Source organism: Streptacidiphilus jeojiense (assembly GCF_000719095.1).
GTDB lineage: Bacteria > Actinomycetota > Actinomycetes > Streptomycetales > Streptomycetaceae > Streptacidiphilus > Streptacidiphilus jeojiensis.
Genome location: NZ_JOEH01000008.1, coordinates 168,432 through 279,459, shown reverse-complemented (window position 1 = coordinate 279,459; position 111,028 = coordinate 168,432). Strand labels below are relative to the sequence as shown.

103 protein-coding genes and 1 pseudogene (2 of these 104 only partly in view) are annotated in these 111,028 nt (G+C 71.3%); 55 read left to right on the top strand and 49 right to left on the bottom strand.

Going from position 1 to position 111,028, the window contains the following annotated elements; genetic code table 11:
• The 6 genes from IF29_RS0112435 to IF29_RS0112410 all read left to right on the top strand — a co-directional run.
• Window positions 1-427: the 3' portion of a CaiB/BaiF CoA transferase family protein gene (locus IF29_RS0112435; protein WP_030253400.1), read on the top strand. It extends 779 nt beyond the left edge of the window; the window shows 427 of its 1,206 coding nt (coding positions 780-1,206); the start codon falls outside the window, past its left edge; it ends in the stop codon at window positions 425-427.
• Between the two features lie 70 nt (window positions 428-497).
• Complete coding sequence (locus IF29_RS0112430; protein ID WP_030253398.1) at window positions 498-1,898, top strand: ABC transporter substrate-binding protein; 1,401 nt, start codon at window positions 498-500, stop codon at window positions 1,896-1,898.
• A gap of 28 nt (window positions 1,899-1,926) precedes the next feature.
• On the top strand, window positions 1,927-2,139 hold the full coding sequence (locus IF29_RS0112425; RefSeq protein ID WP_030253396.1) for a ferredoxin: 213 nt from the start codon (window positions 1,927-1,929) through the stop codon (window positions 2,137-2,139).
• Between the two features lie 14 nt (window positions 2,140-2,153).
• The gene (locus IF29_RS0112420; RefSeq protein ID WP_198037422.1) at window positions 2,154-3,506 is read left to right on the top strand and encodes a cytochrome P450; all 1,353 of its coding nucleotides are present in this window, start codon (window positions 2,154-2,156) and stop codon (window positions 3,504-3,506) included.
• A 13-nt stretch (window positions 3,507-3,519) separates the two neighbouring features.
• Window positions 3,520-5,196: a thiolase C-terminal domain-containing protein gene (locus tag IF29_RS0112415; RefSeq protein ID WP_030253392.1), complete on the top strand. Its 1,677-nt coding sequence runs from the start codon at window positions 3,520-3,522 to the stop codon at window positions 5,194-5,196.
• Window positions 5,193-6,080 (top strand): alpha/beta hydrolase, encoded by an 888-nt coding sequence (locus IF29_RS0112410; protein ID WP_030253390.1) that lies wholly within the window; start codon window positions 5,193-5,195, stop codon window positions 6,078-6,080. The genes IF29_RS0112415 and IF29_RS0112410 overlap by 4 nt, the downstream gene beginning before the upstream one ends.
• Before the next feature lie 19 nt (window positions 6,081-6,099).
• Here the strand turns inward: IF29_RS0112410 and IF29_RS0112405 are convergent, their stop codons facing one another.
• A complete protein-coding gene (locus IF29_RS0112405) occupies window positions 6,100-6,483 on the bottom strand; it encodes a ClpX C4-type zinc finger protein (protein ID WP_037594962.1) in 384 nt (127 codons plus the stop codon).
• A 157-nt stretch (window positions 6,484-6,640) separates the two neighbouring features.
• Between IF29_RS0112405 and IF29_RS0112400 the strand changes: the two genes are divergently transcribed.
• From IF29_RS0112400 to IF29_RS0112355, 10 genes are all read left to right on the top strand, one after another.
• On the top strand, window positions 6,641-8,257 hold the full coding sequence (locus IF29_RS0112400; protein WP_030253386.1) for an SMP-30/gluconolactonase/LRE family protein: 1,617 nt from the start codon (window positions 6,641-6,643) through the stop codon (window positions 8,255-8,257).
• A gap of 9 nt (window positions 8,258-8,266) precedes the next feature.
• Window positions 8,267-9,112, top strand: coding sequence for an SDR family NAD(P)-dependent oxidoreductase (locus IF29_RS0112395; protein ID WP_030253384.1), 846 nt, complete (start codon window positions 8,267-8,269; stop codon window positions 9,110-9,112).
• A 20-nt stretch (window positions 9,113-9,132) separates the two neighbouring features.
• Window positions 9,133-10,488, top strand: coding sequence for an aromatic ring-hydroxylating oxygenase subunit alpha (locus IF29_RS0112390; protein WP_157623698.1), 1,356 nt, complete (start codon window positions 9,133-9,135; stop codon window positions 10,486-10,488).
• Window positions 10,489-10,560: 72 nt separating this feature from the next.
• On the top strand, window positions 10,561-12,399 hold the full coding sequence (locus tag IF29_RS0112385; protein WP_030253380.1) for a flavin-containing monooxygenase: 1,839 nt from the start codon (window positions 10,561-10,563) through the stop codon (window positions 12,397-12,399).
• A complete protein-coding gene (locus tag IF29_RS0112380; RefSeq protein WP_030253378.1) occupies window positions 12,392-13,309 on the top strand; it encodes an SDR family NAD(P)-dependent oxidoreductase in 918 nt (305 codons plus the stop codon). The genes IF29_RS0112385 and IF29_RS0112380 overlap by 8 nt, the downstream gene beginning before the upstream one ends.
• A gap of 1 nt (window position 13,310) precedes the next feature.
• Entirely contained in the window at window positions 13,311-15,017 is a 1,707-nt protein-coding gene (locus IF29_RS0112375) for a thiamine pyrophosphate-binding protein (protein ID WP_030253376.1), read from the top strand.
• A complete protein-coding gene (locus IF29_RS0112370; protein WP_030253374.1) occupies window positions 15,017-16,453 on the top strand; it encodes an aldehyde dehydrogenase family protein in 1,437 nt (478 codons plus the stop codon). Before IF29_RS0112375 ends, IF29_RS0112370 begins: the two co-directional genes overlap by 1 nt.
• A gap of 3 nt (window positions 16,454-16,456) precedes the next feature.
• Window positions 16,457-17,350: an SDR family NAD(P)-dependent oxidoreductase gene (locus tag IF29_RS0112365; RefSeq protein WP_030253372.1), complete on the top strand. Its 894-nt coding sequence runs from the start codon at window positions 16,457-16,459 to the stop codon at window positions 17,348-17,350.
• Window positions 17,347-17,919, top strand: coding sequence for a nuclear transport factor 2 family protein (locus IF29_RS0112360; RefSeq protein WP_030253370.1), 573 nt, complete (start codon window positions 17,347-17,349; stop codon window positions 17,917-17,919). The genes IF29_RS0112365 and IF29_RS0112360 overlap by 4 nt, the downstream gene beginning before the upstream one ends.
• Window positions 17,916-18,449, top strand: a complete 534-nt coding sequence (locus tag IF29_RS0112355; RefSeq protein WP_030253364.1) for a nuclear transport factor 2 family protein — start codon at window positions 17,916-17,918, stop codon at window positions 18,447-18,449. The genes IF29_RS0112360 and IF29_RS0112355 overlap by 4 nt, the downstream gene beginning before the upstream one ends.
• 15 nt (window positions 18,450-18,464) lie before the next feature.
• On the opposite strand, the gene IF29_RS0112350 is transcribed toward IF29_RS0112355, so the two are convergent.
• Together IF29_RS0112350 and IF29_RS0112345 are read right to left on the bottom strand one after the other, a co-directional pair.
• Window positions 18,465-19,688 (bottom strand): GNAT family N-acetyltransferase, encoded by a 1,224-nt coding sequence (locus IF29_RS0112350; RefSeq protein ID WP_030253362.1) that lies wholly within the window; start codon window positions 19,686-19,688, stop codon window positions 18,465-18,467.
• An 88-nt stretch (window positions 19,689-19,776) separates the two neighbouring features.
• Window positions 19,777-20,886, bottom strand: coding sequence for an aromatic ring-hydroxylating dioxygenase subunit alpha (locus IF29_RS0112345; protein ID WP_030253360.1), 1,110 nt, complete (start codon window positions 20,884-20,886; stop codon window positions 19,777-19,779).
• Between the two features lie 124 nt (window positions 20,887-21,010).
• On the opposite strand from IF29_RS0112345, the gene IF29_RS0112340 reads away from it, so the two are divergent.
• Both IF29_RS0112340 and IF29_RS0112335 read left to right on the top strand, forming a co-directional pair.
• The gene (locus tag IF29_RS0112340; RefSeq protein ID WP_030253359.1) at window positions 21,011-21,688 is read left to right on the top strand and encodes a TetR/AcrR family transcriptional regulator; all 678 of its coding nucleotides are present in this window, start codon (window positions 21,011-21,013) and stop codon (window positions 21,686-21,688) included.
• Between the two features lie 2 nt (window positions 21,689-21,690).
• Window positions 21,691-22,452: an SDR family NAD(P)-dependent oxidoreductase gene (locus IF29_RS0112335; RefSeq protein ID WP_030253352.1), complete on the top strand. Its 762-nt coding sequence runs from the start codon at window positions 21,691-21,693 to the stop codon at window positions 22,450-22,452.
• A gap of 24 nt (window positions 22,453-22,476) precedes the next feature.
• Here IF29_RS0112335 and IF29_RS0112330 read toward each other — a convergent pair whose 3' ends face one another.
• The 4 genes from IF29_RS0112330 to IF29_RS0112315 are packed head-to-tail and all read right to left on the bottom strand — an operon-like array spanning window position 22,477 to window position 26,544.
• Window positions 22,477-23,244 (bottom strand): enoyl-CoA hydratase/isomerase family protein, encoded by a 768-nt coding sequence (locus IF29_RS0112330; RefSeq protein WP_030253350.1) that lies wholly within the window; start codon window positions 23,242-23,244, stop codon window positions 22,477-22,479.
• A complete protein-coding gene (locus tag IF29_RS0112325; RefSeq protein ID WP_030253348.1) occupies window positions 23,244-24,515 on the bottom strand; it encodes an acetyl-CoA hydrolase/transferase family protein in 1,272 nt (423 codons plus the stop codon). The genes IF29_RS0112330 and IF29_RS0112325 overlap by 1 nt, the downstream gene beginning before the upstream one ends.
• Window positions 24,512-25,405, bottom strand: a complete 894-nt coding sequence (locus tag IF29_RS0112320; RefSeq protein WP_030253347.1) for an HpcH/HpaI aldolase/citrate lyase family protein — start codon at window positions 25,403-25,405, stop codon at window positions 24,512-24,514. Before IF29_RS0112320 ends, IF29_RS0112325 begins: the two co-directional genes overlap by 4 nt.
• Complete coding sequence (locus IF29_RS0112315; protein ID WP_030253345.1) at window positions 25,402-26,544, bottom strand: CaiB/BaiF CoA transferase family protein; 1,143 nt, start codon at window positions 26,542-26,544, stop codon at window positions 25,402-25,404. The genes IF29_RS0112320 and IF29_RS0112315 overlap by 4 nt, the downstream gene beginning before the upstream one ends.
• A gap of 127 nt (window positions 26,545-26,671) precedes the next feature.
• Between IF29_RS0112315 and IF29_RS0112310 the strand changes: the two genes are divergently transcribed.
• Genes IF29_RS0112310 through IF29_RS0112300 form a run of 3 tightly spaced genes read left to right on the top strand, consistent with a single transcriptional unit; the run spans window position 26,672 to window position 29,046 of the window.
• Window positions 26,672-27,790 carry an acyl-CoA dehydrogenase family protein gene (locus IF29_RS0112310; protein WP_198037420.1) on the top strand — a complete coding sequence of 373 codons (1,119 nt, stop codon included), beginning with the start codon at window positions 26,672-26,674 and terminating at the stop codon, window positions 27,788-27,790.
• A complete protein-coding gene (locus tag IF29_RS0112305) occupies window positions 27,780-28,748 on the top strand; it encodes an acyl-CoA dehydrogenase family protein (protein WP_030253341.1) in 969 nt (322 codons plus the stop codon). Before IF29_RS0112310 ends, IF29_RS0112305 begins: the two co-directional genes overlap by 11 nt.
• A gap of 31 nt (window positions 28,749-28,779) precedes the next feature.
• Window positions 28,780-29,046 (top strand): helix-turn-helix domain-containing protein, encoded by a 267-nt coding sequence (locus tag IF29_RS0112300; RefSeq protein WP_198037419.1) that lies wholly within the window; start codon window positions 28,780-28,782, stop codon window positions 29,044-29,046.
• Window positions 29,047-29,072: 26 nt separating this feature from the next.
• Here IF29_RS0112300 and IF29_RS0112295 read toward each other — a convergent pair whose 3' ends face one another.
• On the bottom strand, window positions 29,073-29,954 hold the full coding sequence (locus tag IF29_RS0112295) for an NAD-dependent epimerase/dehydratase family protein (RefSeq protein WP_030253338.1): 882 nt from the start codon (window positions 29,952-29,954) through the stop codon (window positions 29,073-29,075).
• An 83-nt stretch (window positions 29,955-30,037) separates the two neighbouring features.
• Between IF29_RS0112295 and IF29_RS0112290 the strand changes: the two genes are divergently transcribed.
• Window positions 30,038-30,619, top strand: a complete 582-nt coding sequence (locus IF29_RS0112290; protein WP_030253336.1) for a TetR/AcrR family transcriptional regulator — start codon at window positions 30,038-30,040, stop codon at window positions 30,617-30,619.
• Between the two features lie 45 nt (window positions 30,620-30,664).
• Here IF29_RS0112290 and IF29_RS0112285 read toward each other — a convergent pair whose 3' ends face one another.
• The 3 genes from IF29_RS0112285 to IF29_RS0112275 are packed head-to-tail and all read right to left on the bottom strand — an operon-like array spanning window position 30,665 to window position 32,483.
• Window positions 30,665-30,985, bottom strand: coding sequence for a DUF1330 domain-containing protein (locus IF29_RS0112285; protein WP_030253334.1), 321 nt, complete (start codon window positions 30,983-30,985; stop codon window positions 30,665-30,667).
• 20 nt (window positions 30,986-31,005) lie between these two features.
• On the bottom strand, window positions 31,006-31,194 hold the full coding sequence (locus tag IF29_RS0112280) for a ferredoxin (protein ID WP_030253332.1): 189 nt from the start codon (window positions 31,192-31,194) through the stop codon (window positions 31,006-31,008).
• A complete protein-coding gene (locus IF29_RS0112275) occupies window positions 31,191-32,483 on the bottom strand; it encodes a cytochrome P450 (RefSeq protein WP_037594956.1) in 1,293 nt (430 codons plus the stop codon). Before IF29_RS0112275 ends, IF29_RS0112280 begins: the two co-directional genes overlap by 4 nt.
• A 164-nt stretch (window positions 32,484-32,647) precedes the next feature.
• Here IF29_RS0112275 and IF29_RS0112270 point away from each other — a divergent pair, with 164 nt between their 5' ends.
• Genes IF29_RS0112270 through IF29_RS0112260 form a run of 3 tightly spaced genes read left to right on the top strand, consistent with a single transcriptional unit; the run spans window position 32,648 to window position 35,822 of the window.
• A complete protein-coding gene (locus IF29_RS0112270) occupies window positions 32,648-34,153 on the top strand; it encodes a class I adenylate-forming enzyme family protein (RefSeq protein WP_037594954.1) in 1,506 nt (501 codons plus the stop codon).
• Window positions 34,154-34,180: 27 nt separating this feature from the next.
• The gene (locus IF29_RS0112265) at window positions 34,181-34,990 is read left to right on the top strand and encodes a FadR/GntR family transcriptional regulator (protein ID WP_030253328.1); all 810 of its coding nucleotides are present in this window, start codon (window positions 34,181-34,183) and stop codon (window positions 34,988-34,990) included.
• Between the two features lie 55 nt (window positions 34,991-35,045).
• Window positions 35,046-35,822 (top strand): SDR family NAD(P)-dependent oxidoreductase, encoded by a 777-nt coding sequence (locus IF29_RS0112260; RefSeq protein WP_198037418.1) that lies wholly within the window; start codon window positions 35,046-35,048, stop codon window positions 35,820-35,822.
• A 145-nt stretch (window positions 35,823-35,967) separates the two neighbouring features.
• Here IF29_RS0112260 and IF29_RS0112255 read toward each other — a convergent pair whose 3' ends face one another.
• Window positions 35,968-37,107 (bottom strand): thiolase family protein, encoded by a 1,140-nt coding sequence (locus tag IF29_RS0112255; RefSeq protein WP_030253325.1) that lies wholly within the window; start codon window positions 37,105-37,107, stop codon window positions 35,968-35,970.
• Window positions 37,100-38,512: a class I adenylate-forming enzyme family protein gene (locus tag IF29_RS0112250; RefSeq protein WP_232242118.1), complete on the bottom strand. Its 1,413-nt coding sequence runs from the start codon at window positions 38,510-38,512 to the stop codon at window positions 37,100-37,102. The genes IF29_RS0112255 and IF29_RS0112250 overlap by 8 nt, the downstream gene beginning before the upstream one ends.
• A gap of 78 nt (window positions 38,513-38,590) precedes the next feature.
• On the opposite strand from IF29_RS0112250, the gene IF29_RS0112245 reads away from it, so the two are divergent.
• Both IF29_RS0112245 and IF29_RS0112240 read left to right on the top strand, forming a co-directional pair.
• Entirely contained in the window at window positions 38,591-39,355 is a 765-nt protein-coding gene (locus tag IF29_RS0112245) for an SDR family oxidoreductase (RefSeq protein WP_030253322.1), read from the top strand.
• Window positions 39,352-40,128 (top strand): SDR family NAD(P)-dependent oxidoreductase, encoded by a 777-nt coding sequence (locus IF29_RS0112240; protein WP_232242117.1) that lies wholly within the window; start codon window positions 39,352-39,354, stop codon window positions 40,126-40,128. Before IF29_RS0112245 ends, IF29_RS0112240 begins: the two co-directional genes overlap by 4 nt.
• 49 nt (window positions 40,129-40,177) lie before the next feature.
• On the opposite strand, the gene IF29_RS0112235 is transcribed toward IF29_RS0112240, so the two are convergent.
• Genes IF29_RS0112235 through IF29_RS0112215 form a run of 5 tightly spaced genes read right to left on the bottom strand, consistent with a single transcriptional unit; the run spans window position 40,178 to window position 44,558 of the window.
• Window positions 40,178-40,870 carry a GntR family transcriptional regulator gene (locus IF29_RS0112235; protein WP_030253318.1) on the bottom strand — a complete coding sequence of 231 codons (693 nt, stop codon included), beginning with the start codon at window positions 40,868-40,870 and terminating at the stop codon, window positions 40,178-40,180.
• Between the two features lie 54 nt (window positions 40,871-40,924).
• Window positions 40,925-41,887 (bottom strand): catechol 2,3-dioxygenase, encoded by a 963-nt coding sequence (locus tag IF29_RS0112230; RefSeq protein ID WP_030253316.1) that lies wholly within the window; start codon window positions 41,885-41,887, stop codon window positions 40,925-40,927.
• Between the two features lie 33 nt (window positions 41,888-41,920).
• A complete protein-coding gene (locus tag IF29_RS0112225) occupies window positions 41,921-43,021 on the bottom strand; it encodes a 4-oxalomesaconate tautomerase (RefSeq protein WP_030253314.1) in 1,101 nt (366 codons plus the stop codon).
• Window positions 43,022-43,068: 47 nt separating this feature from the next.
• On the bottom strand, window positions 43,069-43,800 hold the full coding sequence (locus IF29_RS0112220; RefSeq protein WP_030253312.1) for a 4-carboxy-4-hydroxy-2-oxoadipate aldolase/oxaloacetate decarboxylase: 732 nt from the start codon (window positions 43,798-43,800) through the stop codon (window positions 43,069-43,071).
• Window positions 43,797-44,558 (bottom strand): PIG-L deacetylase family protein, encoded by a 762-nt coding sequence (locus tag IF29_RS0112215; RefSeq protein ID WP_051725210.1) that lies wholly within the window; start codon window positions 44,556-44,558, stop codon window positions 43,797-43,799. The genes IF29_RS0112220 and IF29_RS0112215 overlap by 4 nt, the downstream gene beginning before the upstream one ends.
• 202 nt (window positions 44,559-44,760) lie before the next feature.
• Between IF29_RS0112215 and IF29_RS0112210 the strand changes: the two genes are divergently transcribed.
• Both IF29_RS0112210 and IF29_RS0112205 read left to right on the top strand, forming a co-directional pair.
• Window positions 44,761-46,371, top strand: a complete 1,611-nt coding sequence (locus IF29_RS0112210; protein ID WP_232242116.1) for an MFS transporter — start codon at window positions 44,761-44,763, stop codon at window positions 46,369-46,371.
• A 200-nt stretch (window positions 46,372-46,571) separates the two neighbouring features.
• Window positions 46,572-48,389 (top strand): tannase/feruloyl esterase family alpha/beta hydrolase, encoded by a 1,818-nt coding sequence (locus IF29_RS0112205; RefSeq protein WP_084713983.1) that lies wholly within the window; start codon window positions 46,572-46,574, stop codon window positions 48,387-48,389.
• Window positions 48,390-48,540: 151 nt separating this feature from the next.
• Here IF29_RS0112205 and IF29_RS0112200 read toward each other — a convergent pair whose 3' ends face one another.
• The gene (locus IF29_RS0112200) at window positions 48,541-49,461 is read right to left on the bottom strand and encodes an SGNH/GDSL hydrolase family protein (protein WP_030253305.1); all 921 of its coding nucleotides are present in this window, start codon (window positions 49,459-49,461) and stop codon (window positions 48,541-48,543) included.
• 151 nt (window positions 49,462-49,612) lie between these two features.
• Window positions 49,613-50,275: a MerR family transcriptional regulator gene (locus IF29_RS0112195; RefSeq protein WP_030253303.1), complete on the bottom strand. Its 663-nt coding sequence runs from the start codon at window positions 50,273-50,275 to the stop codon at window positions 49,613-49,615.
• A 102-nt stretch (window positions 50,276-50,377) separates the two neighbouring features.
• On the opposite strand from IF29_RS0112195, the gene IF29_RS0112190 reads away from it, so the two are divergent.
• The 3 genes from IF29_RS0112190 to IF29_RS0112175 all read left to right on the top strand — a co-directional run bounded on the left by IF29_RS0112190 (window position 50,378) and on the right by IF29_RS0112175 (window position 52,426).
• The gene (locus IF29_RS0112190) at window positions 50,378-50,896 is read left to right on the top strand and encodes a DUF4188 domain-containing protein (RefSeq protein ID WP_030253301.1); all 519 of its coding nucleotides are present in this window, start codon (window positions 50,378-50,380) and stop codon (window positions 50,894-50,896) included.
• 257 nt (window positions 50,897-51,153) lie between these two features.
• Window positions 51,154-51,687, top strand: coding sequence for an AAA family ATPase (locus IF29_RS0112180; protein WP_030253299.1), 534 nt, complete (start codon window positions 51,154-51,156; stop codon window positions 51,685-51,687).
• Between the two features lie 88 nt (window positions 51,688-51,775).
• Window positions 51,776-52,426 (top strand): class I SAM-dependent methyltransferase, encoded by a 651-nt coding sequence (locus IF29_RS0112175; protein WP_030253297.1) that lies wholly within the window; start codon window positions 51,776-51,778, stop codon window positions 52,424-52,426.
• Between the two features lie 32 nt (window positions 52,427-52,458).
• On the opposite strand, the gene IF29_RS0112170 is transcribed toward IF29_RS0112175, so the two are convergent.
• Complete coding sequence (locus IF29_RS0112170) at window positions 52,459-53,307, bottom strand: DMT family protein (protein ID WP_157623697.1); 849 nt, start codon at window positions 53,305-53,307, stop codon at window positions 52,459-52,461.
• Between the two features lie 63 nt (window positions 53,308-53,370).
• Window positions 53,371-55,695, bottom strand: a complete 2,325-nt coding sequence (locus IF29_RS0112165; RefSeq protein WP_084713977.1) for an MMPL family transporter — start codon at window positions 55,693-55,695, stop codon at window positions 53,371-53,373.
• Window positions 55,696-55,910: 215 nt separating this feature from the next.
• Here IF29_RS0112165 and IF29_RS0112160 point away from each other — a divergent pair, with 215 nt between their 5' ends.
• Window positions 55,911-56,363 (top strand): MarR family winged helix-turn-helix transcriptional regulator, encoded by a 453-nt coding sequence (locus tag IF29_RS0112160; RefSeq protein ID WP_030253291.1) that lies wholly within the window; start codon window positions 55,911-55,913, stop codon window positions 56,361-56,363.
• Window positions 56,364-56,395: 32 nt separating this feature from the next.
• Here IF29_RS0112160 and IF29_RS0112155 read toward each other — a convergent pair whose 3' ends face one another.
• The 5 genes from IF29_RS0112155 to IF29_RS0112135 all read right to left on the bottom strand — a co-directional run bounded on the left by IF29_RS0112155 (window position 56,396) and on the right by IF29_RS0112135 (window position 61,734).
• Window positions 56,396-57,433: a zinc-dependent alcohol dehydrogenase gene (locus IF29_RS0112155; RefSeq protein WP_030253289.1), complete on the bottom strand. Its 1,038-nt coding sequence runs from the start codon at window positions 57,431-57,433 to the stop codon at window positions 56,396-56,398.
• Window positions 57,434-57,576: 143 nt separating this feature from the next.
• Entirely contained in the window at window positions 57,577-58,851 is a 1,275-nt protein-coding gene (locus IF29_RS0112150; protein WP_030253287.1) for a COG4705 family protein, read from the bottom strand.
• Between the two features lie 64 nt (window positions 58,852-58,915).
• Window positions 58,916-60,184: a sensor histidine kinase gene (locus IF29_RS0112145; RefSeq protein ID WP_030253285.1), complete on the bottom strand. Its 1,269-nt coding sequence runs from the start codon at window positions 60,182-60,184 to the stop codon at window positions 58,916-58,918.
• Complete coding sequence (locus IF29_RS0112140; RefSeq protein WP_030253283.1) at window positions 60,175-60,828, bottom strand: response regulator transcription factor; 654 nt, start codon at window positions 60,826-60,828, stop codon at window positions 60,175-60,177. The genes IF29_RS0112145 and IF29_RS0112140 overlap by 10 nt, the downstream gene beginning before the upstream one ends.
• Window positions 60,829-60,966: 138 nt before the next feature.
• Entirely contained in the window at window positions 60,967-61,734 is a 768-nt protein-coding gene (locus IF29_RS0112135; protein ID WP_030253282.1) for an SDR family NAD(P)-dependent oxidoreductase, read from the bottom strand.
• A gap of 105 nt (window positions 61,735-61,839) precedes the next feature.
• On the opposite strand from IF29_RS0112135, the gene IF29_RS0112130 reads away from it, so the two are divergent.
• The 3 genes and pseudogenes from IF29_RS0112130 (at window position 61,840) to IF29_RS0112120 (ending at window position 64,102) form a co-directional block, all read left to right on the top strand.
• Entirely contained in the window at window positions 61,840-62,466 is a 627-nt protein-coding gene (locus IF29_RS0112130) for a TetR/AcrR family transcriptional regulator (RefSeq protein WP_030253280.1), read from the top strand.
• A 344-nt stretch (window positions 62,467-62,810) separates the two neighbouring features.
• Window positions 62,811-63,008: pseudogene (locus IF29_RS0112125) on the top strand (MMPL family transporter); the annotation flags it as partial.
• Complete coding sequence (locus tag IF29_RS0112120; RefSeq protein WP_084714015.1) at window positions 63,008-64,102, top strand: PP2C family protein-serine/threonine phosphatase; 1,095 nt, start codon at window positions 63,008-63,010, stop codon at window positions 64,100-64,102. The pseudogene IF29_RS0112125 and the gene IF29_RS0112120, both read left to right, overlap by 1 nt.
• 30 nt (window positions 64,103-64,132) lie before the next feature.
• Here the strand turns inward: IF29_RS0112120 and IF29_RS0112115 are convergent, their stop codons facing one another.
• The gene (locus tag IF29_RS0112115) at window positions 64,133-64,990 is read right to left on the bottom strand and encodes a helix-turn-helix transcriptional regulator (RefSeq protein ID WP_030253274.1); all 858 of its coding nucleotides are present in this window, start codon (window positions 64,988-64,990) and stop codon (window positions 64,133-64,135) included.
• Window positions 64,991-65,016: 26 nt separating this feature from the next.
• Between IF29_RS0112115 and IF29_RS0112110 the strand changes: the two genes are divergently transcribed.
• Window positions 65,017-65,589 carry a class I SAM-dependent methyltransferase gene (locus tag IF29_RS0112110; RefSeq protein ID WP_030253272.1) on the top strand — a complete coding sequence of 191 codons (573 nt, stop codon included), beginning with the start codon at window positions 65,017-65,019 and terminating at the stop codon, window positions 65,587-65,589.
• A gap of 22 nt (window positions 65,590-65,611) precedes the next feature.
• Here IF29_RS0112110 and IF29_RS0112105 read toward each other — a convergent pair whose 3' ends face one another.
• The 3 genes from IF29_RS0112105 to IF29_RS0112095 form a co-directional block, all read right to left on the bottom strand.
• On the bottom strand, window positions 65,612-68,077 hold the full coding sequence (locus IF29_RS0112105; protein ID WP_030253270.1) for a glycoside hydrolase family 2 TIM barrel-domain containing protein: 2,466 nt from the start codon (window positions 68,075-68,077) through the stop codon (window positions 65,612-65,614).
• A gap of 72 nt (window positions 68,078-68,149) precedes the next feature.
• The gene (locus tag IF29_RS0112100) at window positions 68,150-69,619 is read right to left on the bottom strand and encodes an MFS transporter (protein WP_037594953.1); all 1,470 of its coding nucleotides are present in this window, start codon (window positions 69,617-69,619) and stop codon (window positions 68,150-68,152) included.
• A gap of 56 nt (window positions 69,620-69,675) precedes the next feature.
• Window positions 69,676-71,955: a glycoside hydrolase family 3 C-terminal domain-containing protein gene (locus tag IF29_RS0112095; protein WP_198037417.1), complete on the bottom strand. Its 2,280-nt coding sequence runs from the start codon at window positions 71,953-71,955 to the stop codon at window positions 69,676-69,678.
• A 201-nt stretch (window positions 71,956-72,156) separates the two neighbouring features.
• Between IF29_RS0112095 and IF29_RS0112090 the strand changes: the two genes are divergently transcribed.
• A complete protein-coding gene (locus IF29_RS0112090; RefSeq protein ID WP_084713974.1) occupies window positions 72,157-73,179 on the top strand; it encodes a LacI family DNA-binding transcriptional regulator in 1,023 nt (340 codons plus the stop codon).
• Window positions 73,180-73,260: 81 nt separating this feature from the next.
• Window positions 73,261-74,406, top strand: coding sequence for a Fic family protein (locus IF29_RS0112085; RefSeq protein ID WP_030253263.1), 1,146 nt, complete (start codon window positions 73,261-73,263; stop codon window positions 74,404-74,406).
• Window positions 74,407-74,412: 6 nt separating this feature from the next.
• Here the strand turns inward: IF29_RS0112085 and IF29_RS0112080 are convergent, their stop codons facing one another.
• From IF29_RS0112080 to acuI, 4 genes are read right to left on the bottom strand one after another with little or no spacing between them, the layout of a single operon-like run.
• Window positions 74,413-75,339 (bottom strand): alpha/beta hydrolase fold domain-containing protein, encoded by a 927-nt coding sequence (locus IF29_RS0112080; protein ID WP_030253262.1) that lies wholly within the window; start codon window positions 75,337-75,339, stop codon window positions 74,413-74,415.
• Window positions 75,340-75,363: 24 nt separating this feature from the next.
• Window positions 75,364-77,058, bottom strand: a complete 1,695-nt coding sequence (locus tag IF29_RS0112075; RefSeq protein WP_030253260.1) for a class I adenylate-forming enzyme family protein — start codon at window positions 77,056-77,058, stop codon at window positions 75,364-75,366.
• Window positions 77,059-77,108: 50 nt separating this feature from the next.
• Window positions 77,109-78,287, bottom strand: coding sequence for a MaoC family dehydratase (locus tag IF29_RS0112070; protein WP_030253258.1), 1,179 nt, complete (start codon window positions 78,285-78,287; stop codon window positions 77,109-77,111).
• Between the two features lie 12 nt (window positions 78,288-78,299).
• Window positions 78,300-79,283 (bottom strand): acrylyl-CoA reductase (NADPH), encoded by a 984-nt coding sequence (acuI, locus tag IF29_RS0112065; RefSeq protein WP_030253256.1) that lies wholly within the window; start codon window positions 79,281-79,283, stop codon window positions 78,300-78,302.
• Between the two features lie 404 nt (window positions 79,284-79,687).
• Between acuI and IF29_RS0112060 the strand changes: the two genes are divergently transcribed.
• From IF29_RS0112060 to IF29_RS0112030, 7 genes are all read left to right on the top strand, one after another.
• Window positions 79,688-82,201, top strand: a complete 2,514-nt coding sequence (locus IF29_RS0112060) for a sensor histidine kinase (protein WP_051725208.1) — start codon at window positions 79,688-79,690, stop codon at window positions 82,199-82,201.
• Window positions 82,198-82,632: a roadblock/LC7 domain-containing protein gene (locus tag IF29_RS0112055; protein WP_030253253.1), complete on the top strand. Its 435-nt coding sequence runs from the start codon at window positions 82,198-82,200 to the stop codon at window positions 82,630-82,632. Before IF29_RS0112060 ends, IF29_RS0112055 begins: the two co-directional genes overlap by 4 nt.
• The gene (locus IF29_RS0112050) at window positions 82,629-83,018 is read left to right on the top strand and encodes a DUF742 domain-containing protein (RefSeq protein ID WP_030253251.1); all 390 of its coding nucleotides are present in this window, start codon (window positions 82,629-82,631) and stop codon (window positions 83,016-83,018) included. The genes IF29_RS0112055 and IF29_RS0112050 overlap by 4 nt, the downstream gene beginning before the upstream one ends.
• Entirely contained in the window at window positions 82,999-83,598 is a 600-nt protein-coding gene (locus IF29_RS0112045; RefSeq protein WP_030253249.1) for a GTP-binding protein, read from the top strand. Before IF29_RS0112050 ends, IF29_RS0112045 begins: the two co-directional genes overlap by 20 nt.
• Window positions 83,599-83,767: 169 nt before the next feature.
• Entirely contained in the window at window positions 83,768-84,931 is a 1,164-nt protein-coding gene (locus IF29_RS0112040; RefSeq protein ID WP_084713967.1) for a substrate-binding domain-containing protein, read from the top strand.
• 20 nt (window positions 84,932-84,951) lie between these two features.
• Window positions 84,952-85,938 carry an ABC transporter permease gene (locus tag IF29_RS0112035; RefSeq protein ID WP_051725207.1) on the top strand — a complete coding sequence of 329 codons (987 nt, stop codon included), beginning with the start codon at window positions 84,952-84,954 and terminating at the stop codon, window positions 85,936-85,938.
• Complete coding sequence (locus tag IF29_RS0112030) at window positions 85,935-86,726, top strand: ATP-binding cassette domain-containing protein (protein ID WP_051725206.1); 792 nt, start codon at window positions 85,935-85,937, stop codon at window positions 86,724-86,726. Before IF29_RS0112035 ends, IF29_RS0112030 begins: the two co-directional genes overlap by 4 nt.
• A gap of 28 nt (window positions 86,727-86,754) precedes the next feature.
• On the opposite strand, the gene IF29_RS0112025 is transcribed toward IF29_RS0112030, so the two are convergent.
• Window positions 86,755-87,975, bottom strand: a complete 1,221-nt coding sequence (locus IF29_RS0112025) for a saccharopine dehydrogenase family protein (RefSeq protein ID WP_030253241.1) — start codon at window positions 87,973-87,975, stop codon at window positions 86,755-86,757.
• 121 nt (window positions 87,976-88,096) lie between these two features.
• Between IF29_RS0112025 and IF29_RS0112020 the strand changes: the two genes are divergently transcribed.
• On the top strand, window positions 88,097-88,807 hold the full coding sequence (locus IF29_RS0112020; protein ID WP_030253239.1) for a TetR/AcrR family transcriptional regulator: 711 nt from the start codon (window positions 88,097-88,099) through the stop codon (window positions 88,805-88,807).
• A 7-nt stretch (window positions 88,808-88,814) separates the two neighbouring features.
• On the opposite strand, the gene IF29_RS0112015 is transcribed toward IF29_RS0112020, so the two are convergent.
• Window positions 88,815-89,798, bottom strand: coding sequence for an aromatase/cyclase (locus IF29_RS0112015; protein ID WP_232242115.1), 984 nt, complete (start codon window positions 89,796-89,798; stop codon window positions 88,815-88,817).
• Window positions 89,799-89,870: 72 nt separating this feature from the next.
• Window positions 89,871-90,599, bottom strand: coding sequence for an SDR family NAD(P)-dependent oxidoreductase (locus tag IF29_RS0112010; protein WP_030253235.1), 729 nt, complete (start codon window positions 90,597-90,599; stop codon window positions 89,871-89,873).
• Window positions 90,600-90,926: 327 nt separating this feature from the next.
• Between IF29_RS0112010 and IF29_RS0112005 the strand changes: the two genes are divergently transcribed.
• Window positions 90,927-91,775, top strand: coding sequence for an AfsR/SARP family transcriptional regulator (locus tag IF29_RS0112005; protein WP_232242114.1), 849 nt, complete (start codon window positions 90,927-90,929; stop codon window positions 91,773-91,775).
• On the top strand, window positions 91,772-92,620 hold the full coding sequence (locus tag IF29_RS0112000; RefSeq protein ID WP_030253232.1) for an SDR family oxidoreductase: 849 nt from the start codon (window positions 91,772-91,774) through the stop codon (window positions 92,618-92,620). The genes IF29_RS0112005 and IF29_RS0112000 overlap by 4 nt, the downstream gene beginning before the upstream one ends.
• Window positions 92,621-92,690: 70 nt before the next feature.
• Here the strand turns inward: IF29_RS0112000 and IF29_RS41810 are convergent, their stop codons facing one another.
• The 4 genes from IF29_RS41810 to IF29_RS0111980 are packed head-to-tail and all read right to left on the bottom strand — an operon-like array spanning window position 92,691 to window position 97,230.
• Window positions 92,691-93,653, bottom strand: a complete 963-nt coding sequence (locus IF29_RS41810) for a glutathione S-transferase C-terminal domain-containing protein (protein WP_051725205.1) — start codon at window positions 93,651-93,653, stop codon at window positions 92,691-92,693.
• Window positions 93,654-93,678: 25 nt separating this feature from the next.
• Window positions 93,679-94,596, bottom strand: coding sequence for an ABC transporter permease (locus IF29_RS0111990; RefSeq protein WP_030253228.1), 918 nt, complete (start codon window positions 94,594-94,596; stop codon window positions 93,679-93,681).
• Entirely contained in the window at window positions 94,572-95,561 is a 990-nt protein-coding gene (locus IF29_RS0111985; RefSeq protein ID WP_051725204.1) for an ABC transporter permease, read from the bottom strand. Before IF29_RS0111985 ends, IF29_RS0111990 begins: the two co-directional genes overlap by 25 nt.
• Window positions 95,562-95,607: 46 nt before the next feature.
• Window positions 95,608-97,230 (bottom strand): ABC transporter substrate-binding protein, encoded by a 1,623-nt coding sequence (locus IF29_RS0111980; RefSeq protein ID WP_030253224.1) that lies wholly within the window; start codon window positions 97,228-97,230, stop codon window positions 95,608-95,610.
• A gap of 513 nt (window positions 97,231-97,743) precedes the next feature.
• Here IF29_RS0111980 and IF29_RS0111975 point away from each other — a divergent pair.
• On the top strand, window positions 97,744-98,919 hold the full coding sequence (locus tag IF29_RS0111975; RefSeq protein ID WP_030253222.1) for a transposase domain-containing protein: 1,176 nt from the start codon (window positions 97,744-97,746) through the stop codon (window positions 98,917-98,919).
• Window positions 98,920-98,968: 49 nt separating this feature from the next.
• On the opposite strand, the gene IF29_RS0111970 is transcribed toward IF29_RS0111975, so the two are convergent.
• The 7 genes from IF29_RS0111970 to IF29_RS0111940 form a co-directional block, all read right to left on the bottom strand.
• Window positions 98,969-99,193, bottom strand: a complete 225-nt coding sequence (locus IF29_RS0111970; protein ID WP_030253220.1) for a ferredoxin — start codon at window positions 99,191-99,193, stop codon at window positions 98,969-98,971.
• Window positions 99,190-100,395, bottom strand: coding sequence for a cytochrome P450 (locus IF29_RS0111965; RefSeq protein ID WP_198037413.1), 1,206 nt, complete (start codon window positions 100,393-100,395; stop codon window positions 99,190-99,192). Before IF29_RS0111965 ends, IF29_RS0111970 begins: the two co-directional genes overlap by 4 nt.
• Window positions 100,396-100,397: 2 nt before the next feature.
• Window positions 100,398-101,357: an SRPBCC family protein gene (locus IF29_RS0111960; protein ID WP_030253216.1), complete on the bottom strand. Its 960-nt coding sequence runs from the start codon at window positions 101,355-101,357 to the stop codon at window positions 100,398-100,400.
• Between the two features lie 128 nt (window positions 101,358-101,485).
• A complete protein-coding gene (locus tag IF29_RS0111955) occupies window positions 101,486-103,048 on the bottom strand; it encodes an MFS transporter (RefSeq protein WP_063757484.1) in 1,563 nt (520 codons plus the stop codon).
• Complete coding sequence (locus tag IF29_RS43435) at window positions 103,045-103,515, bottom strand: MarR family winged helix-turn-helix transcriptional regulator (protein WP_051725203.1); 471 nt, start codon at window positions 103,513-103,515, stop codon at window positions 103,045-103,047. Before IF29_RS43435 ends, IF29_RS0111955 begins: the two co-directional genes overlap by 4 nt.
• Before the next feature lie 50 nt (window positions 103,516-103,565).
• On the bottom strand, window positions 103,566-103,823 hold the full coding sequence (locus IF29_RS0111945; protein WP_030253210.1) for an acyl carrier protein: 258 nt from the start codon (window positions 103,821-103,823) through the stop codon (window positions 103,566-103,568).
• Window positions 103,824-103,855: 32 nt separating this feature from the next.
• On the bottom strand, window positions 103,856-104,968 hold the full coding sequence (locus IF29_RS0111940; RefSeq protein WP_084713964.1) for an acyltransferase domain-containing protein: 1,113 nt from the start codon (window positions 104,966-104,968) through the stop codon (window positions 103,856-103,858).
• Window positions 104,969-105,118: 150 nt separating this feature from the next.
• Between IF29_RS0111940 and IF29_RS0111935 the strand changes: the two genes are divergently transcribed.
• From IF29_RS0111935 to IF29_RS0111915, 5 genes are all read left to right on the top strand, one after another.
• The gene (locus IF29_RS0111935) at window positions 105,119-106,126 is read left to right on the top strand and encodes a ketoacyl-ACP synthase III family protein (protein ID WP_030253207.1); all 1,008 of its coding nucleotides are present in this window, start codon (window positions 105,119-105,121) and stop codon (window positions 106,124-106,126) included.
• A 37-nt stretch (window positions 106,127-106,163) separates the two neighbouring features.
• The gene (locus tag IF29_RS0111930; RefSeq protein WP_030253205.1) at window positions 106,164-107,813 is read left to right on the top strand and encodes an FAD-binding oxidoreductase; all 1,650 of its coding nucleotides are present in this window, start codon (window positions 106,164-106,166) and stop codon (window positions 107,811-107,813) included.
• Window positions 107,814-107,960: 147 nt separating this feature from the next.
• A complete protein-coding gene (locus IF29_RS0111925; protein WP_030253203.1) occupies window positions 107,961-109,232 on the top strand; it encodes a beta-ketoacyl-[acyl-carrier-protein] synthase family protein in 1,272 nt (423 codons plus the stop codon).
• Window positions 109,229-110,437 (top strand): ketosynthase chain-length factor, encoded by a 1,209-nt coding sequence (locus IF29_RS0111920; RefSeq protein WP_030253202.1) that lies wholly within the window; start codon window positions 109,229-109,231, stop codon window positions 110,435-110,437. The genes IF29_RS0111925 and IF29_RS0111920 overlap by 4 nt, the downstream gene beginning before the upstream one ends.
• Window positions 110,438-110,534: 97 nt before the next feature.
• Window positions 110,535-111,028 carry the start of an LLM class flavin-dependent oxidoreductase gene (locus IF29_RS0111915; RefSeq protein WP_030253200.1) on the top strand. 580 nt of this gene lie beyond the right edge of the window, so 494 of the gene's 1,074 nt are visible here — the first part of the coding sequence; its start codon is at window positions 110,535-110,537; its stop codon lies beyond the right edge, outside the window.

Sequence of the window (111,028 nt, the reverse complement as noted above, 5' to 3'; positions counted from 1 at the left end):
GCAGCCGGGCAAGTTCTGGGCCGAGTTCTGCCGCCACATCGACCGGCCCGAACTGGCCGAGGACCCGCGCTTCGCCACCGTCGAACTGATCGGGCAGAACACCGAACAGGCCGTCAAGATGCTGCGGGAGGTCTTCGCCACCCGGACGTTGGCGGAGTGGAGCGAGCGCTTCGCCTCGCTGTCCGGGCCGTGGGCCCCGGTGCAGGACTCGCTGCAGGTGGCCGGTGACGCGCAGGTCCGGGCCAACGAGTACGTGCTCCGGGCCGGTGAGCTCGAACTGGCCGCCAGCCCGGTGCAGTTCGACGTCAGCGCCCCGCAGCTGGGGCCGGCCCCCGAGTTCGCCGCCCAGACCGAGGAGATCCTCCAGGAACTGGGCCTGGACTGGGACCGCATCATCGCGCTCAAGGCGGCGGGCGCAGTCACGTGATCTCCGTGCCACCCGAGAGCCAGTTCCTGAAGAACTTACTGCCCCTAGGAGTGTCCGCATGAGCAGCCGTATGAGACGCCTGAGATGCCTGTCCGTCGGTGTGGTCGTGACCACGCTGGCGATGGCCGGCTGTGCCTCCCGCTCGAACAACACCACAGCCGGCAACACCGCCACCGCATCCGCCGGGACCGCCTCGTCCGCGGCCGCCGCCTCCCAGGCGGACTTCGGCACTCTGAAGAACGTCTGCAAGCCCGGCACGCCCGCGAGTTCGACCTCGCAGGGGGTCACCGCGGCCGAGATCAAGCTCGGTGTCTTCACCGACATGGGCTTCACCAAGAACCCCGAACTCGTGGACGCGGCCAAGGTGTTCGCCGCCTGGTGCAACGCGGCCGGCGGCATCAACGGACGCAAGATCGTGCCGGTAACCCGGGACGCCGCCTACTTCGCGGACGCGCAGCAGGTGCTGGCGTCCTGCCAGTCGGACTTCGCGGACGTCGGCGGCAGCGCCGCCCTGGACGACCTCGGCGTCAAGAACCGGTTGAACTGCCTGCTGCCCGAGTTCCCGGCGCAGCCCGGCCAGATCCTGTCCACCGGGGCGGACCTCCAGGTGATCGCCGGCGGCGCCTCGGTCGGCTACGCGCCCTACGCGGACTTCTACTCCTGGCTGATCAAGGAGGCGTACCCGGACTCGGCCGACGCGGTCGGTGTGATCTCCGGCGACTCGCCGATCACCAAGGTCATCGCCGCGCAGCTGGCCGAGCAGATCCCGGCGCTGGGCGGCAAGCTCAGCTACTCGGACCTGTACCCGGCCACCGGGGTGTCCGACTGGACCCCCTACGCCCAGTCGCTGAAGAGCAAGAAGGTCAAGGGCCTGGTCTTCAACGGCGACTTCGCCAGCCTGGCCAAGCTGGAGCAGGTGCTCACCAACATCGGCTACAAGCTCGACTGGATCGACACCAACAACAACGCCTACGGCCCCGCCTTCATCGCGCTGGCCGGCTCCGCGGCACTGTCCGCCCAGAACAACTACGCGGACATCAGCGGCGTCTACCCGCCGGAGAAGGCCTCGTCCAACCCGGCCACCCAGCAGGTCGTCGACCTCTACGCCAAGTACGACCCCAAGGCCCAGCTCACCCTGCCCGCGCTGCGCGCCTTCTCGGCCTGGCTGCTGTTCGCCACCGCGGCGTCCGACTGCACCACGCTGACCCGCACCTGCGTCTACCAGAACGCGATGAAGCAGACCGCCTGGACCGGCGGAGGACTGCAGGCACCGGTCGACCTGAGCAGCACCACCGAGCCCCCCAAGTGCTTCAACGCGGAGAAGGCGACGGCGACCGGCTGGGTCCCGGCCGACTTCAAGCCCAACACCGGCGCGTACCGCTGCGACAGCGTCGCGTACAAGTTCACCGGCAACTACGGCAAGCCCCTCACCCTGGCGGACGTCGGCAAGACGATGGCGGACGTGAAGTAGGTCGCTGCGAAGCAGGAGGAGATTCATCGTGAAGGTGCGGGTCGACCCGGATCGCTGCCAGGGGCACACCCTGTGTGCCATGCGCGCTCCGGAGGTCTTCGAGCTCAGCGAGATCGACGGTCATGCCTCGGTGGCCGACGAGGAGGTTCCGGCCGATCAGGAGGACCAGGTCAACGAGGCGGTCATGTCCTGCCCGGAACGGGCCATCGCCATCGTGAGCACGGCAGGGGCGAGGTCATGAGCGGGGATGGGGCCATGAGCGGGGACGACCGCAAGCGGGCTCCGATCCGGTTCGACCGGCACACTCCCGAGTACCGCGAGCAGTTCGAGGCGGTCACCCAGGAACTGCAGGGCAAGTGTCCGATCGCCTGGTCGGAGACGTACGACGGGCACTGGGTGGCCAGCGGCCACCACGAGGTCTTCGAGATCGCCCGGTCCGCCGACGTGCTGTCGAACGACCACGACGTCAAGGGCGAGCGGCGCGGCTACGAGGGCATCAGCATTCCGGCGCCGCCCCGGGCGAAGTCCTCCCGGGGCGGGTTCCTGGAGATGGACCCGCCCGAGCAGCGCTACTACCGCCAGACGCTGAACCCGTACCTGTCGCCGGCCGCGGTCAACCGCTGGATCCCGCTGGTGGACGAGGTGGTGCGGGCCAGCATCGACGAGCGGATCGAGGAAGGGCGGATCGACTTCGTCGACGACCTCGCCAACATCGTGCCGGCCGTGCTGACGATGGCCATGATGGGCATTCAGCTGAAGAAGTGGACCGTCTACAACGAACCGGCGCACGCCTCGGTCTACACCCCGCCGAACTCGCCCGACCAGGCCCGGATCACCGAGATGCAGCGGGCGATGGGCCGCGACCTGTACACCTCGATCGTGGAGATCCGGGCCAACCCCCGGCCGGGTCTGGTGGACGCGCTGGTCCGGGCGGACATCAACGGCAGCACCCCGCCCGACGACGAGTTGCTCGGGGTCCTGGCCCTGCTCATCGGCGGCGGCTTCGACACCACCACGGCGCTCACCGCGCACGCGCTGGAGTGGCTCTCGGAGAACCCGCGGCAGCGGGAACGCCTGAGCCGGGAACGGGGCGCCCTGCTGGACTCCGCGACCGAGGAGTTCCTGCGCTACTTCGCGCCCGCGCCCGGTGACGGACGCACCTTCTCCGCCGACTGCGAGATCGTCGGCACGCGGTTCAAGGAGGGCGAGCGGCTCTGGCTGTCCTGGGCCATGGCCAACCGGGACCCCTCGGTGTTCCCGGAGCCCAACACGGTCGACCTGGAGCGCAAGGGCAACCGGCACAGCAGCTTCGGACTCGGCATCCACCGCTGCATCGGCTCCAACGTGGCGCGGATGGTGTTCAAGCGGATGGTCACCCAGGTGCTGGACCGGATGGCCGACTTCGTCTGCGACCCGGAGGGCGCCGAGCACTACGAGACCATCGGCGTCATCCAGGGCATGCGGCACCTCCCGGCGACGTTCACCCCGGGCCCCAGGCTCGGGGCCGGGCTCGACGAGACCCTGGACGCGCTCCAGAAGGTCTGCGACGAACAGCGGCTCGCCGAGCCGGTCACGGTCCGGAGGGCCGTGGCGAAGATCGACCACTGATCCGGGAGACGACGTGTCGGAAGCCTCAGGACGCCCACTGCCTCAACTGACGGAGGCGAACAGGTTCTACTGGACGTCCGGGGCGGACGGCCGGTTGCGGTTCCAGGAGTGCGGGTCGTGCGCCGCCCTGATCCATCCACCGCAACCGGTCTGCCGGTACTGCCGGGGGCGCGAGAGCGGGGTGCGCGCCGTCTCCGGTTTCGCGACCCTGATCGGATTCACCGTCAACCACCGGTTCAGCCCGCCCGGGATGCCGGCCCCCTATGTCGTGGCCCAGGTCGCGATCGAGGAGGACCCCCGGGTCAGGCTGACCACCAACGCCGTCGAGTGCGACCCCGAGCAGCTCCACCTGGGCATGCGGATGGAGGTGGTCTTCCAGCAGGACGGCGGGGTGTGGCTGCCGCTGTTCCGGCCTGCGGCCGAACAGGGCGAGCCGGTCCCGCTGCCGGCGGACGAGGTGGCGCCGGATCAGTTCCGCAGCCGGGTGCGCCCGATGGCCACGCCGGACAAGTTCGAGGACGAGGTCGCCATCAGCGGCATCGGCAGCTCCGAGATCGGACGCCGGCTGATGGTCCCGCCGCTGTCGCTGACGGTGACCGCCTGCGAACGCGCCATCGCGGACGCCGGCCTGACCATCGACGACATCGACGGACTGGCCAGCTACCCGGGCGCCGGAGCCTTCGGCGGCTTCTCCGAAGGCGGCGTGACAGCCCTGGAGTCCGCCCTGGGCATCCGGCCCACCTGGTACAACGGCGGCGGCGAGACCTTCGGTCCGGGCGGCTCGGTGATCGCGGCGATGCTGGCGGTCGCCGGCGGCCTGGCCCGGCACGTGCTGTGCTTCCGGACCGTCTGGGAGGCCAGCTACAGCGAACTGTTGCGCCGCGGCAGCCTGGACCCCGGCGCCGCCGGCTCGGGGGACGCCGGCTGGCTGAAGCCGTTCGGCGCGGTGTCGGCCGCGCACACCCTGGCCCAGAACGCCCAGCGGCACTTCCACCAGTACGGGACCACCCGCGAGACGCTGGGCTGGATCGCGCTCAACCAGCGGGCGAACGCCGCGCTCAACCCGACGGCGGTCTACCGCGACCCGCTGACCATGGACGACTACCTGCAGGCCCGGACGGTCACCACCCCGTTCGGGCTCTACGACTGCGACGTGCCCTGCGACGGGGCCGTCGCCGTGATCGTCTCGGCCGTCGACGCCGCACAGGACCTGGCCCGGGACCAGGCCAGGCCGCCGGTGCTGGTGGAGGCGGTCGGAACGCAGATCCTGGAGCGGCTCGAATGGGACCAGAGCACGCTGACCCATGAACCGCAGGTGCTCGGCCAGGCCGCACACTTGTGGTCGCGCACCTCACTGCGCCCCTCCGACGTCGACGTGGCCGAGCTGTACGACGGATTCACCTTCAACTGCCTGTCCTGGATCGAGGCGTTGGGCTTCTGCGGGATCGGCGAGGGCAAGGACTTCCTGGACGGCGGCAAGAACATCGCCAGGGACGGCGTGCTGCCCCTGAACACCCACGGCGGCCAGCTCTCGCACGGGCGCACCCACGGCCTGGGGCTGTTCGAGGAGGCGGTGGTCCAACTGCGCGGGCAGGGCGGTCCGAGGCAGGTGGACGGCGCGCAGGTCGCCGTCGTCAGCACCGGCGGCCTCGCCACCAGCGGCGTGATCCTGCTCAGGGCGGACCGTTGACCGACAGCGGGTCAGCTCCGGTGCACCGCGTCGTCGACGTCGACGGCATCCCCATGTCCGCCCTGCAACTGGAGGCGGCGCAGCCGCAGGCGGTGATCCTCGCCCTGCACGGCGGCGCGGTGACCTCGCGGTACTTCGACTACCCGGACCGGCCGCGGCAGTCGCTGCTGCGCACCGCCGCGGCGCTCGGGTTCACCGTGATCGCCCTGGACCGGCCCGGCTACGGCAGTTCCTACCAGCGCGGCGACGAGATGGGCGATCCCGCCCGCAGGGTCGACCTGGTGTACGCCGCGCTGGACCGGCTGCTGGACGGGCGTCCGCGCGGGGCCGGGGTGTTCGTGCTGGCGCACTCGATCGGCTGCGAGCTGGCGGCCCGGGTGGCCGCCGACGACCGCGGCAAGGAACTGCTGGGCGTGGAGCTGTCCGGCACCGGGACCCGGCACCACGAGGGCGCGGTGGAGATCATGGAGGGCTGGAAGCAGGACCGGTCCTGGCCGAGGAGGTCCGGTCGCGGTGTCCGCGACCTGATCTGGGAGCCGGCGCGGCTCTACCCGGACGAGGTCGTCGGCGGCTCCCGCATCATCTCCGCCGGTCCGCCGTACGAGGGCTATGTGGCGGAGCACTGGGCGCAGCAGTTCCCGGACGTCGCGGCCCGGGTGCGGATCCCGGTGCACTTCACCCTCGGCGAGTACGAGCGGGTCTGGCGCTCGGGCCCCGAGGCGCTGGCGGACATCGCGGCCCTGTTCACCGCCTCCCCCCGGGTGGTGGTCGAGGAGCAGGCGGAGGGCGGCCACAACCTGAGCATCGGTCTGACGGCCCTGGCGTACCACCTGAAGATCCTGTCGTTCGTCGAGGAGTGCATCCACAACGGGACGCTCTGCTGACCCGGCGTCAGGAACGCCGTCAGCCCTGCTCGGCGAACTTCTCCCAGGCGGACTGCCGGGCCACCCCCAGCGCGTCGCCGATCTTCGTCCAGGACACCCCACGGGCGCGCAGGCGGTCGACCCAGGTCTGCAGACTCGCGTCGACCTGGCCGCTGACGGATGCGATCCGGGGGAGCAGGCCGAGGATCTCCTCGACCGTCATGCTGTCGGCGATCGGAATCTCGGGCTGATCGCTGGGCTCGGCCGGCTCTTTGGCGGGCTGGGCCAGCAGGTCGTCGCACAGGCGCACGCACTCGTTGCAGATGTAGACACCGGGGCCGGCGATCACCTTGCTGACCTCGGCCTCCGGCTTCGCGCAGAAGGAACAGTGGATCATCCGATCGCCGAAGAGCTTGGCCGACATGGGCCGCCTCCATCCGTGAAGGTGCGTCAGGCTCACCCTGACGCCCGGGCCTTGAAAGTAGCGCGTCAGGCTGACCCTGACAAGTAAACCCTGCGAGAATCAGGTTTTCGTGCATGAGTATTGTGTTCTGAATGATCAGAACATTATTCTCCGAGGCATGTTGATGCAGGGCGCGCGATACATCAGTGGCACCTCGATCACCCTCGCCGACGGATGGAGCCTGGAACGGCTCACCCCGCCCAGCCGGCTGTTCGGTGCCAACGGTCTGCGCACCGGCCCCGACGGGCGCATCTACGTCGCGCAGGTGACCGGCAGTCAGATCAGCGCCCTGGACGTGGTGACCGGCAGGCTGGAGACCATCAGTGCCAAGGGCGGCGAGATCATCGCCCCCGACGACGTGGCCTTCGACTCGCGGGGCAACCTCTACGCCACCGAGGTCATGGACGGCCGGGTGAGCATGCGCGGCGCCGACGGCCGCACCCGGCTGCTGCGCGACGACCTGCCCAGCGCCAACGGCATCACCGTGCACCAGGACCGGCTGTTCATCAACGAGTGCCGGGTCGGCGGGCGGCTGATGGAGCTGGACCCCAACGGCGGCGCGCCGCGCATCCTGCTGGAGAACATGGCGATGCCCAACGCCATGGAGGTCGGCCCCGACGGGATGCTCTACTACCCGGTGATGGGGACCAACGACATCTGGCGGATCCATCCGGACGGCGGCGAGCCCGAGCGGGTCGCCGGGGACCTCGGCGTCCCCGACTCGGTGAAGTTCGACGCCGAGGGCTTCATCGTCTCCACCCAGGTGGCCAGCGGCCAGGTGCTGCGGATCAACCCCCGCAACGGCGACCGCACCGTGCTGGCGGCGCTGACCCCCGGCCTGGACAACTGCACCTTCGTCGACGGCCGGCTGTTCGTCTCCAACTTCACCGGGGAGATCACCGAGATCCTCGGCGGGGGCGCGACCAGGACCACCCTGCCGGGCGGCTTCAACTGGCCGCTGGACATGACCGTGGGCGACGACGGAAACCTCTACGTCGCCGACGGCACCTACTTCTACCGGCTCCGCCCGGACGGCCAGGGCGGGCTGCAGACGCTGGGGATGCTGTTCACCCCCGGCTACCCGGGCTTCGTCCGCGGGGTGACCGCCGTCGGCGGCGGCGAGTTCATCGTCACCACCTCCGGCGGACAGGTCTCCCGCTACCGGCCGGCGAGCAACGAGAGCGAGGTACTGGCCGACGGCCTGGACCAGCTCTACGGCGTGGCGGTCGCCCCGGGCGGGGCCGTGGTGGCGGCGGAGTTCGGCACCGGACGGGTGCTGTCCGTCGGCTCCGGCCGGGTCGAGGTGCTGGCCACCGGTCTCAACCAGCCGCTGGGGGTGGCCTTCGCCCCCGACGGCGCCTGCCTGGTCTCGGAGGCGGGCGGCGGGAGGATCGTCGCGGTCGCCGGCTCCGGGGCCTCCGGGGTCGACACGGTGGTGGACGGCCTGGAGAAGCCCCACGGGATCCTGGTCCGGGACGGAATGCTGTACATCGTCGACGCCGGCACCAAGACGCTGGTCGGTGTCGATCTGGCGACCAGGACCCGGCAGACCATCGCCCGAGAGCTTCCGGTGGGCGCCCCGCCCGGGGTGACCCCCAAACCACTGCGCGGACTGCCGCCGTTCTCCGGACCGCAGGGACCCTTCTCCGGCATCGCCGCCGGCCCCGACGGCACCCTCTACCTCTCCGCAGATGCCGAAGGCAGCGTCATGGCGCTGCGGCTTCAGGAGAGTTGAGGCATCGTCATGAGCAACGACCTGCTCAGTCTGGACGGACGCATCGTCATCGTGTCGGGTGCGGGCGGCGGTGGCATCGGCACCACCGTGGCCGCCATGGCCGCCCGCGCCGGGGCGACCGTGATCGGGGTGAGCCGCTCCAAGGAGAACCTGGAGACGCACGTCGCACCGCTGGCCGCGCAGGGCCTGCCGGTCGTGCCGGTCGCCGCCGACGCCTCCACCGACGAGGGCATCGCGACCGTGATGGAGCAGGTCGCACGGACCGAGGGAGACCTGTACGGGCTGGTCAACGTGGCCGGCGGGGCCGCCCCCTCGACCTGGATGCCCACCACCCGGGTGACCCGGGCGGACTGGCGGGAGCTGTTCACCCAGAACCTGGAGACGATGTTCTTCATGAGCCAGGCGGTCGCCGCGCAGCTCAAGTCGCAGCGCCGTCCGGGGTCGATCGTCTCCATCTCCTCCATCAGCGGCATGAACTCGGCGCCGCTGCACATCGGTTACGGCACGGCGAAGGCGGCGCTGGTGGCGGCGACCCGCACCATGGCCGTCGAACTGGCCGGCGACGGCATCCGGGTGAACGCCGTCGCGCCGGGCGTGACCGAGACCCCGGCCTCGGCCACCTACGTCGACCAGGACGCCGAACGCGACCGCCGCGCCATCGCCATGGGGCGACGGGGCCGCCCCGAGGAGCAGGCGGGAGCAGTGCTCTTCCTGCTGTCCGAGCTGTCGAGCTACATCACCGGGCAGACCCTGCTGGTCGACGGCGGTCTCAACCTCAAATGGACCCACCTGGCCGCCGACAACACCTCCCTGTTCCTCAAGGACGAGTCGTTCCGCGCCGCCATAACGCGCTGACGCGCGAGTTGGAGAATGTGATGAGCACTCAGGAACCTACAGAACCGCTGTCGGAGCCCCTCACCATCGGCGTCGAGGCCTACATCTCCGAGGAGTACGCCCGGGCCGAGCGTGACAAGTTGTGGGGCAAAGTCTGGCAACAGGTCGGCCGGGTCGAGGAACTCCCCAGGGTGGGCGACTACCTCAGCTACGACATCCTCGACGACTCGATCATCGTCGTGCGCACCTCGGCGGACACTATCCGCGCCTACTACAACGTCTGCTCGCACCGGGGGCGTCCGCTGGTCGACACCCCGCCGGGCGCCAGGGACGCCCGCGGCCGCCGCAGGATGTTCGTCTGCGGGTTCCACGGGTGGCGGTACAACCTGGAGGGCGAGTGCACCCGGGTGGCCCTGGGGGAGGACTGGCCGTGCGGGCTGACCGAGCAGAACACCCGGCTGGCCGAGGTCAGGCTGGACACCTGGGGCGGATGGATCTGGATCAACCTGGACCCGGAGTGCGAGCCACTGCGCGACTACCTCGAACCCGCGGCCACCCTGCTCGACCCGTTCCAACTGCAGAACATGCGCTACCGCTGGCGCCGCTGGCTGGTCTTCGACTGCAACTGGAAGACCGCCCTGGAGGCCTTCATGGAGACCTACCACGTCCAGCAGACCCACCCGGAGTTCATGACCTACGGCAGCTTCCTCGGCTGGTCCCGGGCCCAGGGCAAGCACAGCAACATCGGCTACGACGCCCCCAAGGGCCTGGACGAGAACCAGGCCAAGCTGCGCCTGGGCACCGGCGGCGACCCCCGGGTGTCCACGGCCGACCTGCAGAACTTCACCTGGGAGAACGCCAACACCAACACCACCCGGACACTGGTGGACGCGGCCAACCGGCTGGTCGACGAACTGCCCGAGGGAACGCCGGCCGACCAGGTGCTGCGGCACTGGCTGGACTCGGCCCGCCGCGACGACGCGGCGCGCGGCGTGGTCTGGCCCACCGTCGCCCCCGAGGACATCGGAGTGAGCGGTACGGCCTGGCAGATCTTCCCCAACTTCCAGATCGGCCACGCCCTGAACAACATGCTCTGCTACGGCGCCCGACCCTACGGCTACGACCCGAACAAGTGCATCTTCGAGGCAGCCGTCTACGAGCTGTACCCGGAGGGCCAGGAGCCGCAGACGGAGTGGGAGTTCACCCCGGTGGGCGACCCGGCCTGGCGCACCGTGCTGCCACAGGACTTCGCCAACATGGCCGCGGTCCAGAAGGGCATGAAGGCGCGCGGCTTCACCGGCCCCAAACCCAACCCCTACCGCGAGCGCAGCATCGTGAACCTGCACCACAACCTGGCCAGGTACATGGGCACCGGCGCACCGCGCGACCTCACCTGACGCCTGGCACCTGACACCTGACACCTGACACCTGACACCTGACGGACCGACAGCCCAAGCCGAGGAATCCGCATGCCGAAATGCGTACCGACACCGACCCCCGAGATCGACCACGCGGCCCTCAGGACGAAGTACCTGTTCGAGCGGGACAAGCGGATCCGCCCCGAGGGGCAGCAGCAGTACCTGGTGGCCGAGGGCGAGTTCGAGGAGTACTACGAGAGCGACCCGTACACCCCGGTGGTGCCCCGCCCGCCGATCTCGGAGTCGATCGACGTGGCCGTCCTCGGTGGCGGATTCTCGGGCCTGCTCGCTGCGGCCCGGGTCAAGCAGAGCGGTGTCTCCAGCCTCAGGGTCATCGAGCAGGCCGGCGACTTCGGCGGCGCCTGGTACTGGAACCGCTATCCCGGCATCCAGTGCGACGTGGACAGCACCTGCTACCTCCCGCTGCTCGAAGAGGTCGGCTACATCCCGAAGCAGAAGTACGCGATGGGGGACGAGGTCTTCGAGTACTGCCAGCGCATCGGCAAGCACTTCGACCTCTACGACAACGCGGTCTTCAGCACCCTGATCCGCTCGCTGGAGTGGGACCAGGAGATCCGGCGCTGGCGGATCGGCACCAACCGCGGCGACGAGATCCTGGCCCGCTTCGTCATCATGTGCCAGGGACCGTTCAACCGCCCGAAGCTCCCCGGGATCCCCGGGATCACGGACTTCCAGGGGCACACCTTCCACTCGGCGCGCTGGGACTACGAGTACACCGGCGGCGACATCAACGGTGGGCTGGACCGGCTCGCCGGCAAGCGCATCGCCGTCATCGGCACGGGCGCCAGCGGTGTCCAGATCATTCCGCACATCGCCCGCACCGCCGAGCACCTCTACGTCTTCCAGCGGACGCCGTCGTACATCGACGAACGCGGCGACGTGCCCACCGATCCCGAGTGGGTCAAGACCCTGAAGCCGGGCTGGCAGAAGGAGATCCAGCGCAACTTCCACACCGCGGCCTTCGAGGCCTTCGGCCCGGGCCAGCCGGACCTGGTCTGCGACGGCTGGACCGAGGTCAGCCGCAACCTGGCCGCGCACCTGGACGCCACCGACGGCTGGGCCGCGCTGGCGGACCCCGAGACGTTCATGGAACTGAGGGAGCTTCAGGACTACCGCGCGATGCAGCGGCTGCGCGACCGCATCGACGAGATCGTCGACGACCCCGCGACGGCGGAGGCGCTCAAGCCCTACTACCGCTTCCTCTGCAAGCGGCCGTGCATGAGCGACCAGTACCTGCCGACGTTCAACCGCTCCAATGTCACCCTCGTCGACGTCTCGGGCACCAAGGGCGTGGAGCGCATCACCGCGAAGGGCATCGTCGCCGACGGCGTCGAGCACGAGGTCGACTGCATCGTCTTCGCCAGCGGCTTCGAGATCACCACCGACCTGGACCGTCGTCTCGGCATCCAGCCGTACACCGGCCGCGACGGCCTCTCGCTCTACCAGCACTGGGCCGACGGCTACCGCACCCTGCACGGAACCATGAGCCACGGCTTCCCCAACCAGTTCTACACCGGGTACATCCAGGGCGGCGTGACCGCGAGCACCACCGCGATGTTCGAGCAGCAGGCCGACCACATCGCCTACATCATCAAGGAGACCCTGGCCCGCGGCGCCACGTCCGTGGAGCCCACCGCGGAGGCCCAGGAGCAGTGGTGCACGACCGTCAGGGAGAGCGCGGTCGACAACACCAACTTCCAGCGGGAGTGCACGCCCGGCTACTACAACAACGAGGGCGAGCAGCAGATCCGGTCGCACCTGGGCGACCCCTACTGGCCCGGCTTCTACGTCCTGGAGGACCTGTTGCAGGCCTGGCGCGACTCGGGCGAGATGGCCGGCCTGGTACTGGAGGGGACCCCCGATGCCTGAGCTGGGATTCGACGACCGGGTGGCCGTGGTCACCGGAGCCGGCCGGGGGCTGGGACGCGCCTACGCCCTGCTGCTCGCCTCCAAGGGGGCCCGGGTCGTCGTCGACGACCCGGGCTTCGACCTGAGCGGCAAGGGCGCCGACAGCGGTCCCGCCGAGGAGGTGGTCCGGGAGATCAAGGCAGCCGGGGGCGAAGCGGTCGCCTGCACCGAGTCCGTGGCGACGGCCGAGGGCGGGCAGGCGATCGTCCAGTCGGCGCTCGACAACTACGGCCGGATCGACATCCTGATCCACAACGCCGGAAACGTCCGGCGGGCGCCGCTGGCACAGATGTCGTACGAGGACTTCGACGCGGTCCTGGACGTCCATCTGCGGGGCGCCTTCCACGTGGTCCGGCCGGCGTTTCCGGTGATGTGCGAGGCGGGTTACGGCCGGGTGGTGCTGACCTCGTCGATCGGCGGACTGTACGGCAACCACGAGGTCGCCGGGTACAGCGCCGCCAAGGCGGGCGTGATCGGTCTGTCCCATGTGGTCGCGCTGGAGGGGGCGGAGCACGGGGTGAGGAGCAACGTCATCGCCCCCGGTGCGCTGACCAGGCTGGCCGAGGGGATCGACACCTCGGCGTACCCGCCGATGGGCCCGGAACTGACGGCACCGGCCGTGGGCTGGCTGGCCCACGAGTCCTGCTCGATCAGCGGGGAACTGCTGGTGACCATGGCCGGCCGGGTGGCCAGGGCCTTCGTGGCCGAGACGGCCGGGGTGTACCAGCCGTCCTGGACGATCGACCAGGTCGCTGAGCAGATCGCCGCCATCCGTGACACCGCCGACCCCTGGATCCTGCCGGTCGTCCCCTCGGGCTTCGTCGACCACATCGGCAACAGCTTCGCGATCGCAATGAAGGGCGGCAACTAGCATGCCGGTCAAGGTCTTTGAACGCATTCTGGACTTGTTCGAAGCAGAGGGCATCAACACCCTCTTCGGGATTCCCGATCCGAACTTCGTCCACATGTTCCACCTCGCCGAGGAGCGCGGCTGGAACGTGATCGCCCCGCACCACGAGGAGTCCGCCGGCTTCATGGCCGAAGCGGTGTCGCGGATGACCGGCAGGCCCGCGGTGTGCATCGGCACGCTGGGCCCGGGCGTCGCCAACCTGGCCGGCGCCATGATGTGCGCCAAGGTCGAGAACTCGCCGGTGGTCTTCCTCGGCGGCCAGCGCGCCCGCATCACCGAACAGCGGGTCCGCCGCGGCCGCATCCAGTTCGTCAGCCAGGCCGCCCTGTTCGAGCCCTCGGTCAAGTACTGCGCCAGCATCGAGTACGCGGACCAGACCGACGAGATCATCCGTGAGGGCCTGCGCAAGGCCCTGTCCGGAACACCGGGCCCGGTCTACATCGAGTACCCCTCCCAGGTGATCCAGCAGGAGCTGGAGGTACCTCCGGCGCTGCCGCCCCGGTCCTACCGCCTGGTGGACCAGACCGCAGGACCGGACCGGATCGCCGAGGCGGTGCGCTACATCGGCGCGGCCGAGCGGCCGATCCTGCTGGTCGGCCACGGCGTGCACACCACCCGGGCCGGTGCGTCGGTCAAGGCATTGGCCGATCTGATGGCCTGTCCGGTCATCCAGACCTCGGGCGGCACCTCGTACATCGAGGGGCTGGAGGACCGTACCTTCCCCTACGGTTTCTCGGCGGCGGCCATCGACGCGGTGGTGACGTCCGACCTGTGCCTGGCCATCGGCACCGAGCTCGGTGAGCCGGTCCACTACGGCAAGGGCCGGCACTGGGTGGCGAACGAGGCCGACCGCAGGTGGATCCTGGTCGAGCAGGACCCGCAGGCCATCGGTGTCAACCGCGCGGTCGACGTCCCGCTGGTGGGCGACCTGCGCGCGGTCGTCCCGCAGCTGGTCGAGGCGCTCAAGGACACGCCGCGCAGCCCCGCTCCCGGCCTCGACGGCTGGATCCAGCAGGATGCGGCCCAGCTGGCGGAACTGGCGGAGACGGCTCCCTCCGGGATGTCGCCGGTACATCCCGCACGCCTGATCGTCGAGGCGACCAAGGTCTTCCCCAGGGAGGGCATCATGGTGCGCGACGGCGGTGCCACCACGATCTTCGGCTGGACCTACTCCCAGGCCAAGCCCCATGACGTGATGTGGAACCAGAACTTCGGCCACCTGGGCACCGGGCTGCCGTACGCCATCGGTGCCTCGGTGGCCGAGGGCCGCAGACGTCCGCTGATGCTCATCACCGGGGACTCCTCGTTCCAGTTCCACATCGCCGAACTGGAGACGGCCGCGCGGCTGAACCTGCCGCTGGTGTGCGTGGTGGCCGTCGACTACGCCTGGGGCCTGGAGGTGGGCGTCTACAAGCGCACCTTCGGCCAGGGGTCGCTGGAGACCGGCACGCACTGGAGCACCAGGACGCGGCTGGACAAGGTCGCCGAGGGCTTCGGCTGCTACGGCGAGTACGTCGAAACGGACGAGGAGATCGGCCCTGCCATCAAGCGTGCCTACGCCAGCGGCCGGCCCGGCGTCATCCACGTCGCGGTCGACCCGAAGGCGAACTCGGAGGAGATGCCGAGCTATGACGAGTTCCGGACCTGGTACGCGGAGGGGACGCAGTGATGCGTGAATACGGTCAGTTCTACATCGGCGGCCGGTGGATCGATCCGGTGCAACCGCGGACCCTGGACGTGGTGAACCCCGCGACGGAGGAGGTCTGCGGCCGGGTGGCGGTCGGCTCGGCCGCCGACGTGGACCGCGGGGTCGCAGCCGCCCGGGTGGCCTTCCCCGGCTGGTCGGCGACCAGCGTCAAGGAGCGGCTGGAGGTGCTCCAGAACATCCTGGACGTGTACCAGAACCGGGCCGGGGACCTCGCCGCCGCGCTGACCGAGGAGATGGGCGCGCCGAGCACGCTCGCGCACGGCTTCCAGGTCGGGCTCGGGGTCGGACACCTGACCACGGCGATCGAGGTGCTCAGGGACTTCACCTTCGAGGAACAGCGCGGCGCCACACTGATCGTCAAGGAGGCGATCGGCGTCTGCGGCCTGATCACGCCGTGGAACTGGCCGATGAACCAGATCGCGGTGAAGCTCTTCCCCGCGCTGGCGACCGGTTGCACCGTGGTGCTCAAGCCCTCGGAGCAGTCGCCCTTCACCGGGCAGGTCTTCGCCGAGATCCTGGACGCCGCAGGCGTCCCCGCCGGGGTGTTCAACCTGGTCCAGGGTGACGGTCCGAGCGTGGGGGTGCCCCTCTCGGTGCATCCCGACGTCGACATGATCTCGTTCACCGGCTCGACCCGGGCCGGCATCGAGATCGCCAGGAACGCGGCGCCCAGTGTCAAGCGGGTGACCCAGGAACTGGGCGGCAAGAGCCCGAACATCATCCTGGACGACCAGGACCTCGCCGAGAACGTCGGCAAGGGCGTCACCACCATGATGGGCAACTCCGGGCAGACCTGCAGCGCGCCCTCGCGCATGCTGGTGCCCGCCGCGCGGATGGCGGAGGCCGTGGAAGCGGCGCGCGAGGCCGTGTCCCGGGTGACCGTGGGCGACCCCAACGGTGACTTCGTGATGGGCCCGGTGGTCTCCGGAGCCCAGTTCGACAAGATCCAGGCACTGATCCAGAAGGGCATCGACGAGGGCGCCGCCCTGGTGTCCGGCGGTACCGGACGCCCGGACGGGCTTCCGCGGGGCTACTACGTGAAGCCCACTGTCTTCGCCGAGGTGACCAGCGACATGACCATCGCCCGCGAGGAGATCTTCGGTCCGGTGGTCACCATCCACGGCTACGACAGCGTGGACCACGCCGTCGAGATCGCCAACGACACCGAGTACGGCCTGGCCGGCTATGTGGCGGGGGCCGACCTCGACCAGGCCCGGGCCGTCGCCCGTCGCATCCGGGCGGGATATGTCGCGATCAACGACGGATTCGACTTCAACTGCCCCTTCGGCGGCTACAAGAAGAGCGGCAACGGGCGCGAGTGGGGCGAGTTCGGGTTCCACGACTACCTGGAGATCAAGGGAATCCTCGGCTACGCGCCCGACGAAGCCAACGGGTAGACCATGGGTTCTCTTGCAGGCAGGGTCGCGGTGGTCACCGGCGCCAGCCGGGGCGTGGGAAAGGGAATCGCCCTGGCCCTCGCGGAACAGGGCGCGACCGTCTACGTCACCGGACGGACCGTCACCCCCGGCTCCTATCCGCTGCCCGGCACCGTCGGCGAGACGGCCCTGGAGGCGGACCGCCGGGGCGGGCGAGGCATCGCCGTCCAGGTGGACCACGCGGACGACGAGCAGGTCGCGGCGCTCTTCGACCGGGTCGAGCGGGAGCAGAGCCGACTCGACATCCTGGTCAACAACGCCTTCTCGCTACCAGAGGACCTGACCGAGCCTCAACCCTTCTGGCAGAAGCCGCTCTCCAACTGGGAGATGGTCGATGTCGGGGTGCGCTCCAACTTCGTCGCGGCCTGGCATGCCGCCCGGATCATGGCCCCGGCGAAGTCCGGCCTGATCGTCGCCACCTCCGGGTATGTGGGGGTCACCTACACCTACGGTGTCGTCTTCGGCACCTGCAAGTCCGCCGTGGACCGGATGGCCCGCGACATGGCGGTGGAGCTGGAGCCGTACGGGGTGACCTCGCTGTCGTTGTGGCTGGGCCTGACCTTCACCGAGCGGGCGGAGCGCAACCTGCGGCGCGATCCCGCCATGACGGCGCAGACGGTGACCAACCCTCAGGTCGGCTCGACAGTCGAGTTCCCGGGCCGGGTCATCGCCGCGCTCGCCGCGGACCCGCAGCTGATCCGCCGTTCCGGCGGAACCTGGATCGCCGCCGAACTCGCCCAGGACTACGGCGTCACCGACGTCGACGGACAGTCACCACCGTCCCTGCGCGCGCAACGCGGCTCACCGATCTGGTCTCCCGTCTCAGCGCCCAACCCAACGCATCCGGAGAAGACATGACCACGACCGAGGACAGACTGGACCGGATCGGGCAGTTGCTCGACCGCCAGGACATCACCGACTGCCTGACCCGCTTCAGCCGGGGCATGGACCGCTTCGACCGGGACCTGTTCCTCTCGGCCTTCCATGACGACGCGGTGATCGCCGCCGGGGAGTTCGTCGGCGGGGCGGCCGCACTCTACGACTGGGCTATCGTGCTCCACGAGCAGGGACAGGTGTCCACGCACCACAATCTGCTGAACAACACCTGCGACATCGACGGCGACGTCGCCCACACCGAGACCTACTACCTGTTCGTCGGGCGCAACCGGGACGAGTCCAACTGGATCGCCGGCGGCCGCTACATCGACCGGCTGGAGCGCCGCGACGGGCAGTGGCGGATCGTCCTGCGCACCAACGCCATCGAGTGGTCGGGCCTGGTCCCCACCCTGCCGATTCCCTTCGCGGACGTGCCCGGCATCGACCTCAACGGCGTCCCCTCGCGCAGCACCGAGGACCCCTCCTACCAGCGCCCGCTGACCAACAAGCGGGAGACCAACGTCCCGTCTGCCGGAGGCGATGCGGCATGACTGCCAACGCCGAGGTCCTGAACGGCCTCATCGCCCGCGAGCGGATCCGCGACTGCCTGGCCCGCCTCAGCCGCGGCGAGGACCGCCGCGACGCGGACCTGATCAGCGCCGGCTACTGGCCCGACGCCACCGACGACCACGGCATCTTCCTCGGCACCTTCAAGGAGTACTTGGCCTGGGTCGTCCCCGGCGCGCCGACCATCCCGGTCACCCTGCACACCCTGGGCCAGAGCCTGATCCAACTGCAGGGCAGCACGGCTGTGGTGGAGACCCACGTCACCGCCTACCACCGCATCACCATCGGCGACCAGGACACCGACATCGTCCTCGGCGGCCGCTACCTGGACCGGATGGAGGAACGCGACGGGGAGTGGCGCATCATCCACCGCACCATGCTCTACGACTGGCTCAAGGACTTCGGTCCGTCGGTCGACTGGTCCCAGGGCCTCCTCGGCATGCCCTTCCTCACCGCCCACTCCGTCGGCACGGCCCAGGACGACCACAGCGAGACGCTCTTCAAGCCGGCCTGACCCGCGGCCGCGCCATCAGAACCAGTGCAGGCAGTGCGGGGGGCGCTCGGCGTGGAAGAGGGCGTCGGCGAGGGCGGCCGCAGCCGGGTGGTGGGCCCGGATGTGGCCGGCACGTACGAGCCTGCTGGGAGTGGTGCCGCCGAGGTAGACCGAGCCCAGGTCGCTCACGTCGAGTGACAGGTCGGGCTCGCGGTCCGTCGGGACGCACTCGGCCTTGCCGTCGCGGACGGTCAGCAGGTAGCGGTCGTGTTCGCCGAGGAACGGGTCGTCGACGTCGAGGACGAGCTCGCCGTCCGTGGACCAACCGCGCGCCGTCAGGGCACGCGGGACGTCCAGCAGTCGCACCCAGAGCCAGTCGGTGTCACTGCTGACCTCGGCGGCGCGGAAGTCCGCGAGTTGCCAGCGCAGCGGGTGCTCGGGCGGGACGTGCTTGAACACGACCTGAGTGACCAGGTCGTGTCCGAGCAGGAACCGGGCCAGGGCGGTGGAGGCGGCGTCGTCGGTGGCGATGGTCTCGTCGACCGTCAGGGTGCGGGACTCGTCCAGCGAGTAGCTGGCGTACCCGTCCGGGACGCCGTCGGCGTCCCGGTGCACGGCGACGTGGCGCGGCGCCGGGGAGACGGGGGGCTGCCCCGCGCCCAGGTCCCACCAGCGGTGCGGCCGGGACAGCGCGCCCGGCTGTGCACGTCGGTACCGGTCGTAGACCTCTTCCAGGATCTCGCCGCACTCGGCCCGCCGCAGAAGCTCGACCGAGCCGGTCGCCGGGGCGTCGTCCGCCGATCCGCGCGCCCGGGGGAGGGCGAGGGCGGCCTTGTGGCGCGGCACCGTCAGCCTCTGGGTGTAGGTCGCCGGTCCGTAGCCGAACCTGCGGTAGATCACGGCCTCGGAGGCCAGCAGCACGGAGAGGAACTCCCCTCGGGCCCGCAGATCGGTGAGCTGATGCCGCATCATCGCGCTGAGCACGCCCTGGCGTCGGTGCGAGGGCAGGACGCCGACGGCGGTCACTCCGGCGGCGGGGACGACGGTCTCACCGGGCAGGGTGAGTTCGAAGGAGTACGCACCGGCGGTGCCGACCGGGCGCCCGTCCGCGGTCACCGCGAGCAGGTTGCGGTCCATTTCGAGCGCCGCCCACGAGACCCCGCGGCCATCGCTCGTGGCCTCCCTGAACTGCCCGAACGCGGCCTTGATCGTGTCGACGAAGACCTCGAGGTCCTGGTCGGTCGTGGGACGGATCTCCATGGCTGCTGCTGCCCTCCCGGCGTGCGGACACCACACCCCGCGGTGTCCCGCCACAGTGCAGCGTCGACCTGTCGCCAGGTCAAACGAATTACGCCCGGGCCCGCAGCCGGTCGGTGTGGGCGGCCACGTACCGGCCCGTGGTGCGGTGCAGGTGGCGGAGGAGGATCTCCTGGTCGTTGAGGGGGAAGTGGGTGACCACGCGTGACTGGAGCATGGTCTGGGTGGCTTCTAGGGTGTTGCAGTCCTGGAGGGCGAACTCCTTGAAGGTGACCGCGGCCAGCTCCTGGCGCACGCGGTCGCGGGCGGTGCGGGCCGGGACGAAGTAGAGGGTGCCCTCGAAGGTGTGGCGGTTGTAGGCCGTCGGCCAGTAGTGGTAGGTGAGGTACCAGCCGGGGGCCCAGACCACCATCATGAAGTTGGGGAAGAAGACGAACGAGTCGATGCCCCAGGCCTTGTGGCCGGAGGGGTTCAGCCCCGGCGGCAGCGGGTCGAGGCCGGGGATGTCGGGGCGGTCCCAGGGGCCGAAGTTGCCGCTGCGCAGGACCCGTTCGATGGGCTTGACCATGTTCAGGTCCTTGGGCGGTGCCATGCCGCCCCAGGACGACACCATGCCGTGCGGGCCGTCGAGTTGGTAGTGGAGGGCCTCGAATCCGTAGCTGGAGAGCTTGCGCGACTCATTGCCCACGTACTGCTTCGCATGCAGGACGGGTGCGTGGTAGAACTCCGCGAAGGCGTCCATGTACAGCTTCCAGTTGCTGCCGATGTCGGCCCGGTAGCGGTAGACCTCCGTCATCCGGTCGAACGGATAGCCCTCCAGGCCGGCGGCGAGCGTGCCGAGGTACGTGGCCAGGGGTTCGGCGTCGTCGTCGAGGTTGACGAAGACGAAGCCCTCCCAGACCTCGCAGCGGATCGGGACGGGTCCGGCCGGGCCCCCGCGGAACGCGTGAAGTGTGCCGTCGGCGTCGCGGAGGACCTTCACCGAGCTGCCGACGGCGGCGATCTCCTTGGCGAAGTGGCCGCCCGGCTCCGGTACCTGCTCGACGCGGCCCACGTTGAGCCAGGTCCGTTCGAAGACCGCCTTGCGTTCGAGTTCGTAGTACTCGGGCGAGATGGAGTCCTCGTAGGACATCGGGGCAGTGCCGAGCTCGGGGTAGTGCTCGGTCCAGCTGCCCTCGGCAGGCTTCGCGAAATGAGGCATCGTCAAATCCCTTCTCCACCTGCTCTGATGGCTCCTCAAAAACCATACGATGGCGTCTGGTTACGGTCAATCGGTCTGACCTGCTGTCTTGACCGGAACCAGACGGGACCGTACATTTTCGGGAATGGAGTCCAAGGCGGGCAGCGAGCGTTCCCGAGCCGGGCGACCGACGTCGGTGGAGGCCGCCCAACTGACCGAGCGGCTCCGACGGGCCGCCGTCGACACCTTCCTGCAGTACGGGTACGACGGCACCACCATGGAGGCGGTGGCGCAGGCCGCAGGCGTCACCAAGAGCACCCTGTACGGCCGTTACGCCGACAAGCGGACGCTCTTCCTGGCGGTGAGCGCCTGGGCGCTGACCCGCCAGGAGCGCGACGAACGGGTACTGGAGCCGTTGCCCGAGGACCTCGCCGGCAGCCTGACCGTGATCGCGCGGTCGATCCTGGCGCGCTCGGTCGACCCCGACATCGTGCGGCTGAGCCGGATGGCGATCGCCGAGTCGGAGCGCTTCCCCGAGTTCGCGGCGAGCTCCCAGGCCGTCACCTGGTCCCCGCGGATCCAGGTGATCATGGATCTGCTGGACCGTCATGAGCGTGCAGGGGCAGTGGTCGTCGGCGATGTCGAGATGGCGGCTGAGCAGTTCTTCGCCATGGTCGGCGCCATGCCGGCCTGGCTGGCGGCCTACGGCATCTACCGCACGCCCGAGGTGGAGGAACAGCACATCCAGCATGCCGTCGGACTGTTCCTGAACGGCGTGCTGGCCCGGAAGGACGACTCGGATCGAAGTCGAGGAAAAGGGTGAAGATGGCCGGGACACTGGTCGGCAGGGTCGCCGTGGTCACGGGCGGTGCATCGGGAATCGGGCGGGCCTGTGCGCAGCGGCTGGCCCGTGACGGTGCCGACGTGGCCGTGCTGGACCTCGACGCGGACGCCGCCGAGGGTGTGGCCGCGGAGATCGTGGCCGAGGGCGGCTCGGCCCTGGCCCTCGGCGTCGACGTGGCGGACCGTCAGAGCATCGACCGCGCGGTCAAGGAGGTGCACGAGCGGTTCGGCCCGGTCGCCGTGCTGGTGAACTCGGCCGGCAAGGAGGGCGCCAAACGCTTCCTCGACATCACCGAGGAGGCCTGGAACAACCTGCTGGCGGTCAATCTGACCGGCACCTTTCACTGCTGCCAGGCGGTGGTGCCGGACATGGTCGAGGCGGGCTGGGGCCGGATCGTGAACATCTCCTCCTCCAGCGCGCACAGCGGCCAGCCGTTCATGACCCACTACGTCGCCTCCAAGGCGGGCGTCATCGGCTTCACCAAGGCCCTGGCGCTCGAACTCGGCCCGTCCGGCATCACCGTCAACACCATCCCGCCCGGCTTCGTCGACACACCGATGCTGCGCCGCAACGAGAAGCTGGGCCGCTTCGTCCAGAGCATGGACTACCACATCGCCCAGACCCCGGTGCGGCGGACCGGCCGCCCCGAGGACATCGCCGCCGCCTGCGCCTTCCTCGCCTCGGAGGAGGCCGGCTACATCACCGGGCAGGTCTTCGGCGTCAACGGCGGCCGCAACACCTGACCTATCGCCGAGTCCGAGGGGCCGTCAGCGGCCCTTCCACTGCGGGGGGCGCTTCTCGGCGAAGGCCCTGGGCCCCTCCTGGGCGTCCTCGCTGTTGTAGCAGAGCTCGGAGGCGTGCCTGGCCGCCTTCAGGGCGGCCGAGCGGCCCATCTCGGTGGCCAGCATCACCGTCTCCCGGGCGGCGCGCACCGACAGCGGTGCGCCTGCCAGGATGTCGCGAGCGAGGTCGAGGGCGGTGTCCATAAGTGTCTCCGGATCGGAGACACGATTGACCAGACCGATCTCGTAGGCCCGCTGGGCGGTGATCGGCCTACCGGTGAGCAGGATCTCCATCATGATCCGCTGCGGGATCATATGGATCAGCGGCGAGGCCCACGGTGAGCTCCGGCCGACCTTGACCTCGGAGACGGCGAAGGTCGCACTGGTGCTGGCCACGCACAGGTCGCAGGCCTGGGCCAGCATCCAGCCGCCGGCGAACGCGGCGCCGTTGACGGCCGCGATGGTGGGCTTGGACAACTCGACGGTGTCGTAGGGGAGCGGGAACATGTCGCGGGGCGGCTCGCGCAGTCCGGTCTCCACCATCTCCTTGAGATCGCCGCCGGCGCAGAACGCCCGCTCGCCCGCTCCGGTGAGGACGGCGATGCGCAGCCGGTCGTCGCGCTCGAAGCGGTCCCAGGCGGCGAACAGGCCCTCGCGGACGTCCCGGGCCAGGCAGTTGCGGGTCTCCGGCCGGTTCAGGGTGATGACGGCGATGCCGTCGTAACGGGCATCGAAGAGTACGGCGTCGCTCATCAGAAACCCCTCTGCTGAATGGTGTGGGCCTCGCGCGCCAACTCCTCCTGGAAGGCGGGGTGGGCGATGGCGATCAGCCGGCGGGTGCGCTCGGCCAGGGTCCTGCCCTTGAGCTCGGCCGAGCCGAACTCGGTGACGATGACATCGACGTCACTGCGTGCGGTGGTGACCGGTCCCGACAGCCTGGCGGTGATCCGGCTGATCGTTCCGCCCTTCGCGGTGGCGGGCAGGGCGATGACGGCGTGCCCGCCCGGCGAGCGGGCGCCGGCACGGACGAAGTCCACCTGGCCGCCGGTGCCGCCGAGGTAGGCCGAGCTGCTCTGCTCGGCGTTCACCTGGCCGGTCAGGTCCACCTCCAGCGCCGAGTTGACGGTGACCAGGCGGTCCAGCTGCGCGAGCACGGCCGCGTCATGGGTGTAGCCGGTGGTGCACATGCGCAGCTGCGGGTTGCGGTGGGCGAAGTCGTACAGCCGCCTGGTGCCGATCAGGGCGCCGCTGATCGTGATCCCGGTGTCGATGTGTTTGCGGGCGTTGGTGACCACCCCGGCCTGGACCAGGTCGACCAGGGCGTCGCCGACCATGCCCGAGTGCACGCCGAGGTCCCTGCGGTCGTGCAGGAGCCGGAGGACGGCGTCCGGCACCGCGCCGATCCCGGTCTGCAGGACCGAGCCGTCCTCGATGTAGGCCGCCACGTGCTTGGCTATCGCCTCGTCGGTCGCGCCGATCTTCGCGGGCGCCACCTCGGTCGGCGGGCGGGAGATCAGCACGGCGCAGTCGATCCTGGCCGCGGGCAGCAGTTCGCCGTAGGTGAAGGGCACCTGGTCGTTCACCTCGGCGACCACGACGCGTGCCTTGGCGACGGCCGCCTGCACATGGTCGCCGGTGAGGCCGAAGCTGTGGTCGCCGTCCGCATTGGCCGGGCTAACCTGGACGAACGCCACATCGCAGCCGAGCGTTCCGGCTTCGATCATCGGTCCGATCTGACTCACATGACAGGGGATCACCCCGAGCCGGTGCTCCTTGGCCAGTGCGCGCAACGCGCCGATCGCGCCCATGCTGCACACGCTGATGCCGTCCATGGCAGCCGGGGTGAGCAGTCCGGAGAAGCTGGTGGCGATGAAGGTGGCGAGCCCGCCGATGTCGCGCCCCTGCTCGCTCAATGCCTGGACCAGCGTGGTCGGTTCACCGCAGGCCTGACCCATGACGATGCGGTCTCCGGGACGCAGGAACTCGCCGAGATCCAGGTCGCGGGCATCGGCGACGACTCTCATCCGCGTCCCGCCGATGCCAACAGCGCCTGGGCCCGGGCCAGATGGGGACGGTCGAGCATGGCGCCCCGGTGGCCGATGGCCCCGACGCCGGGATGGGCGGCGAAGAGGTCGACGATCTCCTGGGCCGCGGCCAGTTCCTCCTCGTCGGGGGTGAAGGCCGCGTTGATCACGTCGACCTGGGCGGGGTGGATGGCCAGCATGCCGCGGAAGCCGTCGCGGCGTACCTTCTCGGCACGCCGGCGCAGTCCCTCCAGGTCGCGAAAGTCGCCCTGGATGGTGTCCACGGCCGCCACCCCGGCCGCTGCCGCGCCCAACAGGCAGAGGCTGCGGGCCAGTTCGTAGGTGAAGCCGTAGCTGCCGTCGGCATTGCGGTTCTCGGCGGCACCCACGGCGTCGGCGAGGTCCTCCGCGCCCCAGGTCATGGCGACCACCCGGGGTGCACCCCGGTAGCTGCCGGTGGTGAACATGGCTTCGGCCGTCTCGGTGACCAGGACGATGACCTTGGTCGATCCCTGCTCGATGCCGGCGGAGACCTCCAGCGCGGAGAGGTAGTGGTCCAGGAGTTCGACGTCGGCGCGGCCACGTGACTTGGGCAGCATGATGCCCCCGGGGCGTGCCGGGATCACCGCTGCCAGGTCCGCCAGTGTGTGCGGGCCGTCCAGGGGATTGACCCGCACCCACAGCCGGCTTCGGTCAGCTGTCGGCTGCCCCGCGAGGAAGGCCGCGATCATCGCCCGGGCCTTGGGCTTCCCGTCCTCGGTCACCGCGTCCTCCAGGTCGAGGACGACGATGTCCGCCGTGCCCGCGGCGGCCTTCTCCATCTTCCGCTCGCTGTCGCCGGGGGCGAACAGCCAGGAGCGCGCACGGAAGGGCGTATTGGTGCTGGTCATCGTTGCTCCATCTCCGCCGCGATCTCCTCGGTGTGGGCGCCCAGTCCGGGTGCGGGGCCGGCGACTCGTCCGGGGGTCCGTGAGAACCAGGTCGGGATGCCGGGGAAGCGCACCGGTCCGTTCGGGCTGTCGACCGTCTCGAAGAATCCGACGTCGTTCAGGTGCGGATTGTCGAACAGTTCGTCAAGTGTGCGGACCGGGGCGGCGGGTATGTCCAACGACCGCAGCAGGTCCAGCCAGTCCTTGGTCGTACGCTCCAGGAAGGTCTCCGCCAGCAGGGCGTAGACGGTGTCGATCCGGCGGGCCCGCAGTTCGAGGGTGGCGAAGTGCTCGCCGGCCCAGGCCGGTCGGACGGCGTCGACGAATGCGGTCCACTGCTTGTCGTTGTAGACCAGCGCGGCGACCAGGCCGTCCTTGGTCCGGTAGGGCCTGCGGTTCGGCGCCACCGCGCGGGGATAGACCGCGGGGCCCAGCGGCGGGCTGAACATCGCGCCGTTGGCGTGCTCGACCAGCATGAACGAGGCCATCGTCTCGAACATGGCGACCTCGACCTCCTGCCCCTCGCCGGTCCGCTCGCGGTGGAAGAGCGCCATCGCGGTGGCGTACACGGCCGTCAGCCCGGCCACCTTGTCCGCCATGATGGTGCCGACATAGCCGGGCTCACCAGTCAACTGCCGCTGTACGGAAGGCAGTCCGCACTCCGCCTGGATGGTGTCGTCGTAGGCGGTGAGGTCGGCGTCCCGGCCCCGGCGGCCGTAGCCGTAGCAGTTGGTGTAGACGACGGACGGGTTGACGGCGGCCACTTCGGCGTAGTCGAAGCCGAGCTCGGCGATCGCCCGGGCACGCATGGAGTGGATGAAGACGTCGCAGCCCCTGATGAGTCCCCGCAGCGTCTCCTTGCCTTCCTCGTTGCGCAGATCCAGGACTGCACTGCGTTTTCCCCGGTTCACATTGACGAAGACACCGCTCATGCCCGGTTCCGGACCCACCGAGATGTGACGGGTGTTGTCGCCGGCCGGGGGCTCGATCTTGATCACGTCCGCCCCCATGTCGGCCAGGATCTGGGTGCAGTACGGACCCATGACCATGGCCGTCAGATCGACGACGCGCACCCCGGTGAGGGGACCTGTGTGTTCCATGCGGCTGGGCCTCTTGCTATCCTCTATATCTTAGTAATCTTTAGGATGACTATGCGAGGGGCGTGCACCGATGTCAACGGCCCAGGCAGGTCCGGAAGTTGATCTCGATCTCGGTCCCAGGGCGGCCGTGCTCCGCATCCGCCTGCGTGCCCTGCTCGCCGAGGAGCTGCCCCCCGACTGGGTCGCGCCGTTCTCCCTCGCGCCGGACGTCCGGGCCGTCGTCGCCCGGGTCTGCCGGCGCCTCGCGGACGAGGGCCTGCTCACGCTGAGCTGGCCGGTCGAGTACGGCGGCGGGGGAGCGGACCTGTGGCAGCAGACCGTGCTGCGCGAGGAGATGTGGGCCCACTTCGAGCCGCGTGGTCCGCAGTACATGGGACTCAACTGGGTCGGCCCGGTGCTGATGGAGGTCGGCACCGCCGAGCAGCGCGCCAGGCACCTGCCCGGGATCTCCTCGGGCACGGCCGTCTGGTGCCAGGGGTTCAGCGAACCGGAGGCGGGCACCGACCTCGGCTCGCTGAAGCTCGCCGCACGCCGCGACGGCGAGGCGTGGGTGCTCGACGGCCAGAAGATCTGGACCTCCTACGCCGGCCTGGCGCAGTGGTGCTTCCTGGCCGCCAGGACGTCCCGGACGGAGAACAAGCACGACGGCATCACCATCTTCCTGGTGCCGATGGACAGTCCGGGGATCACCGTGGTCCCGATCGACTCGATGATGGGCGAACAGCACCTCAACGAGGTCTTCTTCGACTCCGTGCGGGTGGGCGACGAGGCGGTGCTCGGCGAGGTCGGGCGGGGCTGGGACGTGATGGGCCTGGTGCTCAAGCACGAACGCATCGGCATCCCCAGGTACGCGCGCGACGACCGGGTGCTCTGCGAACTGGCCGGCCATGAAGGGCTCGACGAACCGGCTGCCGCCGCCGAATACGTCCGCGCGCTGGTGCACACCCGGGTTGCCCGACTGCTCAGCTATCGTGCCGTCGCTCTCAGCGAGGCCGGCCGGCTGACCCAGCAGGTGGCCTCGTTGGCCCGGCTGGCCTCGATCCAACTGGACCAGGAGGTGGCCGAGTTGGCCGCCGACGTGTGCGGGGCCGAGGGGCTGGCGCCCGATCCGGGACGGGGACTGCTCGGCCACGTCGAGGACGTACTGCGCTACTCGCGGTCGGCGACGATCGCGTCCGGAACGATCGAGGTGCAGCGCCTGGTGGTCGCTCGCGCCGCGCTGGAGGGGGCGGACCGTGCGTCGTGAGTGGCCGAAGAGCGCCAGGGCCTATGCGGAGACAGTGTCCGACGTGCTCGGCTCCCTGGGCGGGGTCGAGGCGGCCCGACGGGCCGAGGTCGAACCCACCCACCGGGCGGAGACGGTCCGCCCTCGGCTGGATGCGATCGGTGCGCTCGCGCTCGACCCCTGGGGGGACGAGGAGGAGTCGGCGGCCGCCGCCCTGGCCGTGCGCGAGGCCGGCCGGGTGGTCCTGCCCTGGCCGCTGGTGCACGTCCTGGCCGTGCCGCCGTCCGCCCGCGCGGACTGCGGCGGGGTCCACCTGGTGCTGGGGGAGTGCACCGCGCTGGACCATGCCGACGTGCTCCCGGACGCGATCGCGGTGGACCTGCGCGACCAGCGGGTCTTCTCGGTCACCGTGGAGCGGCGCAGGCAGGCCCCGCTCGACCCGTTCGGCTGCGAGGTTCGCCTCGTCGACACCGGGCTGGGCCCGCCGGTGACCGACGCGTCCGCAATGCACCTGCTGCTCGACGCGTTCTGGGTCGGCGGCGCCCTGGCCGGGGCCGCGGACCTGGCGCTGCGGCATGCCCGGGAGCGGCGCCAGTTCGGCGTGCCCATCGGACGGTTCGGCGAGATCCGCTGGCGGATCGCCGACCTGGTCCTGGCCCGGGACAGCCTGGACGAGCTGGCCCGCTACACCTGGTGGCTGCTGCGGGTCGGCCGCGCCGGCCCCGCCGACCTGCTGGCACTGCGGCTGCAGATGCTGGAGTCGGCCCGGACCGTCCTCGCCAACGCCCACCAGATCCTCGGCGCGATGGGACTGTGCGAGGAGCACGACCTCGCCGTCATCGACCGCCACCTGCAACCCACGCTGCGTCGACCGGTCGGACGACTCGGAACCACGACCCTGCTCGCCGACCGGATCCGCCGCGACGGCTTCGACGCTCTGTTCCCGGTACCGCCGAGCCCGATCCGGCCGGGATGCTGACGGAGCGTTCGTGATGCGGAATGCTGTGGCCATGAGCGAGGACACCGAGCGGCTGGCGAAAGCTCTCATCGAGCTCCGGGAGGCCGAGGGCCTCTCGGTGACGGAGCTCGCACTCCGCACCACATTGAGCGTGGCGACCATCAAGGTCCACGAGAGTGACCTCGGACGCCTTCCCACCTCCTTTGCGGCCCGCCGTTTCGAGGAAGTCCTCGACTGGGCACCGGGCAGCATCCCGACCCTGCCGCAGGAGCCGACGGATCCCGAGTCCCCGCCGGACTCCAGCGCTGTCACGGGATAGGTCGATCGGCCGGTGCGGCGTCCGGCTCAGGCTTGGATGTTCTCCAGGTCGTCGAGCAGGCTCGGGTGGGTCGGCTGCCAGCCGAGCGCGGTGCGGGTGCGACTGCTGGATGCGGGCTGGTCGGTCGCGAAGATCGGGCCGAGGGGACCGAAGTGCTCCTGCGGTGCCGGCTTGACCGGGAGGTCGAGCCGCCGCCCGATGACCGCGGCGATATCACGTACCGCGTCGCCCTCGTCGGCGACGGCGTGCCACGAGCTTCCGGCCGGTGCCTGCTCCAGTGCCAGCCGGAACAGGACGGCGGCGTCGAGCGCATGGACGGCCGGCCAGCGTTGGGTGCCGTCCCCGGGGTAGCCGGCGGCGCCGGTGCGGCGGGCGATGTCGGTGAGCAGCCCGGCGAACCCGCCCTGGCCCTGGTTGTGCACGGTGCGCGGCAGCCGTACCGCCGAGCTGCGCACACCGTTGGCGGCGAGTGCGAGGGTGCGGGTCACCGACTGGCTGCGTCCGGCGACGGGGCCGCTGGTCGGCAGCGGGTCGTCCTCGGTCGATGCGCGTCCGGCCGCATGGGGTGTGCCCGCGACGGTGACCAGTGGCCGGTCCGTGCCGACGAGGGTTTCGCCGAGTGCGCCGAGCGCGGCGGCCTCCTCGGCGATGGCTCGCGCGAGTGCTTCGGGGGAGCTGAAGTCGTTGCCGAAGGCGAGGTGGATGACGCCGTCCGCCTGCTGCGCACCGGTTCGCAGCACCTCCAGGTCGGTCAGACCTCCACGGAGGACGCCGGCGCCGGCGTCCTCGGCGCTTGCCGCGGAGGCGTCGGAACGGGCGAGGGCGGTGACGGAATGACCTGCGGTGAGCAGTTCGGCGACTACGGCCGAACCGATCAGGCCTGTTCCACCGGTGATGAAGACGCGCATGGCGGGCTCCCATGAGTGATGCGACTGATGTCCCATCACGGTACACCCGATGCGACACATGTCGCATCGGCTAGACTGCCGCCATGCCGAGATGGAAGCCCGATGCCCGACAACGCCTGGTCGTGGCGGCCCTCGGCCTGTTCGCCGAGCAGGGCTACGACGACACGACGGTCGCTCAGATCTCCGAGCGGGCCGGCCTCACCCGGAGCACGTTCTTCCGCCACTTCGCCGACAAGCGGGAGATCCTCACGGCGGGGCAGTCGGCTCTCAGCCGCCTGCTGGCCGAAGGCATCGAGACCGCCCCCGACGACGCGACACCCATGACGGCCGTCGCGGCCGGCCTGGAGCGCGCCTCGGGCGAGATGACATCGTTCAACCGCGAGCTCGGCCCACTGCTGCACGCGGCGATCGAGGCGAACGAGGAGTTGCAGGAGCGCAATGCGCTGAAGAGCATCGGCATGGCTGCGGCGATGGTCGAGGCGCTGAAGCGACGGGACGTCCCGGAACCCGCGGCGCATGTGGCCGCCGAACTCGGCGTGCTCGCGTTCCGGCTCGGATTCAACCGCTGGGCCGACCCAAGCCGCGACGAGGACCCGGGCGAGCTGGCCACCCACACACGAGCCGCATTCGCCGAACTGCGCGCAGCGGCCGCAGAACTGCGCTGATGGCCGACCGGCCCCTGGGCCGGGGCCGGCGGGAGAGTTTCGAGGTCAGTCGCGCCGGGGCGGGCGTGGGGGCATCTCGAAGCCGGTGACGATGACGGCGTTGGTGTCGGCTGCGGCCTGCCGCAGTGGTCTGGCCTTCGCGTACTCGGGCGACTCGTACCAGGCGCGGGCCGCCTCCACCGAGTCGAATTCCAGGACGACCGTCCGGTCGCCGTGCCAGCTGCCTTCGAGCAGCTGGGGCTGTCCGTCAGCGGCCAGGACGGACGCGCCGCCGCTGGCCATGGAGGGTCCGGCGGCCCGTGCGTAGGCGTCGATGCCGGCCTGGTCCCTGACCGCCTCGGTCAGGATGACGTAACCCTTGGGCATGGATCTCCTCGGACGTGGTGTCAGTACACGGTGATGGCGTGCTCGGGGCAGGTGCCCACGGCGCTGCGGACCGCCGCCTCGTGCTCGGCCGGGACCTCCGACGGCTGCACCACGGCGTAGCCGTCGTCGGAGAGGTCGAAGACCTCGGGGCAGATCGTCCAGCAGACCCCGTGGCCCCGGCAGCGGTCCTCGTCGACGGTGACCTTCATCGGGCGCTCTCCTCGGCGGGCGTGAAGTCCAGGTTCAGATGGGTCAGGCCGCGGAGGATGAAGGTCGGGATGTACTGGTAACGGCGGGCGTCGGCCGGGCCGTGCACCCGCTCCGAGATGCGGATGTCGGCGGTGCGGTCGAGCAGCCGCTCGATGCCCACCCGGCCCTCGGCCCGGGCCAGCGGTGCGCCGGGGCAGGCGTGGATTCCGCGCCCGAACGCCAGGTGCTGACGGGCGTTGGGGCGGGCGGGGTCGAAGGTGCCCGGGTCCTCGAAGCGGCGCGGATCGCGGTTCGCGGCACCGTTGACCACCATCAGCGTGGTGCCGGCCGGGATGTCGACCCCGCCCACCGTGGTCGGCACCCGGGACAGCCGGAAGTCGCCCTTGATCGGACTCTCCATCCGCAGGGTCTCCTCGACGAAGTTGGGGATGCGGGTGCGGTCGTCGCGCAGCAGCCGCTGCAGGTCCGGGTCCTCGGCGATCAGCTTGAACGCGGAGCTGAGCAGCCGGACGGTGGTCTCCTGGCCCGCCGAGAAGAGGTTGGCGGCGACCCGCACCACGTCCCCGACCTCGGGCATCGAACCGTCGGGGAAGGTCGCGGTGGCCAGGCCGGTGAGCACGTCGCCGCGCGGCTCGCGGCGGCGGTCCTCGATGTAGGCGGCGAACCGCTCGTAGAGGAACTCCATCGGGGAGTGGGCCAGGGTGTCGTCGCCGGTGCTGCCGAGGCCGCCGGCCGACTGCGGTCGTTGCTGCATCCGCTCCAGGAACTCGCCCAGGTCCTCCTCGGGCACGCCGAGCAGGTCGGCGATGACGAGCAGGGTGAAGGGGCCGGCGAAGCCGCTGATGAACTCGCCCTGGCCGTCGGCCAGGAAGCCGTCCAGTACGCGGTCGGCCAGCCGGCCCATGGCCTCCTCGTTCTCCTTGAGGCGCTTGGGCGTGATCAGCCGCATCAGCAGTGCGCGGTGGTCGGTGTGGGTGGGCGGGTCCATCGTGGGGAGCTGGTCGCTCATCGGGAGTTCGTCGCGGTGCTGCTCGATCAGCTCGGTCAGGTCGTCGCCCACGAGCGGGACCGGGAACCCGGGGAAGGGGCCGGTCACCGCGATGCAGGAGGAGAAGGTCTTGGCGTCGTGGAACACCTCGACGGCCTCGTCGTAGCCGGTGACCATCAGCACGTCGTGATGGGGTTCGCGCCGTACCGGGCACTGCTGGCGCAGGGCGTCCAGATAGGGGTACGGATCCGCGACGAGCGCGTCGTCGCGGAAGTAGTCCATCGCCTCGAAGTCGTCCACTGTTGGCACACCTCTCCGTCACTGCCTTGCCGGAGCCTGTGAGAAGTTTATTCTCATATGCGAGGATCACATTTTCATGGCATGGCTGCGACGTCAACGGTCGGTGCGCGCACACTACGGGCTATGCCTTTAATCCTTACAAGGATAGTGATATCAAGGATGCCATGAGCAGCGTCGCCCTCCCGGGCTCGATCGCGCAGGTACTGGACGCCCAACTCGCCTCGCGCTCGGGCGCGGAGGCGGTCGAGGCGGCCTCCGGTGTCTGGTCCTACGCCGAGCTCGACGACCGGGCGCGCAGGGCGGCCGGAGCGCTGTGGTCGCTCGGCGTACGCCCCGGCGACCGGGTCGCGGCCTGCCTGCCCAACGATCTGGACATCGTCGCGGCCTTCCACGGCGCCCAGCGGATCGGCGCCGTCTGGGCGGGGATCGGCGAGGCGCTGTCGGCCGCGGAACAGCAGGAGCTGCGCGACGTCTGCGACCCCGCTGTGGTGCTGGCCGGCGCCCGCTACCGGCTCAGCTCCCCGGAGCGGGTCGACCCCGATCGCTGGACGGAACTGACGGCCCGTGACGAACGGGCCCCCCGCGTCGACCTGGACCTGGACGGGCCGGCCGGGATCGCCTTCACCAGTGGGACCTCGGGCCGCCCCAAGGCGATCGTGCACAGCCAGCGCAACCTGCTGCTGCCCGGCGCCGTCCTGGTCGCCTCCCGGGGCTGGGGACCCGAGCTGCGCAAGGGTGACAGCTTCCCGCTGACCATTCTCAACCTCATGGTGCTGTCCACCCTGCTCACCGCGCAGGCCGGCGGATGTGCGGTGGTGATGGACCGGCGCGATGCCGAGGGGGTCGCCCAGTGGATCTCCTCGCGCCGGGTCACGGTGTGGAACGGTGCGCCCGCGCAGCTCTACGACCTGGCCGGACGGCCGGACTTCGACCTCGGCCCGCTGCAGGAGGTGTGGAGCGGCGGCAGTGACACCCCGGACTCGCTGCGCCAGGCCTTCGCCGCCGCGCACGGCCTGGTGCCCCGGGTCACCTACGGACTGACCGAGGCGCCGACGGTGGTGTCCATCGACCCGCCGGGCGACGCCTGGCGCCCGGGTACCAGCGGGCAGGTGCTGCCGCACTACGACGTCGCCGCCTACGACGACGAGGGGCGCCGCCTCCCGGCCGGCGAGCTCGGCGAGCTGCGGCTGAGTGGGGCCGCAACCGGTTCGTGGGCGGGCAGTTGGCGGCCGATGCTCGGCGTCCGGGAGGACGGCGCCATCCGTCCGCCGGAACCGGGGCCGGTCCGCACCGGAGACATCGGCACCGTCGACGCCGACGGCTGGCTGACCGTGCTGGACCGCAAGAAGCTGGTCATCATCCGGGGCGGGGCCAATGTCTACCCGCTGGAGGTGGAACGCGTCATCGCATCGCACCCGGACGTCGCCGTGGTCGCCGTGTACGCGGTGCCTGACGAGCGTCTGGGGCAGCGGGTGGGCGCCGTGGTCCAGAGCGCCGGCCCGCCGCTGGACTTCGAGGCCCTCGCCGAGCTCTGCCGGCGCCAACTCGCCGCCTACAAGGTCCCGGAGACCTGGTCCCAGGTCGACGTCCTGCCGGTGAACGCGATGGGCAAGGTGCAGCGCGCCCGGCTGCCCGAGCTGCTCGCCGAGCCGCCTCGCCTGAGGGGGTGACGGACCATCACTGCTAACCTTGCAATCATGGAACGAACAGGGTCCGAGCACGTCAAGATCGGGCAGATGCGGATGGCGGAGCAGGTCGCCGCGGCGCTGCGCGACCGGATCCTGGCAGGCGGCATCGTCGACGGCTCGACGCTGCCCAAGCAGGAGGAGCTGGTCGCGGAGTTCGGCGTCAGCCATCCCTCGGTGCGCGAGGCGCTGCGGATCCTGGAGACCGAGGGCTTCATCACCGTGCTGCGCGGCAACCGCGGCGGCGCCACCGTGCATGCTCCCGACATCGGGACCGCCGGCTACGCCCTGGGCCTGACGCTGCAGGCGATGCAGGTCGGGGTGCCGGACCTCGGCGCCGCGCTGGCCACCTTGGAACCGCTGTGCGCGGCCCACTGCGCCCAGCGGTCGGAACGCGACCGCAAGCGGGTGCTGGTGCCGCGGCTGCGCGAGCTGCTGGCCGAGAGCGAGGGCTGCATCGACGACGGTGCGGCGTTCACCCGGGCCTCGCGCGCCTTCCACGACACCGTGGTCGGATTCGATCCCAATGTCACGCTGCGCGTGGTGGTGAAGAGCCTGACCTCGCTCTGGTCGGTCCAGGAGGAGGCCTGGGCGGACGCCCAGGTGTCGCGCGGCTCCTACCCCTCGCGCGCCGACCGCGCCGTCGCCCAGCGGGCGCACCAGCGCCTGGTCGAGAGCATCGAGCAGGGCGACGCCGACGAAACCGCGAGGATCGCGGGCGAGCATCTGACGGCGACCCAGCGCTGGGTCTGCCGCACCCTCAAGGACCGGGTGATCGACGCCGCCTCCGCCCGGAGCCGGATGCGCTTCCGCCGCGGCTGACGGACCGTGCTGACGGACTGTACGACAGGAACCCTGCGGAGTCGGAGAGGCCCACGTGTCGGACCCGGATGCAGCAGCACTACGGATGTTCGGCCTGGACGGCCGGGTCGCGATCGTGACCGGTGCCTCCTCCGGGCTGGGGGCCTCGGTCGCCCGGGCCCTGGCCGCGTTCGGCGCCCGGGTCGCCGTGGTGGCGCGCCGTCAGGACCGGCTGGACGGGCTCGCCGAGGAGATCGGCGGGCTCGCCGTCGCCTGCGACCTGTCGGATTCCGACCGGATCGGCTCGGTCGTCCCCGCCGTGGTCGAGGGGCTGGGACCGCCGGAGATCCTGGTCAACGCCGCCGGGACGATGGTCAACAGCGAGCGCGCGGAGTCCGAGCCGCTGGAGGGCGTGCGCCGGACCCTGGACCTGAACCTGCTGGCCCCACTGCTGCTCGCGCAGGCGGCCTTCCCGCACATGTGCGCCGTCGGCCGGGGGAGCGTCGTCAATGTCTCGTCCATCAGCGGCCGGGTCGGCATCCCCGGGATACCGCAGGCCTCCTACGCGGCGAGCAAGGCCGGCCTGTCCGGGCTGACCGCGGAGCTGGCGGTGCAGTGGGCGCGGCACTCGATCCGGGTGAACACGGTGGCCCCCGGCTTCTTCCGCAGCGAGATCACCGGCCCGCTCTACGCGAGCGAGCGCGCCACCGAGTACCTGCGCCGCAACACCCCGCTGCCGCGGGAGGGCAGCCCCGACGACATCGTCGGCGCGGTGCTCTGGCTGGCCGGCGACGCCGGGAGCTATGTCACCGGTCAGACGGTGGTGGTCGACGGCGGCTGGACCGCGCGCTGATCCTCGACTGCGGACCGTAGCTGGCTTGTCGCGCAGTTCCCCGCGCCCCCAGCGGTCTGCAACTGGCTCAGTTGCACATGCTCAGGGGCGCGGGGAACTGCGCTGCCAACCATGCAGAGGCCGCAGTCAAGAACGAACCGTCAAGTCACGGCGCCGGGACCTCCACCACCGTTGCCGAGCCCATCCCCCCGCCCGCGCACATCGCCGCAACCCCCACGCCACCCCCGCGCCGCCGCAGCTCGTGCACCAGGGTGACCAGCATCCGCGCCCCCGTGGCGGCGATCGGGTGGCCCAGCGAGCAGCCGCTGCCGTTGACGTTCACCAGCTCCGGGTCGATGTCCAGCAGCCGGCAGGCCGCCACCGGCACCACCGCGAAGGCCTCGTTGATCTCGAACAGGTCGACGTCAGAGGCCGACAGACCCGCTCGGGCCAGCGCCTTGTTGATCGCCGGGACCGAGGCCAGACCGGTCTCGGCGGGGTCCACGCCGACCGAGGCCCAGGCCCGGACCGTGGCCAGCGAGGGCAGCCCCAACTGGTCGCTGGCCACCACCAGAGCGGCGGCGCCGTCGTTGACGCCGGCGGCGTTGCCGGCGGTGATGCTGAAGCCCTCGATCTCCGGGTGCAGCGGCTTCAGCGCGGCCAGCTTCTCGGCGCTGGTCTCCCGGCGCGGGTGCTCGTCGACCGAGAACAGCCCGTGTGCGGTCTCGATCGGAACGATCTCCTCCTTGAAGTGGCCCGCGTCGATGGAGCGCACGGCGTTGCGGTGCGAGCGCAGCGCCCAGGCGTCCATCTCGGCGCGGGTGATCCCGGCCCGCACCGCGGTGTTCCAGCCCACGGTGATCGACATGTCCAGGTTGGGGGCGTCGGGACGGTCCGGGTGGGTGGGCGGGTTCCAGTCGACCAGTTCCCCGTCCACCTTGATCCGGGAACGGGGCCCGGTGGAGGAGGAGTTCACGCCGCCGGCGATGACCAGCCGGTCCATGCCCGCCCGGATGCTCGCGGCCGCGCTCTGGACCGAGGCCAGGCTCGCGGCGCAGTGCCGGTTGTGGGCCAGTCCGGGGACGGCGGTCAGGCCGGCGGTCAGCGCAGCGTGCCGGGCGATGACCCCGCCGCCGTACAGGCCCTCGGCCAGGATCACGTCGTCGATCAGGGCCGGGTCCAGGCCCTCCGCCGCGGCGCTGACGATGTGGTGGCCCAGGTCGAAGGCGTTGGTGTCGCGCAGGGTTCCCTTGAAGGAGGTGCCGACGGGGGTGCGCAGGGCGGACACGAGCACTGCTTCAGGCATGGGTGGTCTCCAGTTCGGCCAGTAGGGTGCGGCGCAGCAGTTTTCCGGTGTCGGTCTTGGGCAGTTCGGGGCGGAAGACGACGGCGTCGGGCGTCCTGGAGGACCGCAGCCGGTCCCTGACCCACTGTCGGATCTCCTCCGCGTCCCCGGTGCCGACCAGGACGGCGACGATCCGCTGTCCCCACTCGGGGTCCGGCACGCCGAGCACCGCCGCCTCGGTGATCCCGGGGAAGGAGAGCAGGACGTCCTCGATCTCGGCGGGGGCGATGTTCTCCCCGCCGCGGATGATGGTGTCGTCGGCCCGCCCCTCGATGAAGAGGTAGCCGTCGGCGTCCAGCCGGCCGCGGTCCCGGGTGGCGAACCAGCCCTCCGGGTCCAGGACGCTGCGTCCGCCGTACTCGCCGGAGATCTGGTCGCCGCGGACGAAGACCAGTCCGGTGGTCCCGTCCTCGGCCGGCCGGTCGTCCTCGGTGCGGATCTGGATCTCGATGCCCGGTAGCGCCCGGCCGACCGATCCGAGCCGGTCCCGTACCGCGGGGTCGTCGGAGGCCAGGGCCTCGCGGTGGTCCTCGGGGCCGAGCACCGCGATCGAGGAGGCGGTCTCGGTCAGTCCGTAGGCGTTGGCGAAACCCGTGTCGGGGAACTTGCGCAGGGCCTGCTCCACGACGGGCAGCGGGGCCCGGGCGCCGCCGTAGGCCAGGCTGCGCAGCGTGGGGGTGTCGGCGTCCTCCCCCTGGACCTGGGCGACGATGCGGGCGAGCATGGTCGGCACCACCATGGCATGGCTGACCCGCTCCTGACGGACCGTCCGCAGCCAGGCCTCCGGGTCGAAGGCGTCGAGGTAGACCACCCGGCGGCCGGAGTAGAGGTTGGTCATCAGGTTCATCAGCCCGGCGACATGGTAGGGCGGCACCGCCACCAGCGCGGCGTCCTCCTCGCCGGAGGACTGGAACTCCTGGGTGTTGAGCACATAGGCGAGCAGGTGCCGGTGGCGCAGCACGGCGGCCTTGGGAGCCGCGGTGGTCCCGCTGGTGTAGAGCAGGACGGCAATGGGATCGTCATCCTCCGGCGTTGGGTCCACCGGGTCCGGCGAGGCCGGCTCGGGTGCGTCGAGCAGGGCGTCCAGATCCGCCGGACGCAGCACCAGGGCGCCGGGGTGGCGGGACAGCAGGCTGATCAACTGCACGTCCCCGAGCCGGTAGTTGAGCGGGACGAAGGGGACGCCGGCCACCGCCGCGCCGAACAGGGCGACCGGGTAGGCGGCGTGGTTGGCACCCAGGTAGAGCACGGCTCTGTAGTGCCGGAACCGGTGGGCGGCGGCATGGGCGAGCCGCAGCAGTTCCGCGGCGGTCAGTGAACGGCCGCCTGCCGTCACCGCCGTCCGATCGCCTGCCGAAGCCGCCATCTCAAGGACCATGGTGATATTCATGAGAATGCTATTCTCCTACTTCAAGAGTACTGTTCGCAAGAGAGGGAAGCCTTCATGCAGATCAGTGGGAGTTCCGCGGTCGTGGTCGGCGGCGCGGGAGGCCTGGGCGAAGCCACCGTCCGTCGCCTGCACGCGGCGGGGGCCAAGGTGGTCGTCGCCGACCTCGCCGATGAGAAGGGCAAGGTGCTGGAGCAGGAGCTGGGCGTGCGCTACGTGCGCACCGACGCCACCTCCGAGGAGGACGTCAGGGCGGCGATGGAGGAGGCGGCGGCGCAGGGACCGCTGCGGATCTCGGTGGACGCCCACGGCGGACCGGCCAGCGGCGGACGGCTGGTCGGCAAGACCGGCGAACCCCTGGACCTCGCGGGCTTCCGTACCACCATCGAGGTCTACCTCACCGGCGTCTTCAATGTGCTGCGGCTGGCCGCGGCCGCCATCGCCAAGCAGGAGCCGGCCGAGGGCGGCGACCGGGGCGTGATCGTCAACACCGCCTCGATCGCCGCCTACGAGGGCCAGATCGGCCAACTCCCCTACGCCGCGGCCAAGGGCGGGGTGGTGAGCATGACCCTGGTGGCCGCCCGCGACCTCTCCCCGCTCGGCATCCGGGTGGTCACCATCGCCCCGGGCACCTTCCTGACCCCGGCCTACGGCAAGGCCGGCGACCAGTTGGAGGCCTACTGGGGTCCCCAGGTGCCGCACCCCAAGCGGATGGGACAGTCGCCCGAGTACGCGGCCCTGGTCCAGCACATCTGCGAGAACGGCTACCTCAACGGCGAGGTCGTCCGCCTCGACGGCGGCCTCAGGTTCCCGCCCAAGTGACCGGCCCGGTGCAGGGGAAGCCGCCGGAGGGTAAGCCGCTGGCGGGCAAGGTCGCCTTCGTCGCCGGGGCCAGCCGCGGCATCGGCCGCACGGTCGCGCTGGCCCTCGCGGAGGCGGGGGCCTCGGTCGCCGTCGCCGCCCGCTCCGAGCAGGAGGGGCGGGTACCCGGCACCATCCACGCGGTCGCCCAACGGATCACGGACGCGGGCGGCCGCGCTCTGGCGGTCCCCTGCGACGTCACCGCCGAGGAGTCGGTCGAGGCGGCCGTGGCCGGCACGGTCAAGGAGTTCGGCGGGATCGACGTCCTGATCGCCAACGCCGGGGTGCTCTGGCTCGGCCCGGTCGAGTCCACACCGCTCAAGCGCTGGCAGCTGTGCCTGGACGTCAACCTGACCGGGGTGTTCCTGGTGACCCGGGCGGTAATCCCGCACCTCAGGGCGCGCGGCGGCGGCTCGCTGGTGGCGGTGACCACCGGCGGGGTGGGCATGACCGACCGGGGCGCCAACGCCTACTGGGTCTCCAAGGCGGCCGTCGAGCGGCTCTACCTGGGGCTCGCGGTCGATCTGAGGCCCGACAACATCGCGGTCAACTGCCTGGCCCCGTCCCGGGTGGTGCTCACCGAGGGCTGGGCCGCGAGCGGCGCCGGCCGGGAGATCCCGCCGGAGGCGGTGGAACCACCTGAAGCGATGGCCGCTGCCGCGGTCCTGCTGGCGAGGCAGGACGCGAGCGGCATCACCGGCACCGTCCAGCGCTCGGAGTCGATCCGTCGGTGAAGCGGTGTTGGGGCTTGACAGACCGTCAGGCCCCAACCCCGCAAAGGGTTCAGGCTCCGGCAGGGGCCCTGCGGGTGCGGTCCTTGTCCACCTCGGGCAGGGTCTCGATGACGCTGCGCAGATGGGTACGCATGGCGGCCTCCGCGGCCTCGGCGTCGCCCGAGCACACCGCCTCGATCACGGCCAGGTGCTGCGGCAGCGAGACATTGGGCCGCCCGGGGTGCATGGCCAGCTTGAACTGGTGCCGGACGTTCTGCCCGTGCAGGCGTTCCAGCACGGCGCAGGCCGTGGTCTGGCCGCTGACGGACAGGATCCGGGCGTGCAGCTGCCGGTTGAGGTCGGAGTAGCCGAGCACGTCGCCGGTGGCCACGGCCGCCTGCATCAGCGAGCCGATCTCCCGCAGCCGCTCCCGGTCGGCCTCGGTGGCGTGCTCGGCCGCCTTGGCCGCGCACAGGCCCTCCAGGACCATGCGGACCTCGGTGATCTCGATGGCCTCGTCCAGGGAGACCGCGCGGACCCGGGCGCCGCGGTTCTGGATCCGCTCGACCAGGCCCTCGGTGGCCAGCTGTACCAGCGCGTTGCGCACCGCGGCCCGGCTGGTGTCGAACTGCTGCGACAGCTCGGCCTCCACTAGCCGCTGGTTGGGACCGAAGTCCCCGCTGATGATGGCCTCCCGGATCGCGTCGGCCGCGTTCAGCCGGAGCGGTTCGGTCGGTTCGGCCTTCTCAGCGGTTGCACCCATGCCCCACACCCCACACACATTGGCGACAATATTGTTCGTCCATGTTAGCCGGTGTCAGCCCTGTTCAGGCGACGGAACCGGCGGGGTGCCGTGGGTGTGGAAGGACTCGATCGTCTTCAGTCCCCAGGCCTGGCCCTTGGCGCGTTCGGCCTCGGTCCAGGTGATCGTCTTCCAGTCCGGCGCCAGCACCAGCCGGGTCAGCGGGTTGCACAGCTCGATCCGGTTGCCGCCGGGCTCGTAGACGTACAGGAAGAAGGTCTGCTGGATGGCGTGCTTGTGCGGGCCGGTCTCGATGTGGACGCCGTTCTCCAGGAAGATGTCGGCGGCCCGCAGGATGTCCTCGCGGGTGTCGGTGGCGAAGGCGAGGTGGTGCAGCCGGCCCCGGCTCCCGGTCCAGTCCCGGGTGTAGACCAGGTCGTAGGACTTGTTGGTGAAGGTCAGCCAGCGTCCGCCGATGTTGCCGTTGTCCAGCAGGATCTGCTCGGTGGTGTGGGCGCCCAGCACGTCGCGGACGAACTCGGAGGAGGACTCGACCTCGGCGGCCAGGTAGTTGATGTGGTCCAGGCGGCGCACGCAGACCCCGCGGCCCGGGTAGGCCTGTGGCTGGTTCTTCAGCGCCGGGGCCAGCTCCGGCGGGGCCTGGTACCACTCGCTCTCCCAGTAGAGCTCGAACTCGTGGCCGTCCGGGTCGCGGAACAGGTAGGTCGGGCCCAGGCCCGGGTCGCCGTCCTGCCAGCCGATGCCCAGGCCCGCCTCGTCGATGGCCTTCACCCGGCGCTCCAGCGCCTCCTGGCTGCCGGCCCGCAGACCCGTGCGGCGGATGCCGGAGGTGTGATGGGCCGTCAGCTTCAGCGAGTGGTGCTCGTAGTCGTCCCAGGTGCGCAGGTAGACCGAGTCGCCGTCGGAGCCGTTCTCGGTCAGGCCCATCACCCGGGTGAAGAAGTCCAGGCTCTTCTCGGGCTCGGGGGTGAGCAGCTCGGCGTGGGCGAGGTGGGCGATCTCGTGCTTGGGTGCCATGGTGGGGGCCTTCTTACTGGGGGCTGCTGGGCTCTACGGGAGCGGGCGGGGAAAGACGGTGCCGTCGAACAGCTTGCGCGCGGTGCGCACCAGACTGGAGCGGCGCACCCGGGGCGGAGCGATTCCAGTGTCCGGTTCGAGGTCCAGTTCGAGCTCGACCTCGACGTCCAGCCGGCCGGTGGGATGCTCGATGCCCAGGGCGGTGCCGGGGTCGGGCAGCCGGGCCAGGTCGTGCCCGACGGCTCCCTCCAGCAGCACCGCGGTGGCCACGGTGACGGCGCCGAGCACGCCGATGGAGGCGTGCGGGCGCAGCGGTATGAAGGTTCGGGTGCTCACCGTACCCCCGTCCCTGGGCGGCGCGACCAGGGTGGTCTTCGGGACGGGGGCGTCGGTGACGTCGCCCAGACCCATCAGCTGGCCCGCTTTGAGGCGCAGCGACTGGATCCGTTCGACGAGCTCGGTGTCGGCGGCGAGTTCTGCGGGCGTCTCGTAGCCGGTGACGCCCAGGTCGCGGGCGGCCGCGACGACCACCGGCATGCCGTTGTCGATGCAGGTGACCTCGATGCCGTCGATCTGGTCGCGGAGCCTGCCGGTGGGCAGCAGGCCGTGGCCGGCCGAGCCCTCGGTGTCGGCGAAGTCCAGCAGGACGGCGGCCGCGGTGCCGGGGACCCCGCTGATGGCGGTGGTGCCGTCGTAGTCGACGGTGCCGCCGGGGGTGGGGAAGGTGGCGGTGGCCAGCGAGCCGGAGTTGACCATCCGGATCCGCACCCGGGTGTGCCCGTCGGCCGCGGCGACCAGGCCGCGCTCGACCGCGAAGGGCCCGACGCCGGCCAGCAGGTTTCCGCAGTTCTGCCGGTCCGAGACGGTCGGCGCCTCCACTCCGACCTGCAGGAACAGGTAGTCGACGTCGGCGTCGGGGTCGGCCGAGCGGGAGACCACCGCGACCTTGCTGGTGAGCGGGTGGGCCCCGCCGATGCCGTCGATCTGGCGCGGGTCGGGGGTGCCCATGACCCGCAGCAGCAGCCCGTCGCGCTGCTGCGGGTCGGCCGGCAGGTCCTCGGCCAGGAAGTAGGCGCCCTTGGAGGTGCCGCCACGCATCAGCATGCACGGCAGGCCGGTCGAGCTGGGAGGCATGACGCCGCCTTAGGGGTCTCAGGGGTCTCAGGAGCAGGGGGCAGGAGTCAGGAGTCGCCGCTGAGGCGGGCGTACTCGTCGGCGCTGAGGTACTCGATGCCCAGGGCCTTGACCTGCTCGCGCAGCCCGTAGCGGTCCAGGCCGAGCTGGCCCTCGCGGAAGGCGGCGCGGGTGGCGTCCTCCTTGTCGGTGCGGGCCCTGGCCGCGACCACGGCCGCTGCCGCGTCCAGCCGGGGGACGACCAGGACGCCGTCGTCGTCGGCGACGACCACGTCGCCGGGCCGGACGGTCTGCCCGCCGATGGTCACCGGTACGTTGACCGAGCCGGGGGTGGCCTTGACCGTGCCCTGGGCGCTGACCGCGGCGGACCACACCGGGAAGCCCATGGCGTGCAGGTCGGCGACGTCGCGCACCCCGGCGTTGATGACCAGGCCGCGCACGCCCCGGTGCTGCAGCGCGGTGGCGAACAGGTCGCCGAACATGCCGTCGGTGGACGGCGAGGTGGTGGTGACCACCAGGACGTCGCCGGGGCGGCACTGCTCGACCGCGACATGGATCATCAGGTTGTCGCCGGGCCAGGACAGCACCGTCACCGCGGTCCCGGCGATGCGGGAGCCGAGGTGCACCGGGCGCAGCCCGGGGCCGAGGTAGCCGGTGCGGCCCATCGCCTCGTGCACGGTGGCCACGCCGTACTCGGCCAGCGCGTCCACCTGCTCGGCGTCGGCCCGCGGCGGGTCGGTGACCACGACGTTCCTGGGGAGGTTCGTGGGGATGCTCATGCGAGGACTCCGGTGGTCTGCGGGTAGAGCCGGACGAAGGCCTCGGCCATGCAGGTGTGCGGCAGGCCGAGGTTGGGGCCGGCGTTGCGCTTGAGCTGCACGCCGCGGCGCTTGGCCAGGTCGGTGTAGTAGTCCCACATGTGCTGTTGGGCGGGCAGGCACTCCATGGCCTTGCGCTTGCGGTCGAAGACCGGGGTGATGTCCAGCAGGGTGTCGGGCTTGAAGTCGCACTGCTCCGGCTGGTGCGGTTCGAAGTGGAAGACCGGCGGTGCTCCGAGCGGTTCCCCGGGGGCGTCGTAGCCGATCGCCTGGGCCAGGATCCTGGCCTGGATCGCCATCCGCGCCGCGGCGGGGTGGTCGCCGTTGTAGGGGTCGGCCAGGGTGTGGGTGAGCACCACGGCGGGCTCGAACTCGCGGTAGACGTGCACCAGACGGTCCGTCAGCTCCTGGGTCTCCAGCAGCGGGTAGTCGCCGGCGTCGAGGAACTCGATCTCGGCGCCCAGCGCCTGCGCGGCCTGCTCGGCCTCGGCGCGGCGCTCGGCCTTGATCTCGTCCAGGTTCTTGCCCTCGCGCCAGGCGCGGGCGGACTCGCCGCGCTCGCCGTAGCTGAGGCACACCACCTTGGCGCGCTCCCCGGCGGCTGCGGTCAGCGCGATGGCCCCGCCGGCCCGCCAGACGAAGTCGCCCGCGTGGGCGCTGATCACCAGCAGCGGTCCCGTGGCCGACTGGGCGCCGGTGGTGGTGCTCGTTGTCTTCATAGTGCCTCTCCGCGTGCCAACTCCTGTGCGACTGACGGTTACGCTAAGAGATGGCAACAACATTGTCAACAATTTCTGTCGCAACTCTTGCGCCACTATCGGCCGCGGTCTACAGTCGCCGGAACGCGTCGCCGTTACCGCACCGCCCCGCACCGCCCCACCTGAGAAAACAACGAAGTTCTCCATGAACTAAGGGGTCATCTTGTCCATCCCGCTCTCCGCGTCGGGGGCCTCGAGCACCGAAACGCGCCGTTCGGTCTCGCACACCACGCTCAACACGGCCACCATCGTCGCCGTCGGGTTGGCGGTCTGTCTGGCCCAGATAGGTCTGGCCGTACCGGCCACTCTCAACGGGACCTTCCAGACCGTCCTGCATCCCACCGGAGCGTCCCAGCTCGACTGGATCTCCGACTGCACCCTGCTCCCGATCGCCGCACTGGAGCTCACCTTCGGCGTCCTCGGCGACCTGTTCGGCCGCAAGAAGCTGCTGGTCGGCGGCGCCGTACTGCTGTTCATCGGCGAGATCATCTCCGGCTCCTCCACCGGCGTCGCGCAGATGTACGTCGGACAGTTCATCGCCGGCCTCGGCTCGGCGGCGCTGTTCCCGACCACCCTGGCGATCATCGCCTCCGGCAGCCACACCCACGCCGGCCGGGCCCGCATGATCGCGCTGTGGGCGGCGCTGCTCTCCACCGGCAACTTCATCGCCCCGATGCTCGGCGGCCTCACCGCCACCTACGGCAGCTGGCGCACCGCGTTCTGGATCATCTCGGCGCTCTCCGCCGCGGTGGCCGTGTTCTGCTGGTTCTTCACCACCGACTCGCGCTCCCCGGAAGGCCGTTCGCTGGACGTCCCCGGCCAGACCGCGGTCGGCCTGGGACTGTTCGCCCTGCTCTACGCGGTGATCGAGGGACCGACCGCCGGCTGGGGCAGCGCCACGGTCATCGGCTGCTTCATCGCCGCCGCGGTGCTGCTGGTCGCCTTCGTGGTGATCGAGACCCGGGTCGAGAATCCGCTGCTGCGCATGGACCTGTTCCGCAACCGGGCATTCTCGCTGGCGGCCGCGGTGACGGTGCTGGGAATGTTCTCCTTCCTCGGCACCGCCTATTCCATCAGCATCCGGATGGAGGTCATCCAGCACCAGAGCGCCATGCGCTGCGCATTCGCCTTCATCCTGCTGAGCGGTCTGACCATCTTCCTGCTGCCGCTGACCTCCTTCATGATGGCCCGCTACCAGCCGCGCTGGATCCTCGGCGGCGGATTCCTGCTGATGGCCGTCGGACAGCTGCTGGCCTCCCAGCTGCCGATCACCGAGACCTCGCTTCCGTCGATCATCCTGCCGATGGGGCTGGTCGGCGTCGGCTTCTCCTTCGCGGTGTCCTCGGTCACCGCGACCGTGGTCAACACGGTGCCGAGCAAGCTGGCCGGCATGGCCGCCGCCACCACCAGCATGGTGCGCGACTTCGGCTTCGCCATGGGCCCGGCCCTGATCGGCGCCGTCGCCCTGAGCAAGGCGGCGACCAACTTCAACGCCGCGCTGGCGGGGGACTCCTCGCTCTCCGCGGTCAGGGCTGCGGCCGAGGGCGCCGGCGCGGTCGCGACCAACTCGGTCCCCGCCGACGTCCCGTTCAGCAAGGCCGCCCCGCTCGCGGTCAAGGCCCTGGACAGCGGCTACTCGCTCGGCTTCCTGATCTGCGCCATCGCCGCTCTGGTCTGCTGCGTGGTGACGGTCGCCCTGCTGGGCGGCAAGAAGGAGCAGGAGGCGGAGATCGCGATGATCGAGGCGGAATCGGCGGAATCCGCCGCAGCCTGACCTTCCCCCTTCTTTTCCTTCCCTCCTTCCGGGTGTCCGGGTCGCACTTTCAGCGATCCGGGCACCCGTTTTTTGTCGTCCAAATCGTCAACAATTTATGCGAAGACTGTTGCGCCAATATAAGCGCCAAGATACGTTCTGGTCTGCACACGGCACACCCTCAGCTGCTCCCCACCCACCTGCCGATCAGGAGTCGCACCATGTCGCCGCATTTCTTGGAACGTTGGGGCCTCGAACGAAGGAGCCTCCGGCGCAGAAGCCGGTGGACGATCTCCACATCCGTCCTGGCCTTCGTCCTCGCCATCGGCCTGAGCCTGTCGGCCTCCGGCGGACAGGGCAGCGCGCAGGCCGCCACCGCCACCACCGCGACCGCGGCGAGCGCGACCACCACCGCGACCGTCCAGCCGGTCCTCAGCTGTGCGAGCGTCGCCGGCAGCATCAACCTGCTGGCCCTCTCCGGCGCCAACACCTCGATCACCTCAGCGACTTCGGTCGCGGCCGCGTCCAACCCGGTGGGCAGCTGGGCCGCCTGCGAGGTGCAGGGCATCATCGCCCCGGAGACGCACTTCACCCTCTACCTGCCCACCAGCACCTACGCGGGGGAGTACCTGCAGGAGGGCTGCGGCGGCTACTGCGGCAACGTGAACGTCAACACGCCCACCGCCGCGGTCGGTTGCGCCCAGTCGACGGCCGGCAACTTCGCCGTGGCCGCGGACGACGAGGGCCACGAGGGCGGCGGCTTCACCGCCCCCGCCTTCCAGGACCCGGAGTTGAAGGCGGTGTTCGGCTACACCTCCGAGCACCAGCTCGCCCTGGTCTCCAAGGCGATCATCAAGGGCTTCTACGGCAGTGCCCCGGCGCAGTCCTACTTCGACGGCTGCTCGGACGGCGGCCGTGAGGCGCTGATCGAGGCCCAGCGCTACCCGACCGACTTCAACGGCATCATCGCCGGTTCGCCCGCCTCCATTCAGACCGAGTTGAACGCCTTCGAGGAGGCCTGGAACGCCCAGGCCAACACCGCCGCCGACGGCGTCAGCGCCGTGCTGACCAACGCCGACCTCACCCCGCTGCACAACGCGGTGCTGGCGGCCTGCGGCGGCACCGCGACCGGCTACCTGGCCGACCCGCTGGCCTGCACCTGGCAGCCGAGCAGCATCGCCTGCAAGGCCGGCCAGACCTCAACCGCCGCCGACTACTGCCTGACGCCGGCTCAGGTCACCACGGTGAACAAGCTCTACAACGGGGTGCGGGACGCCGACGGCAAGCTGCTCTACCCCGGCTACGAGACCCGCGGGTCCGAGCTCAACTGGTCCGGCTGGATCGTCCCCAGGAGCGGGACCGTGGAGGCCACCACCACCGACGCCGGGATCGGCACCGGTGCCTGGCAGAGCCTGGTCTCCCCGACCGGCACCTTCGACGGCACCGCGTCCTACATGGACGTCAAGTTCACCGCGGCCGAGTTCACCAAGGTGACCAAGGCCAACGACGGTGAACTCGACGCCACCGACCCGGACCTGACGGCCTTCAAGGCGGCCGGCGGCAAGCTGATCCTGTGGGCCGGCTACGCCGACCCGGCGATCAACCCGGTCGGCACCATCTCCTACTACCAGGCGGTGCAGAAGTACATGGGCGGCGCAACCGCCACCGCCGACTTCGCCCGGCTGTTCCTGCTGCCGGGTGTCGCCCACTGCGGCGGCGGCCAGGGGCCGTCCAGCTTCGACGCGCTGACGGCGATCACCTCCTGGGTCACCGCGGACCAGGCCCCGTCCAGCCTGCTGGCCTCGACGCTCGACCCCACCGGCGCCACCACGGCCAGCCTGCCGATCTACGCCTACCCGAACATCGCCGTCGACACCACCGGCGGCCCGGTCACCGAGGCGAGCAGCTACACCCCGAAGGTCTCCGCCGCGGAGAAGAACCTCCAGGTGACCTGGCTCGGCTCGTTCCACCCCGGCTACGAGACGGTCAGCAGCTGGATCAACGGCCAATGGGTCACCCGCCCGGCAGCCAAGCACTGATCTAGCAAGCCTCCCCGCGCCCCCGACGCGCAACTAGCCCTCACCGGCCCAGTTGCACTCACCTCAGGGGCGCGGGGCTGTGCTGATTTAACAGCGCGCGCGACAAGCCAACTACGGCCCGCAGCCGAACAACCGTCAGCCACCCGACGACTCACCCCTCAACACTGCTCAGGACGGCGTCAGCCATCCCCCGTTCCCCCGCCGCATTGGGATGCACCGCCGCCGCCGGCGAAGCCGGCACCAGCGGCTCGATCCAGCGGCTGGACGCCGCCGAGCAGGCATCGTGCCCCACCGATGGCTTGTAGGTGTCCACGTACCCCGCGCCGGCGGCCTTCGCCTCGCGCTGGAGCATGGTGTTGAGGTCCTGCTCCTTCTCCCGCAGATAGCTGACGTCACCGGGCGCCAGCCCCATCGCCCGGGAGCAGTCGGTGTCTCCGTCCGGAAGGATCGCCGGGTAGCCGACCACGTACACCCGGGCCTTGGGCGAGCGCTTCTTGATCTCGTCCAGCGCGGCGGACACCCGCGCCGCGGCGGCGTCGATCTTCTGCTGCACCTTGTCGGTTCCGCCGGTGACGTACTGGGTGCGGCAGGGGGCGTCGTCGCCGGTGTTCACCCCGAGCCTGATCGCGTAGTAGAGCACGCCGGTCTCCACGCAACGGGTGATCAACGAGCTGAACCCGATGTCGTTGCCGCCGATGCCCAGGGTCACCAGCCGGGTGTCGGAGGTGAGCGCGGAGAACTGGGCCGGATTGGTGCCGTCCCCGGTGGACTGCTGCCCGCTGAGGTCCGCGGTGGTGGCGCCGCTGCAGGAGCGGTCGGTGATCTGGGCCGGCTGCAGCTTCAACGCCGCGGCGACCAGCGCCGGGTAGTTCTGGCTGGAGCGGTCGCAGCCCAGCGGCGTCCCGTTCTGGTCCGGGATGTCGGGGCCGGCGGTGTAGGAGTCGCCGAGCGCGACATAGGGTCCCACCGGGGCAGTACCGCCGTCGTGGCCGTGCTGGGTCAGGCCGACCGCGGCCACCAGCACACCGCAGGCCAGCACGGCCACCGCCCCGGTCCTCAGGTGGTTCCTCATCTGCGACCTGCTTTCGGAGTCTGTCTCGGACACCTTTGAATGCTGTCCGAGCAGGCCCGGTGCCGTCGTCGTGCGGCTGCTGGCCGTCGGCTACTGAGACCGCAGTACCGCCGGGCCGCGGGCGCAGGGCGGACTGAGTACGGCCTCCGGGCTAGGACGCACCCCCGGCCCAGCCGAACCGCCGTGTGGTCTCCTCCTCCTGCGCGAGCCGGTGCAGCGCCAGCAACGCCGGTTCGAACAGGACGGCTCCCAGCACCGCGACCTCGACCTGCTCCACCTCCGACGCGTGGGTCTCCATGAAGTCGAGGTCCAGGACCGCCCACCGGTGCATCGTCTCGGCGTACTGCGTCAGCAGCTCGACCCCCTCGCCGTAGCCGAGCCGTCGGAACGCGGCCAGTGCCACCACCAGCGAGCGGTAGGACGGGGAGATGGTGCGCAGCGCCAGGGCGTTGGTCCAGCCGAGCTGCTCCAGAACCGAGTCCACCTCCTCTCGGACGCCGCGGAGGTGCTCGTCCTCCTCCCCTCCGTCCGGTTCCGGCACCTGCGGCAGCGCCCACAGGGCGGCGCCGAGCCGGATCGTGTGGCCCAGGGAGTCGTCGTCCACGTGCCCCAGCACCTCGCGGACCGTCGCCACCGGGATCCGACCGATATGGATCATCGCCCGTACCAGCCTCAGCCGGCGCAGGTGCTCCTCGTCGTACTCCGACGTCCTGGCGTTGACCTGCCGGCCCGGCGGCAGCAGCCCTTCCCGCAGGTAGTACTTGATCGTTGCGGCGGACACCCCGCTGCGCTCGCTCAACTCCGCCAACCGCATCTCGCGCGCCCTTCCTGGAGCCTCTTGCGCCTTCCATTGGAAAGTGTCACTATCTAACCACTGCACAGGAGGATAGTGCCGCTATCCGAGAGGGGGATCGCCGTGTTCGCCAAACCGACCCGCGGTCGCACGACCGCGGACACCGAGGGTGATGTGGTGGTCCTGCTGATCGGGATGCGGGTGAACCACTTCTGGGCGGTGCACCAGTGGCTGCCGGTCATGCTGGCGATGCTGCGCATGCTCAGCGAGCTCGCCCGGGACAGCGGCCGGGGACTGCTGGGGCGGGTGCTGCTGACCGCCTCGCCGCGAACGTACTACGTGGTGCAGTACTGGGAGTCCAAGGAGCAGCTCTACGCCTACGCGACCTCGCCGGACATGTTCCACCACCGGGCCTGGGGGATCATCAACCGCAAGGAACACGCGGACAAGGTACGCGGGCACGTCGGACTGTGGCACGAGACCTACGTCGTCCCCGAGGGGTCCTACGAGTCGATCTACTTCGACATGCCGGCCTTCGGCCTGGCGGCGGCCCACGGACAGGTCCCACTGGAGCAGCGCGGCCGGCGCGCGAAGGACCGCTTCGCGCACCGGCCGACGAAGACGGCCGAACAGGCCGGCTAGGGGGAACGGGGGATCGGGGGAGGAGCCTCGGCTCCTCCCCCGATGGCGGTGCAGCGAAGCGAGGCGCTGCATTGGGGGCGGAACTGCCGAAGTGGTTGGGCAGTTGGGGGGTACGCTGCGGAAGCTGCGCTGGTGGATCTCTTCGGGGTGGGGGCGAGCATGGGGTTGCAGCACGACCAGGGCGAGCGGTGTGGCGGGCCGATGGTCTCGCTGAGCATCGGGTCGTCGCGGCTCTTCGGCCACGGGGTGCCGAAGAGATGACGGTGATTCTGGTGACCGGGGTGATGGCCTCGGGGAAGTCGACTGTCGCGCAGGCGCTGGCGGAGCGGCTGCCGCGCAGTGTGCACCTGCGTGGGGACGCCTTCCGTCGGATGGTGGTGAACGGGCGCGTGGTGGCTCGGCCGGGGGCGGGCGAGGAGGCGGGGCGGCAGCTCACCCTGCGGTACCGGGCCGCCGCCGCCACCGCGGACCTGTACGCGGCGGAGGGGTGGACCGTGGTGGTCCAGGACGTGGCGGTGGGTGAGAAGCTCGACGTCTTCCTCGGTCTGGTGCGCACCCGGCCGCTGCACGTGGTGGTGCTCGCGCCGAGGGCGGAGGTGGTCGCGGTGCGGGAGGCGGCGCGGGCGAAGAGCGCCTACGGGGGCGGGTGGACCGTCGAGGCGATGGACGCTGTCCTGCGCGAACAGACTCCCCGCCGCGGACTGTGGCTGGACAGCAGCGAGTTGACGGTGGCCCAGACTGTGGACCAGGTCCTCGCAGCTATGGCATCCGGTCAGACCGCGGTCGTCTGACAGGTGGGTGTCTGAACCTGTCCCGATTTTCGGGACAAGTTCGCCGGGCGCGCCGGCGGTGTCAGTGGCACCCGCTACATTTCCCGGAATGGTCGAACTGGACTCCCTCCCCGCTACCCGTGACGCCTACGATGCCGTCGCAAGGCGTTACGCACAGCTGTTCACCGACACCCTGCACGACCGGCCGCTGGAGCGTGCGCTGCTTGCAGCGTTCGCCGAGTCGGTGCGCGCCAGTGGTGACGGCGAAGTCGCGGATCTGGGCTGCGGACCCGGGCACGTCACCGCCCATCTGCGGCGGTTGGGGCTGCGTGCCTTCGGTGTGGACGCGTCGCCCGCGATGATCGGGCTGGCTCAGGAGGCCAACCCGGAACTGCGGTTCGAGGTGGGCTCCATGGCAGCGCTCGACATCGCGGACGGCGCGCTGGGCGGGGTGATCTCGCGGTTCTCGATCATCCACACCCCGCCGCAGGACCTCCCGGCCGTGGTCGCGGAGCTCGCCCGGGTTCTCGCCGTCGGCGGCCACCTGTTGATCAGCTGCTACGCCACCGACGACGCCGCGATCCCCACCCAGTCCTTCGACCACTCGGTGGTGACGGCCTATCGCTGGTCGCCCGACCACCTGGCGGGGCTGCTGTACGACGTCGGCGTGAGCGAGGTCGCCCGGGTGCTGTGCCGGCCGAAGCCCACCGACAAACGGCAGTTCCAGGAGCTGCAACTGCTGGCGGCCAAGAACGCGTGACCCGACCACGTGGCGCTGCCGCAGCCGCGCGCTTACGGGGACCGCAGTACGGCCAGGCCGTTGGCCCCGGCCGGATTGGTGATCCCGGTACGGGTGCCGGCGCGGGTGAGCAGGACGACCCCGTAGGAGGCCAGTGCGGCGCCGACGGCGGCAAGGGCCGCGATGAGCGGGCCGCCGTGCAGGCGTTCGCCGAGGAGGGTGAGACCGATGGCCGCCGCGGCGACGGGATCGGCGAGGGTGAGCACGGCGAGCGGAGCGCCCAGGCCGCCCGTGTAGGCGGCCTGGGCCAGGAGCAGGCCGGCGACCGCCAGGACCAGGGTGAGCAGGGTGGTCAGCATCGATCCGGGGGAGAACAGGTCGTCCGCGTGCACCAGGGTCTGGGCGAGCGCCGACGCGGTCCCCGAGGTGACCCCTGAGGCGATCGCCAGGCCCAGCATGCGTGGCCGACCGCTGCGCAGCGCCAGAGCGACCGGGACGAAGAAGCAGGCCGCGGCCGCCACGGCCGTTGCACCGGCTGCGTCCGGGCCGCTGCCCGGTACCGAGGCGCCGGCGGTGACCGGCAGCAGCGCGGCGCAGCCGACCACGGTGAGGGCGGCACCCCGCCACTCGGCGCGGCCGACCGGCCGACCGGCGGTGCGGGCGCCCAGCGGGAGGGCGGCGACCAGGGTCAGTGCGCCCAGGGGTTCGACCAGGGTCAGCGGGCCGTACACCAGGGCGGCCACGTGGACGGCGGCCCCCAGTGCGTTCAGGGTGACGGCCAGCCACCAGGCTCCCCGGGTCAGCAGGGAGAACGGTCCGGGGCGGGCCGGCGCGACGGCGATGCGGTGCTGCACCGCCGCCGCGGCGGCATAGGCGACAACCGAGGCGAGTGACAGTGCCACAGCAATCAGGGTATTCACTGTGGCTCTCCTCTCGCGACGGGTGTGGACCTGACGGTGTTGTTGCTAGTGGATGCGCGCCGGACTCCCGTGGTCCGCGCGCTCCCCGTCCTCCCAGCCCTCCCCGTCCTCCCAGCCCTCCCCGTCCTCACGGCCCTTCCCGTCCTCGGAGGCGTCGCGGTGCTCCGCTGCGGCGGCGCGGCGGGTCAGGCCCTCGCCCTCGATGTCCACCTTGGGCAGCATCCGGTCCAGCCAGCGCGGGATCCACCAGGCCTTCTGCCCGAGCAGCGCGAAGGCCGCGGGGACGATGGCCAGCCGGACCACGAAGGCGTCGAACAGGACGGCGATGGCCAGGCCGAACCCGATCATCTTGATCATGGCTTCGTCGGCGCCGATGAAGCCCGAGAACACCGCGATCATGATCAGTGCGGCGGCGACCACCACCCGGGTGCTGGTGCGCAGCCCGGCGACCACCGCGTCCTTGGGCTGTGCGCCGTGGACGTAGGCCTCGCGCATCCGGGAGACCAGGAAGACCTCGTAGTCCATGGCCAGTCCGAAGACGATGCCCACCATGAAGATCGGCATCAGGCTCATGATCGGCCCGGTCTGATGGACCCCCAGCAGCTCGGCCAGCCAGCCCCACTGGAAGACCGCGACCACGGAGCCGAGCGCGGCCAGCACCGAGAGCAGGAAGCCGAGCGCGGCCTTGAGCGGTACCAGTACGGACCGGAAGACGATCATCAGCAGCAGGAAGGCCAGGCCCACCACGATGCCGAGGTAGGGGATCAGCGCGCCCTGGACCTTCTGGGCGCTGTCGATGTTGATGGCGGTGGTTCCGGTGACCTGGTAGGTCGCGCCGGTGCCCGTGGTGATCGAGGAGCGTTCGTCGCGCAGGGTGTGCACCAGGTTGGTGGTCCTGGTGTCGTTGGGGGCGGTGGCCGGGACGGCGGAGAAGACCGCGGTGTCACCGGCCTTGTTGAACCGCGCCGCCGAGACGGAGACGACGCCGTCGGTGGCGCTGATCTTCTGGGTGATGCCGGTGACGGCGGCCTTGGGGTCGGCGGCGCCCTTGGCGTCGACGACGATGGTCAGCGGGCCGTTGAAGCCGGCCCCGAAGGCCTTGGCCAGGTCGTCGTAGGCGCGGCGTTCGGTGGTCGAGGTCGGCTTGGCCTCGTCCCCGGAGGTGCCCAGGTGCAGCTGGGTCACCGGCACGGCGATCACGCCCAGGCCGACGACCGCCAGCAGCAGCACCGGCAGCGGCCGGCGCAGCACGAACGCGCCCCAGCGGGCGCCGCCGTTGCGCTGCTTGGCGGGGTTCGTTCCGCTGTGCGCCGCGGGCACGCCCCGGCGCTTGGCCTTGCGCTCGGCCTTGCGAACGGCGCGCGGCTGGACCGCACGCTGCCAGAATCCCAGCAGCGCCGGGACCAGCGTCAGCGCGACCAGCACCGCGATGATCACCGTACCGGCGGCGGCCAGGCCCATCTTGGTCAGCGTCGGCACACCGACCACCGACAGTCCGGCCAGGCCGATGACGACCGTCAGCCCGGCGAAGACCACCGACGATCCGGCGGTACCGACCGCCCGGGCCGTCGCCTCCTGCGGGGTGTGGCCGTTGCCGCGCTCCTCGCGGTAGCGGGAGATGATCAGGACGGCGTAGTCGATGCCGACGGCCAGGCCCAGCATCATGGCCAGGGTGGTGGTCGTGCTGGCCAGACCCAGCGTGCTGCCCAGGGCGGTGATCGCGGCGACGCCGACGCCCACGCTCACGATCGCGGTCAGCAGCGGCAGCCCGGCGGCCGCGACCGAGCCGAAGGTGACCAGCAGCACCACGGCCGCGACCATGATGCCGATCCCCTCGCTGGCACCGCCCGCGGCGGGCTGCGTGGCCAGTGCGGTGCCGCCGATCTCCACCGTCAGCCCGGCATCGCGGGCCTGCTGGGCGGCGTCGGTCAGGGTGTTCTTGGTGCTGTCGGTGAGGTTCTTGGCGACCGCCTGGTAGGACACGGTCGAGTACGCCGTGGTGCCGTCCTTGCTCACCGCCTTGGCCTGGAAGGGGTTCACCGCGGTGGCGACCTGCGGGCCGCCGGCCACCTCGGCCACGGCCTTCTCGACCGCCGCCTTGTTGGCGCTCGCGGTGACCTTCTGCCCGGACGGGGCGACGAAGACGACCATGGCCGACGCACCGTCAGCCGTCGTTCCCGGGTAGCGCTGCGCCAGCAGGTCGAAGGCCTTCTGGGACTCGGTTCCGGGCATGGAGAAGCTGCTGTCGGGTGCGGCCGGCGCCAGGGCCGCACCGGCGCCGACAGCGCCGAGAACGGCCACCCAGAGCAGTGCGACGCACCAGCGCCAGCGGAAGGCCAGCCGGCCCAGTAGGTACAGGAAGGACGCCATGACAGGGTCTCCACATCTCTCTCGGATACCCGTCAAGGCTTCCGGGGGAGCACCCCCGTCGTCGTCGTGCGGCTGCCGACTGTTGGGCGTGGTTTGAATGCAGTACGGCGGCGGGTCGATGCGGTGCGTCCGCAGGTGTGCGGAAGTGCGACATACGGCAGCGAGGGTCCGCCGACCGGCTCGGCGGACCCTCGGGGACATGCATACTGGCGGCCATGGAAAAGCCCACGGACCTGGTCGAGTACGAGACGATGCTGATGGGACGGCACGTCCACATGAGCAACCGGTCCAAGACCACCAGTGCCAACCTGGACCGCAGCGCCTACATCCTGCTCAGCCGCCTCCACATGGAGGGCCCGATGAGCATCGGCCAACTGAGTGAGGCCTTCGGCCTGGACGCCTCCACGCTCAACCGGCAGACCGCGGCGATGCTGCGCAACGGCCTGGTGGAGCGGATCCCGGACGCGGACGGGGGCATCGCCCGCAAGTTCAAGGTCACCGAGGAGGGCGCACTGCGGCTGGAACTGGCGCGCACCGAACTCGTGAGCGGCCTGGAGAAGGTCCTTGAAGGCTGGTCAGCCGCTGACGTGGCCGAGTTCGCCGCCTTCCTGAAGCGGTTCAACACGGACATCGAACGCCTGGACGGCCGGGTCTGGCCCCGGCCCTGACGCGGTCGGCTCGGTGACGGCAACGAGCCGGATCAGTCCTCGAAGGTCACCACCACCTTCTCCGCCGCCCCCGGCGTCATGGTGAGCCGGAAGGCCTCCTCGACCTCGGCGAAGGGCACGCGGTGGCTGATCAGCTGCGCGAAGCGGTCCTGGTGCGCCACGATCTCCGCGGTGACCTCGAAGATCTCGGTGGGGTAGCCCTGGGAGGCGATCAGGGTCAGCTCGCTCCTGAGCATCCCGCCGAGGTCGATGTCGTCGGACTTCTTCTGGACGGCGACCATGACCAGCTTCGCCTTCCACTTGGCCGAGGCCAGCACGGTGTTGAAGACGGCGGCGGCGCCGGCCGCGTCGATGTAGACGTCGGTGCCCGGGCGGGGCTGGCCCAGCGCGTTGGCGCTCTGGCCGTGCAGCTCGGTCAGCCGTGCTGTGACGTCCTCCTGGGAGGAGTCGATGACGGCGTCCGCTCCCACCGCGAGCGCCGTCTTCAGCCGGTCGGGGATCACGTCGACGACGGTCACCTGGGCGACACCGCGCAGCTTCAGCCAGATGGTGGCGCCGAGACCGATCGGCCCGGCCCCGAACACCACGACCTTGTCGGTGGGCAGCGCCTCGGAGCGGTTGACGCAGTGGCGGGCCACCGCCATCGGCTCGTTGAGCGCGGCCACGTCGAAGGGCAGCGTGTCCGGGAACACCGCGACGCTCTCGCCGACCACGGCGTTCTCGATCAGCAGGTACTCGCTCATGCCGCCCAGCGCGCCGCCGCAGCCGATGATCCCGCTGGGGGCGCCCTGCGGGTTGACCACCACCCGGTCGCCCACCGCCAGCCCGGTGACCTCGGCACCCACCTCGACCACCTCGCCGGCCGGCTCGTGCCCCAGGTGCAGCGACCGCATCTCGCCGTCCTGACCCGTCGGCATGCCGCCCATATGCAGGAAGAAGACATCGGTGCCGCAGATCCCGCAGGCGCGGATCCGCACCAGCGCGTCCGCCGGGCCGGGCACGGGCCGCTCGATCTCGACGACCTCGACGGCGCCGGCTGCGGCGGTCTGAACGGACTTCATTGTCGGCATGCGCTGACTCTCCTTCTGGACTGCTGGGATCCGTTTCCGGGTACGGACCAGTCTCACCCGACGAAGCGGCTTCGGCGTCGTGCACCCGCCGCTACTTCCGCTACTGCGCACGCAGTACGTCCGGGGCAGCGCTGCCCGGTCGGTCAGCCCAGGTCGGTCAGCAGGGTGGTGAGTGCGGCCTCCTGCTGGGCGGCGGGCAGGGGCTTGTTGGGGTGGTCGATGCCGAAGGTCTTCAGGACCTGGTCCATCTGGGCGTCCAGGGAGGTCCAGCCGGTGTCGTCCAGTGACTGCAGCATGGGCTGGTCGGCGTCCCACAGGTCGCGCAGCGACTGGGCGGCGGTGTGGGCGCCGGCCGCGTTGCCCGCCTGGGCGTCGTGCAGGGAGGTGGACGCGAGGGCCTTGAGTGCGTCGACCTTCGAAGCCGGGAAGTCCTTGACCGCCTGTCCGGGCGCCAGCTGCACCGTGGTGGTGGTGTCGGCCTCCGGGGCGGGGCCGGTGTGCGGCTGGCTGTGCGCCCACACCAGCAGGAGAGTGGTGGCGGCGGCCAGCAGGCCGAAGCCCCCCAGTGCGAGGCGCTGCCTGCGCAGGCCGGCCGCGGTGTGCGGAGCGTGGGCGGCCTCGTAGGTCTCGGTGACGTCCGAGCGGGTGACGGTCAGGTAGATCACGGTGGCCAGGATCAGGCCGAGGAAGATCAGGCTGGTGACGAAGGTGCCCAGGTCCAGGCCGGTCGGGTCGCCGGGGTTCTGTGCGGTCTTCGGCGAGGCGAGCCAGTCGCCGATGTTGGCGCCCAGCGGGCGGGTCAGGATGTAGGCGAGCCAGAACGACAGCACCGGGTTGGCCCCGGCCTTCCACAGCAGCGTGATCGCCGCGATCAGGCCCAGCGGCAGCAGCACCGACGCCCCGGGGCTCCAGCCGGTCAGTTCCAGGGTCCAGTCGCCGGTCGCGGTGCCCAGCGCGAAGGTGACCAGCACGGTGAGCCAGTAGAAGGCCTCGCGCGAGGACGTGGTGACCGAGTGGATCGACAAGGTGCGCTCGCGCAGCCACCACACGCCGAACACCACGGCCAGCAGTACCGAGAACACCGCGGAGCTGATCCACAGCGGCACGTTCAGCTGGTCGGTCAGGATGTCGGTGTACAGCGTGCCGGTGACGCTGACGACGACCACGGTCAGCCAGTACGGCAGCGGCACGTACCGCTTGAGCCGCAGCTGCACGGCCAGCACCACGGCCAGGACCACGGTGAAGATCCAGGCGGTGTTCACCAGGCCGACGCCCAGCGTCATGTTGATCCAGTCGGCGAAGCTCTCGCCCACCGTCGTGCAGAGGATCTTGATCACCCAGAACCAGATGGTGACCTCGGGAACCTTGTTGAGCAGGAGGCGCCCGCTGCGCGTGCGGGTCGGAGTTGTCGTTGTCATGGCAGGAGACTGCTGGGGCGAACCTGCACACAACCTGACTACGTCACCTGACTACGTCTCCCGACTACGTCGCGGCCCAGGGCGCGGGGAAGAGCACCTCGACCCGGCCGTGGCCGACCGCGACCGCGCGGACCTCCACCCCCGCCGAGGCCGCGACGCGACGCGCCACGGCCAGGCCCAGGCCGTGTCCCGTGCCTGCGCTGACACCCGCTTCAAAGACCCGTTCGACCTCCTCCGCGGCGAATCCCGGGCCGTCGTCGAGGACCTCGGCCACCACCACCCCCGCCTCGGTGCGGGCGGTGACGCGCACTCTCGCTCTGGCATGGCGCAGTCCGTTGTCCAGCAGCGGCGCCAGTACCGCCGTCACCACCTCCGCGGGCACCGCGACCTCGACGCCGGCCGCGACGTCGAGCTCCACGCCGCGGCCCGCGATCACCGCCCGCGCCGCGGCTGCCAGGTCGCAGCGGTCCCCGCCGCCGACGCGACGGCGGGCCGCACCGAGGATGGTGGTGATGGCCGAGTTGAGGCGCTCGACCTCGCGCAGCACCGCATCGGGGGGCAGCTGCCGCCCGGACAGCTGTGCCAGCTGCGCCTCGCCGCGCAGCACCGTCAGCGGGGTCCGCAGCTCATGGGCGATCTCGTCGCTCAGCCGGCGCTCCTCCTCCAGGACGCCGTCGATGCGGTCGAGCAGGCGGTCCAGGGTGCCGCCCAGCTCGCCGAACTCGTCGCGCGGCACGCCGAGGTCGAACCGCCGCCCGGGCTCGTGGTCGCCCCAGTCGTCGGCGAGTGCGGCCATCTCGTGCACCACCCGCAGCGAACGGCGCACCGCGAAGTCCGCCACCAGAGCCGCGAGCAGCACCGCGAGGGCGCCCAGTATCAGCGACGCCGTCAGGCTGTGCCGCTCCGACGTCTCATAGGGCATCAGGTCCACTCCCACGACCACCGTCGTCCGGTGGCCCGCTGTCGGGACCGGCCGAGCCAGCAGCAGGTGGCCCTGGACCACGGCGGTCCGCTCGGCCGGGGAGCCGGACAGCGCCTGGACCTGGTCGAGGAGCGCGGTCGGCACGAACCCGTCGACCAGTTGCCCGTCGGCGTACACCCATGCCACCGAGTCCAGCGCCTCGCTGCCGTTCTCCGTCATCACCACCCGGCCGCCCTCGACCGCGATGCTGGCGGCGGCGGCCTCCGCGCGGGTGCGCGCCATCGCGTGCGCGTCCGCGTCGGTGACCCGGCTGAGCAGGACGTGGGAGAGCACCACCAGGACCGCGACCACCGTGGTGGCGACCAGCACGGTGAGCGCCACGACCCTGGAGCGGAAGCTGGTCACTGCCACCGGTAGCCCACCCCGCGCACCGTCGCCAGCCGCTGCTCGGCGTCCAGGGCCGCGAGCTTGGTCCGCAGCCGGCGCACGAAGGAGTCCAGGGTGTTGTCGCTGACCTGTGCGCCGTGCGGCCAGCCGGCGGCGACCAGCGCGTGACGGCGGACCGCGTCGCCACGCGCGGCCATCAGCCTGCCGAGCAGCCGGAACTCGGTGGGGGTGAGGTCCTCGCTGCCGGTGCCGCAGGTCACGGTGTGCTTGGCGGGGTCCAGCACCACGTCCTCGGTCGCGGCCGCGGTGGTGGTACGGCGCAGCAATGCGCGCACCCGGACCAGTAGTTCGGGCAGGTCGAACGGCTTGGTGAGGTAGTCGTCGGCGCCGGCCTCGAAGCCGCCGACCTTGTGGTGCATGCCGTCCAGGGCGGTGAGCATCAGCACCGGTGCGTCGACGCCGCGCGCCCGCAGTGCCAGGCAGACGTCGCGCCCGTCGGCGTCGGGCAGGCCGAGGTCCAGGACGATCAGGTGCGGCGCCGGGTCCAGCTGCCGCAGCAGGCTCTCGGCGGTGGCCGCGGCCGCGATGGTGTGGCCGTCGTGTTCCAGGGCCCGCCTGAGCAGGTCACGGACCGCCGCGTCGTCCTCGCACACCGCAATGAGAGCCATTCGCACAGCGTAGATACTCACGCGCCGGCGAACCCAATCGCCGCCCCGGGGGTCGCACCGGGAGTGCGGCCGGAGGCGGTGGTCCCCGGGTCCCGGGCAGGGCGGTCGTGCGCGACCCGGCCCGGGACCGGGCTGCGGTCAGACCGCGGACCAGCCGTTGTCGACCGGGAGGATGACGCCGTTGATGTTGCTGGCGGCGTCGGAGGCGAGGAAGAGGATGGCGGCGGCCTGCTCGGCGGCGTCCGCCGGGCGGCCGACGTTGCCCATGTAGGAGCCGAGGACGGCCGGGCCCTGGGCGCCCGCCTCCACGTCGACCTGGATGTTGGTGATGGTCCCGCCGGGGGCGATGGCGTTGGCGCGGATGCCCTTGTCCCGGTACATCACGGCGAGGGACTTGGTCAGCCCGGCCACCGCGTGCTTGGAGGCGGTGTAGGCGGCGCCCGCCGCGCTGCCGCGCAGCGACGCCTCGGAGGCGGTGTTGACGATGGCGCCCCGGCCCGCGGCGAGCATGTGCGGGAGCGCGGCGCGGGTCAGCAGGAACGGTGCGGTCAGGTTGATCCGGATCACCCGCTCCCACTCGGCGTCGCTGGTCTCGCCGGCCGCCGACATCCGGTCCATGATCCCCGCGTTGTTGACCAGGACGTCCAGGCCGCCGAAGGACGAAACGGCGGTGGCGACCACCTCGTCCACCACGCTCTGCTCGCTCAGGTCGCCGACCACCGCGCGGGCGGTGCCGCCGGCGGCCTCGATCTCGCTGACGACGGCCTTGGCGCCCTCTGCGTTGAGGTCGGCCACCAGGACCGAGGCCCCCTCGGCGGCGAACTTCAGGGCGGTGGCGCGGCCGATGCCCGAGCCCGCGCCGGTGACGACGACGCTCTTGCCGGTGAGGCCGGTGGTGCTGCTCATGGGGTGCTCCCTGCTTCCTTGCTGGTGTGCTGCCTGCGACGTTATAGCTTTATGGCAGAAAGTGCCAGAAAGTCATTGCCTGACGAAAACCGCTAGGCTGAGCGGATGGATCAGCAGCCGGAGAAGCCGGCGGTACGGATGGGTCGGCCGCCGCTGACCGAGCGGCGCAAGGCCGCCACCCGGCTGGAGATCGCCCAGGAGGCCGTGCGGCTGTTCACGGCGAAGGGCGTCGCGGCCACCTCCGCCGAGGAGATCGCCCAGGCCGTCGGCATCTCCCAGCGCACGCTGTGGCGTTACTTCCCCACCAAGGAGCAGTTCGTCCAGCCGCTGCTCGCGGCCGGAATCGAGCAGACGGCGCAGCGGCTGCGGGAGTGGCGTCCCGGCACCCCGGTGCTCACCGGCGCGGACGCCGAACGTGCGGCCACCGCCACGCCCGAAGCGACTGCCGCGCTGCGCGGCCTGGTGCGGCTGACCAGGCACGAGGACGGGCTGCGCGCCGTCTGGCTGCAGGTGCACCACCAGGCCGAGGCCGTGTTCGCTGAGGCCGTCGCCGAGCGCGCCGGCCGCAGTCCGCAGGACCTGGAGTCCCGGGTGCAGGCCGCGATGATCAACTCCGCGCTGCGGGTCGCGGTGGAGGACTGGGCCTGGAACGGAACCGACGCCGGCCCCGAGGCACTGGTCGAAGCGACCGAGCGGGCCGTGCGGGTGGCGGCAGCGGGCTTCCCGCGCTGATCGGCCCCGGGGCGCCCGCGCTGACCGGACCCGGTCCGCACAGCCGCCCGCCCGCCGACTGCCGCCGGTCGGGAATCCGGATGGCCCAGCGCCGACGAACCACGATCCTCCTCGAACGCGACCCCCGGCACCCGCACCTGCGAACCTCCGTCCGCCTGCGGGGGACCTCGCGGAGGGACATCTGCGCAGGCGACAGGCCTAGCCCTGAACTTACGGTGCTCTTGATCAGTCGGAGTGCCGCCAGGGGCATGACGACAGGGGCGGTGTCCTGACGGTCCTGGTGAGGTAACCGAGCTCGGACAGGAGCCCGCTGTGGCCACGTTCCTCTATCGACTGGGTTGTGGGCCGCGCTGGGCTGCGTGGTCGCCGTGTTCCAGAAGGGCTGGGGTGCCAGTCTGCTCGGGGTCACCACGACCGGTCCGATCATGAGCCTGATGCCGATCTTCCTGGTGGGGATCGTCTTCGGGCTCGCCATGGACTACGAGGTGTTCCTGGTCTCCCGGATCCGTGAGGCCTACGTCCAACCGGACCCGGACCGGGCATGACCGAACGCACAGGGAGTGTGTCCAACCGGGCCTCGCTGCTGTGGACGGCCGGGATCACCGTACTCGTCCTGGGCACGGGCCCGCTGCTGTCCAGCGCACCGGAGCTGGCGGGCTTCCTGGTGTTCCTCCCCGCGACGATCGCGGCCGTGGGCACGGTACGGCAGACCGTGTGGGTGTCCGCCTGGATCGTGCTGGCTACGGCAGGGGCACTCCTGCAGCAGCCGGCCTCGCATCTGGCCGTGGACATCGCGCTGGTGGTGTTCAGCGTCGCCTTCGGCGCCCTGGCCGTCTACCTCTGCCACTGGCGGATCTCGCGCACCGAGCAGACCACCAGGCTCCGTTCCGCCGCGACCGCGATGCAGCGGCAGCTGCTACGGCCGCTTCCGCAGGTCACCCATGAGGTGCTGGTGGCCGGCGTCTACGATCCGCTCCAGGAGGAGAGCCTGGTCGGCGGTGACATCTACGACGTGATCGAGACCGCCTACGGCACCCGGGTGCTGCTGGCGGACGTGCAGGGCAAGGGCCTGCCCGCGTTGGGCACCGCCTTCGCCGTCATCGGTGCGTTCCGGGAGGCGGCACACCGCGAACCGACGCTCACCGGCGTCGTCGAAGCGCTGGAACACGCCGTCGTGCGGCAGAACCACTACGCCGGCGAGGCCGGCGAGCCCGAGCGCTTCGTCACGGCACTCGTCCTGGGCCTGGACGCGGATCCTGAGGCCCAGGTGGTCAACTGCGGCCACCCACTGCCCTACATCCTCGGCCCCCGAGGCGTCAGCCGCCTGCAACTGCAGGGCGCGCACGTTCCCTTGGGGCTGGGAGCGCTGGTTGCCGACGTGCGCACAGTGGACTGGTTCGACCTCGCCGCCGACGAGACACTCCTGCTCTACACCGACGGCCTGATCGAGAGCCGTGACCGGGAAGGATCCTTCTTCCCGCTGGAGGAACGACTACAGGAGATCGGTGAGGTGACCCCGAGTCAACTCGCCGACCTGCTACGGGTGCAGGTCCGAGCATTCACCGGAGGCCGGCAGCAGGACGACATCGCGGTGCTGGCACTGCGCCGGGCATCACTCGCACAACGAACCGCATGAGCAGACCGCAACGATGGCCTGCGATCTCCCTTACACGCGATCGTGGCGGAAGGCGGTCGGCGTCTGTCCGGTGTAGGCGTGGAAGGCCCGGCTGAATGCGCTGGCGCTGTCGAAGCCGACGGCCGTGGCGACCGCGAGGACGGTGCTGTCCTGCCGGACCAGCAGTGTCATCGCGTGCAACAGTCGACTGTGCAGCAGGTACTGACGCCACGTCATACCTGTTGCGGTGCCGAAACGGCGGCGCAGGGTGCGCTCGGAGGTGGCGACCGCGCGGCAGACCGCGGCGATCGAGACATCGGCCAGGCGGGTGTCGGTGTAGCGCATGACGTCCGTGATCAGCGGGTCGTGACTGACCGGCAGGTGGAACGGCAGCTCGCGGTCCAGCCGTTCCAGGACCAGGTCGGCCAGTGCGCCGAAGTAGGAGTCGGCCACGGCGTCGCTGTCCGGCCGGCCGATCGGCCAGCGCGCGGCGTAGATGATCATCTCGCGCAGGACCGGTTCCACCGGCAGGACCCGGACGCGGCTCGCACTGTCGCGCACCAGGGCGGGATCGAAGAGCACCGAGGCGGTCCTCGCCCTGTCGAAGGTGCTCACATGGGCCAGCCCGGCCGGGATCCACGCGGCCTGCAGCGACGGCAGCCGGTAGCGGGCCGCAGCGGTCCGTACCTCGACGACGCCCTCGAAGGCGTACTCGAGCTGGTGCAGGTCATGGCGGTGCCAAGGGGCGACCGGATGGGTGCCCTCATAGCTGTACGACCCGGCGACGATACCGGGCGCGCCCGCTCCGGGCACTCCCGCACCGGGCACTTCCGCCTGGCGGCGCAGGACCACCATCCGGGCATTGGCCGCTGACGGCGGTTCATCGGCCGTTTGCGCAAAGCCGGTCATGCACAAGGACAGTACTAATGGGACCCATGAATCAGTCTCATCTGACCCATCTCGCCAGCCCTGCTTGGGCCCTGACGCTGCGTGCCGAACTGCTGCCCTGGCTGGAGCAGGCGGCCGACCTCGGCGAGGACGTGCTGGAGATCGGCCCCGGCCCCGGACTCACCACGGACCTGCTGCTGGAACTGACCACCCGGGTCACCGCGATCGAGATCGACCCGGACCTGGCCGCCCAGCTGCGCACCCGACTGGCCGACAGCCGCGCCGAGGTCATCCACGGCGACGTCACCGCACTGGAGTTGGAGCCGAACCGGTTCTCCGCGGCGACCTGCTTCTCGATGCTGCACCACATGGACTCGCCGCAGGCGCAGGACCAGCTGTTCGCACGGTTGCACCACCTCCTCCGTCCTGGGGCGCCACTGCTGGGAATCGACTCCGTCGACAGTGAGCGGATCCGGCGCGCCCACATCGACGACACCTACGTCCCGGTGGACCCGGCCACTCTTGACCAGCGCCTGCGGACGGCGGGATTCACGGACATCACCGTGGCCGGGCACAACGACTACCTGTTCCGCTTCAGCGCCGTGAGCAGCGCGCTGTAGCGGAACCGGGCGGGACGGTCGGTCAGGTGGCGGTGGCAGGTCCGGCGGTGACGCTGATGGTGACGTCGACCGGTTCGCAGTCCGGGGCGCCGACCGTGAGCCGGATCTCGCCCACGCCGGTGGGGCGCAGCACGGCCAGGGCGCGGCCCAGGTAGGTGTGGCGCTCCGTGGCGTCGAACTGCTCGTCGGTCGAGGGGTTCGCGCTCCCGAACCCGGCCAGGGCGCCGTCGCCGGTGACGGTGATGCTCACCGGCCGGTCGGCTGCGGTGTGCAGGGTTCCGTCGGGGTCGGTCAGGCTGATGGTGATGTACGCCAGGTCGCCGACCGCCGTGGTGATGGTCGGCCGGTCGGCCTCGGCGCGCAGCTGGACCGGGCCGGTGGCCGAACGCAGGGCGCTGCGGCCGGTCTCGGCGCCGTCCCGATAGGCGACGGCCACGAGTTCGCCGGGCTGGTGGACGGTGTCGAACTCGGTGCGGAAGCGGTGGTTCTCGCCGACCGGCCGCCGGCCCAGGGAGCGGCCGTTGACCAGGAGTTCGACCTCGTCGGCATCGCTGTAGACCTCCACGACGACGGGTGCGTCCTCGAAGCCGGGCCAGGTCCAGCTGGAGACGGTGTCGCTCCAGGCCCAGGGGGTGGACCACAGGGGTTGTCCGTAGTGCTCGGGCCGCTGGACCGCCAGGTAGGGCTGGGTGCGCAGGCCGAAGACGGTCTCGCGGTAGTAGGAGGCCGGGCGTCGGTGTCCGGTGATGTCGATGTCGCCGCAGCCGGCCAGCAGGTACGGATAGGGGGCGGAGAACGCGGGGCGGGGGTTGTCGGGGGTGAGGTACTGCGGTCGGCCGATGCCGACTTCGCCCAGGTAGTCCCAGCCGGTCCAGCCGAAGTCACCGATGACGTGCCCGTACTGCTTGACCAGTTTCCAGTTGCCGTCGATGCGGGTGGGGAAGGTCTCGGTGCCCAGGATGATCCGGTTCGGGAACAGCTCCCGGTCCGCGGCGTACCGGGCCTCCATGTAGTTCATGCCGGCCACGTCCAGGACCGCGAAGGACTCGGCGGTGCGCCGGGTCACCAGCTCGGAGGCGCCGATCGCGTTCATGCCCGCTGCCGGGTCGGCCATCAGGGTGTTGATGCCCGCGCCTTCGTCGGCCGCCGCCTGCTGCCTCATCGCTGCGAGGTCGGACATGACGGCCAGCATCCCGTTGATCCCGTTGGTGACGTAACGGGAGGGGTCCAGGGTGCGGACCTTCTCCGCAAGCCTGCGGCTCCATGCGGCTCCTGAGGGGGAGCCGACTTCGGGGATCTCGTTGCCGATGGAGTACAGGACGACGCTGGGGTGGTTGAAGTCCTTGGCGACCATGGCCTCGATGTCGCGCTCCCACCATTCGGGGAAGCTGAGGCTGTAGTCGAAGTCGCTCTTGGCCGAGGTCCACATGTCGAAGGCCTCGTCCACCACGAGCATGCCGATGCGGTCGCAGGCGTCCAGCATCGCCTTGCTCATCGGGTTGTGGGACATGCGGATCGCGTTGAAGCCGGCGTCCTTGAGGATCTGCACCCGACGTTCCTCGGCGCGGGCGAAGGTGGCCGCGCCCAGGATGCCGTTGTCGTGGTGGATGCAGGCACCGCGCAGTTTCACGCTCGCGCCGTTGATCCGCAGGCCGCGGCGCGGGTCCAGTTGCAGCGAGCGGATGCCGAAGGTGGCGGACTCGTTGTCCACTGCGCCGTCCTGGTCGGTCAACGCCACGCTCACGCTGTGGAGCGCGGGTGCGTCCGGGCTCCACAGCAGGGGGTTCTGCACGTAGAGACGCTGACGGGCCGTTGCCGGCTCACCGGGCAGGACGGTGATCCGGGACGCGTCGGTGGCGACCACCGTTCCGGCCGCGTCGTGGACCTCGGTGGCAACGTCGAGGGTCCGGATGGCGATCGAGTCGTTCTCGACCCGGGTGGCGACCTCCACCACTGCCTGCTCCCCGTCGATGTCGGGGGTGCTGACGCGGACGCCCTGGGGGGCGATCCGGGCCAGGCCGCCGACCAGCATCCAGGTGTCGCGGTAGATCCCGGCGCCGGTGTACCAGCGCGAGTCGCGGTGACTGCGGGCCTCGACCTTGATCTCGTTGTCCTGGCCGAACCGCAGGAAGCGGTCGGCGTCGATGTGGAACTGCGAGTAGCCGAAGGGGCGCTGCCCGGCGTAGTCGCCGTTGATGTGCACCGTCGCATCGCGGTACACGCCCTCGAACTCCAGCACGATCCGCTTGCCCCGGTACTCCTCGGGCACGTGGAAGGTCTTGCGGTACTCGAACGTCCCGCCGGGGAAGTAGGCGCCGGCTCCCCCCTCCATGCCGGTCCGGCCGCTGGGCGCGGTCCGTTCCTGCCCGATCATCGCGTCGTGCGGCACCGTCACCGGCTGGAACGGGACGGTGGCACCGCTCATCTCGGCGAAGGGGTTGACCTTGGGCCGGGTCTGCCAGCCGTCGTTGAAGGAAACGCGGATCAATGTGGGTCCTCTGTTCACATGCGGGAAGACGGGCCCGGGGCCGACCGCCGGGGAGCGGTCGGCCCCGGGGTGTCACACGGTCAGGGAGGCGGCCTGGCCGACCTCGGCCTGGTCCAGTTGCTCGGGCTTGGGGATCAGCAGCGCCAGCAGCGCACCGGCGGCGCAGGCGGCGGTTGCGAACCAGAAGCCGTTGGTGAAGCCGGAGTCCTTGTAGAACTGGGTGCCCTGCATCACCTTGCCGCCCTGAGCCATCAGCACGAAGGTGAGCTGGGTGAAGACCACCTGGGCTATGCCCACCAGCATGGCCTGGGCGCCGTTGGCGAGGGCCTGCTCCTTCGGCGAGACCGCCTCGATGATCATGATGGGGGCGACGGCGAGGACCAGCCCGGTGCCCGGGCCTCCCACCAGGCCCATGATGATCAGCTGGGCGGCCGTGTGGTGCAGCTGCGAGCCGAGCCCGTAGCCGACGGCGGCCAGCAGTGAGCCGACGATCAGCAGGATCCGGGTGTCGACCCGGCGGGCCAGCACCCCGGTCGCGACTGCCGAGGCGATGATCAGGATGCTCAGCGGGGAGGTGACCCAGGCGTTGTGGGTCGCCGTCCACCCCAGACCGTCGGAGATGGTGGGGATCCTCGGCATCAGCGCCAGCAGCTGTGTGTCCGTGCCGACCGCGTAGGTGGCGGCCGAGGTCACCGCGGTGGCCAGGAGCACGGCCCAGACCTGGCGCCGCTTCAACAGCGAGGTCGGGAACAGCGGGTGGGCGATCCGGCGCTCGACGAGTACGAAGGCGACCAGTGCCAGCAGGCCCCCGCCCACGTAGGCGAAGAACTTGCCGCTGGTCCAGCCCCAGCCCTGGCCCTGGCCGACCGCGTAGACGATCGCGGTCAGGCCCGCGCCCAGCAGTAGTCCGCCGAGCCAGTCCATCCGGCCGTGCTCCTCGCGGACCGGGCTCTCGGGCACGAAGGCCGCCAGGATCACCACGCACAGCGCGGTGGAGATCGCCATGAACCACAGCGCGCCGTGGAAGCCCCAGGTGTCCAGCAGCCACCCGGACAGGAACGGGCCGCCCAGAGCGACGATGCCGATGCTGCCGCCCAGCAACGCGCTGGCGGGTCCGACCAGGCGCCGGGGGAACACGTCGCGTGCCGTCGCGTAGGCCACGGCCGCAGCAGCGCCGTAGATCCCGGCGACGGCGCGGCCCACCAGCAGCATCGTGTAGTTGCTGGACAGCGCGGCGATCAGGTCGCCGACCAGGCCGAACACGGCGACGATGACCAGCACGCGCTTCTTGCCGTAGAGCCCGGCCGCCTTCACGGCGAACGGCAGCACGAACGTGGCAACCAGCAGGGCGCCCTGGGTGAACCAGACGATCTGCGTGGTGTGGAAATGGATGGCGACCTGGGCCTGGGCGTTGCCGCTCAGCAGGCTGACGATCGGATTCAGTGCGACGGCCCAGAGCAGGGCGACCAGGACGAGCACATGACGTGCGCTGAATCCTGTTCTTTCCTCTGTTGCTTGTGGTGCGGCCTCGGTGCGGGACATCGGTGTCCTTTCGGGCGGGCGGGGTGGGGGGTCGAGCTGGTAGGGCCGCGGGGGCGCTACGGTTTCCGGCCGACGAGTCGGCTCAGGTCGGCGGTGTCCAGGCGGTCACCGCTCATCGCCACCAGTCGGGAGAGCGGCAGCGATTCGACCATGCGGAAGATCGTGGGGTCGGCTGCGACAGCGGAGCCCTGAGCACCGCTCAGCATGCGGCGCAGCAGCGGTCCGCCGACCGGGTGCGCCAGCCACTCGCCGACCGGTGACTCCATGCGCAGGGGACGGAGCAACTGCGGGGCGTCCACGGTCACGGTGGCGGTCAGGCGCAGGTCACGGGATGAGGCGCCGACGCTGATCCGGAAGTCGCCACCCTCCAGGACCCAGCGGTCGTGCTCGGGACTGAAGAACGACAGGTCCCGAGCCCGGAGTTCGAAGTCCACGGGCGCGGACTGACCGGGGGCGAGTTCGAGCTTCGTGAAGGCCTTGAGTTCGCGGACCGGCCGGTCCAGTGAGCAGGCGAGGTCGGCGACGTAGACCTGGACGACCTCCCTTCCGGTGACCGGACCGGTGTTCGTCACGGTCAGGCTCAGCCGCACGACCGCGTCCTCGCCCACTCCCTCGACCGTGGTGCGCAGGTCGGAGTAGCCGAACGTGGTGTAGGACAGGCCGTGCCCGAAGGGATAAGCGACGGGGATGTCCTTGGCGTCGTAGTACCGGTACCCGACGTAGCCGCGTTCCCCGTACAGGACGGTCCCCGCGCTGCCGGGGAAGTTCAGGTAGGACGGGTTGTCCTGCAGGCGCAGCGGAATCGTCTCCGCCAACCGGCCGCTGGGGTTGGCGTGCCCGAGCAGCAGATCGGCGATGGCGCTGCCGCCGGCCTGACCGTTCAGCCAGCCCTCCAGCACCGCTCGGGCGTGGTGCTGCCAGGACGCGACCTCGACCACCCCACCGTTCGCCAGCACGACCACCACCTGGTCGTTGGCCTCGGCCACCGCCTCCAGCAGCCGGATCTGGACCTCCGGCAGGTGCAGGTGCTCGCGGTCGTGGCCCTCCGACTCCACCCCTTCGGCCAGCCCGAGGAACACGACGGCGACGTCGGCCGCTGCAGCCTCGGCCACCGCCTGCGCCAGCAGGTCCTGGTCGTCCTCGCCGGACAGGGTGAACCCCGGTGCGAACGACAGGGTCCACTGCTCGCCGGCGGCCCGGGTCAGTGCGTCGAGGGCGCTGTCGACGCGGATCGGGTTGATCCGTGAGCTGCCTGCGCCCTGGAACCTGGGCGTGCGGGCGAACTCCCCGATCACCGCCATGGTCAGCCCGGCCCCGGGGTCCAGGGGCAGTAGGGCGTTCTCGTTCTTCAGCAGCACCGCCGATTCGGCGGCCGCTCGCCTGGCCAACTGGTGGTGTTGCGCGAAGTCGACCTCCTGGACCGGCTCGTGAGGATGCGTCGTGCGGTTCACGAGCGTGAGCAGGCGGGCCACTGCCTGGTCGAGTACGGATTCCTCGACGATCCCGGTACGGACGGCCTGGACCAGCTTGCGGGCGCTGGTGCCGTTGGTGCCGGGCATCTCCAGGTCGAGGCCCGCAACCACGGCGGCCAAGGGGTCGGTGACCGCGCCCCAGTCCGAGACCACCAGGCCGTCGAAGCCCCATTCCCCACGGAGCACGTCGGTGAGCAACCAGCTGTTCTGGGCGGCGTGGACGCCGTTGACCTTGTTGTAGGCGGCCATCACGGTCCAGGGCTGCGCGGTGGTGACGATGTGCTCGAAGCCCGCCAGGTAGATCTCGCGCAGGGTGCGCGTGTCGACCTCGGCGCTGATCTGCATCCGGTCGGTCTCCTGGTTGTTGGCGGCGAAGTGCTTCACCGACGCGCCCACGCCCCGGCTCTGGATGCCACGGACCAGTGCAGCCCCCAGACGCCCGCTGATCACCGGATCCTCGGAGAGGTATTCGAAGTTGCGTCCGCACAGCGGCGACCGCTTGATGTTGAGGCCGGGTCCCAGCAGCACCGAGACCCCGGCGGCGCGGCTCTCGGCGCCCAGCGCCTCACCGACGCGGTCGAGGAGGTCCACATCCCAGGAGGACCCGAGGGCCGCCGCGGTGGGGAAGCAGGTGGCGGGCAGGCTCGCGTCGAAGCTGAAGCTCTCCGCTCCGGGGTCCACCCGGCGGACGCCGTGCGGGCCGTCCGTCAGGGTGATCGAGGGGATCCCCAGCCGCTCGACCGGCGTGCTCGCCCAGGCCTCCGATCCAGACAGCAGAGCGGCCTTCTCCTCCAGGGTCAGAGCGGCCAGGGTTACTGGGACGTCCATCTCGTCGTGCACAGAAAATCCTTTGGTCGTGGCCATGCGAAGTCCTCGATGCAGACGCGCATCGTTCGAGGCGGCACCCACCCGAAGGCGAAGTAACGCGCGTTATCAACGCGCGTTAGTAGTGAACCTTGAGGATCGTGACAGTGGCAAGACTTGCTTCCGTAACGAACGCGTAACCTGCCCCGGGGCTGGTCACCCAAGGCGGACCTGGATTAACGCGCGTTATGGGGGCTTACGATGGGAACGTCAACAGGACCGGCATTCCGTGACGAGAGGGCCATGAGCCGACCCGCCAAGCGCAGCACCAGCCAGGACGTAGCCCGCGCCGCCGGCGTGTCCCGCACCACCGTGAGCTTCGTCCTCAACGACAAGCCAGGCCTGTCGATCCCGGAGGAGACAAGGAGCCGCATCCTCGACGCCGCTCAGCGTCTGGACTACCGACCGCTGGCCTCCGCACGTGCGCTGGCCGCCGGCCGCAGCGATGTCGCCCTGCTCTCCATCCCCGACATGCCGATCGGCCCGGCCATCAGCCGGTTCGTCGAGGAACTCGCCACGGCACTCGCCCAGCACGGCTTGACCCTGGTCACCCACCTTGAGGGAGCCCACGGCAAGGCGCTGCAGGATGTGTGTGCGACCGTGGGCGCGTCGGTGGTGATCGGCTTCGTGCCGTTCGATCCCGACACCGCCCAAGCCCTCTACCGGGCCGGTGCCGACACCGTGCTTCCTTCGGAGCCGGACGATTCCCGCGACATGCGGCTGGCCGGTCGCCTCCAGGCCGAGCACCTGATCGGCCGCGGGCACCGACGCATCGGCTATGCCTTTCCCGGACACTCCGGACTGCATCAGATGGCCGAGGAGCGCCTGCGCGGCGCCATCGACGCCTGCCACGATGCCGGCATCGACCCACCCGTGGTCGTGACCACAGACCTGGAGATCGCCGGCGCAGTGCAGGCGGTGACCCGTTGGGAGGCGGAATCCGTCACCGGCATCTGTGCCTTCAACGACGAGACAGCGATCGCCGTCCTGGCAGGGATGCACGAACGCGGCCTCAGCGCTCCGGCGGACTTCGCCGTCATCGGGGCAGACGATATTCCCACTGCCCGGCTGACCATCCCGGCCCTCACCACCGTCTCCTTCAACCTCCACGAGGTGGGCCGCCGGCGCGCCGAAGCGGTCATGGCCAGCCTGTCCGGCCGCCAGCCTGCCGCCACCTCCATGCCCGACGACCAGGTGCAGGTCGTACAGCGTTCCTCGACCTGAAGATCGGGGACGTGGACGCGCTCGGCGCGGAACGCCGCACAATACCTCCCTCCGACCCTACTTGTGTCGTAGGATCGAAGAATGCTGTTCGCCACTCCCCAGCTGACCCCTGATGACCTCCGCGTCCTCGACGAGATCGAGGCGCTCCGCACCGCGTTCCGTCACCAGCTCGCTCAACCGCGCCGTTGGGAGGGACAGCTCCGCCGTTCGCTCACTGCGGCCGCGGTACGGGGGTCGACCCATATCGAGGGCTACACGATCAGTGCTGAGGAGGCCGAGACCTTGGTGGCCGGCGGGGACATCTCAGCCGAGACCGACGAGGCCACTCGCAACGCCGTCACCGGGTACCGCGACGCCCTCACCTACATCCAGCACGCCTCGGACTTCCAGATCTTCGCCTGGGACCACACCCTGCTCTCGGCTCTGCACTTCATGATGCTCAGGGCTGTCGACAAGCGGGTACGTCCCGGCGAATACCGCACCAGTGGGGTCTGGGTTTCCGGCGGCCCGAACCGACCGCCGATCTACACCGCTCCCGACCCCGAGCAGGTACCCGGCCTCATGGGCGAGCTCCTGCACTGGCTCGCCGAGGAGGAGTTGGACACTCCGGCCCTCGTACGGGCATCCATGGCGCACCTCAATCTCGTCTCCATCCATCCGTGGCGTGATGGGAACGGCCGCATGTCCAGGGCCGTCCACACACTCGTTCTGGCACGCGAGGGCATCCTCGCCCCTGAGTTCTCCAGCATCGAGGAGTGGCTCGGCGCGGACGAGTACAACACCCGGGAGTACTACGGCGCCCTGCGGGACGTCCAGGCCGGTTCCTGGCAGCCGGAGCATGATGCCGGCTCCTGGATCAGGTTCTGCCTCACTGCCCACCACCTCCAGGCCCAGGAAGTGCAGCGCCGCTTCGAAGCGGCGGCGCGGTTGTGGTTCCGTCTGGAGCGTCTTGCCTCGGAACACCGCCTCGACGAGCGCACCGTCTCCGCTCTGTACGCGGCCACGGAGGGGCATCTGCGTCGTACGACCTACCAGGCTGAGGAAGCCCTCACACGCGACCAAGCTCTTGCCGACCTCCGTACGCTGCGCCGCCTGGACCTCATCGAGCCGGTCGGTCATGCCCGGACCCAGCGGTACATCGGCGGCTCCGCCCTCCACAAGATCCGCTCCGCGGTCCAAGCGGAGGTCCACGCCGACCTCTACCGCGAGCCCTACGATCAGCCGTGAGACCGGTTACCCGCCGACTGCACCGCCCCGGGTGGCGGTTCGCCGGAGTTGAGTGGCGATCAGGGTGTAGATCTCCCTGGCCCTTTCGTCGTTTCTGACGTCGTAGCCGTGGTCGGCTCCGGCCACGTTGTGGAGTTCGATCAGTGCCCCGGCGGTGCGTAGGCGTTCGGCGTAGTGCTCGGCCTCCGGGCGGAGCAGGTCGAGTTCGGCGGTGATGACCAGGCCCGGGGCGATGCCGGTGAGGTCGGTGGTGTCCGTCGGGTGGGCGGGGGAGGCCAGGCGGTCGGTGCGGTGCTGCGGGTTCGGGATGTAGGAGTTGTTGAAGATCTCGGCCATCCACGGCCGCAGTTCGGAGCCCTTGATCGGTGTGCCCTTGTCCCTGAAGCCGGTGGCCAGGTCGAGCGGCGGGTAGTGCAGGACCTGGAGGGCGATGGCGGGGCCGCCCTGCTCCAGGGCCTGCCGGGCCACGGCAGCAGCGAGGCCGCCGCCCGCGCTCTGGCCGCCGATGGAGAGCCTGGCGCCGTCCCAGCCGTGCTCGGCACCGTGCTCGGCTACCCACCGCACCACCTCGAAGGCCTGGCGGGGCGGTGCGGGGAAGCGGTGCTGCGGGGCGAGCACGTAGTCGACATTGACCACGACGACTCCCGCCTGGGCGGCGAGGCAGCGGCAGAGCGGGTCGTCGAGCTGTGTCAGCGGCAGGACGTAGCCGCCGCCGTGGAAGTTGACGTGCACCGGGGGCAGCTCGTCGCCGTCCGCGGGGGAGTACACCACGGCGCGCGCGGGTCCGATCGAGGTGGGGATCGTCAGCTCGCGGGTGTTGCCCGGGAACTCCGGGAAGCGCACCGGTGAGCTGCGGCGCTCGCTCAGCCGGACCAGACGCTGAAAGCCCTTCGCGGCCAGGGCGGCGACCGCGGGCCTTGCCAGAACGGACATACGGCGGCTCCCTCTTGCCTCTGCCTACTTCTTCAGGCGCTCCGCGGCCAGTTGCCGCAGCTCGCTGGACTTGATCTTGGCGTTGCCGGTGAGCGCGATCTCGTCCTCGCGGAAGAACAGGACGTGGCGGGGCACCTTGTAGCTCGCCAGCCGCTCCCGCAGGAAGGTACGGATCGTCTCGGCGTCGAGGTCCACGCCCTGCTGCGGCACGATACAGGCGACCACGAGCTCGCCGAGGGTCTCGTGCGGCACGCCGACGGTCTGCGCCACCCTGACCCCGGGACAGCCGGTCAGCGCCTCGTCCACCTCCAGCGGGGAGACGTTGGCGCCGCCGGTCTTGATGATGTCGGTGAGCCGGCCCTCCCAGTGCAGCAGGCCGCCGTCGTCGAGACGGCCGCCGTCACCCGAGCGGAAGAAGCCCTCGGCGTCGAGCGTCTCGTCCAGCGGGGTGCCGAGGTAGCCCAGCATCAGCGTGGGGCCCTTGACGCAGATCTCGCCGCGTTCGCCCCGTGGCAGGACGGTGCCGGTGAGCGGGTCGACGATCTTGACGGTCACTCCGGGCAGTGCCTCGCCGCTGCTGCCGCAGTGGACCTCGGGCGGGGTGTTGGCGGGGAAGCAGGTGGTGATGGTGAAGGTCTCGGTGTTGCCGTAGGCGTGGCCGGGCTCGAACCACCTGGCCGACACCGTGGGGTGGCCCGCGATCGGGGTGTTGAAGTCCACGAACCGCATGCTGCTCAGATCCGTCTCGGACCACCGGGGCGAGCCCTCCAGCTGCGCCCACTGGTGCGGCCAGGCGAACGGGAAGGTGACCTGTTCCGCCTGCATCAGCTCCAGTGCCCCGGCGGCGGCGAAGGTCGGTTGCAGGACCAGGGCGCCGCCGGCGGCGAGGGTCGCGCCCAGGGCCATGGCGAAGTTGCCGGACCAGAACAGACCGTTGGCCGTCCAGCAGCGGACCCGGTCCTGCGGACCGAAGCCGTACATCCGCCGGCAGCGCCACATCTGGATGGTCACGCCGCGGTGCGCGCTGAGGATGCCCTTGGGCCTGCTGGTGGAGCCGGAGGAGAAGAACAGCACGGCCGGGTCGCTGGGCCGCACCGCGGCCGCGGTCGCCTCCACCAGCTCGCGCGGCTCCTGCTGACCGTGCGTCAGGAATCCGTCCCAGGGCTCCAGTGCGCCGCCGGGCATCGGCTCCCCGAGCACGGCGAGACGGCGCAGGAACGGGAAGCGCACCGACCGGAGCGTGCCGGGCGCGGACCGGCCGATCGCGGGCTCCAGCTCGGTCAGCACGGCGGCGAAGTCCTTGGTCAGCACCGTGCGCTCGAACAGCAGCACCGAGATGCCGGAGGCCTGCAGCATGTGGTCCAGCTCCGGGGCGGTGGAGAAGGTGCTGAGGGTGACCGCCACGCCCCCGGCGAGCGAGATCCCGAAGACCGCCGCGATCCACTCCGGCCGGTTGGTCATCAGCACACCGACCCGGCCGCCCCGGTCAAGCCCGCCCGCGCGCAGCGCCCGGGCCACCTCGACCGAGCGCTCCCGGAGTTCGGCGTAGGTCCACCGGGTGACGCCGTCGGGCGTGCGCAGCACCACCGCCTCGCGCTCGCCGTACAGCGCGGTGACCTGGTCCAGGAAGCCGGGCAGGGTCAGTGCGCCGAGCCCCGGTTCGGCGTCCAGCGGCGGGCCCGACACCAGTGAGAGGGAACGTTCGGATCCGGCGCCCATCGCCGACCACCTCCTTCGCGTCTCGCGGCCGGGGTGTCCCCGGCCGGGGGCTAGAGCGGCAGCTCGACCTCGGCCGTGCAGTCCACCACCACGTCGCCGTTCTGGTTGGTGAGCCGCAGCTTGACCTGGACCAGCGGCACGCCCCAGACCGACTCCCGCTCCTTGCCGACCACCTCGGCGTCGAAGTAGGTGGCGTCGCCCTCGAAGGCGGGCCCGCGGAAGCTGGACCTGGAGTGGCGCACCATGCCGTCGTGGCCGGCCCAGTAGGCGAGGTAGTCGGTGCACCAGGCGCCCATCGTGGCGCCGTAGCCGTAGGCGCGGGCCATGCCGACCTGGCCGGCCCTGGCCGCGTCGATGTGGCCGCGCGAGGGGCCGACGTACAGTCCGTCGCGCTTGCGCGGGTCGATCCTGGCGTCCTCCTCGTCGAAGGCGAAGCCCTCGGTCCAGCCCGGGTCCTGGTAGACCCAGGGGTCCTCGACGCCGGGCGGGGAGACCCAGCGGAAGGTGCCCCAGATGTTGAAGACGAAGGCGCGGTACTCGGTGGTGAAGCTGGCGATGCTGTGCGGGCCGAGCACCCGCCGTGGCAGCCGGTCGCCGACCTTGACCTCGTCGAAGCGCGGCGAGACGCCGGTGCGGTTGGACATCAGCCAGTCGCGGCGCAGCTGCTCCAGCTCGACCAGTTCGGCCTCGGTCCACTGCTTCACCGCGCCGAGCTGGCTCTGGTACATCCCGCGCTTCTCGGCCTCGGCGGAGAGGTAGCGGATCGCGGTCGACCGCTCGCGCGCCACCAGGGTGCCGTGCTGGTTGGTGTGGGTGGTGTCGCCGCGCGCGAACATGGTGGGTCCGGCGAACTTGGTCTCGGTCACCTTGTAGTCGTGGAACCGCCGTTCCTGGAACAGCTGGTCGCCCACCCGCACCGGGCAGCCGTAGAACCACCACTCCTCGCCGCCGAAGATCAGGTGGCTGTCGGGGATGTGGCCGACGCAGGCGGGCGCGGCGCCGTGTCCGTAGTCCAGGCCCACGGCGATCGACTGCGGCGCGATCAGGCCGCCGAACCTGGAGTCGCGGGCGAACTCCTGGTCCCAGTGCAGCGGGTTGGGGTAGTCCATCGCCATCACCCAGCGGCGGATGTCGGTGGAACTGCACGGGTCCCACAGCTGGCCGCCGCCGACCGGCTTGCCCACGCGGTGGTCGACGTCGGAGAGGTCGAGTTCGACAGACTTGCTCACAGGTGCTCCTGACTACCGGTTGACGTCGACGAGGATGCGGCCCCGCACCTTGCCGTCCATGAGTTGGCCCGCTGCGGCCACGGCCTCGCCCAGGGCGACCTCCTGGGCGATCACCTCCAGGGCGATCGCGTCCAGATCGCGTGCCAGCCGGGCCCAGGCCGCCGTGCGCGGTCCGGCCGGCGCCATCACGCTGTCGATGCCCAGCAGCGACACCCCGCGCAGGATGAACGGGGCCACCGACGCGGGGAAGTCCATGCCCTGGGCCAGGCCGCAGGCGGCGACCGCGCCGCCGTACCGGGTCTGGGCGCAGGCGTTCGCCAGCGTGTGGCTGCCCACGGCGTCGACGACGCCGGCCCAGCGCTCCTTCTGCAGCGGCTTTCCGGCCCCGGCCAGCTCGGCGCGGTCCAGTACCGTCGCGGCGCCGAGCTGCTGGAGGTAGTCGGCCTCGCTGGCCTTGCCGGTCGCCGCGGCCACCGTGAAGCCGGCCGCGGTCAGCAGGGTGATCGCGACGCTGCCGACGCCGCCGGTGGCCCCGGTCACCAGGATCTCGCCCTGGTCCGGGCGCACTCCGTGGTCCAGCAGGGCGTCCACGCACAGGGCCGCCGTGTAGCCGGCGGTGCCGATGGCCATCGCCTGACGGGCGGTGAAGTCGGCGGGCAGCGGCACCAGCCAGTCCCCGTTGACGCGGGCGCGCTGGGCCAGGCCGCCCCAGTGGCTCTCGCCGACGCCCCAGCCGTTGAGCACCACCCGGTCGCCCTGCCGCCAGGCCGGGTGGGTGCTGGCGGTGACCACCCCGGCGAGGTCGATGCCGGGCACCATCGGGAACCGGCGTACCACCGGGGAGGCGCCGGTGATGGCGAGGCCGTCCTTGTAATTGAGCGTCGAATAGGCGACGTCGATGCTGACGTCGCCGTCCGGAAGCTCGGCCTCGGCCAGGTTCGCGAGCGCAGCCGACTGCCCCGCCTCGCCTTTCTCGATCAGAATTGCCGAAAACATTCGGAGAGCCTGTCCCTTCTCGGCTTCGCGCATGGTAAGGGCAGTCTCGATCCTGGAGAGTCGGGGTATCCAGTTGATCTTCACAACCGAGCGCGGCCCGCATCTGCGGCAGTGGCGCCTCCCGCCGAGGGCATGATCACCGGCCGCCATAGGCACCGACGGGCCCTCAGATGTGGGAAGTAGCTCAATCTCGATATCAAGAATCACATTCTCTCTAGCGAGTATGATGCTTCCACAGGCGAGGACGGACCGTCAACCCACGTGTCACTACGGTGCCGGAGAACGATCGGTGCCGATCGGATAGCAAACCGTATTGAAAAGGGTTGATCTACTAGTAGGCTCCGCTGACACGGCGCGGACCCCAATCGGAGTAGTCCGCCATTGCTGACATGCCGGGGACTTCTGTGGCACTCCATGCAAGAGCGGCGACACGACAGGCCGAAGAGGATTCGACGGACGGGGCGGGGACCGGCGACGAAGCGCCGGCAGCCGCGGCGCCGCGGCGCGGGCCGGCCCGGCAGCTCTCGCTGCGGACCGTCCTGCTGATCCTGGCCCTGGTGCCCACCATCGCGGTCGTCGTCCTGTGGGCGATGAACTCGGTGCAGCTGTACGACAACTGGCACACCGCCAACGACCGCAACACGGTCGGCAAGGCCGGCGCCGCCCCGATCTACGCGGTCTTCTACAACCTGCAGGCGGAGCGGCAGCTGAGCGCCGCCGCGATCGCCGACCCGAACGCCTACCGGAAGCAGCTGGCGACCCAGCGGCAGGCCACCGACGCGGCCGTGGCCAGCGTGCAGGCCGTGTCCGCCACCAATCCCAGCAGCATGATCACCAACTTCCTGACGGCCAGTCCGGGGGTGAATCAACTGGCCGGATTCCGCAGCGCGATGGACAAGGGGACCGCCGGCCAGCAGCAGACCTTCGACAGCTACACCGCGGTCATCGCCCACGACCTGGGGCTGTTCAACACCTACTTCGACGTGAACATCGCCGACCTGGCCACCATCGGCCGGCCGGTGATGCCGGCCCAGTGGGCCCTGGAGATGATCTCCCGGGAGAGCGCGATCTTCACCGCCGGGACGGTGAGCGGCCACTTCTCCAGCAGCCAGCGCATCCAGATCGCCCAACTGGTCGGCGCCCAGCAGGACCTGTACAACAACCAGGTCATCCCGCTGCTGCCGGCCCAGTTCGCCACGCTGTACCAGGGCGTGCTGTCCGGGTCGGGCTGGAAGCAGAAGACCGCGGTGGAGAACGCGGTGCTGACCGCCCCGGTCGACGGCAGCGGACGCTCCGACGTGCCCGCCCAGATCGGCAAGCAGTGGCAGGCGGCCCTCGGCGGAGTCGCACCCCGGTTGAACGACCTCGGCAGCCAGTTCGGCGCCTACAACATCAGCATCTCCGCCAACCGGCTCGACGGCCTGCTGTCCACGCTGGTCACCAACAGCGCGGTCGGCGGCGGCGCCGTGCTCCTGGTGATGCTGATCTCCATCCGGCTCACCTGGGTGCTGCGCCGCCGGATCTTCGCGCTGCGCGACGCCGCCGGCGACATGCAGACCCGGCTGCCGGACCTGGTGGACCGGCTGGGCCGCGGCGAGACGGTGGACCTGGACGCCGAGCTGCCCGAGATCGACCACGGCAGCGACGAACTCGGCACTCTCGGCCAGGCCCTCAACCAGGCCAGGACCACCTCCCTGGAGACCGCGGTACGCCAGGCCGAGCAGTACCGCGGCTTCGAACGACTGCTGCAACGCATCGCCCGGCGCACCCAGCTGCTGATCGGCATGCAGATGAAAAGGCTCGGCGAGATGGAGCGGCGGCACGAGGACGCCGAGGTGCTGGAGGGCCTGTTCGACCTCGACCACCTGGCGGCCCGGCTGCGGCGCTACGAGGAGAACCTGGTGATCCTGGGCGGGGGACAGCCGCAACGGCGCTGGCGCAAACCGGTGATGCTGCTCGACGTGCTGCGTTCGGCGCAGGGCGAGGTGCAGGACTACCGCCGGATCCGGATCGAGACCGAGGGCCAGTCGCTGCTGTCCGAGCGCGCGGTCGGACCGATGGTGCACGTGCTGGCCGAGCTGATGGAGAACGCGGTCACCTTCTCCAAGCCGCCCTCCCCGGTGGAGGTCTCCGCCGCCCGGGTGGGACGCGGCCTGGCCATCGAGATCGAGGACCGCGGCATGGGCATGGACCCCGAGCAGTACGCCGAGGCCAACCAGCTGATGGTGGCCCCGCCCCGGATGGACGTGATCTCCCGGGCCGACGACGCCCGGCTGGGCCTGTACGTGGTCGCCCGGCTCGCCGCCAACCTGGGCCTCAAGGTGGAGCTGCGGCCCTCCTCCTTCGGCGGTACCCGGGTGGTGGTGCTGATCCCGCCGGAGCTGATCGCGGAGGAGCGGCGGCCGGTCCAGGAGGCGCCGAACGGCTATCCGCCGCCCCCGGCCCAGCTCTCGGTGATCGAGGACCCCGGCTCCGGGCCCGCAGGCTCCGACTACCTGGACGACCCGTACGGCGGCCCCGGCTCCACCGGCTCCGGCGAACCCGTCGGTCCGCACGCCTACCCCGCCGAGCACGAGGAGGTGTTCGCCCGTCCGCTGATCGGCCCCTGGATCGAGCCGTCCGCCCCGGCGGCCGCGGCCACCGCGCCCAAGCGGCTGGAGCCGCTGCCCAAACGGGTGCGTCAGGCCAGCCTGGCCGCCGGACTCCAGGAGCCGCCGCCCCGGTACGACGACGACGGGCCCTACGCCGCGTCCGCCGCGCAGCCCCTGCCGCGGCGCGGCGAACCGCGCCGCTCCGGGGCCGCCGTCGGCGCCTTCCAGCGCCAGTCCCGGCTGGCCCGGCTGGCCACCGACCCCGACCACCACCCCACCCACCCCTCACCGGGTCACGACCGCACCCGGAAGGAAGACGGAAGATGACACAGCGCACCACAGCCACCAACGAGGACCTCGACTGGTTGCTCGACCGGCTGGTCGACCAGGTACCCGGCACCAGGAACGCCATCGTGCTGTCCGACGACGGACTGGTGGTCAGCCAGTCCGCCGGCGTCGCCCGCGCCGACGCCGAGCGGCTGGCCGCCATCGCCACCGGCCAGCAGAGCCTGGCCCGCGGGGTGGGCGAGGTGTTCGGCGGGGGACCGGTCCAGCAGGTCATCGTCGAACTCGCCGACCTCTGGCTGTTCATCAGCGCCGCCGGCCGGGGCACCCATCTGGCGGTGGTGGCCGGCCAGGAGGTCGACGCCGAAGTGATGGCCGTGGCCATGCACACCCTGGTGCTCCAGGTCGGACAGCGACTGGGCACCGAGGTACGGGTCACCGGGATGAACGCGGAGGGCGGTGTTCGTGGGTGAACCACTGGACCGAGGAGAACGACGACCAGGACCCGGAGCAGACCCTGGTCCGGCCGTACACCATCACCCATGGGCGGACCACCTCGGCACGCGACGACCTGACCCTGATCACGGTGATCGCCACCGTGCCCTGGCCGGCCGAGCAGCCGGTCACCCGGGGCCTGCAACCCGAGCACCGGCTGATCCTGCAGCAGTGCGGCAGGCCGGTGGCGCTGGCCGAGGTGGCAGCCGGACTCAACCTGCCGGTGGCGATCACCAAGATCCTCATCGCGGACCTGATCGAACTCGGCGGAGTGACCGCACGGCCGCCGTTGAAGATCGCCGTGGGCGCAGGTCCTGACATGACCCTTCTTCAGGCGGTGAGAGATGGCCTACTCAGACTCTGACAACCGGGTCTCCGCAGCGGAAGCACCCGCTGCGGTGAAGATCCTGATCGCCGGCGGTTTCGGCGTGGGCAAGACCACCATGGTGGGGGCGGTGAGCGAGGTGGCGCCGCTGCGCACCGAGGAGCACCTGACCGTCGCCGGCGTCGGTGTGGACGACATCGGCGGGGTGGAGCAGAAGACCACCACCACGGTGGCGCTGGACTTCGGCCGGATCACCGTCAGCCCGCAACTGGTGGTGTACCTGTTCGGCACCCCGGGCCAGGAGCGCTTCTGGTTCATGTGGAACGACCTGGTGCACGGCGCGCTGGGCGCGGTGGTGCTCGCCGACACCCGGCGGCTGGAGAGCAGCTTCGGCTCCATCGACTTCTTCGAGAACCGCGGCATCCCCTTCGTGGTCGGCGTCAACTGCTTCGACGGCCGCCAGGACCGCACCCTTCCGGAGATCCGCGACGCGCTGGACCTGGACCCGAGGGTGCCGATCCTGATGGGCGACCTGCGCCGGCGCGACGTCAGCCGCGACCTGCTGCTGGCACTGGTGGAGCATCTGATGGCTGAGCAGCGGGCGGTCGCCACGTACTGATCCCCGTCGCCGCGCCTGATCCCTTGACGGGGCGTCAGAGCAGGCGGAGCATCTAGCGCATACCGAGCCGGGCAGATCCTGCCCGGCCTACCAATGTCCTTGTTAACGCTCACAGATGAGGGTGCATCAGGTCGAAGAGCCGACGATCCGAAGGATGCGGGGCGACATCATGAGTGCTGCGTACGACACCAACGAGAACGGGACTGGGACCGAGAACGGGACCGGGGACGGGATCGGGGCGGGGCTGTCCCGGCGCAGGGCGTTACGGCTGACCGGGGCGGGCGGCGGGATGCTCGCCGCCTCCGCGCTGCTGGCGAGCTGCACCAGCAGCAAGGGCTCGTCCGGCAGCGGGTCGGGCAGCGGCGGGGTCGGGGACTTCCCCTCGACGCCCAAGTGGAAGTTCGTCTTCGTCAACCACGTCACCACCAACTCCTTCTTCACCCCCACCCGTTACGGCCTGGCCGACGCGGCCTCGGTGCTGGGCCTGCCCACCCCGCAGTGGACCGGCTCGGAGACCGGGGACGTGTCGCAGATGGTCAGCGCCATGGACACGGCCGTCACCAGCGGCGCCGACGGCATCGCGATCCCGCTGACCGACAACTCGGCGTTCATCACGCCCACGAAGAACGCGCTGGCCAAGGGCATCCCGGTGATCGCCTACAACGCCACCGCGCCCGGCAACTTCCCGCTCACCTACGTCGGCCAGGACCTCTACCAGTCCGGCTTCGAGATGGGGCAGCGGATCGCCCAGGACGTCACCTCCGGCGAGATCCTGGTCGGGATCTCCCAGCCGGGCGGCAACAACGTCCAGCCGCGGCTGGACGGGATCATCGCCGCCCTCAAGGCCGGCGCGCCCTCGGTGAAGGTCACCTCGATCAACACCGGGGCCGCCCAGGCCGGCGAGCTCAACGCGATGACCGCCGCCTTCTCCGGGCACAGCGCCGCCAAGGGGCTGTACGCGGTGGACGCCGGCAGCACCGCCGCCGTGGCCCAACTGATCACCCAGCGGGGGCTGAGCGGCAAGGTCCACGGGGGCGGCTTCGACACCCTGACCGACACCATCAACGGGGTGAAGTCCGGGGCCCTGGACTTCACCATCGACCAGTCCGCCTACCTGCAGGGCTTCCTGCCGGTGCTCTACCTCTACCTGTACCGCCTGTCCGGAACGCTGGTCGTGCCGCCCAGCACCGACACCGGGCTGACCTTCGTCACCAAGGCCAACGCGGGGCTCTATGTGAGCGCGAACAGCCGGTTCGAGGGCGGCCCCAACAAGAGCGTGATCACGATGCCCGGCTCCATCGCGCTGCCGCCGGCCACCACCGTCACCCTGTGACGGCGCGGACGGAGGGACGCATGGACAGCAGGCTGGACGCGAGGAAGGTGGCGGCCGCCGTCGGCCGCGGCCTGGTCCGGCGCCGGGAGCTGAGCATCTTCGTGGTCTGCGTCGCCGCCGCGGTCTACTTCGCGATCACCGGCTCCGGATTCACCACCACCGAGAACTACCACACCATCGCCCAGTACGTGGCCCCGTGGATCATCATCGCGGCGGGCGAGGTGATGCTGCTGATCTGCGGTCAGATCGACCTGTCGGCCGGCTTCGTGTTCACCCTCGCCCCGTTCCTGCTGACCTCGTTCACCGGCGACGGGCTGCCGCTGCTGCTCGCGCTGGTCTGCGCGGTGGCCGTCAGCGGCTTGGTCGGGGTGGTCAACGGGCTGATCCACACGCTGTTCAACGTGGCCTCCTTCATCGTCACCCTCGGCATGGCCTTCTTCCTGGAGGGGATGTCGCTGATCGCCTCCAACGCCCAGCCGGAGGCGGCGCCCACCGGCGGCTGGGTGGCCCGGGCCTTCGGCCAGGCCCACTGGGCGGAGCTGATCTGGGCGCTGGTGATCGTCGCGGCGATGCAGATCCTGCTCTCCACCACCAGGTTCGGGGTGAACACCCAGGCGGTGGGCAGCAATCCGGTCGGCGCGGCCGAGGCGGGCATCAGGATCAACCGCATCAAGATCGTCAACTTCGCCCTCTGCAGCGCCCTGGCCGGGTTCGGCGGCATCCTGGACGGCATCAGGGTCGGCTCCTTCGACCCGACCAACGGCGGCAACGAGACCATGTTCCTGGCCGTGGCCTCGGCGGTGATCGGCGGGACCGCCCTGATGGGCGGCTCCGGGACGATCATCGGCGCACTGCTGGGGGCACTGCTGCTGGGCATCGTCTACGACGGGTTCAACCTCACCGGTGTGAACGCCAACGCCTTCGACGTGGTCCTCGGCATCGCGATCATCGCCGCCATGCTGCTGAACGTGTATCTCGGCATGCTGCGTAGGAAGGCCGACCGATGACGGCGCAGGAGGAGTCCGAGACGGCCCGGCAGACCCCCGAGCCCCCGGCGGTGATCCGGGCCGAGCACATCAGCAAGCGCTTCGGCGCGGTCGAGGCCCTCAAGGACGTCAACCTGCACGTCCGCCGGGGCGAGATCCTGGGGCTCATCGGCGACAACGGCGCCGGCAAGTCGACGCTGATCAAGACCCTGACCGGGTTCCACCAACCGGACCGCGGACGGCTGCTGTTCGACGGGACGCCGACCGTGCTGCGCTCGGTGGTCCACGCCAGGTCGCTGGGGATCGACACGGTCTTCCAGGACCTGGCCATGATCAACGACCTGCCGGTCTACCTCAACCTCTTCCTCAACCGGGAGCTGACGCACGGTCCGCTGCCCTTCCTGCGCCGCTCCGAGATGCGCCGCCGCGCCCGCGAGGCGCTGGACTCTATCGGCATCAGCATCCCCTCGGTCGACACCGAGGTCGGCCGGCTCTCCGGCGGCCAGCGCCAGGCCATCGCCGTGGCCCGCTCGGTCTACGCGGACTCCACCCGGCTGCTGCTGCTGGACGAGCCGCTGGCCGCCATGGGCGCCAAGGAGGGCGGACAGATCCTGCGGCTGCTGCGCCGGCTGAAGGAGCGGCGCGACATCGCCATCATCCTGATCGCCCACAACTACGCCCAGATCGTCGACATCTGCGACCGGGTCAACCTGCTCCAGCACGGCGAGATCACTCTGGACCGGCCCACCGGGGAGACCTCGGTGAGCGAGCTGCTGGAGCTGGTCCACGCCGAATACAGCGTGGACTGAGCCCGGGCGCGGGTGGAGGGCGACCCGGTCACTGCTCGCGCAGGCCCCAGGGGGAGCCGTACTCGACCAGCAGGTCGAGGAAGGGCTTGGGGGCGAAGGCCTCCGGGCCCAGGACGCCGGCGCCGGACCAGGCGCCGGAGGCCAGCAGCTCCAGGGCCACCACCGGGTTGATCGCGGTCTGCCAGACCACGGCCTGGGAGCCGTACTCCCGCATCGACCACTGGTTGTCGACCACGTGGTAGAGGTAGACCTCGCGCGGCCGGCCGTCCCTGGTGCCCTTGACCCAGGTGCCGGCGCAGGTCTTGCCGTGCATCCGGTCGCCCAGGCCGGCCGGGTCGGGCAGGGCGGCGGCGACCACGTCGCGGGGGGAGACCTTGACCGCGCCGCGGTCCGACCCCACCGTCAGCGGCTCGGTCCGGTCCAGGCCCAGGGCGTGCAGGGTCTTCAGCTTGGCGATGAAGTCGTCGCCCAGGCCGTACTTGAAGGTCACCCGCTTGGCGTCGATCCAGCGCGGGACCAGCAGCACCTCCTCGTGCTCCACGTTGACGCACTCCACCGGGCCGATGCCCTCGGGGAAGTCGAAGACCTCGGGCTCGCTGAACGGGGCGGTGGTGAACCAGCCCCGGTCGGCCTCGTAGACCACCGGCGGGTTGAGGCACTCCTCGATGGTGGTCCAGATGCTGAACGAGGGGGCGAAGTCATAGCCCTCGACAGTGATGTTCGCGCCGTCGCGGATGCCGATCTCCTCGATCTCGTCGAAGAGCTCGTCGGCGGCGTAGCGGGCGAAGACGTCGGACAGGCCGGGCTCGACCCCCATCCCGACCAGGGCGACCCGGCCGGACGACGCCCAGGCCTCGCCCTGCTCGAACTGGGCGTCGCCGAGCTTGACCCCGCACAGCTCGTGCGGACGCTCCGGATGCGGGTGGGACAGCGACATCGCCATGTCCAGGTAGTGCGCACCGCCGGCCAGCGCGGCCTGGAACAGCGGCATCACAAAGCGCGGGTCGGTGGCGTTCAGCAGCACGTCGCAGCGCTGCTCGGCGAGCAGGGCGGTGACGGCGGCCCGGTCCGAGGCGTCCACCCGGGCCGCGCTGAAGCGGCTGCCGCCCTCACCCAGCGCGGCCACGGCCGCCTCGGCGCGGGACAGGTCGTAGTCGGCGACGACCATGTGGTCGAGGAAGGGCCGCCGGGCCGCGATCCGGGTGATCGCGGTACCGACGCCGCCGGCGCCCACAAGCAGAACTCGCATGACGGTCATCTCTCCAGAAGTGCTGGCAACGGGGGACTGCACCTCGATGGAACCCCCGGACCCGGCTCAACGTCTATGGTGTTGGCATAAGAACCGGAACAGCGCCTTCCAGGAGGGCCCGATGCCCAAGCAGGTCGTCCCCGACGCCGCCCGGCAGCGGCGTCGCCGCACCAAGCAGGGCACGGTGCTCAGCCACCGGCTGATCGTGGAGACCGCGCTGCGGATGCTGCGCGAGCACGGCTCGGCCGGGCTCAGCGCACGCCGGCTGGGCCTGGCGCTGGGCACCGACGCCAGCACCGTCTACCGCTACTTCCGGGGCATGGACGAACTGACCCTGGCCATCGCCGACGAGCTGATCAGCGCGGCGATGGCCGACTGGCGGGCGACCGGCGACTGGCTCGCGGACCTGCGCGACCTGGGGCTGCGGATCCACGCCGCCTACCTCACCCATCCGCAGGCCGCGGTGCTGACCGCGAACCGGGTCAGCGGCCGGGCCCACGAGGTGGCCTCGGACGAGGCCATCCTCGGGGCCCTGCGCACGGCCGGGTTCCCGGACCCGTCCGCCGCGCGGATCTACCACGCCTTCATCGACCAGACCCTCGCCTTCGCCGCCCTGGACGCCGCCTCGCTGGCGCTCCCCGCGGCGGCACGCGAGGCCGACGAAGGGGTCTGGCAGGCCACCTACGCCAAACTCCCGGCCGAGACCCACCCGCACATCGCCGCCACCGCCGACCTGCTGGTGGCCCGGATGAACCGCAGCGCCTACCCGGCCGCGCTGGACATGCTGCTGGCCAGCGCCCGGGCCGAACTGGCAGCTCTGCAAGGGGAGTGACGGCTGGTCAGATGCTCGCCCCGGCGCCCTCCAGCAGCTCCTTGGCGCGGTTGAGGGTGGTCAGGCTGTTGGTCCCCAGCGCCGTGCGGACGGCGTCGCGTCCCTGCTCCAGGGTCTCCACCCCGGGCAGGGCCAGGATGTGCACCGGGTCCAGCCGGACCGTGTGCCGCGAGGTCGCCCGGGTGCCGCCGTCCCCGTCCGGGGCCAGGGTCCAGCGGCCGGAGTGCGCGGCGAACGCCGGGGGCAGCACGGTCTGCTTGTAGGCCAGGGTGTGCGGGGCCAGGCCGATCCGCACCGAGACGGTGGTGTGCGGGCTCCCGTCCGGGGAGACCGTGTCCATCTCCAGCAGCTGCTCGCCGGGCCGGTCCTCGGTCAGCCGGACCCGGGCAACGTGCGGCAGCCGCTGCGGCCACAGGTCGGCCCGGTACAGGAAGTCGTGGACCTCCGCCGGCGGCGCCTGGATCAGCACCGAGTCCTCGAAGGAGAACAGCAGCCGGTCCAGCGGGTCGGTGCCGGCGTCGGTGCCGGGGTCGGAGACCAGTCCTTCGGCGATGGAGCGCAGCGAGGCGAGCTCGCTGGTGCTGTTGCGGTCGGTGGTCTCCTCGATCCAGCGCAGCTGCTCCGGGTCGTCGTCGATGGCGGCGAAGCGGTGGCTGAGGATCACCCGGCTGCCGCCGTCCGGCAGCGGGGTGATGTCCCAACTGCCGCTCATCGACGCCACCGGCGGGGCGCTGACGGTCTGTCGGAAGGTGATGTGCAGCCGCTGCTTCAACAGCCGCCGCTGCGAGGTCCAGGCCCGGACCTCGCCGCCGGCCAGCGCCCAGATCCGCAGCAGTTCGCGGTCCTCGCCCAGCGGCTCCCGCTCGACGTGCACGGTGGGCGGGAAGACGGCGGGCCAGCGGACCGCGTCCGCCAGCAGCCCGTGCACCACCTGGGGCGGTGCGGCGATGTCGACGGCGTGCTGGACGTTGCGCAGGACGTGCTCGGACACGTTCTCTCTCCTCTGGACCAGGGGACTTGGCGACTTCGGGGCCTGGGGACCTCGGCGCCGGGCGGCGGGGCCTCAGCGCAGGTGGGCGCCGCCGTCGGCGAGCAGGACGCTGCCCGTGGTGTACCGGGAGTCGATCAGGCCCAGCACTGCGGCGGCCACGTCGTCCACGGTGCCGATCCGCCGCAACGGGGCCAGTGCCGCCACCTGCTCGCGCGGACCGGTCAGCGGCTCCGTCCAGGCGGTGTCGATCAGGCCGGGGGCGACGGCGTTGACCCGGATCTCCGGCCCCAGCGTCGAGGCGAGCAGCCGGGTCAGGTGCTCCAGCGCGGCCTTGCTGACCGCGTACGGGATCGAGCTGCCGGCCGGGCGCGATCCGGCGATGGAGGACACGGTGACCACCGCGCCGTCCCCGGAGGCCCGCAGGTGCGGGACGGCGGCGACGGTGACCTGCCAGGTGCCGATCACATTGACGTCGAAGATCTCGCGCCACACCTTGGGGGTGGCCGCCGCCAGGTCGGCGTGCGGGATGAACCGGGTCGTCCCCGCGTTGTTCACCAGCACGTCCAGCCGGCCGTAGTGGTCGACGACCTGCTCGACCAGGTGCCTGGCGGCGTGCTCCTCGGCGATGTCGGCCTGGACGTAGAAGGCGTCGGGCAGGCTGCGGGCCAGCTCCAGCCCGGCCTCGGGCGAGCGGGCGGAGTTGACCGCCACCCGGTACCCGGCCCGGCTCAGGCGCCGGGCCACGGCTGCGCCGATGCCCGCCGAGGAGCCGGTCACCAGGGCCACACGCTGTTCGGTCATCACGCTCTCCCAGGGGCGGTCGGGGTGGTCGGGGCGGTAGCGGCGGTGGTCACAGTCGGCTGTGCCACGCTCAGGACCACCCTGGCCGGACCCGGTGGAGGACCACTGGAGGACCGGTCGGCACGGATATCAGGGAGCGGCCAATTCTTTCAGGAATGTTGCGCCAGGTAATCCGCCGTCAAAACCCGCCGGTACACGACTGGCCGGGTTCCGCCCCTGTCAATGGGCCCGGCAGAACCCATTCTGGACCTCAGGCTTTTCCGAGGCTACAGTCGGAGCGGTTGACGAAGAAATCAGGAGCCCTGACCCTCGGAAGGTGTTGGGCAGATGACGATGGAATTCGGGGTCCTCGGACCCCTGTCCCTTGAATCCGGCGGGTACAGCTTCCTGCCGAGCGCTCCCAAACCGAAGCAGCTGCTCGCGCTGCTGGTGCTGAACGCCAACCGGGTGATGTCGGCCGCCGCCTGTATCGAGGAGCTCTGGAACAGCGAACCACCGGTCACCGCCACCTCCACGCTGCAGACCTACGTGCTGCACATCCGCAAGGCGCTCAGCCTGGTCCCCGGCGTGGGCTCGCTGGCGGCCGCCCGGGCCGTGCTGACCACCCACGACTACGGCTACGCGCTGGAGGTCTGCCCCGACGCGGTGGACGCCATCCGCTTCGGGATGCTGGTCCGCGAGGCGGAGCGGGCCGAGGAGCGCGGACACGACCAGCGCGCCTCGGAGCTGCTGGCCCAGGCCCTGGAGGTGTGGCGCGGGGACGTGCTGGTCGACGTCCAGCTCGGCCCGCTGCTGGAGATGCACGCCAGAGGACTGGAGGAGGCCAGGCTGGGCGCCTGGGAGCGCCGGATGGAGTCCGAGCTGCGGCTCGGCCGGCACCATCTGCTGCTGGGCGAGCTCGCCAGCACCGCCGCCCGGCACCCCGTCAACGAGAACGTCCACGCCCAGCTGATGGTGGCGCTCTACCGCTCCGGCCGCACCGCCGACGCGCTGGGCGCCTTCCAGCGGCTGCGGCTGGTACTGCGCCGGGAGCTGGGCCTGGACCCCTCGGCCCGGCTGCAGCGGCTCTACCACGCGGTGCTGCGGGCCGATCCGCTGCTCGACGTGCGGCCGGGCGCCCCCGGCGGCCACCGCGCCCTGTCGCTCGACCTCGCCGCGCAGGGAGCCGTCGGATGATCCTGGTGACCGGTGCGGCCGGGAACGCCGCAGGCCAGGTCGTAGCCGGGCTGCTGGCGGCCGGGCAGCGGGTACGGCTGCTGGTCCGCGGCGGGCCGCGCGACGGGCGGCCGTGGCCGCCGCAGGGGGTCGAGGTGGTGCACGGCGACCTGCGCGACCCGGCGGCGGTGGACCGGGCGCTGGACGGGGTGGACCGGGTGCTGCTGCTGATCGCCGAGGACGGCGGCGCGGGCTTCGCCGCGGCGCCGCGCGCCGCCGGTCTGGAGCGGGTGGTGCTGCTGTCCTCCAAGGCCGTGTCCGACCAGGAGTTCGTCGGCTTCGACAACCCGCTGTACGGCAAGCACCTGCGCGGCGAGGAGGCGGTCCTGGGGCTCGGCGTCCCGTGGACCTTCCTGCGCCCCGGCGGCCTGGCCTCCAACGCGCTGCGCTGGGCCGCCTCGGTCCGCCGGGAGGGGGTGGTCAGGGCGCTGTTCCCGCAGCTCGCCGCGCCGCTGCTGCACCCCGCCGACCTGGCCGAGGTGGCCGTCGCAGCCCTGCTGGACCCCGGCCACCAGGGACGCACCCTCACCCTGACCGGGCCGGAGACCATCACCGTGCGCGAGCAGGTGGCGGTGCTGCGGGAGGTGACCGGCCGGCCGATCCGGTTCGAGGAGGTGGCCGAGCAGGACGCGGCCGCGGTGCTCGGGCCGAGCCTGCCGCCGGGGTTCATCGAGGTCTACGTCCCGGTGCAGAAGCAGTACCTGACCACCACTCCGGTGGTGCTGCCCACCGTCACCGAGATCACCGGAAAGCCGGGAAGGAATTTCCGGCAGTGGGCCGTCGACCATGCGGATGCATTCCGCTGAAAGGCAGCCGGGAGCTCCCCGCCGGAATTCACCTGAATTCCGGCGGGGAGCTCCCGTTCCGTTTGTCCGGTTACCCGGCGATCTCCCACTGCGATTCCGTCCAGCTCTGCAGTGATTGCGCCGGGACGACCCGTTCCGGGTGCAGCTGGTCGAAGTTGTCGGCGAAGTTCTGCCGTATCACCGCGAAATTGGTGGTCTCCCGGAACGCGGGCAGCCGGTAGAGGTCGCGGGCGTAGGCCCACAGCGCCGGGAAGCCCTCGGGCCGGTCCAGCGAGGTGGCCAGCAGCCCGGGGTAGGCGGTGTCGAGCCGGACCAGCGACAGCCACAGCCGCACGTCCGGCTCGGTCACCTCGGCGCCGAACAGGTAGCGGCTCCCGGTCAGCCGGCGCTCCAGCTCGTCGAAGCGGTCGAACAGGATGGTGAAGAAGCGGGCGTGCTCCACCGGGTCGGCCTGGTGGCCCACCCGGTGCAGGCCGTTGTTGATGTCGTGGTGCAGCCAGGCGTTGAAGGCGTCGATCCGCGGGCGCAGCGGCTCCGGGTAGAGGTCGGCGCCGGTGCTGCTCCAGGCGTCGAACTGGGTGCTGAGGTCCAGGCTGATCCCGCCGGACTCATTGCTGACCAGGCGTCCGGTCACCCGGTCCCACAGTGCGGGCACCGACGCCCGGCCGGGCCAGTGCGGCACCGTCGCCTCGTAGGCCTCGCGCAGCCGGGAGAAGCCGTTGACCGGGTCGGGGCCCGAGGCACCGCCGAAGATCCAGCCCCGCTCGTCGGTGGAGTCGTCCACGTAGGACAGCGAGACCACCTCCTCCAGCCCCTTGAGCCTGCGCACCACCGCGGCCCGGCTGGACCAGGAGCAGCCCCAGGAGACGTAGACGTGGTAGCGGCCGGGCTCGGCCGGGTAGCCGCTGGAGCCGTCGGCGGTGATCCGGCCGCGCAGCTTCTCCACCTCCCGGGCCGGGGCGGCGCCGGCGGGGGCACAGGACTCCGGCTGGGCCTCGCAGGCCCCGGCGTCGACCAGCTGATGCTCTGTCATGGATGCTCCCGATAGGTGGTGGTGGTCAGTGGGTACGGCGATGGGTGACCGAGCGGGCGATCCGGTTCACCGAGAGGGTGACCAGGGCGAGGGTGAGTCCGGGCAGCGTGGTGAACCACCAGTAGTCGCCGAGGTAGTCCCGCCCCTCGGAGACCATCGACCCCCACTCCGGGGTCGGCGGCTGGGCGCCGAAGCCGAGGAAGCCCAGCGCGGCCACCGCGAGCACGGCGGTGCCCAACTCCAGGGCGGCCAGGGACAGTACCGGCCCCCGGACGTTCGGCAGCACATGGGTCAGCAGCACCACGGGCCGGCGCACCCCGGAGGCGGTGGCCGCCTCCACATAGGGCTCGCCGAGCACCCGCAGCACCTGGGCCCGGGTGATCCGGGCGAAGCCCGGCAGGCTCGCCAGGCCGACCGCGACGGCCACGTGCACGGTGCCGAAGCCCAGCGCGGTCACCACCGCCAGCGACACCAGGATCCCGGGGATCGCCAGCAGCACGTCCACGGCGCGCATCAGCAGCGCGTCGACCCAGCCGCCCAGGGCCCCGGCGAGCAGGCCGACCGTGGTGCCGCTCACCAGGCCGAGGGCGACCGCGACCACCGGTGCGCGCAGCGACAGCGAGGCGCCGTGCACCACCCGCGAGTACAGGTCGCGCCCGAGGTAGTCGGTGCCGAACCAGGCGCCGGGGCCCGGGGGTTCGAAGATGTGCGCCGGATCGGCCCGCAGCGGGTCGCGCGGGGCGAACAGTCCCGGCGCGAGCGCCCAGGCGAGCACGGTGAGCAGCACCAGCACGGCCAGCACCAGTCCGGGCTGTCGCAGCCAGGACCGCAGTCGCCGCCGGGCCCCGGCCCGCAGCCGGGCGGCCCGGTCCGGTGACTGCTCCTGCTCGGCGGGCGCCGGCTCCGGGGTGCGCACGCTCAGGTCGATCGTGCTCTCAGCCATCGTCGGCTGCTCCTTTCCGGCGTCCGCCGGGCCCGCTGCGCGAGCCGCGGGTCCAGCAGCGGGTTGACCAGGTCGACGGCGAGGTTGACGGCGGCGAACACCACGGCGCCGACCACCACCGCGCCCTGCACCACCGGGATGTCCTTGGCGGCCACCGCCGCCGCGGTGATCCGTCCGAAGCCGTCGCGGGAGAAGACGGTCTCCACCACCACCGAGCCGGCCAGCAGGTTTCCGGCCACCAGTCCGCCCAGCGACAGCAGCGGCAGCGCCGCGTTGCAGGCGGCGTGCCGCAGTTGGACCCTGGCCCGTCCGGCGCCCTTGGCCCGCGCGGTGGTGACGTACGGCTCGTCCAGGGCGTCGGCCAGGCTCTGGGCGAAGACCTGGGCCAGTACCGAGGCGGTGGGCAGGGCCAGGGTCACCGCGGGCAGGATCAGCCCCAGCCCGGTGGGGTCGCCGAAGGCCGGCAGCAGCCGCCAGTGGAACGACAGCAGTTGCAGCAGCACCAGCCCGACCGCGAACTGCGGCAGCGAGACCCCGACCGAGGGCGCCGTCAGCAGCAGCCGGGACAGCCGTGCCGAGTGGGTGGCGGTGGCGACCAGGGCCGTGCCCAGGCCCAGGACCGCGGCCAGCAGCAGCGCGGCCCCGGCCAGGGCCAGGGTCTGCGGAACGGCGGTGGCGAAGGTGTGCGCCACCGTGTCGCCGGTCTGCAGCGAGGTGCCGAAGTCCCCGTGCAGCGCCGCCCAGAGCCGGTCGGCGTACTGGGTGGGCACCGGCTTGTCGAAGCCGTACGCCGACCGCAGCGCCGCCACCTGGGCGGGGGAGGCGTCGCCCGACCCGCCGGCCCCGCCCAGCATGATGGTGACCGGGTCGCCGGGCAGCAGGTACAGCATCAGGAAGGACAGCGTGAAGGCGGCCCACACGGTCACCACCGCGTGCAGCAGCCGTACGGCCAGGTAGCGTGCCATCGGGCCCCCTTCGTCGGATGCGGATGCGGATGTGCATGACGGGCCGTCAGTGCGAGCCGCTGATCCAGGTGTCGAAGAGCTCGGGCTGGGCCGAGCCGTCCAGGGCGGCGCCGTGCACGGTGGAGCCGAAGGCGGCGAACTGCACCTGCTCGTAGACCGGGATCGCGTAGGCCTGGTCCACCAGCTGCTTCTGCGCCTCGGTCACCAGGGTCTGCCGCTGGGTCCGGTCCACCGTGGCGGCCTGCTTGCCGAGCAGTTGCTCCAGCGGGTTGCCGGCGGCCAGGTGGGCGCGGTTCTTGGCGGCGACCGAGTAGGAGGTGCGCAGGATGTCGGGGTCGGACCGGGTCAGCCCGAACCAGAGCAGGTCGTACTGGCCCGCGTTCTGCGCCGGGGCCAGCTGGTTCAGCGGCAGGCCGTCCAGCTGGGCGTCGATGCCGACCGCCTTGAGCTGCTGCTGCACCAGCTGCAGCACGTTCCGGCTGGGGATGTCCACGCCGGGGTAGACCAGCTTCACCGTCAGCCGTACCCCGCCCTTGGTGCGGATGCCGTCGCTGCCGGGCTTCCAGCCGTCGGCGTCCAGCAGACTGCGCGCGGTGTCCGGCGTGTACGCCAGATCGGCCGAGAGGTCGCTGTAGTAGGGGGTGGTGGAGCTGAGGATGCTGGTGGCCGGCTTGTAGTGGGAGGACAGCAGGCTGCTGACGATCTGCTGCCGGTTGATGCCGTCGCTGATGGCCTTGCGGACGTTGACGTCGGACAGCAGCGGACGGGTGGTGTTGGGGGTGAGGTTGTAGTCGACGCCGGGCGTCGAGCGCACCAGCTCCGTCACCGAGCCGCCCGCCAGCAGCTTCTCGTCCTGCGGCTGGACCCCGATGATCCCGTCCACCTGCCCGGAGACCAGGCTCCCGGCCCGGACGCTGCCCTCGGGCACCACCTTGTAGTCGATCTCCGACAGGTAGGCGGCGCCGGTGTGCTTCCACAGCGACGAACCCCAGGCGTACCCGGCGCGGCGGCCCAGCCTGATCTCCTGGCCGCCGGAGCTCTTGAGCACGAACGGGCCGGAGCCGGCCAGTCCGTGGCCCTGGCAGCGGTCCTCCGGGCTGCCGGTCAGCGAGGCGGGGGAGAGCAGGCCGAGCGCCGCGGTCGAGGTCGCCTGCAGGAACTGGGCGTTGGGCTGGGCGAAGGTCACCACGGCGGTGGAGCTGTCGACCACCCGGGTGGACTGATATCCCGTCAGATAGCTGGAGCCGACCGCGTCCACGGCCCCCAGCTTGACGATGCTGTCGAAGTTGGCCTTCACCGCGGCCGCGTCCACCGGTGCCCCGTCACTGAAGGTCGCGCCGGAGCGCAGCGTGAAGGTGAACTGGGTCGCATCGGCGTTGACCTTGAACGAGGACGCCAGCCAGGGGTGGACCGCACCGGTGGCGGGGTCCTGGTCGGTGAGCGAGTCCACCAGCTGCCGGCTCACCGCGGTGTTGCCGTTGGAGTTGTTGTTCTGCGGGTCCAGGCACAGCGGCGCACTGGCGATGTCGATGCTGAGCGTTCCCCCGGAGACCGGATGTCCGGAGCCCGCACCGGCGTTGGCGCCGGTTGCCGATCCGGAGGCCGAGGAGCAGGCCGTCAGGCCGACGGCGAGGGCGAGTGCCAGTCCGGGAACGGCGGCCGCGGACATCCTCCTCCGCCGCCTGACGGGCTGTCTGTCCGCGGGGCGGAGGGCCTCGGGCTGCACTGGCTGGGACATGCTGGACACAGGGGACTCCAGAGGTGACGGGTGCTCGGTTCGGGCAGGCTGCGCCGTGCGGGAGGCGGGTGTGACGGCATGCGGGCATGCCGGGGCACCCCGCGACCGTGGTTGACGGCGGGTCAGTGAGGGCACTGCGAAGGGGTGGTGGCGAACCGGCCGGGCGCGCTGCGCCGACGGTGCCGGGGCAGGTCAGCTACAGAGCGCGCTCGCCTGGCGGCCCAGGTCGACGGCCAGCCGGCGCCTGAGGACTGCTGCTCCCGGAATCATGTCCTGGAGCCTACAGTGGGCCTTCCCGCCGTCGCCAGAAGCAGTGGACCGGGCGGCGCCGGCGCCGTTGACTTAAGCGGGGCCGTTGATCGCCGTCCGCCGCGGGGTAGCGTCGGAACAGCGCAGGAACACCGCAGCAACAGGGGGGCAGGGGAGATGGCACCGGAAGGATCCTTGAACGCACCGGGGTGCGGCGGTCTCCCCGACCGCATCGCCATCGGGCTGCTCACCTGGGCGTTCCCTGCCGAGCAGGTGGACCGGGTGCTCGCCGAGACCGGCCGGACCCAGGAGCGGACCCGGCTGCTGCCGGCCCGGGTGGTGGTCTACTTCGTGCTGGCCCTGTGCCTGTTCCCGGGCCTTAAGTACGAGCGGGTCGCGGAGCTGTTGTCTCAGGGACTGATATGGGGGCTGGGCCGGCCCACCCGCTGCCCGGTGCCGACCGCCGCCGCACTGTCCCGGGCCCGGGCCCGGCTCGGCCCCGAACCGCTGCGGGCGCTGTTCGCCGAGCGTGCGGCGGCCGTCGCGGCGTCAGCGGCGCCGCAGGGCGGGGCCGTTGAGGGATACCGGGGACTGCGGGTGCTGGTCCTGGACGCGGCGCGGTTCGAGGTCCCGGACTCCGAGGAGAACACCGAACGCTTCCCGGACGGCGGTACGGACGGCGATCCGGACGGGTTCCTGGTGCCCCGGGTGCAGGTGATGGCGCTGGCCGACCAGCGCAGCCGGACCGTGGTCGACGCCCGGCTCGGAGCCGGCCGCGACAACCCGGTCACCCTGGCCCGGCGCCTGCTGCGCACGGTCGGCGCGGGAGAACTGCTGCTGGCGGACTTCGGCAGCGTGCGGGTCCGTCCCTGGTGCATCGCCCGTGAGGGCGGCGCCGAACTGCTGTGGTCGGTACCGGCGACGGCCCAGCTGTCCCGGCACGCGATGCTCCCGGACGGCTCGTTCCGCTCGGTCCTGGACGGCGCCGGCGAGTGCGGCGAGGGGGAGGCGGCACTGGCGGTGCCGGTCCGGGTGCTGGACTGCGTCGTCGACGGCGAGCCGCTGCGCCTGGTGACCAGCCTGCTGGACCCGGCGGCGGCACCGGCCGCGGAACTGGTCGCGCTGTTCGCGGAGCGCTGGCGCTTCCGCGACGCGCTCACCGAGCTGACCGGAGGCGGCCGGGCCGCGGTGCCGGTGCTCCGGGCCCGCTCGGCGCGCGGTGTGGAACAGGAGGTCTGGGGCCTGCTGCTGGTGCACCAGGCGCTCGGGGCGCTGCTGCGCCCGGGGACGGCGGCCCCGGCGGCGCTGCCCGCGGCCGCGGTGCCGGCGCCGGAGCGGACCGGACGGGTGTCGGTGCGGCAGATCGGCTGACCCGCCGTCGACACCGGCCCGGTCCCCGGCCGGGCTGCTGTGACGCGTGTTACTGCGGGGCCGCACCGCCGACCAGGATGGCACCGGACGGGCACAGCGCCGCGGCGTTGCGCGCCCCGGCGCGCAGCGCGTCCGGTGGCGCCGGGTCCAGCAGCCGCACCAGGCCGTCCTCGTCGCCCTGGTCGAAGACGGCGGGTGCACTGAGCACGCACCGGCCCGAGCCGATGCAGCGCTCCGGGTCCACCGCCAGCCAGGGGGCCGGGGCTGCGCTCACCAGGCGACCGGGAGCCGGTGCAGCCCGTAGACGGCCTTCTCCGGCGCGTACTCGGCGCCGTCGGCCAGGCGCAGCCCCGGCAACCGCCGCAGCAGCGTGGTGAGCGCGATCTCCAGCTCGACCCGGGCCAGCGGCTGGCCCAGGCACTGGTGGATGCCGAAGCCGAAGGCGATGTGCCGGCGGGCGTCGCGGTGGATGTCGAAGTCCTCGGGTGTGGCGAAGTGCTCCGGATCCCAGTTGGCGGCCGGGATGGAGGCGATGACGCCCTCACCGGCCCTGACCGTCACTCCGGCGATCTCGATGTCCTCCAGGGCGACCCGGGGGACCCCGCTGTGCACCACCGAGAGGAACCGCAGCAGCTCCTCGACGGCGTTGCCGATCAGCGCCGGGTCGGCGCGCAGCGCGGCCAGCTGCTCGGGGTGGCCGAGCAGCGTGGCGACGCTGAGCGCGATCATGTTGGCGGTGGTCTCGTGCCCCGCGACCAGCAGCAGCAGGCCGGTGCTCTTGACGTCCTCGCGGTCCAGCTCGCCGGTGGCCTCGCGTTCGACGACCAGCCTGCTGAGCACGTCGTCGCCCGGGTCGGTGAGCCGCGACTCGGCCAGCCGGCCGATGTACTCGCGCAGGTCGACCACGGACTGCGCGCTCTCCTGCAGCGTGCTGTCCCGGCTGAGCATGCGCTGCCCCCGGCTCTGGAAGTACTCGTGGTCCTCGTACGGGACGCCGAGCAGCCGCGCGATCACCGCGGACGGGATCGGCAGCGCGAACTCCCGTACCAGGTCCGCCGGCTGGGGCTGGGCCAGCAGGTTCTCCAGGAAGCCGTCGACGATCTGCTGGATCTGCGGGCGCAGCGCCTCGATGTTCTTCACCATGAAGTCGCGGGTGAGCATCCGGCGGATCCGGTCGTGGTCGGGCGGGTCCATCCGGAAGAAGGGGGTGCGTCCGCCCACGCTGGCGCGCACGGCGGGCGAGACGAACGGGAAGCCGTCCCGCCGGGCGTCGGCGCTGAAGCGCAGGTCGGTGAGGACGCTGCGGACGTCCTCGTAGCGGGTCAGCAGCCAGGCCTGGCTGCCGTCGTAGAGGGTGATCCGGCTGGCGGGCCGCTCCTGGCGCAGCAGTTGGTACTCCTGCGGCGGGGCGAGCGGTTCCGGGCGGTCCAGCGGGAAGTCGGGGGAGTGGGCGATGGTGCCGGCGGGCTGGGACATCGTCATCCTCGGGGAGCGGAGGCGGCAGGGACGGCGGGCGTGAGGCGGGACTCGGCGTGGGCGCGGGCGGCGTCCAGCGTGGCCAGGCTGTGCGCGCCGAGCGCGGCGCGGACCCGGCTGCGGGCGTCGGCGGGGGTGGTGCCGGGGCCGAAGGCGGCGGCGATGCGGGTGGGCGCGAGGGCGACCGTGTGGCGTCCGGTGACCGAGGTCAGGCCGTCGGAGCCGGTGGCGACGATCCACTCGCCCAGGTGGGCGGTGGCGAACGGGGGCACGGTCAGCGGGGTGTAGACGACCCGGTCCCGAAGGCGCACCCGCACCGAGGGGATCGCGGTCACCGAGCCGTCCGGCGCCCGTACCGAGGTGGTGACCTGCTGGACGCCCGGCGCGGGCTCCTCCAGCGTCACCGCCGCGACATGGGAGACCGCGCCCGGCCAGCCCTGCACCCGGTACAGGAAGGCGTGCACGTCCTCGGCACTGCCGTGGCTGCGCAGGGTGTCCTCGAAGGTGAAGACCAGGGCGTCCAGTTCGGCGCCGAGTTCGGCGTGCTGCCGCAGCACGGGGAGCTGCTCGGCGAACAGCCGCTCCCACACCGACCGCGCCCGGCGGCTCTCATGATGCAGCGTCACCCGGGTGGTCCCGGGGTCCAGCGGCTCCAGGGTCCAACGGCCGGAGACGGCCGTGGCGGGGTGGCCGACGGCGGTGTAGCGGAAGTCCAGCCGCAGCCCGTGCGCGTCGAGCCGGTGGATGCCGGACCAGTGCACGACCCGGTCGTCGTGACGGGTCCACAGCTCCAACTCCGGCTCCGGGCCCGGGTTCAGGCCCGGGTTTGGGTTCGGTGCGGCGTAGACCACCGGTTCGAAGAGCACCGGCCAGCGCTCGGTCCGGGTGATCAGGCGGCGCAGGACGTCGGCCGGGGCCTGGATGGTGACGGTGTGTTCGGTGCGTGCGGTCTTCGCCTTCACGTTGTCCTCTGCGAGCCGGGGGTCGGGGCCGGGGCGGCGTCCGTCCCGGCCCGGACCCCGCGCTCCCTGTCCCCGAACCTCCCATCCGCCCGTAGAGGCGGGCTGGAACCCGGTTGGAACCGGCCCCTTCAGCCTGCTTCGGACGCTGCGCTGCTTGTCGGCGCCCCGGCCTGGTCCTCGGCCTCGGGCTCCTCCTCCGCCTCGGTCACCTCGCTCGCCTGCGCCGGGACGGCCGCCGGCCGGGGCCTGGGCAGGGTGAGGGTGACCAGGACGCACAGCGCCAGGATGCCCGCGGCGCAGTAGAAGGCGCGGTCGTAGCCGGATACCAGCGCGCTGTCGGCCGCCGTCGCGCCCCCGCCCCCGTCCCGGGCGGCCAGCAGGTCCCTGGTGTACGCGGCGGCGATGCCGGTCAGCGCCACCAGGCCGAAGGAGCCGCCGATCTGGCGCGAGGCGTTGGCCAGGCCCGAGGCGATACCGGCGTCGGCGCCGGGCACCCCGGAGGTCGCCGTCATCGCCACCGGGGTGAGCGCCAGCCCGATCCCCAGGAAGATCACCGTGCCGGGCAGGATGACCCCGGTCACCAGGTTGGTGTGGGTGCCCAGTTGGGCCTGCCAGAGGAAGCCGACGGCGGAGACCAGCAGTCCGGTGAGGATCAGCAGCGGGGCCCGGCGTCCGGCGGCCAGCAGCCGGGCCGCGGACTTGGCGCCCACCACGGTGGCCACCGCGTGCGGGACGAACACCAGCCCGGCCTCGACCGGGCTGTAGTGGCGCACGTTCTGCAGGTAGAGCGAGACGAAGTAGAGCACCGAGAAGAACCCGGCCCCGAGCAGGAACATCACCACGTTGGCCCCCGAGAGCTGCCAGGACCGCAGCAGTCGCAGCGGCAGCAGCGGCTGTCCCGCGATCCGCGCCTCGATCAGCACGAACAGGCCCAGCAGCAGCACCCCGGCCACCAGCGGCAGCAGCGTCCCGGTGCGGCCCCAACCGTCCTTGCCGGCCTGGACGATGCCGTAGACGACCGCAGTCAGGCCCAGCGAGACCGCCGCCGCGCCGGGGACGTCCAGCCGGCGGCCGCCGCCGCTGCCCCGGTCGTCCGCCAGCCAGAGCCGGGAGCCGATCACCACGAAGACCCCGACCGGCAGGTTGACCAGCAGGATCCAGCGCCAGGAGAGGTAGTCGGTGAGCAGCCCGCCCAGGATCGCCCCGGCGGCGCCGCCGACCGCGCCGACCATGCTCCAGGTGGCGATGGCCCGGGTGCGCCGGGCGCCCTCGGCGAAGGCCGTGGTGAGGATGGTCAGCGTGCACGGCGCCAGCACGGCGCCGCCCAGGCCCTGGACGGCGCGGGCCGCCACCAGCACCCCGGCCGAGGGCGCGAGCCCGCCGAGCAGGCTGGCCAGGGTGAACACGGTCACCCCGGCGACGAAGGTGCGACGGCGCCCGTAGAGGTCGGCGGCGCGGCCGCCGAGCAGCATGAACCCGGCGAAGGCCAGCGCGTAGGCGTTGACCACCCAGGGCAGGTCGGCGGCGGAGAAGCCCAGCGAGCCGCGGATGGCGGGCAGCGCGACGTTCACGATCGAGACGTCCAGGACCACCATGAACTGGCCCAGGCAGGCCAGGGCGACGACTAAGCCGTCGGGCACGGTGCGGACCGGTCCGGACGGGGCGGCGGCGGGTGCGGCGGGGGCGCTCATGCGGCCGCCTCCTTGTGGACCCGGGAGCCGATGCTGCCGGCGAGCGCGATCAGACTGTCCGTCAGCCGGGCCGCGTCGTCGGAGTCCCAGCCGTCCAGGAGCGAGGCCAGTGCCCGCGACCGCGCCGCCCAGAGCCGTACCAGCAGTTCCTGGCCGTGCGCGGTGACCTGGACCAGCTGGGCCCGGTGGTCCAGGTCGTCGGCGACGCGCACGATCAGGCCGGCCTCCTCCAGCCGCTTGGTCTGCGGCGTCAGCGACGAGCGGTCGACCTCCAGCCGTTCGGCCACGGTGGACAGCCGGACCGGCTGCCAGCGGTCGATCTGGGTGAGCAGGGTGTAGTCGCCGGCCGGGAGGGTCAGCCCGGCCTCGGCGGCGATGCGGCGCTTGGTCGCCGGGGAGAGCAGCCAGCAGCCCACGGTGTTGAGGGCCACCGCCGCTGCGGTGATGGACCCGTCGTCTGTCGTCATGGCTGGATGCTAGCGCAGTTGGTTTTGCTCAACCAACTGTCGATCGGGGGTCAGGCGGCGGCGGACAGAACCGAGTTCACCTCGTCCAGCAGTGCCTGCGGGGTCGCGATGTCGTCGAACAGGTCGTCGGTCAGGGTGACCCCGTAGCGGCGGCTGATCACCGCCGCGGTCTCCAGCAGGGCCAGCGAGTCGTAGCCGAGGTCGGTGAAGGGGGTCTCCGCGATGTCCCCGTCCAGGCCGACCGACTCGTCCTCGCCGGCCGCGGCCCGCAGGATCTCCTTGAGGTCGTCGATGGTCAGTGCGCTCATGGCGGTGTCCTCGGATTTGGTGGTGCGCGGCGTCAGGGGGCGCCGCGGGTGCCGGTGGAGCCTCCGACGCTCGCAGCCGCCGCTGGAATCGTGCTGGAAAGGCCCTGAAGCCGTCCCTGCTCGGCCAGTGCGCGCCACACCGCCCGCACCGCGTCCGGCTCCGCGTCCCCGTCCGCGGGACGGGCCGGCAGCATCGCCACCGCCGCGGACCGGCCGGAGGCCACCGCCGGGTGGCGCTTGGCCAGCATGGTCAGCCCCTGTGCCGGTCCCGCCTCCACCAGTAGTAGCGGACCCGCCGTCAGCAGCCGGTCCAGGGCCGGGCCGAACAGCACCGGCGCGGCCGGCTGACCGGCCCAGAACGTCGGATCCACGGCCTGATCATCCGTCAGCAGGCCCGCGGTGTAGCCGGAGTGGAGCGGCAGGTGGGGCGGCCGCAGCAGGGTGGTCTGCAGCGCCGACAGGCTGAGCGCGGCGGCGCGGGCCACCACCGGACTGTGGAAGGCGCTGACGGTGCGGGCGCGCCGGCAGGACAGGCCGCGCCGGCGCAGCTCCGCCTCGGTGGCCGCCAGCGGCGCCTCCGCCCCGGCCAGCACCACCTGGCGCGGGCCGTTGACCGCGCCGACCACCACGTCCGGCCCCAGCAGCGGCTCCAGTTCGGCCACCGGGGCGGCCACCGCCAGCATCCCGCCGGGGGGCGCCGCCGCCAGGTGCCGGACCCGGTCGGCCATCAGCGCGGCCGCGTCCTCCAGGGTCAGCACGCCGGCCAGCACCGCGGCGGCCACCTCGCCGACGCTGTGCCCGAGCAGTGCGTCCGGGCGCACGCCCCAGTCCAGGACGGTGCGGCCGAGCGCCCAGTCGACCGCGAACAGCAGCGGCTGGGCGCGCCGCAGGTCGTCCAGCGGGATCCGGGGCGCGTCCGAGAGCCAGTCGCGGCGGATCGCCCGGCCCTCGGCGCCCCACAGCGCCAGCACCCGGTCCACCCGGGCGGCGAACGAGGGGTCGGCGCGGTAGAGGCCCACCGCCATCCGCGGCTGCTGGGCCCCCTGGCCGGGGAAGAGCAGGGCGACCCCCCTGGGCCGTCCGGGCCGCTCGGTGTCCTCGGGCCGCTCGGGCCGCTCGGTGTGCTGGTCCTGACGTGTGCTCATGGCCGCCTCCTCCGCGGTGTGACGGAGCGTCCGGGTCGGCGCCCCGTCCGTCCGCCGACCCTGGCAGCCCCCGCTGGACTCGCTCTGGACGTCGCGTCCAGCGGGCCGTCCCACGATGGCCGGGTTCGGTGCCCAGCCGGGAGGACGGCCATGAGATACGACAGCCTCTACATCGCCGCGGCGGCCAGCCGACTGCCCGGACGGGTCCGCGTCGCCGACGCGGTGGCCCAAGGGCTGTGCGACGCCCGGCTGGCCCGCAGCACCGACCTGGTCGAGGTCTCCGTCGCCGAGGGGGAGCCGCCGGCCGAGATGGCGGCGCGGGCCGCCCGGGCCGCGCTGCGGGCCTCCGGCCACGACCCCGGCGAGATCGACCTGCTGCTGCACGCCGACGTCTACTACCAGGGCCAGGACCTCTGGGCCCCGGCCTCCTACGTGCAGCGGGTCGCGCTGGGCAACCGCTGCCCGGCCGTCGAGGTGCGGCAGATGTCCAACGGCGGCATGGCCTCGATCGAACTTGCCGCCGGCTACCTGGCCGGCACCGGCGGCACCGCCGCCCTGCTGACCACCGGGGACTGGTTCGGCGCCCCGGGCTTCGACCGCTGGAACAGCGACCCCGGCACGGTCTACGCGGACGGCGGCACCGCCCTGGTGCTCTCCCGGCACACCGGGGTCGCGGCGGTGCGGAGCCTGGCCACTGTCTCCGACGCCGACCTGGAGGGCATGCACCGGGGCGACGACCCCTTCGGCGCGGCCCCGTTCAGCCACCGGCCCCGGGTCGACCTGGAGGCCCACAAGCGCGACTTCCTGGCCGCCAACGGCCTGTCGCACAGCGTGGACCGGATCTCGGCGGGCCAGGACGAGGCGCTCAAGCGCGCCCTGGCCGACGCGGACTGCGCGCTGGCCGACATCGACTGGTTCGTGCTGCCGCACTTCGGGCTGCGCCGGCTCACCGGCGCCTACCTGCGCCGCTGGGGCGTCGGCCCGCAGGCCACCACCTGGCCCTGGGCCCGCACCGTGGGCCATCTGGGAGCCGGCGACCAGTACGCGGGCCTGGCCCACCTGCTGGAGTCGGGCAGGGCCCGACCGGGCCGGCTCGCCCTGCTGGCAGGCGTCGGGGCCGGCTTCACCTGGTCCTTCGCCGTCATCGAGTTCCGCTGACCGCCTTCCCGCTGTGTACCGACCCCTGGGAGAGTCCATGTCCGTCGATCCGAGCAGACGGCGGGTGCTGGGCGCCGCCGCCCTCACCGCCACCGCGGCCGTCGTCGCCCCGGCCGTCCTCACCCCGGCCGGCCGCGCCGAAGCCGCCGCCCCGGCGGTCCGGCCGCAGGGCGAACCGCGCCGGCTGGCCACCGTCACCCCCGACGACCCCCGCTACGAGGAACTGGTCACCGGGGTCAACCAGCGCTGGGTCGGCACCCCCGGGCAGGTCTACGTACCCGGCTCCACCGCCGACGTGGTCACCGCGGTGCGCGAGACGGTCCGGGCCGGACGCCGGCTCTCGATCCGCAGCGGCGGCCACTGCCTGGCCGACCTGGTCTTCAACGCCGAGGTCGAGTCGGTGGTCGACCTGTCCACGATGACCGCGGTCTCCTACGATCCGACCCTCCGGGCCTTCGAGGTGGAGGCCGGGGCCACCCTGCTCAACGTCTACGACGCCCTCTACAAGGGCTGGGGCGTGACCATCCCCGGCGGCCTGTGCTACTCGGTCGGCATCGGCGGCCATGTCTCCGGCGGCGGCTTCGGGCTGCTCTCGCGCAGCCACGGCCTGACCGTGGACCACCTGTACGGCATCGAGGTGGTCGTCGTCGACGCCCAGGGCGAGGTCCGGGTGGTCACCGCCACCCGCGAAGCGGACGACCCCAACCGCGACCTGTGGTGGGGCTACTCCGGGGGCGGCGGCGGCAACTTCGGCGTGATCACCCGCTACTGGTTCCGCAGCCCCGACGCGACCGGCACCGACCCGGGCCGGCAACTGGTCACGCCGCCCGAGGCGGTGCTGATCAGCGCGGTGCGGATCCCCTGGACCACGCTCACCGAGGACCGCTTCGCCGCGCTGCTGCGCAACACCGGTGCCTGGTTCGAGGCCAACAGCGCCCCCGACTCCCGGTACACCGCGCTCAGCGGCTCCTTCTCGCTGACCCACCGCTCCAGCGGCAGCGTCACCGTGGTCACCCAGATCGACGCCGGACTGCCCGACGCCGTGCAGCTGCTGGACTCCTACCTGACGGCGATCCTGGACGGCGTGGGCGTGGACCCGGCCGCGCTGCCCGCACCGCTGCGGCTGCCCTGGCTGCGCGCCACCCGCTACCTGGGCACGGCCTCCGCCATCGGCGACAACCCGGCGGTGCGCAGCGACAACCACTCCGCCTACCTGCTCAAGGGCTTCACCGAGGAGCAGGCGGCGGTGGTGTACCGGTACCTGACCAGTGATCAGATCAGCAACCCCAACGCGATGGTGGTCATCAACCTGGTCGGCGGCCGGATCGGCGCCGTGGCCCCGCAGGACACCGCCGTCGCCCAGCGCGCGGCCGTCCTCAAGGTCCTCTACCAGAGCCTGTGGACCGACCCGGCCGACGACGACGCCAACACCGCCTGGGCCACCGGCCTGTACCGCGAGGTGTACGCCGGCACCGGCGGGGTGCCGGTGCCGGACGGGCGCACCGACGGCTGCTACATCAACTACCCCGACACCGCGCTGGACGGAGCGGCGTCCAACACCTCCGGAATCCCGTGGTCGGTGCTCTACCACGGGGTCAACTACCCCCGGCTGCAGCAGGTCAAGGCGCGCTGGGACCCCACCGACTTCTTCCGCCACCCGCTCTCGGTCCGGTTGCCGGGCCAGTGAGCCGACCGACAGTGAGCCGACCGCCCGTGAACCGACCCGCCCTCCACGTCGGCTGGACCGGCCGTGGACCGCCGGTTGCCAGGGTGGGGGGACAGTGACCGCCGGCGCTGCGCCGGACCGACGAACAGCTAGGACATAGGACATCGTGTGGACGGTCGTGTAGTCATCACCGGCATCGGCACCGTGGTGCCCGGAGCATCCGGTGTCAAGAACTTCTGGGACCTGCTGACCTCGGGGCGGACCGCCACCCGCAGGATCACCTTCTTCGACCCCTCCCCGTTCCGCTCGCAGAGCGCGGGGGAGTGCGACTTCGACCCGGCGCTGCACGGCCTGACGGCCCGTGAGATCCGGCGCACCGACCGCTCCTCCCAACTGGCCGTGGTCGCGGCCAGGGAGGCGGTCGCCGACAGCGGCCTGGACACCGCCGCCATCGACCCGGACCGGCTCGGCGTCAGCATCGGCAGCGCCGTCGGCGCCACCATGGCGCTGGAGGACGAGTACCTGGTGCTCAGCGACACCGGCCGGAAGTGGGTGCTGGACAGCGACCACGCCACCCCGCACCTGTACGGGCACCTGGTGCCCAGTGCCATCGCCACCGAAGTCGCCTGGAGCGTGGGCGCCGAGGGCCCGGCCGTGGTCGTCTCCTCCGGCTGCACCTCGGGCCTGGACGCGGTCGGGCACGCCCGCGACCTGATCCTGGACGGCGCCGCAGACGTGGTGGTCACCGGCGGCACCGACGCCCCGATCTCCCCGCTCGCGGTCGCCTGCTTCGACGCCATCAAGGCCACCAGCCCCCGCAACGACGACCCCGAGCACGCCTCCCGGCCCTTCGACCGCACCCGCAACGGCTTCGTGGTCGCCGAGGGCGCCGCGGTCCTGGTCCTGGAGGAGCTGGGCCACGCGCTGCGCCGGGGGGCGCACATCTACGCCGAGATCACCGGCCACGCCGGCCGCTGCAACGCCTACCACATGACCGGACTGCGCCCCGACGGACGCGAGATGGCGCACGCCATCACCGCCGCCCTGAACGAGGGGCGCACCCCGCCCGAGGCGGTGGACTACGTCAACGCCCACGGCTCCGGCACCAAGCAGAACGACCGGCACGAGACCGCCGCCTTCAAGCAGGCCCTGGGGCAGCACGCCTACCGCACCCCGGTCAGCTCCATCAAATCCATGATCGGCCACTCGCTGGGCGCCATCGGCGCCATCGAGATCGCCGCCTGCGCCCTGGCCATCGAACACGGAGTGGTGCCGCCCACCGCCAACCTGCACCATCCCGACCCCGAACTCGACCTGGACTACGTCCCGCTGACGGCCCGTGAGCACCGGGTGGACGTCGCCCTGACCGTCGGCAGCGGCTTCGGCGGCTTCCAGAGCGCCATGGTGCTGCGCCGGCCCCTGCTGGGGAGGGCGGCATGAGCGGCGCCGTGGTCACCGGCCTGGCCGTGGTCGCCCCCAACGGGCTCGGCACCGAGGCCTACTGGTCCGCGACCCTGGCCGGGCGCAGCGGCATCGCCCCGATCGACCGCTACGACGCCTCCTCCTACCCCACCCGCTTCGCCGGGCAGGTCCGCGGCTTCGAAGCGGCCGAGCACCTGCCGGGACGGCTGATCCCGCAGACCGACCCGGTCACCCGGTTCGCCGTGGCCGCCGCCGACTGGGCCCTGGCCGACGCCGGGGTCGACCCGGCGGCCTTCGACCAGTACGACATCGGCGTGGTCACCGCCAACGCCTCGGGCGGCTTCGAGTTCACCCAGCACGAGGTCGAGAAGCTGTGGACGCTCGGTCCGCAGCACGTCAGCGCCTACCAGTGCTTCGCCTGGTTCTACGCGGTGAACACCGGTCAGATCTCCATCAAGAACGACCTCCGCGGCTCCGGCGGCGCCCTGGTCGCCGAGCAGGCAGCCGGACTGGACGCCCTCGGCCAGGCCCGCAGGCTGCTCCGCAAGGGGCTCAGGGCGGTGGTCGCCGGCGGCCTGGAGGCCCCGCTGAACCCCTACGCGGTGGTCTCCCAGATCGCCAACGGCAGGCTCAGCCGGGCCGACCGCGCCGACCGAGCCTACCTGCCCTTCGACCCGCAGGCCGGGGGCTACGTCCCCGGCGAGGGCGGTGCGCTGCTGATCGTCGAGGACGCCGACTCGGCCGCCGGCCGCGGCGCCGGGCACCGCTACGGCGAGATCGCCGGCTACGCCGCCACCTTCGACCCGCGCCCCGGCTCCGACCGGCCGCCGGCCCTGCGCCGCGCGATCGAGCACGCCCTGGCCGACGCGGGCCTGCGGCCTGACGAGATCGACGTGGTGTTCGCGGACGCGGCCGGCGTCCCGGCGCTGGACCGTACCGAGGCGCAGGCCCTCGCCGAGGTCTTCGGCCCCCGCGCGGTCCCGGTCACCGCCCCCAAGACCATGACCGGACGGCTGCTGGCCGGCGGACCCCCGGTGGACGTCGCCGCGGCCCTGCTGTCCCTGCGCGACCAGGTCGTCCCGCCGACCCTGCACGTCACTCCCGCCGACGACCTGCCCATCGACCTGGTCCTGGACACCCCCCGCGAGGCCCGGCTGCGCACCGCGCTGGTGCTGGCCCGCGGCTACGGGGGCTTCAACTCGGCCCTGGTGGTCCGCGCGTGAACCGCGCGCCGACCGGGCCGTCCGGCACCGACACCGACACCGACACCGAAACCGGCACAGCACCGACACCGAAACCGACACCCAGCTAGGGGCGACCATGCGATTCGGCATCACCTTCTTCCCGACCGTCGGTCCGGAGCACAAGTCCGCCGCCGACTACTACGACGAGGCCGTCGCGCTGGCGGTGCTCGCCGACGAACTGGGCTACCACCACGTCAAGACCGTCGAGCACTACTTCTTCGCCTACGGCGGCTACAGCCCCGACCCGGTGCCGCTGCTGACCGCGATCGCCCGCAGCACCACCCGGATCCGGGTCGCCACCGGAGCCGTCATCCCCGCCTTCAACCACCCGGTGCAACTGGCCGCCCGGCTCGCGGTACTGGACAACCTCAGCCGCGGCCGGCTCGACGTCGGCTTCGGACGCGCCTTCCTGCCGGACGAGTTCGCCGCCTTCGAGGTCCCGCTGGACGAGAGCCGGGCCCGCTTCGAGGAGGGCGTGCGCGCCGTCGAACTGCTCTGGTCCCAGCAGGACGTGCAGTGGGACGGGACCTTCCACCGCTTCGGCCCGGTCACCCTGCTGCCCCGCCCGTT

Excerpts from the sequence above, each read along its gene's own strand:
- IF29_RS0112430 (WP_030253398.1), top strand. The coding sequence starts at position 498 with ATGAGACGCCTGAGATGCCTGTCCGTCGGTGTGGTCGTGACCACGCTG.
- IF29_RS0112420 (WP_198037422.1), top strand. The coding sequence starts at position 2,154 with ATGAGCGGGGACGACCGCAAGCGGGCTCCGATCCGGTTCGACCGGCAC.
- IF29_RS0112405 (WP_037594962.1), bottom strand. The coding sequence starts at position 6,483 with ATGTCGGCCAAGCTCTTCGGCGATCGGATGATCCACTGTTCCTTCTGC.
- IF29_RS0112400 (WP_030253386.1), top strand. The coding sequence starts at position 6,641 with ATGTTGATGCAGGGCGCGCGATACATCAGTGGCACCTCGATCACCCTC.
- IF29_RS0112395 (WP_030253384.1), top strand. The coding sequence starts at position 8,267 with ATGAGCAACGACCTGCTCAGTCTGGACGGACGCATCGTCATCGTGTCG.
- IF29_RS0112390 (WP_157623698.1), top strand. The coding sequence starts at position 9,133 with ATGAGCACTCAGGAACCTACAGAACCGCTGTCGGAGCCCCTCACCATC.
- IF29_RS0112385 (WP_030253380.1), top strand. The coding sequence starts at position 10,561 with ATGCCGAAATGCGTACCGACACCGACCCCCGAGATCGACCACGCGGCC.
- IF29_RS0112380 (WP_030253378.1), top strand. The coding sequence starts at position 12,392 with ATGCCTGAGCTGGGATTCGACGACCGGGTGGCCGTGGTCACCGGAGCC.
- IF29_RS0112375 (WP_030253376.1), top strand. The coding sequence starts at position 13,311 with ATGCCGGTCAAGGTCTTTGAACGCATTCTGGACTTGTTCGAAGCAGAG.
- IF29_RS0112370 (WP_030253374.1), top strand. The coding sequence starts at position 15,017 with ATGCGTGAATACGGTCAGTTCTACATCGGCGGCCGGTGGATCGATCCG.
- IF29_RS0112365 (WP_030253372.1), top strand. The coding sequence starts at position 16,457 with ATGGGTTCTCTTGCAGGCAGGGTCGCGGTGGTCACCGGCGCCAGCCGG.
- IF29_RS0112360 (WP_030253370.1), top strand. The coding sequence starts at position 17,347 with ATGACCACGACCGAGGACAGACTGGACCGGATCGGGCAGTTGCTCGAC.
- IF29_RS0112355 (WP_030253364.1), top strand. The coding sequence starts at position 17,916 with ATGACTGCCAACGCCGAGGTCCTGAACGGCCTCATCGCCCGCGAGCGG.
- IF29_RS0112350 (WP_030253362.1), bottom strand. The coding sequence starts at position 19,688 with ATGGAGATCCGTCCCACGACCGACCAGGACCTCGAGGTCTTCGTCGAC.
- IF29_RS0112345 (WP_030253360.1), bottom strand. The coding sequence starts at position 20,886 with ATGCCTCATTTCGCGAAGCCTGCCGAGGGCAGCTGGACCGAGCACTAC.
- IF29_RS0112340 (WP_030253359.1), top strand. The coding sequence starts at position 21,011 with ATGGAGTCCAAGGCGGGCAGCGAGCGTTCCCGAGCCGGGCGACCGACG.
- IF29_RS0112335 (WP_030253352.1), top strand. The coding sequence starts at position 21,691 with ATGGCCGGGACACTGGTCGGCAGGGTCGCCGTGGTCACGGGCGGTGCA.
- IF29_RS0112330 (WP_030253350.1), bottom strand. The coding sequence starts at position 23,244 with ATGAGCGACGCCGTACTCTTCGATGCCCGTTACGACGGCATCGCCGTC.
- IF29_RS0112325 (WP_030253348.1), bottom strand. The coding sequence starts at position 24,515 with ATGAGAGTCGTCGCCGATGCCCGCGACCTGGATCTCGGCGAGTTCCTG.
- IF29_RS0112320 (WP_030253347.1), bottom strand. The coding sequence starts at position 25,405 with ATGACCAGCACCAATACGCCCTTCCGTGCGCGCTCCTGGCTGTTCGCC.
- IF29_RS0112315 (WP_030253345.1), bottom strand. The coding sequence starts at position 26,544 with ATGGAACACACAGGTCCCCTCACCGGGGTGCGCGTCGTCGATCTGACG.
- IF29_RS0112300 (WP_198037419.1), top strand. The coding sequence starts at position 28,780 with ATGAGCGAGGACACCGAGCGGCTGGCGAAAGCTCTCATCGAGCTCCGG.
- IF29_RS0112295 (WP_030253338.1), bottom strand. The coding sequence starts at position 29,954 with ATGCGCGTCTTCATCACCGGTGGAACAGGCCTGATCGGTTCGGCCGTA.
- IF29_RS0112290 (WP_030253336.1), top strand. The coding sequence starts at position 30,038 with ATGCCGAGATGGAAGCCCGATGCCCGACAACGCCTGGTCGTGGCGGCC.
- IF29_RS0112285 (WP_030253334.1), bottom strand. The coding sequence starts at position 30,985 with ATGCCCAAGGGTTACGTCATCCTGACCGAGGCGGTCAGGGACCAGGCC.
- IF29_RS0112280 (WP_030253332.1), bottom strand. The coding sequence starts at position 31,194 with ATGAAGGTCACCGTCGACGAGGACCGCTGCCGGGGCCACGGGGTCTGC.
- IF29_RS0112270 (WP_037594954.1), top strand. The coding sequence starts at position 32,648 with ATGAGCAGCGTCGCCCTCCCGGGCTCGATCGCGCAGGTACTGGACGCC.
- IF29_RS0112265 (WP_030253328.1), top strand. The coding sequence starts at position 34,181 with ATGGAACGAACAGGGTCCGAGCACGTCAAGATCGGGCAGATGCGGATG.
- IF29_RS0112255 (WP_030253325.1), bottom strand. The coding sequence starts at position 37,107 with ATGCCTGAAGCAGTGCTCGTGTCCGCCCTGCGCACCCCCGTCGGCACC.
- IF29_RS0112250 (WP_232242118.1), bottom strand. The coding sequence starts at position 38,512 with ATGGCGGCTTCGGCAGGCGATCGGACGGCGGTGACGGCAGGCGGCCGT.
- IF29_RS0112245 (WP_030253322.1), top strand. The coding sequence starts at position 38,591 with ATGCAGATCAGTGGGAGTTCCGCGGTCGTGGTCGGCGGCGCGGGAGGC.
- IF29_RS0112235 (WP_030253318.1), bottom strand. The coding sequence starts at position 40,870 with ATGGGTGCAACCGCTGAGAAGGCCGAACCGACCGAACCGCTCCGGCTG.
- IF29_RS0112230 (WP_030253316.1), bottom strand. The coding sequence starts at position 41,887 with ATGGCACCCAAGCACGAGATCGCCCACCTCGCCCACGCCGAGCTGCTC.
- IF29_RS0112225 (WP_030253314.1), bottom strand. The coding sequence starts at position 43,021 with ATGCCTCCCAGCTCGACCGGCCTGCCGTGCATGCTGATGCGTGGCGGC.
- IF29_RS0112220 (WP_030253312.1), bottom strand. The coding sequence starts at position 43,800 with ATGAGCATCCCCACGAACCTCCCCAGGAACGTCGTGGTCACCGACCCG.
- IF29_RS0112215 (WP_051725210.1), bottom strand. The coding sequence starts at position 44,558 with ATGAAGACAACGAGCACCACCACCGGCGCCCAGTCGGCCACGGGACCG.
- IF29_RS0112205 (WP_084713983.1), top strand. The coding sequence starts at position 46,572 with ATGTCGCCGCATTTCTTGGAACGTTGGGGCCTCGAACGAAGGAGCCTC.
- IF29_RS0112200 (WP_030253305.1), bottom strand. The coding sequence starts at position 49,461 with ATGAGGAACCACCTGAGGACCGGGGCGGTGGCCGTGCTGGCCTGCGGT.
- IF29_RS0112195 (WP_030253303.1), bottom strand. The coding sequence starts at position 50,275 with ATGCGGTTGGCGGAGTTGAGCGAGCGCAGCGGGGTGTCCGCCGCAACG.
- IF29_RS0112180 (WP_030253299.1), top strand. The coding sequence starts at position 51,154 with ATGACGGTGATTCTGGTGACCGGGGTGATGGCCTCGGGGAAGTCGACT.
- IF29_RS0112175 (WP_030253297.1), top strand. The coding sequence starts at position 51,776 with ATGGTCGAACTGGACTCCCTCCCCGCTACCCGTGACGCCTACGATGCC.
- IF29_RS0112165 (WP_084713977.1), bottom strand. The coding sequence starts at position 55,695 with ATGGCGTCCTTCCTGTACCTACTGGGCCGGCTGGCCTTCCGCTGGCGC.
- IF29_RS0112160 (WP_030253291.1), top strand. The coding sequence starts at position 55,911 with ATGGAAAAGCCCACGGACCTGGTCGAGTACGAGACGATGCTGATGGGA.
- IF29_RS0112155 (WP_030253289.1), bottom strand. The coding sequence starts at position 57,433 with ATGCCGACAATGAAGTCCGTTCAGACCGCCGCAGCCGGCGCCGTCGAG.
- IF29_RS0112150 (WP_030253287.1), bottom strand. The coding sequence starts at position 58,851 with ATGACAACGACAACTCCGACCCGCACGCGCAGCGGGCGCCTCCTGCTC.
- IF29_RS0112140 (WP_030253283.1), bottom strand. The coding sequence starts at position 60,828 with ATGGCTCTCATTGCGGTGTGCGAGGACGACGCGGCGGTCCGTGACCTG.
- IF29_RS0112135 (WP_030253282.1), bottom strand. The coding sequence starts at position 61,734 with ATGAGCAGCACCACCGGCCTCACCGGCAAGAGCGTCGTCGTCACCGGC.
- IF29_RS0112130 (WP_030253280.1), top strand. The coding sequence starts at position 61,840 with ATGGATCAGCAGCCGGAGAAGCCGGCGGTACGGATGGGTCGGCCGCCG.
- IF29_RS0112120 (WP_084714015.1), top strand. The coding sequence starts at position 63,008 with ATGACCGAACGCACAGGGAGTGTGTCCAACCGGGCCTCGCTGCTGTGG.
- IF29_RS0112115 (WP_030253274.1), bottom strand. The coding sequence starts at position 64,990 with ATGACCGGCTTTGCGCAAACGGCCGATGAACCGCCGTCAGCGGCCAAT.
- IF29_RS0112110 (WP_030253272.1), top strand. The coding sequence starts at position 65,017 with ATGAATCAGTCTCATCTGACCCATCTCGCCAGCCCTGCTTGGGCCCTG.
- IF29_RS0112100 (WP_037594953.1), bottom strand. The coding sequence starts at position 69,619 with ATGTCCCGCACCGAGGCCGCACCACAAGCAACAGAGGAAAGAACAGGA.
- IF29_RS0112095 (WP_198037417.1), bottom strand. The coding sequence starts at position 71,955 with ATGGCCACGACCAAAGGATTTTCTGTGCACGACGAGATGGACGTCCCA.
- IF29_RS0112090 (WP_084713974.1), top strand. The coding sequence starts at position 72,157 with ATGGGAACGTCAACAGGACCGGCATTCCGTGACGAGAGGGCCATGAGC.
- IF29_RS0112085 (WP_030253263.1), top strand. The coding sequence starts at position 73,261 with ATGCTGTTCGCCACTCCCCAGCTGACCCCTGATGACCTCCGCGTCCTC.
- IF29_RS0112080 (WP_030253262.1), bottom strand. The coding sequence starts at position 75,339 with ATGTCCGTTCTGGCAAGGCCCGCGGTCGCCGCCCTGGCCGCGAAGGGC.
- IF29_RS0112075 (WP_030253260.1), bottom strand. The coding sequence starts at position 77,058 with ATGGGCGCCGGATCCGAACGTTCCCTCTCACTGGTGTCGGGCCCGCCG.
- acuI (WP_030253256.1), bottom strand. The coding sequence starts at position 79,283 with ATGTTTTCGGCAATTCTGATCGAGAAAGGCGAGGCGGGGCAGTCGGCT.
- IF29_RS0112055 (WP_030253253.1), top strand. The coding sequence starts at position 82,198 with ATGACACAGCGCACCACAGCCACCAACGAGGACCTCGACTGGTTGCTC.
- IF29_RS0112045 (WP_030253249.1), top strand. The coding sequence starts at position 82,999 with ATGGCCTACTCAGACTCTGACAACCGGGTCTCCGCAGCGGAAGCACCC.
- IF29_RS0112040 (WP_084713967.1), top strand. The coding sequence starts at position 83,768 with ATGAGTGCTGCGTACGACACCAACGAGAACGGGACTGGGACCGAGAAC.
- IF29_RS0112035 (WP_051725207.1), top strand. The coding sequence starts at position 84,952 with ATGGACAGCAGGCTGGACGCGAGGAAGGTGGCGGCCGCCGTCGGCCGC.
- IF29_RS0112030 (WP_051725206.1), top strand. The coding sequence starts at position 85,935 with ATGACGGCGCAGGAGGAGTCCGAGACGGCCCGGCAGACCCCCGAGCCC.
- IF29_RS0112025 (WP_030253241.1), bottom strand. The coding sequence starts at position 87,975 with ATGCGAGTTCTGCTTGTGGGCGCCGGCGGCGTCGGTACCGCGATCACC.
- IF29_RS0112020 (WP_030253239.1), top strand. The coding sequence starts at position 88,097 with ATGCCCAAGCAGGTCGTCCCCGACGCCGCCCGGCAGCGGCGTCGCCGC.
- IF29_RS0112010 (WP_030253235.1), bottom strand. The coding sequence starts at position 90,599 with ATGACCGAACAGCGTGTGGCCCTGGTGACCGGCTCCTCGGCGGGCATC.
- IF29_RS0112005 (WP_232242114.1), top strand. The coding sequence starts at position 90,927 with ATGACGATGGAATTCGGGGTCCTCGGACCCCTGTCCCTTGAATCCGGC.
- IF29_RS0112000 (WP_030253232.1), top strand. The coding sequence starts at position 91,772 with ATGATCCTGGTGACCGGTGCGGCCGGGAACGCCGCAGGCCAGGTCGTA.
- IF29_RS41810 (WP_051725205.1), bottom strand. The coding sequence starts at position 93,653 with ATGACAGAGCATCAGCTGGTCGACGCCGGGGCCTGCGAGGCCCAGCCG.
- IF29_RS0111990 (WP_030253228.1), bottom strand. The coding sequence starts at position 94,596 with ATGGCTGAGAGCACGATCGACCTGAGCGTGCGCACCCCGGAGCCGGCG.
- IF29_RS0111985 (WP_051725204.1), bottom strand. The coding sequence starts at position 95,561 with ATGGCACGCTACCTGGCCGTACGGCTGCTGCACGCGGTGGTGACCGTG.
- IF29_RS0111980 (WP_030253224.1), bottom strand. The coding sequence starts at position 97,230 with ATGTCCGCGGCCGCCGTTCCCGGACTGGCACTCGCCCTCGCCGTCGGC.
- IF29_RS0111965 (WP_198037413.1), bottom strand. The coding sequence starts at position 100,395 with ATGTCCCAGCCCGCCGGCACCATCGCCCACTCCCCCGACTTCCCGCTG.
- IF29_RS0111955 (WP_063757484.1), bottom strand. The coding sequence starts at position 103,048 with ATGAGCGCCCCCGCCGCACCCGCCGCCGCCCCGTCCGGACCGGTCCGC.
- IF29_RS43435 (WP_051725203.1), bottom strand. The coding sequence starts at position 103,515 with ATGACGACAGACGACGGGTCCATCACCGCAGCGGCGGTGGCCCTCAAC.
- IF29_RS0111945 (WP_030253210.1), bottom strand. The coding sequence starts at position 103,823 with ATGAGCGCACTGACCATCGACGACCTCAAGGAGATCCTGCGGGCCGCG.
- IF29_RS0111940 (WP_084713964.1), bottom strand. The coding sequence starts at position 104,968 with ATGAGCACACGTCAGGACCAGCACACCGAGCGGCCCGAGCGGCCCGAG.
- IF29_RS0111935 (WP_030253207.1), top strand. The coding sequence starts at position 105,119 with ATGAGATACGACAGCCTCTACATCGCCGCGGCGGCCAGCCGACTGCCC.
- IF29_RS0111930 (WP_030253205.1), top strand. The coding sequence starts at position 106,164 with ATGTCCGTCGATCCGAGCAGACGGCGGGTGCTGGGCGCCGCCGCCCTC.
- IF29_RS0111920 (WP_030253202.1), top strand. The coding sequence starts at position 109,229 with ATGAGCGGCGCCGTGGTCACCGGCCTGGCCGTGGTCGCCCCCAACGGG.